The 115,343-nt window shown below is 39.1% G+C and carries 68 protein-coding genes and 2 pseudogenes (1 of these 70 running past the window's edge); 32 read left to right on the top strand and 38 right to left on the bottom strand.

The window, feature by feature from the left end; translation table 11 throughout:
- The 5 genes from K322_RS21005 to K322_RS0117645 form a co-directional block, all read right to left on the bottom strand.
- On the bottom strand, window positions 1-954 hold a 954-nt coding region (locus tag K322_RS21005; protein WP_026628064.1), incomplete at its 3' end, for a hypothetical protein.
- A gap of 692 nt (window positions 955-1,646) precedes the next feature.
- Window positions 1,647-2,573 (bottom strand): DMT family transporter, encoded by a 927-nt coding sequence (locus tag K322_RS0117630; protein ID WP_026628065.1) that lies wholly within the window; start codon window positions 2,571-2,573, stop codon window positions 1,647-1,649.
- 95 nt (window positions 2,574-2,668) lie between these two features.
- Entirely contained in the window at window positions 2,669-4,054 is a 1,386-nt protein-coding gene (locus K322_RS0117635) for an efflux transporter outer membrane subunit (RefSeq protein ID WP_026628066.1), read from the bottom strand.
- The gene (locus tag K322_RS0117640; protein WP_026628067.1) at window positions 4,051-7,194 is read right to left on the bottom strand and encodes an efflux RND transporter permease subunit; all 3,144 of its coding nucleotides are present in this window, start codon (window positions 7,192-7,194) and stop codon (window positions 4,051-4,053) included. Before K322_RS0117640 ends, K322_RS0117635 begins: the two co-directional genes overlap by 4 nt.
- Window positions 7,191-8,366, bottom strand: a complete 1,176-nt coding sequence (locus tag K322_RS0117645; protein WP_051290951.1) for an efflux RND transporter periplasmic adaptor subunit — start codon at window positions 8,364-8,366, stop codon at window positions 7,191-7,193. The genes K322_RS0117640 and K322_RS0117645 overlap by 4 nt, the downstream gene beginning before the upstream one ends.
- Before the next feature lie 353 nt (window positions 8,367-8,719).
- Between K322_RS0117645 and K322_RS0117650 the strand changes: the two genes are divergently transcribed.
- Genes K322_RS0117650 through K322_RS19985 form a run of 3 tightly spaced genes read left to right on the top strand, consistent with a single transcriptional unit; the run spans window position 8,720 to window position 13,218 of the window.
- The gene (locus K322_RS0117650; RefSeq protein ID WP_026628069.1) at window positions 8,720-10,702 is read left to right on the top strand and encodes a DUF3857 domain-containing protein; all 1,983 of its coding nucleotides are present in this window, start codon (window positions 8,720-8,722) and stop codon (window positions 10,700-10,702) included.
- A gap of 10 nt (window positions 10,703-10,712) precedes the next feature.
- Complete coding sequence (locus tag K322_RS19980; protein ID WP_051290954.1) at window positions 10,713-12,626, top strand: DUF3857 domain-containing protein; 1,914 nt, start codon at window positions 10,713-10,715, stop codon at window positions 12,624-12,626.
- A 25-nt stretch (window positions 12,627-12,651) separates the two neighbouring features.
- The gene (locus tag K322_RS19985; RefSeq protein WP_051290955.1) at window positions 12,652-13,218 is read left to right on the top strand and encodes a GDSL-type esterase/lipase family protein; all 567 of its coding nucleotides are present in this window, start codon (window positions 12,652-12,654) and stop codon (window positions 13,216-13,218) included.
- 58 nt (window positions 13,219-13,276) lie between these two features.
- Here the strand turns inward: K322_RS19985 and K322_RS0117665 are convergent, their stop codons facing one another.
- A complete protein-coding gene (locus K322_RS0117665; RefSeq protein WP_026628070.1) occupies window positions 13,277-14,074 on the bottom strand; it encodes a LicD family protein in 798 nt (265 codons plus the stop codon).
- A gap of 223 nt (window positions 14,075-14,297) precedes the next feature.
- Between K322_RS0117665 and K322_RS0117670 the strand changes: the two genes are divergently transcribed.
- The 7 genes from K322_RS0117670 to K322_RS0117700 all read left to right on the top strand — a co-directional run bounded on the left by K322_RS0117670 (window position 14,298) and on the right by K322_RS0117700 (window position 22,951).
- Entirely contained in the window at window positions 14,298-15,032 is a 735-nt protein-coding gene (locus K322_RS0117670) for a lysophospholipid acyltransferase family protein (protein ID WP_026628071.1), read from the top strand.
- Between the two features lie 168 nt (window positions 15,033-15,200).
- Entirely contained in the window at window positions 15,201-17,000 is a 1,800-nt protein-coding gene (locus K322_RS19990) for a PBP1 and LysM peptidoglycan-binding domain-containing protein (protein ID WP_051290956.1), read from the top strand.
- Complete coding sequence (locus K322_RS0117680) at window positions 16,997-17,692, top strand: porin family protein (RefSeq protein ID WP_026628072.1); 696 nt, start codon at window positions 16,997-16,999, stop codon at window positions 17,690-17,692. Before K322_RS19990 ends, K322_RS0117680 begins: the two co-directional genes overlap by 4 nt.
- Window positions 17,693-17,799: 107 nt before the next feature.
- Window positions 17,800-19,227, top strand: a complete 1,428-nt coding sequence (locus K322_RS0117685; RefSeq protein WP_026628073.1) for a POT-type proton-dependent oligopeptide transporter — start codon at window positions 17,800-17,802, stop codon at window positions 19,225-19,227.
- Between the two features lie 415 nt (window positions 19,228-19,642).
- Window positions 19,643-21,052, top strand: a complete 1,410-nt coding sequence (gene rlmD, locus K322_RS0117690) for a 23S rRNA (uracil(1939)-C(5))-methyltransferase RlmD (protein WP_026628074.1) — start codon at window positions 19,643-19,645, stop codon at window positions 21,050-21,052.
- A gap of 136 nt (window positions 21,053-21,188) precedes the next feature.
- A complete protein-coding gene (gene pncB, locus K322_RS0117695) occupies window positions 21,189-22,349 on the top strand; it encodes a nicotinate phosphoribosyltransferase (protein WP_026628075.1) in 1,161 nt (386 codons plus the stop codon).
- Window positions 22,350-22,393: 44 nt separating this feature from the next.
- On the top strand, window positions 22,394-22,951 hold the full coding sequence (locus K322_RS0117700) for a cysteine hydrolase family protein (RefSeq protein WP_035332600.1): 558 nt from the start codon (window positions 22,394-22,396) through the stop codon (window positions 22,949-22,951).
- A gap of 45 nt (window positions 22,952-22,996) precedes the next feature.
- On the opposite strand, the gene mutL is transcribed toward K322_RS0117700, so the two are convergent.
- The 5 genes from mutL to K322_RS0117725 all read right to left on the bottom strand — a co-directional run bounded on the left by mutL (window position 22,997) and on the right by K322_RS0117725 (window position 31,245).
- A complete protein-coding gene (gene mutL / locus K322_RS0117705) occupies window positions 22,997-24,844 on the bottom strand; it encodes a DNA mismatch repair endonuclease MutL (protein ID WP_026628077.1) in 1,848 nt (615 codons plus the stop codon).
- A 109-nt stretch (window positions 24,845-24,953) separates the two neighbouring features.
- Window positions 24,954-26,639 (bottom strand): OstA-like protein, encoded by a 1,686-nt coding sequence (locus K322_RS19995; RefSeq protein WP_260204152.1) that lies wholly within the window; start codon window positions 26,637-26,639, stop codon window positions 24,954-24,956.
- A gap of 113 nt (window positions 26,640-26,752) precedes the next feature.
- The gene (locus tag K322_RS0117715) at window positions 26,753-28,132 is read right to left on the bottom strand and encodes a peptidylprolyl isomerase (RefSeq protein WP_026628078.1); all 1,380 of its coding nucleotides are present in this window, start codon (window positions 28,130-28,132) and stop codon (window positions 26,753-26,755) included.
- Window positions 28,133-28,372: 240 nt separating this feature from the next.
- A complete protein-coding gene (locus tag K322_RS0117720) occupies window positions 28,373-29,212 on the bottom strand; it encodes a hypothetical protein (protein WP_051290958.1) in 840 nt (279 codons plus the stop codon).
- 62 nt (window positions 29,213-29,274) lie between these two features.
- Window positions 29,275-31,245, bottom strand: a complete 1,971-nt coding sequence (locus tag K322_RS0117725; protein ID WP_026628080.1) for a foldase protein PrsA — start codon at window positions 31,243-31,245, stop codon at window positions 29,275-29,277.
- Between the two features lie 654 nt (window positions 31,246-31,899).
- Between K322_RS0117725 and K322_RS0117730 the strand changes: the two genes are divergently transcribed.
- Window positions 31,900-33,198: an MATE family efflux transporter gene (locus K322_RS0117730; RefSeq protein ID WP_026628081.1), complete on the top strand. Its 1,299-nt coding sequence runs from the start codon at window positions 31,900-31,902 to the stop codon at window positions 33,196-33,198.
- On the opposite strand, the gene mtgA is transcribed toward K322_RS0117730, so the two are convergent.
- From mtgA to K322_RS0117760, 6 genes are all read right to left on the bottom strand, one after another.
- A complete protein-coding gene (gene mtgA / locus K322_RS0117735) occupies window positions 33,191-33,874 on the bottom strand; it encodes a monofunctional biosynthetic peptidoglycan transglycosylase (protein WP_035332538.1) in 684 nt (227 codons plus the stop codon). The genes K322_RS0117730 and mtgA overlap by 8 nt on opposite strands.
- A 112-nt stretch (window positions 33,875-33,986) precedes the next feature.
- Window positions 33,987-35,138, bottom strand: coding sequence for a porin (locus tag K322_RS0117740; RefSeq protein WP_026628083.1), 1,152 nt, complete (start codon window positions 35,136-35,138; stop codon window positions 33,987-33,989).
- Window positions 35,139-35,392: 254 nt separating this feature from the next.
- The gene (locus K322_RS0117745) at window positions 35,393-36,244 is read right to left on the bottom strand and encodes a phosphatidate cytidylyltransferase (protein WP_246037457.1); all 852 of its coding nucleotides are present in this window, start codon (window positions 36,242-36,244) and stop codon (window positions 35,393-35,395) included.
- Between the two features lie 100 nt (window positions 36,245-36,344).
- A complete protein-coding gene (ftsH, locus tag K322_RS0117750; protein ID WP_026628085.1) occupies window positions 36,345-38,393 on the bottom strand; it encodes an ATP-dependent zinc metalloprotease FtsH in 2,049 nt (682 codons plus the stop codon).
- Between the two features lie 233 nt (window positions 38,394-38,626).
- Complete coding sequence (gene rsfS, locus K322_RS0117755) at window positions 38,627-38,986, bottom strand: ribosome silencing factor (protein ID WP_026628086.1); 360 nt, start codon at window positions 38,984-38,986, stop codon at window positions 38,627-38,629.
- A 559-nt stretch (window positions 38,987-39,545) separates the two neighbouring features.
- Window positions 39,546-40,976 (bottom strand): CCA tRNA nucleotidyltransferase, encoded by a 1,431-nt coding sequence (locus tag K322_RS0117760; protein ID WP_026628087.1) that lies wholly within the window; start codon window positions 40,974-40,976, stop codon window positions 39,546-39,548.
- A gap of 116 nt (window positions 40,977-41,092) precedes the next feature.
- Between K322_RS0117760 and K322_RS20000 the strand changes: the two genes are divergently transcribed.
- Entirely contained in the window at window positions 41,093-41,953 is an 861-nt protein-coding gene (locus tag K322_RS20000; RefSeq protein ID WP_051290960.1) for a hypothetical protein, read from the top strand.
- Between the two features lie 13 nt (window positions 41,954-41,966).
- Here K322_RS20000 and miaA read toward each other — a convergent pair whose 3' ends face one another.
- Window positions 41,967-42,884, bottom strand: a complete 918-nt coding sequence (miaA, locus tag K322_RS0117770) for a tRNA (adenosine(37)-N6)-dimethylallyltransferase MiaA (protein WP_026628088.1) — start codon at window positions 42,882-42,884, stop codon at window positions 41,967-41,969.
- Window positions 42,885-43,151: 267 nt separating this feature from the next.
- Between miaA and K322_RS0117775 the strand changes: the two genes are divergently transcribed.
- The 6 genes from K322_RS0117775 (at window position 43,152) to K322_RS0117800 (ending at window position 47,250) form a co-directional block, all read left to right on the top strand.
- Window positions 43,152-43,562, top strand: a complete 411-nt coding sequence (locus tag K322_RS0117775) for a DoxX family protein (protein ID WP_026628089.1) — start codon at window positions 43,152-43,154, stop codon at window positions 43,560-43,562.
- Window positions 43,563-43,590: 28 nt separating this feature from the next.
- Complete coding sequence (locus tag K322_RS0117780) at window positions 43,591-44,169, top strand: YceI family protein (protein ID WP_026628090.1); 579 nt, start codon at window positions 43,591-43,593, stop codon at window positions 44,167-44,169.
- A 37-nt stretch (window positions 44,170-44,206) separates the two neighbouring features.
- Window positions 44,207-44,725 (top strand): NAD(P)H-dependent oxidoreductase, encoded by a 519-nt coding sequence (locus K322_RS0117785; RefSeq protein WP_026628091.1) that lies wholly within the window; start codon window positions 44,207-44,209, stop codon window positions 44,723-44,725.
- 79 nt (window positions 44,726-44,804) lie between these two features.
- Window positions 44,805-45,257, top strand: a complete 453-nt coding sequence (locus K322_RS20005; protein WP_051290961.1) for a hypothetical protein — start codon at window positions 44,805-44,807, stop codon at window positions 45,255-45,257.
- Window positions 45,258-45,444: 187 nt separating this feature from the next.
- Window positions 45,445-46,830: an NAD-dependent succinate-semialdehyde dehydrogenase gene (locus K322_RS0117795; RefSeq protein WP_035332540.1), complete on the top strand. Its 1,386-nt coding sequence runs from the start codon at window positions 45,445-45,447 to the stop codon at window positions 46,828-46,830.
- 60 nt (window positions 46,831-46,890) lie between these two features.
- Complete coding sequence (locus K322_RS0117800; protein WP_026628093.1) at window positions 46,891-47,250, top strand: winged helix-turn-helix transcriptional regulator; 360 nt, start codon at window positions 46,891-46,893, stop codon at window positions 47,248-47,250.
- A gap of 132 nt (window positions 47,251-47,382) precedes the next feature.
- Here the strand turns inward: K322_RS0117800 and K322_RS0117805 are convergent, their stop codons facing one another.
- The 16 genes and pseudogenes from K322_RS0117805 to K322_RS0117875 all read right to left on the bottom strand — a co-directional run bounded on the left by K322_RS0117805 (window position 47,383) and on the right by K322_RS0117875 (window position 86,570).
- The gene (locus tag K322_RS0117805) at window positions 47,383-50,088 is read right to left on the bottom strand and encodes an alpha-L-rhamnosidase (RefSeq protein WP_035332542.1); all 2,706 of its coding nucleotides are present in this window, start codon (window positions 50,086-50,088) and stop codon (window positions 47,383-47,385) included.
- 50 nt (window positions 50,089-50,138) lie between these two features.
- The gene (locus K322_RS0117810) at window positions 50,139-53,441 is read right to left on the bottom strand and encodes a glycosyl hydrolase (protein ID WP_221407016.1); all 3,303 of its coding nucleotides are present in this window, start codon (window positions 53,439-53,441) and stop codon (window positions 50,139-50,141) included.
- A gap of 75 nt (window positions 53,442-53,516) precedes the next feature.
- Entirely contained in the window at window positions 53,517-56,384 is a 2,868-nt protein-coding gene (locus K322_RS0117815; RefSeq protein ID WP_026628096.1) for a glycoside hydrolase family 2, read from the bottom strand.
- Window positions 56,381-59,650 (bottom strand): glycoside hydrolase family 2 TIM barrel-domain containing protein, encoded by a 3,270-nt coding sequence (locus K322_RS0117820; protein WP_026628097.1) that lies wholly within the window; start codon window positions 59,648-59,650, stop codon window positions 56,381-56,383. The genes K322_RS0117815 and K322_RS0117820 overlap by 4 nt, the downstream gene beginning before the upstream one ends.
- Before the next feature lie 14 nt (window positions 59,651-59,664).
- Window positions 59,665-64,113, bottom strand: a complete 4,449-nt coding sequence (locus tag K322_RS0117825) for a beta-d-glucuronidase/beta-L-arabinofuranosidase (RefSeq protein ID WP_026628098.1) — start codon at window positions 64,111-64,113, stop codon at window positions 59,665-59,667.
- Window positions 64,114-64,138: 25 nt separating this feature from the next.
- The gene (locus K322_RS0117830; protein WP_026628099.1) at window positions 64,139-66,814 is read right to left on the bottom strand and encodes an alpha-d-galacturonidase; all 2,676 of its coding nucleotides are present in this window, start codon (window positions 66,812-66,814) and stop codon (window positions 64,139-64,141) included.
- Window positions 66,815-66,947: 133 nt separating this feature from the next.
- Window positions 66,948-69,113: an alpha-L-rhamnosidase-related protein gene (locus tag K322_RS0117835; protein WP_026628100.1), complete on the bottom strand. Its 2,166-nt coding sequence runs from the start codon at window positions 69,111-69,113 to the stop codon at window positions 66,948-66,950.
- A gap of 3 nt (window positions 69,114-69,116) precedes the next feature.
- Window positions 69,117-70,949, bottom strand: coding sequence for a right-handed parallel beta-helix repeat-containing protein (locus K322_RS0117840; RefSeq protein ID WP_026628101.1), 1,833 nt, complete (start codon window positions 70,947-70,949; stop codon window positions 69,117-69,119).
- Between the two features lie 46 nt (window positions 70,950-70,995).
- Window positions 70,996-71,838 carry a sugar phosphate isomerase/epimerase family protein gene (locus K322_RS21420; RefSeq protein WP_169714157.1) on the bottom strand — a complete coding sequence of 281 codons (843 nt, stop codon included), beginning with the start codon at window positions 71,836-71,838 and terminating at the stop codon, window positions 70,996-70,998.
- A gap of 21 nt (window positions 71,839-71,859) precedes the next feature.
- Window positions 71,860-75,609: pseudogene (locus tag K322_RS20010) on the bottom strand (family 78 glycoside hydrolase catalytic domain); the annotation flags it as partial.
- 3 nt (window positions 75,610-75,612) lie between these two features.
- On the bottom strand, window positions 75,613-77,058 hold the full coding sequence (locus tag K322_RS0117850) for a glycoside hydrolase family 140 protein (protein WP_035332550.1): 1,446 nt from the start codon (window positions 77,056-77,058) through the stop codon (window positions 75,613-75,615).
- A gap of 4 nt (window positions 77,059-77,062) precedes the next feature.
- Window positions 77,063-78,289 (bottom strand): glycoside hydrolase family 88/105 protein, encoded by a 1,227-nt coding sequence (locus K322_RS0117855; RefSeq protein WP_026628103.1) that lies wholly within the window; start codon window positions 78,287-78,289, stop codon window positions 77,063-77,065.
- Between the two features lie 105 nt (window positions 78,290-78,394).
- The gene (locus K322_RS0117860; RefSeq protein ID WP_026628104.1) at window positions 78,395-80,848 is read right to left on the bottom strand and encodes a glycoside hydrolase family 95 protein; all 2,454 of its coding nucleotides are present in this window, start codon (window positions 80,846-80,848) and stop codon (window positions 78,395-78,397) included.
- A gap of 2 nt (window positions 80,849-80,850) precedes the next feature.
- Window positions 80,851-82,260 carry an acetylxylan esterase gene (locus tag K322_RS20015; protein WP_051290962.1) on the bottom strand — a complete coding sequence of 470 codons (1,410 nt, stop codon included), beginning with the start codon at window positions 82,258-82,260 and terminating at the stop codon, window positions 80,851-80,853.
- A 246-nt stretch (window positions 82,261-82,506) separates the two neighbouring features.
- Window positions 82,507-83,847, bottom strand: a pseudogene (locus K322_RS0117870) (glycoside hydrolase family 28 protein); the annotation flags it as partial.
- Window positions 83,848-83,963: 116 nt separating this feature from the next.
- Window positions 83,964-86,570 carry a glycoside hydrolase family 2 protein gene (locus K322_RS0117875; protein ID WP_026628106.1) on the bottom strand — a complete coding sequence of 869 codons (2,607 nt, stop codon included), beginning with the start codon at window positions 86,568-86,570 and terminating at the stop codon, window positions 83,964-83,966.
- Between the two features lie 377 nt (window positions 86,571-86,947).
- Between K322_RS0117875 and K322_RS0117880 the strand changes: the two genes are divergently transcribed.
- The 14 genes from K322_RS0117880 to fucP all read left to right on the top strand — a co-directional run bounded on the left by K322_RS0117880 (window position 86,948) and on the right by fucP (window position 111,902).
- Window positions 86,948-90,370 (top strand): SusC/RagA family TonB-linked outer membrane protein, encoded by a 3,423-nt coding sequence (locus tag K322_RS0117880; protein WP_084158618.1) that lies wholly within the window; start codon window positions 86,948-86,950, stop codon window positions 90,368-90,370.
- A gap of 17 nt (window positions 90,371-90,387) precedes the next feature.
- Entirely contained in the window at window positions 90,388-92,382 is a 1,995-nt protein-coding gene (locus tag K322_RS0117885; RefSeq protein WP_026628108.1) for a RagB/SusD family nutrient uptake outer membrane protein, read from the top strand.
- A gap of 150 nt (window positions 92,383-92,532) precedes the next feature.
- A complete protein-coding gene (locus tag K322_RS0117890) occupies window positions 92,533-94,224 on the top strand; it encodes a polysaccharide lyase (protein WP_026628109.1) in 1,692 nt (563 codons plus the stop codon).
- A 156-nt stretch (window positions 94,225-94,380) separates the two neighbouring features.
- A complete protein-coding gene (locus K322_RS0117895; protein ID WP_035332552.1) occupies window positions 94,381-95,028 on the top strand; it encodes a DUF3826 domain-containing protein in 648 nt (215 codons plus the stop codon).
- 14 nt (window positions 95,029-95,042) lie between these two features.
- Window positions 95,043-98,123 carry a DUF6298 domain-containing protein gene (locus K322_RS0117900; protein WP_035332554.1) on the top strand — a complete coding sequence of 1,027 codons (3,081 nt, stop codon included), beginning with the start codon at window positions 95,043-95,045 and terminating at the stop codon, window positions 98,121-98,123.
- A 20-nt stretch (window positions 98,124-98,143) separates the two neighbouring features.
- Complete coding sequence (locus tag K322_RS0117905) at window positions 98,144-99,085, top strand: glycoside hydrolase family 43 protein (RefSeq protein ID WP_026628112.1); 942 nt, start codon at window positions 98,144-98,146, stop codon at window positions 99,083-99,085.
- A gap of 18 nt (window positions 99,086-99,103) precedes the next feature.
- Window positions 99,104-102,439, top strand: coding sequence for an MGH1-like glycoside hydrolase domain-containing protein (locus tag K322_RS0117910; protein WP_026628113.1), 3,336 nt, complete (start codon window positions 99,104-99,106; stop codon window positions 102,437-102,439).
- Window positions 102,440-102,476: 37 nt separating this feature from the next.
- Entirely contained in the window at window positions 102,477-103,895 is a 1,419-nt protein-coding gene (locus K322_RS0117915; RefSeq protein WP_026628114.1) for a sialate O-acetylesterase, read from the top strand.
- Complete coding sequence (locus K322_RS0117920) at window positions 103,888-106,173, top strand: DUF5703 domain-containing protein (protein WP_026628115.1); 2,286 nt, start codon at window positions 103,888-103,890, stop codon at window positions 106,171-106,173. The genes K322_RS0117915 and K322_RS0117920 overlap by 8 nt, the downstream gene beginning before the upstream one ends.
- Before the next feature lie 240 nt (window positions 106,174-106,413).
- Complete coding sequence (locus K322_RS20020) at window positions 106,414-107,415, top strand: LacI family DNA-binding transcriptional regulator (protein ID WP_035332556.1); 1,002 nt, start codon at window positions 106,414-106,416, stop codon at window positions 107,413-107,415.
- Window positions 107,416-107,559: 144 nt separating this feature from the next.
- The gene (locus K322_RS0117930) at window positions 107,560-108,492 is read left to right on the top strand and encodes an aldo/keto reductase (protein WP_026628116.1); all 933 of its coding nucleotides are present in this window, start codon (window positions 107,560-107,562) and stop codon (window positions 108,490-108,492) included.
- A gap of 43 nt (window positions 108,493-108,535) precedes the next feature.
- The gene (locus tag K322_RS0117935; RefSeq protein ID WP_026628117.1) at window positions 108,536-109,552 is read left to right on the top strand and encodes a zinc-binding alcohol dehydrogenase family protein; all 1,017 of its coding nucleotides are present in this window, start codon (window positions 108,536-108,538) and stop codon (window positions 109,550-109,552) included.
- Window positions 109,553-109,556: 4 nt separating this feature from the next.
- Window positions 109,557-110,480: an amidohydrolase family protein gene (locus K322_RS0117940; RefSeq protein ID WP_026628118.1), complete on the top strand. Its 924-nt coding sequence runs from the start codon at window positions 109,557-109,559 to the stop codon at window positions 110,478-110,480.
- 159 nt (window positions 110,481-110,639) lie between these two features.
- Complete coding sequence (gene fucP / locus K322_RS0117945) at window positions 110,640-111,902, top strand: L-fucose:H+ symporter permease (RefSeq protein WP_026628119.1); 1,263 nt, start codon at window positions 110,640-110,642, stop codon at window positions 111,900-111,902.
- A 501-nt stretch (window positions 111,903-112,403) separates the two neighbouring features.
- Here the strand turns inward: fucP and rfbD are convergent.
- The 4 genes in view from rfbD to K322_RS0117975 are tightly spaced (at most 60 nt apart) and all read right to left on the bottom strand, a layout consistent with a single transcriptional unit that may run on beyond the window.
- Complete coding sequence (gene rfbD, locus K322_RS0117960; RefSeq protein WP_035332558.1) at window positions 112,404-113,357, bottom strand: dTDP-4-dehydrorhamnose reductase; 954 nt, start codon at window positions 113,355-113,357, stop codon at window positions 112,404-112,406.
- A 60-nt stretch (window positions 113,358-113,417) separates the two neighbouring features.
- Window positions 113,418-113,963, bottom strand: coding sequence for a DUF4924 family protein (locus K322_RS0117965; protein ID WP_026628121.1), 546 nt, complete (start codon window positions 113,961-113,963; stop codon window positions 113,418-113,420).
- On the bottom strand, window positions 113,957-114,844 hold the full coding sequence (locus K322_RS0117970; protein WP_026628122.1) for a glycosyltransferase family 2 protein: 888 nt from the start codon (window positions 114,842-114,844) through the stop codon (window positions 113,957-113,959). Before K322_RS0117970 ends, K322_RS0117965 begins: the two co-directional genes overlap by 7 nt.
- Window positions 114,841-115,343 carry the 3' portion of an RsmD family RNA methyltransferase gene (locus K322_RS0117975; protein WP_026628123.1) on the bottom strand. It continues 43 nt past the right edge of the window, so 503 of the gene's 546 nt are visible here — the last part of the coding sequence; its start codon lies beyond the right edge, outside the window; it ends in the stop codon at window positions 114,841-114,843. Before K322_RS0117975 ends, K322_RS0117970 begins: the two co-directional genes overlap by 4 nt.

Consider the following 115,343-nt stretch of genomic DNA (forward strand, 5'->3'; position numbering starts at 1 on the left):
CCAAGTTGCTTTACCAGTTGCATCCGACATAAGGTATTTTCCTGCTGCTGCCCCGTTGCCAGCCAGAGTAAATGTCCCGGACGAGGCTATGGTGGTAGCTCCGGTAACAGTCAGGGTCCCGCCATTGTGTGTATTTCCTTGTATAGCCAAAATGTAACCTGTCGCAGGAGTTCTGTTGATGCCGATCTCCCCTGTTGTAGATATTCCCATACGGTATACTCCACGTGTAAGAAACTTGATACCTCCATATGCGGCCATCCAGAGAGAATTGCCTGCTGTAGTCCAAGAATCAGAAATCCATTTAAGAGAATAGTGTCCCATCTGCTTAGCATCATACGTAAATACATCAGTAAGAGATGCTCCTAACATATAATTAGCTGGCAAATTGACATTTTGGGTACGTGTATCGCCTGCTATGTCTAAAATAAAGGGATTGTCACAAGCCTTCCCGATGCCTACAGTTCCGTTCAATCTGGATTTGCCTTCCACAAAAAAGTTTTCGTTGGCAGAACTGCTAGTCAGAGAGACTCCTACAGCTACTTTACCTGCCTGATAAATATTCTGAGTATTACCGGTAGCTTGTGTGCTGCTTCCCTGCACCAGCCACGGCTCGTTAGGAATAGTAACGGAACCACTGGTAAAGGGCTGCCACAGACTGCCGTCAAAATAATAATATCCGGGTTTGTCTATATTTGTTGTTTTCGTACTGACAGTACCGTCGGCAACAGTCACATAGACGATAGCCCCCCGTTGGTCTGCATTGTATCGGGTATCTTTGCCGATGAGTTGAGCACGGCTCAGATTGGGAGCTATAATACCTTCGGCTGTCGAGCCATCTGTCTTGGTAGGTACTATGTGGAATGTTGTTTTCGGGGTTTCTGTATTAACTCCCACCTGGGCATGTAATAAACTTATAGATAATAAGCTTATTGCCGTAAAATAAATTTTTTTCATTGTCTTTTGTTTGAGTGTTGTTTTGGCCTTGAGACCTTGTTGTTGTTTATATTTCGAGTTGTTAAGGTAGTAGTAGCGTATCTGTAACTTAGATAATCATTGATAACTGTTAGCTGTTGGCGGCTAGCTGAAAAATGCAGTAAAGTGCATTCTATGCACTTTACTGCATAATGAAACCGATTGTCGGACAAGGATATGCTGACAGCAGAATCAGAACGACAACAAAATAACAACAAGACTGTCATACACAGTTTGTCCGGTCGGTTTATATAATTGGTATATGGTTTTTGGTAAGCCAAGAATGGAGGAAAGGCCAGAAGTCTGTATGGGCGAAACAACGAGCGACAGCAAGGGGTATAAAAAACGCCTGTTGACTGTTCACTGATGACTGCTAACTGTATATGCGAAGCATAAAAATAGGCTCCGTTATTTTGACACAATAGAAAATTTTGATTATTTATTACGCCAGGTGCGTCTCTCTCTCTCTCTCTCTCTCTCTCTCTCTCTCTCTCTCTAATATTTCACACAAAATAGCCAAATCCAAAACGTTAATTTTTAGATTGATTGTGGAGTTTGTATGTGTGAAATTTTTAATCATTTGCTTGATTAACTGTAAGTATTATTTTATTAAGCTGGTGCAAATATATATATTATTTTTAATATTAATAGAATCAAGATCTTTTCTTGAGACTTTATCTTGTCTCTTCAGCCAGCACATCTTCTCTCGACTTGCTTTGTGTTACCAGATATACACCTCCCAGAATAAGAACTCCCGATATGGCTTTCTCTACTGAGAATGAGTCCTGTCCCAATATAATAGCAATAAAAGAGGCTATAAGCGGCTGCATGTTATTATACATGGATATGGTGGTAGGTCTTATCCGTTTCTGAGCAATGGGGATAAGCATATAGGCTATAAATGTGGCAAAGAGTAATGTATATCCTATCAAAACAAATGGTGTTGTTTCGCTCTGCTGAAATAATGGGGCTTCTATCAGGTCTCTATAAAAAAACGGAACAACTAATACAGCCGAATACAGAAACATCCACTTCATGATAGTTATTGCAGAGTATTTCGAAGACAATGGGCGTGTGATAACGATATAGGTCGCATAACTGAGCGAACTACCCATTACCGAAAGATTGCCTTTCATACTCGAATCGGCCGTTATATCTCCATGATGGCTTGTATATACAAGGAATATTGCCCCGACTGCGCCTAGAAATACACCTGATACTTTCTGGGTTGTAATCGGTTCTTTTAACACCAGTGCAGCAATAACCATTGCAAAAAGGGGGGTGCTGGTTGTAATGATGGAAGCATCTACCGGAGAGGTATTGCTTAATCCGAAGATAAACAAGCCCTGATTGAATATGATACCTAATAATGCCCCGGCAAATAGCAGCAGGTGATCTTTCCGTTCGACTTTATCTTTCGTAGTAAAAAGGGATGCTGTCCAGAATGCAATAGCCGCAAAAGTGATTCGGGCAAGAGTCAGCCCGTAGGCGGAGATATAACCCGATTGAAGCATGTGCTTACTTACGGGAATATTGACTGCGAAAAAGCATACAACCGAAAACATGGTTATATGACCTAATTGTTTTTGCGAAAGTGCCATTGTTATTCGAATGCTTATGAATGAACTGCAAACTTACTGAATAAAACAGCATAAATACATTCTTTAGCTAAATATATTTGAGCCGGTTATCTTTATCATTCCTTCAAGCCTCCGCCTAAAACTTTATACAGCATAACTACCGAGTTGAGCTCTGCCAGGATAGCATCATTTAACGATATTTCGGCATCAAACAGCTGACGCTGGGCATCCAGTACATCCATATATGAAATGATGCCGTTCACATATTGCAGACGCGACAGATTCTGATAAGATTGTACTGACTCATACAGCTTTTCGCGTGAAACACGTACTTCTTTTGCCTTCTGAAAGCTATTGATGGCATTGTTTACTTCCTTGAATACATTCTGAACGGTTTTCTCATAGCTGTATATCTCTTGCTCATAAGCTGCTTTTGCTGCATTATGTCCTGCCTTATTTTTCCCGAAGTTAAATAATGGGCCGGTCAATGCACTGCCGACAAACCATGTGGGACTTTTGAGAAAATTAGCTAATTCGGAGTTTTCTCCACCGACTCTTCCTGTTAATTTAAGACTCGGAAACATACTGGTCAAGGTTACCCCCACTTCTGCATTGGCAGCGATCAGCCGTTGTTCGGCTTCGGCAACATCCGGTCGTCTTTTCAAAAGGGTAGATGGTAGATCTATCGGAAGATTAGGCGGCGTGGGTATTTTGCTGATGTCAGTCTTACTTCTTAGTATTTCACCGGGAAATCTCCCTAATAAGGTGGATAAATCATTCTCCTTCAGCTTTATTTCGTTTTCAAGGCTTGGAATCAAGGTCTCGGTACGAGCTAATTCTACAATGCTCTGCTTATAAGTTATTTCGGATGTTAAGCCCCCTTCGAACCTGAGTTTTGCAAAACGCACACCTTCCTTACGGGCTTCAAGAGTCTGTTTTACAATTTCGAGTTCACGGTCTAAAGCTTTCAGTTCGAAATAGTTTTGAGCTACCTGAGATATGATCGTAAGCCTTAATGCCTTTTGAGCTTCTACCGACTGCATGTATTCGGCAACACCTGCTTCATTTGCCCATCGTAGTTTTCCCCAGATGTCTACTTCCCATCCGAATGTGATATCTGCATGAATTTCGGGTGTGAATTTCTTATTGTCTCCGCCATAATTAAGGTATTCCCTCTGAGCCAGTCCGTCTAATCCTATTTCGGGCAGCATATTGGCAAAAGAGATACGCTTGTTTGCTATCATCTCTTTGATACGGGCTGTGGCGATCAGTACATCTTTATTGTGATCTAATGCCTGCCCGATCAGTTGCTGTAGGATAGTATCCGAATAAAGTGTACTCCATCCGATATCGGCAATAGATCCGTCTTGTAATCCGTCGGTTTCGAAAGTGTCGGGCATATCGCTCATTACAGGGCGCTGGTACGATTTCCCGATTTTGCATGAACCGAGAAAGATACTACTCAATAAAATAAAGCCGATAATGTATTTAATTTTTGTCATTTCTTTTTGTTTTTGAATCTCTGTGATATGAAACGGGGAAATTTAAGTTCGGGTATTTTGAACTTATTCTTTACTTTATAAACCATCACAAAGAAGAAAGGAATCATTACAATGCCTAATGTACTGGCAACAATCATCCCGAAGAATACACCTGTTCCGATAGAGTGGCGGCTTGCCGATCCGGGTCCTGAAGCTATAACCATTGGGAGCATACCCAAGATGAAAGCAAAAGATGTCATCAGGATAGGACGGAAACGGAGTTTGGCTCCTTGTACCGCTGCAAATACAGGCTGCATACCTGCATCGACCTGTATTTTGGCAAACTCTACAATCAGAATGGCATTTTTTGCCGCCAATCCGATGAGGGTTACCAATCCTATCTGGAAATAAATGTCATTTTCAAGCCTTAATAATGTGATACCGGCAAAAGCACCGAGTACTGCGATCGGCATGGACAATAGCACGGCAATCGGTACAGTCCAGCTTTCGTATTGGGCGGCAAGAAATAGGAATACAAACAGGAATACGAGTCCCATAACGATCCCTGTTTGTCCACTTGCTTTTTGTTCTTGAAAAGATAATCCGCTCCACGCTAAACCGATATTATCGGGAAGTTTGTCTTTTACAATGTTTTCGATAGCAGACATGGCCTCTCCGGAACTGTGCCCGGATGCAGGAGTAACCTGTATCGAAGATGAGGTGTACATATTGAATCGGGTGATGTTTCCGGGACCTGTCGTATAACTGGTTGTGCCTAATGCGGTCAGAGGTATCATTGAGCCGTTGCTTGCCTTTACGAAAAACAGGTTGATATCATTGGCTGTTGCCCTGAATGATTGATCGGCTTGTATATAAACTTTATAAATACGGTTAAACATATTGAAGTCATTGACATATACAGAACCCAGATAAGCCTTCATCGTGGAGAATATATCGGCGATGGGTACTCCTAACAGTTTTGCCTGATCCCTGTCTACATCAAAATATAGCTGCGGTATTTCGGATTGCAGAGACGAAGAAACATTCGAAAATTGTTTGGCTTTATCTGCATACAGCATAAATGTATCGGTTGCCGCGACCAGATCGTCCCATGTAGCATCCGATCGTGCCTGAAGTTTCATTTCTATACCGCCTGCACCTCCAAGTCCCGGTATGGCAGCAGGACTACTTACAAAAGCCCGTATTTCGGGATAGTCGTAAAATTCTTTCTGTACATCTTTCATTACCTCTTCAACACTTTCGCTGCGATCTTCCCACGATTTAAGAATAACGGTAAGAGTGGCTCTACCCTGATTAGTACCTACTCGGGGACTTGAGCCTGTTACATTCTGAACATAAGCTACCGCATCGTGATCATCAAGATAAGCTATTGCACGGTCTGTAACAGTCCGCATACGTTCGAGAGTCGAACCTTCCGGCATTTCGAGTTCAACGGTGAAGTATCCCTGATCTTCCTGAGGAATAAAGCTCGTCGGGGTCATTTTGTTAAATACGAAAATGAGAATGAGCACCATACCGAATCCTGACATAATGCGACGGGGGTTGTTGATGACTCTCACCAGCAGGTTTCCGTATTTAGTGTTGCCTTTGGCGAGCCATTCGTTTATTTTACGGAATACGATATTCTTTTCCTTATGATTGGGCTTCAGTATCAGTGCGCACATCGCAGGGCTGAGTGTTAATGCTACGATTGCCGAGATAACTACGGATACAACAATAGTTACCGAAAATTGCCTGTATAAAGATCCTGTTATACCATCGAGAAAACTAACGGGAACAAATACCGCTGCCAATACAAGAGCAGTAGCAACCAATGCCCCGACCAATTCTTTCATGGCCATATGCGTGGCTTCCCGTGCCGAAACTCTTTTCTCTTCCATAATACGCTCGACATTCTCGACGACGACTATTGCATCATCTACAACAATCCCGATAGCCAGAACCAGTCCCAGCAAGGTAAGCATGTTGAGCGAGAATCCCATGATGAGCATAAAGCCGAATGTTCCGATCAGTGATATCGGTACAGCAATAATAGGTATCAGTGATGCCCGCCAGTTTTGTAAGGATAGGAATACAACCAAGATTACCAGAAATAATGCTTCGAATAAAGTTTTGTACACTTCGTGGATAGATTCTGATATATATTTGGTCATATCAAACGGTATCTGATAATCAATCCCGGCTGGGAAATCGGCTTTTAGATTTACCAATGTTTCTTTTACTTCTTTGGCAACCTGCATAGCATTTGCGCCGGGCAGCATATATATGCTCAGTACGGTGGCGTATTTGCCGTTCAATCCGCTCTCGGTGTTGTATGATGATGCTTCGAGCGATACACGTGCGACATCTTTCATACGGATAAAAGATCCGTCGTTATTGGCTCTGACTACAATATCTTCAAACTGACCTACTGTGGATAAACGCCCTTGTGCTGTAATAGGAGTCGACACATCTACATTTACAATCGGCTGTTTGCCTAATTCTCCTGCGGCAGACTCTCTGTTCTGGTCTTTCAATGCATCTTGCAAATCTTTTACAGTAAGACCGAAACTGGCAAGCTTATCAGGATATACCCATATCTGCATGCCATAATACCTACTGCCGACATTCGAAACACGTCCTACTCCGGGAATACGACGGATAACATCCAGAACATTGATTGTGGCATAATTACTCAGGTATATTTCATCGTATTTTGCATCTGAAGAAGTTAAAGCGATAGTCATCAGCTGGCTGGGAGCCTGCTTTTCTACTGAAATTCCATTTTGTAGAACCTCCGCAGGTAATCTGGATTCGGCTAGTTTTACCCTATTCTGAATTTCAACGGCAGCGAGGTCTACGTTTGTGCTTACATCAAAAGTGACGGTTATGGATAAGCCGCCCGAATTGGAACTGCTCGATTCCATATATATCATACCCGGAGTACCATTCAGTTCCTGTTCGATAGGGGTGGCAACCGCCTGAGAAACGGTCGTTGCATTTGCTCCGGGATAAGAAGCACTGATTTTTACAACAGGGGGAGTTATCTGAGGATATTGCTCGATCGGCAACAGGATGATCCCTATAACCCCGATTATAACAATAAACAGAGATAGCACTGTTGATAAAACAGGTCGGTCGATAAAAAATCCAGCTTTCATTGTTTAGCCTCCTTCTTTTCTTCGAGACGGCTTTTTTCCTTATCGACGATTTTTTTCTCTTCGTCAGGGGTACGGGCTATAACTGTTTGTCCGTGGGTAAGTTTTTGATAGCCTTCTATTACTATTTTTTCGCCTTTACTTAATCCCCTTGTTACCACTATACGGTTATTTTCTTCGGGACCTGTTTCTATATAGCGTTTTTCCGCGGTATTATTCGGTAAGATCACAAATATAAAAGCACCGCCTTTTTCTATTGATATGGCTTTTCGGGGGACTACTATTACATTTTCGAGAACGTCAAGCAGTAACTTTACACGAGTAAACTGTCCCGGCAATAATACCTGATTGGGGTTTGGTAATACAGCCCGTACTCCGAATGTACCGGTCTTGGGATCTACCAGCGGTGATGCAAAATCTACGATTCCTTGTTCGCTGTATGCGCTGTTGTCGGCAAGTGTTACTGTAACGGTTGGCTGCCATGAACGGTTTTTGTCTTGTTCGCCCAAGTGTACATTACGCCGTTGGCTTCTCAGGTAATCCAGAGATGTTAATTTAAAGTCAACCTGTACTGTATCTCTTTGTACTACTGTTGCGAGTAGTGATGTTCCTGATTTTCCGACCAATGTGCCGATGTCTACATATCGCTCACTGATATACCCCGAGAGCGGAGACCGAACAACAGTATAACTGAGTTCCAACTCGGCTTGTTCGAGGTCAGCCTTACTCATCAGCACACTTGCTTTTGACATATCGAGAGCGGCTTCGGCATTATCCAGATCAAGCTGGCTGGCTGCATTTTGTACGTATAGCGGACGCAGTCTTTCCACATCGCGCTGCGATTTGGCTGCCTGAGCTTCATCCTTTTTTAGCTGGGCTTTGGCTTTTTCTACCCTGGCTTTGTATGGAGCATTGTTTATATAGAACAAAGGTTCTCCGGCAGATACTTTTTTTCCTTCATTGAAAGTCATTTTTTCAAGAAAACCTTCTACACGTGCATGGATCTCTACTTTGCGGGCTGCTTTTATAAGCCCTACATATTCGCCGTATATTTGAATGTTGTCGTTCGAAACGTCTTCGACTTCTACAACCGGAGGTTTTACTTCGTGTTTTTTGCAGGCCGCAAGTAATAGTATACAGCATGCCGAAAAAATAAAGATTTTATTATATCTCATAGTGATTCATATATTTCATGTGCTTGTTTCAGAAAAAAGATGTCTTGTTTCAGATAAACCTTTAGAAATGTAAACAGTCTTATTTTGAAAAATGTTTAGTCTGTTAATAATCTGAAATCAGAAATAAGACTTGCTTTTTAGCATAATGATGCACAGACAACGTCAAACGATGGGTTCATTAAGGCTTTTTTTGACTTTATTAAAGTTTTTAAAGCCTTTTGCAGAACAGATTTCAAAGACTTTAGTATTGTGTTCTATATTTGTGTGTTTCGTTTCTGTGAAAGTAATTGTATAAATGTTTTTTTTATTAAAAATTTATATACTTTTACGTAAGTAAACACAAAAAGATAATTATGAAAACACACGCAGGCTTTTTAATACTGATGCTATTGGTTTCTACATGTTTATCCTATTCTCAAACTAAATTTGGTAATGCGACAATGGATGAGCTGAATATGACAGTTTATCCGCAGGATTCTACTGCTTCTGCCGTTATTTTATCCAAAGAAGGAGAGACCCGTTTTATCTATAATGAAGTGAATGGGTTTCAGTTTGAATATACATTGAAAGTCCGCATGAAAATTCTTAAAAACGAGGGGCTTGATCTTTGTAATCAGAGTATTTCGTATTATCAGGAAAGCCGGTCTACCGGCGAAAAGATCATAGGTTTGAGTGGTACTACATATAATCTGGAAAATGGCAAGATCGTAAAGACAAAGTTGTCAAACGATTATATTTTCGATGAAGATGTCGAAAACTTGTGGAAAGTTAAAAAATTCTCCATGCCGGGAGCAAAAGTAGGGTCGGTTGTAGAATATAAATATACGATAACTTCCATATATCTGTATGAATTGCGTGAATTTGTGTTTCAGGCTTCAGTGCCGACTCTTTATACTTCATATGAAATTATAATACCCGAATATTATTCGTATAACGTAAATATGCAGGGATATGAAGGAATAGCAACCAAAAGGACTCCCGAAAATGTATCTTTCCATGTCAGTTACAGGGATGATAATGGATCGATGCGTTCAGACCGAGTGTCTGTATTAGCGGAAAAATACTATTTTTCCGGGCAAAATATACCCGCAATAAAAGACGAGCCCTTCCTTTGGTCTTTGAATGATTATATAACAAAGGTTAGTTTCGAATTGAGATCTATAAAATATCCGTGGTCAACCATAAAATCCCTGACTGCCTCATGGTCTGATGTCGACAAGCGTTTGTTGGATGCGTCATCTTTCGGCGGAAACCTGAAAAAAAGCGGATTGTTTAAGGATGAAATCTCAAACAAAGGTCAGACAATCGAGAGAGCTTCCGAAATTCTTGACTTAGTGAAAGCAAAAGTCAAATGGAACGAGAAGAATGATTTGGAACCTATAAATCTGAAAGATGCCCTGAATAAGAAAATCGGAAATAGTGCCGACCTTAATTTCTTATTGATAAATGCCCTTAAAGCAGGAGGTTTTGAGGCTTATCCTGTGGTAATGAGTGTAAGAAACAAAGGACGTCTGCCTTTAGCTAATCCATCGGTGTCGGAATTGAATTACACGATTGCCGCAGTGAAAATAGATACATCTTTATTTTATACCGATGCTGCTGCAAAATTCGGAGCATGGAATGTTTTACCCGAAAAATGTATGGTGCAACAAGCTCGTATAATTGATGCAGCCTATTCGGGATGGAATGACTTGTCGTCATGTTCAAAATCTGTTTATGGAATGATTGCCACAATAGGCTTTACCGATGATAAAATGAAGATGACCGTAAGAGATGTGATGAGAGAAGAGGCTGCTTTGGTATTTAAAAATTCGTATGAAAACTATAAAGACCGGAATGAATACATAGAGAAACTGACATCGAGGCTCGGCGGTGGTGAAATAGAAGACTTTTCGATCAACGGAATAGATACAGCAGGTACGGATGTCAGAATAGCTTATACCTATCTTAAAGATAAGCAGGAGAACGGCGATATGATTTATTTAAATCCCTTGGTGGAAAAATTATATACAGAGAATCCGTTTAAAGCTGAGACCCGTAAATTTCCAATTAATTTTGGAAGTGTAACGGATTATAAGCAAATAATATCAATTAATGTACCTGATAACTATACTGTAGAAGAAATACCTCAGTCGGCTAAAGTGGTGTATGGCGATAATGATCTGATCTTTCTATATCGTGTATTGGCTTCCGGAAATAAAATACAATTACAATACAGTTTACAGATCAATAAATTGATCCTTTTACAGGATACCTATCCCGATTTGCAGGACTTCTTTGCTAAAATCGTACAACAGAGCGGAAATCAGATCGTGTTGAAAAAAGTCGCATTATAAAAATAAGGCTATGATTAATAAAGCTTTCCGTTGTGTTTTGTTTATACTTGTTATTGCGTTCAGTTTTTCTGCATACAGTGCCGATAAGCTGTCTTATCCGGTATCGGAAATTGCCGATAGTTTGAAAAAGAATGCTTATGCTGTAGTGCGGTTAAACCGGCAGGATTTTGTCCAATCGGATATAAACCATGCTGTTTACAAATACACAAAGGTGATTACCGTGCTGAACAAACAGGGAGAAGAATACGGTGATTTTAGTTTTAGTGGTGATAAGTTCCGTGAGTTATCTTCTTTTTCGGGAATAGTTAGAGATGCTGCCGGAAACGTTGTCAGGAAGATCAAAAAGAGTGATCTTATTACTTCTACTATTTCGGACGGAGCTTTAGCGACTGATGCAGTTGATATTATGTATTCATATAAAAGTGCAGCTTATCCTTATACTGTTGAATATGAATGTCAGGAGAAATGGAAAAACGGGATAGTCGTTTATCCTCCTTTTTATCCATATCTTGGATTCTATACCTCAGTCGAGAGCAGCTCAATAAGGATTGAAGTTCCCTCTAACCTGACTTTACGGAAATACAGTTCAGGAGATCTGGTACTTTCGGAAGAAAAGACCGCAGCTTCTGTCGTATATACGGCTTCGGCTGAAAATTTACCTGCGGTAGAATATGAAGCATTGTCTCCCTCGTACAGAGCGATTTTTCCAAGGACATTGATGGCTCCTTCTGATTTTTGTTATGATTCGTACTGTGGAAATATGACCGACTGGAAGAATTACGGGTTATGGGTTAACGGGCTGTTGAAGGGCCGTGATCAGTTGCCGCCAGCTTTGGTCGATCAGTTAAAAAATATGACTGTACAGTATAAAACGTCCAAAGAAAAGGTAAAGGCAGTGTTTGAATACATGCAGAAAAATACCAGGTATGTGAGTATTCAGTTGGGAATAGGCGGATTTCAGCCGATGGATGCCATGACTGTTTCGAAGTCTGGATTCAGTGATTGTAAAGGATTAACGAATTACATGGGAGCCCTGTTGAAAGCGATTGACATTCCGTCTTATTATTGTGTGATAAGTTTAAAAGAAAAGGAACTGTTTGCAGATTATCCAAATTTTAATCAGGCAGACCATGTCATACTGATGGTTCCTGACGGAAAAGATAGCCTTTGGCTTGAGTGTACAAATCAGACTTTGCCGTTCGGATATATACATCAGGACATTGCCGGACATGATGCGCTGGTTATTACAAGCGAAGGTGGTGTACTGAAACGGTTACCATCGTATACTGACAAGGAAAATAAGATAGAGTCGGCTGTGAAACTCGTTCTTGATGAAAATGGAGGCGTAACAGGAGACTTAGCTCTGAAAGAATATCTGGATGGATTCGAGCAGAGTTTTTCAGTGATAGAATCAAATGACAGGGAACGCCTGATCCGCTATATAAACTCTAATGTACAGATACCCAAAGTTCAGGTTGGGCAGATAGAAGCTTCCGTTGATAAGTCCCAATATCCGTCGGTATCATTATCTGCTCCATTTACTGCGGCTGATTTTGCCAGTAAAACCGGAAGCCGTTTGTTTGTGCCCATTTATCCGATGAAGCAATCAGGGATACCTGTCCTGACAGCTCAAAACAGGGCTCATGATATTTATATAAGCAAAGGTTTTACCGATACGATATCTATAACATTTGTTATGCCTGAAGGCTTTGATGTGGAATCTTTACCCAAAGAAATGAACATTGACAGCTCTTTCGGGTTATTTACATGTAAGAGTGAGAAAAAAGATAACCGGATATTGTATAATCAGATGATTGACATTTATTCGGGTCAATATGATAAAAGTAAATATAAGGAAATTAAAGACTTTTTCAATAAGATAAATTCAGCATTAAAGCAAAAAATGGTATTGAAAAAGTTATAGTGAAAAAAGATAGCGGCTTTAACTTATGTCAGATATTTCAGAACGGGTGGTTTTTATAGGAGATTCAATATTTGAATATTGGGAGAAAGAAGATCCGTTGTTTTTTGCAGACAATCATTATATAAGCAAAGGTATCCGGGGGCAGACTACCGGTCAGATATTGGCTCGGTTCGAAGAGGATGTTATCGCTCTTAAACCTTCGATTGTAGTAATAGAAGGGGGACTTAATGATATCTCCGAATACGAAAGCGGTCCTTATAATGAGGATGAAACAATGCGGAATATAATAGAAATGACAGAACTTGCCGATTTCCATGGAATTAAGGTCATATTGCTATCGGTTCCTTATACAAGTGCATTCGGGTGGGGAATTCATATCGAAAATCCACAGGAGCGGACACAGAGTCTCAATCTGAAAATAAAAGAATTTGCCCTGAAAGAGCATATTATGCATGTCGACTGTTTTGCTCCTATGCTTACAGACAAGGGGGTAATGGCAAGAAAATACATTCCGGACGATATACATCCAAACGCAAAAGGCTATGCCTTGATGAAACCTCTTATTCAGCAGGCTATTTCGGCCTTACGTTAAGATCTCGGGCTTTCTTGTTGAGCCTTCAAGCATAAACAACGGGAACAGTTGTTATTGTTTATTTGTAGGTGACTTTCAGAAAGTGTGTCGCCCGTTCATCTTTCGGCGGAATCTGCATATAGTTTCCATACTGTTTACTTAGGTATGCATCAGGATTTGCAGGAGCCGAAAATACTTTTCCTTCGAATACGATGGTACTCGTCGGGAACATATACGATGCATGATGATTTGTGGTATTCCCTATACCGTAGCTGTGTAATATATTATCAGGTTTGGTTACCGTGCAGAATAATCGTGCAGCCCATTTGAATACAGCTCCTAAAGGATACATGATCAATGAAGTCGAATATTCGAAAAAATATTTGAAAGAGTGAAAAGGGCGTCCTCTTTTTATTCGCCGATATCCTCTTCCATAAAAATAATCAACAAAACTTTTCAGGGGTTTGTAACTCCTTTCCTCTGGGAATATATCTATATATACGCCTTTTTCGGTATATCTGTCGAGATTGTCATCTTCTTCATGCACAATGGAGTAGCGGTCTCTTACTTTCGAAAAAAGCAAACGGTACCCCTTGTCGTCTGGGGTTTGTAGATATAGGCTGTCGGGCAGGTCTTTCCTTAGAATTTTCAACAGTTTTTTGTAGTCATCCCAGAGAAGTTCAATATCTATGTCGTCATCCCACGGAATGAACCCACCGTGACGTGCAGCTCCAAGCAGGGTTCCACCACTCAACCAATAGGGTATATTGTGTTTATCGGCGATGGAGGTTACCGTAATTAAAATATCAAGCATCTTTAGTTGAAGCTTTCTTAATTCAGAGCCTTCAGGATTGTATTCGTTTAGATTTTCAGACATGTTTTCGATAATCGGATGTGCAAAAGTAAATAATGTAAATCAGTATTTGAAATAATTCTGTTGTTTAGTTACAAGTTACAAGACTGGCTGATCCATGATATGATATCTTTATCCGTCTATGAAATGAATTTGAGTTATGTAACATGTAAAAAAAGGAAAGCCTTATAATGACACAATTGTAAAAAAATGTATTTTTGTTTATCTGATCAATAATGTTTCTTAGATGAAGACTGTTTTCTCTTTTCTCTATCAATGGTTGATATTTACACCGATACTGGTGATTGTTACTATCATAACCGCAGTGTTGGTTATGTGTGGCTGTACAATCGGAAAACATAAATTCTGGGGATATGTTCCTCCGAAGTATTGGTCTAAGATAGTCTGCAGGGCTGCCTTATGCCGAATAAAGGTGAAGCTGAATCCGAAGGTCGATCCGGACAAATCGTATGTGTTTGTCGCTAACCATCAGGGCGCCTTTGATATTTTTCTGACATATGGTTATCTGAATCAGAATATCAAATGGGTACAAAAAGCTGAATTGAGAAAATTACCTTTTGTAGGGAAAGCTTCCGAAATAGCAGGTCATGTTTTTGTAGACAGCTCCAATTCGAAAGCGATGCTGCATACGATAGCTAAAGCCGAAAAAGAGCTGGTTGAAGGCGTATCGATGGTTATATTTCCTGAAGGTGCAAGGACTCTGAATGCCAAAATGGGACGATTTAAGAAAGGGGCTTATGTGATAGCTACACAGATGCAGCTGCCTATTGTGCCTATAACCCTGAATGGTCCTTATAACGTATTGAAAAGAAACACATCGACAATGCACTTCGGAAAGACAATGGAAATTATTGTGCATGATCCGATTCCGACCGAAGGGCTTAATGCTGATGATATCCAGCGATTGATAGACGAGAGCCGTCAGGTTATCGAATCAGGATTATGGCCAGAATTCAGATAAATCTTAGAATTGATCTTTGAGCCCGAATCTTTTTATAGTAGAATTCCGCTATATTTTATACCTTTGTGATCATAAGTAACTGTAAGTATTTAATGATATATTATTATAGGTTATTAATTACTTACTAAGACAATAAATAAGGTCTGAGACCTTAAAACGTATAAAAAGATGAATTTAAAAAGTATTAAATCCATTCTAATTTTAAGCTGTATAGCGTTGGTGTCATCACTAGAGGCTTCGTCAGGGATATTCGGGATAAATAATGAAATTACATTCAATCAGGTTGAGAAAAAGTATAGGTTGCATGTCGTCTCGAGAGGAGAAACTGCTTACTCCATATCTAAGCTGTATAATGTAGCCGTTGCAGATCTTTATATATTGAATCCGGAAATAGAAAACGGATTGAAAATAGGATCGACTATTAAAGTTCCCGACAATGGAACGGTAGTTGCACCTCAAACTCAAGTCCAAAACTCAGGAGCACAATACAATGGAGTGCGTCAGCATTTTGTAAAAGCCAAAGAAACTCTGTATTCGATTTGTAAACTGAATGGAATAACATTGGAGGATATCGTAGCTGCTAATCCTGAATTGAACGAGAAACCGTTGTACGTAGGTCAGCGGTTGGTTATACCGATGGGTGATGTGGGTGGTTCCGTGCCTGTTTTTACTCAACCCCGTCTGACAGCAAAAGAACTGAGACAGCATACGGTAGAGCCTAAAGAGACATTGTATGGAATATCCCGTTTGTACAATACTACTCCCGAGGCACTTATTGACCTAAATCCGGTGTTGAGGGATGGACTCAAGCAAGGAATGATAATTGCTATTCCCGAAACTGCTCAATCTGTAAATAATGTTCAGACTGTACCTGTAAAATCTACTTTGCAGGATATAAACGGATTGAATATCGGCGTGATAATGCCGTTTCTGAATAAATCGGAAGGACAGAGTGCCCGTTTTCTCGAATATTACGAAGGGTTTCTGCTTGCTTTGCAGGAAATGAAAGCAAAAGGTTTATCTGCCAATGTATATGTTTTTGATATGGGTTCGGAAACGGGTACTGCAAAGTTAAGGAGCCTGCTTGATACTTATGAGATGAAAAATCTGGATATGGTAATCGGAGGGGTATCTCCCGATCAAATATCAATAATGTCCGCATTTGCACAGAAACAAGGAATCAAATATGTGATTCCGTTCCCTACCAAAAAGCAGGAGATTCAGAATAATACACAGGTATTTCAGGTTAATACTCCGCACGAAGAATTGTATGTGAACGTATCTAAGGTATTTACACAGATATTTGCCGGAGCCAATGTTATTTGTATAACAGGTTATGCCGATGATAAGAAAGAATTTGTATCGACTCTTGAAAGCTATCTGTCTCGTTCTGGAGGGAGAATTCGGAAAATTGCGGCTAATCAGAGCTTGACTGCTAATCTTGCCTTGGCGATAGATCCTACCCGTAAGAATGTGATTATTCCAGCTTCGGGTTCAGTTCTGGCATTGCAGGCGGTACTTCCGGCATTAACATCTGTTACAGCCGAAAAGCCAGGTGTGAGCCTCACCTTGTTCGGACATACCGAGTGGCAGACTTACAATCAGTATCAAGCCGAGTTTGGAAAATATGATACATACTTTTATACTCCGTTTTATGCAAATGATTCGGACTATAAAGTATCCCGGTTTATCCAGAACTATAAGGGCTGGTATAACAATAAGTCTTTGATAAATACATATCCTAAATATGGAATGCTGGGGTATGATACCGGCTTGTATTTCTTGACTGCTTATTTGAATTATGGCTCTGATTTTCAGAATAAGATGGGTAACCTGTCAGTTCCGTCATTACAGACTCCGTTTACTTTTGAACGGACAAGATCCGATGGTGGATTCATGAATAATGGATTCTACCTGATCCATTATAAATCGAATGGTAGTATAGATAAAATCGAATACGGTAAATGAAAAAATTATTGCTGATCAGTTTGTTATTACTGTCGGTTTCTCTACAGTCTTACGGGCAGAACAAGTTTACTCCCGAATGGAATATCGGGGTTGGCTTTGGGTCTACATTTTCTTCAATGAGTATCGTTCCTACGAGTACAAAATTGAACTTCAAGACTCAATCCATGATGCAATATCAGGGTGGAATTTCAGTCCGATATATCTCCGATAAAAATGTGGGACTTATCGGTGAGCTGAATTATTCGCAGATGGGATGGGAAACTAAATTCGCTGACGAAACATTGGTGGCTAACAAACATCAGCATATGCTTAATTATATCAGCATACCTTTGCTTACTCATATTTACTTTGGTGATAAAACCCGTTTCTTTTTCAATCTGGGACCTCAGATCGGGATCTTATTGAGCGACAAGGAAAAGACTAATGACGCTTTTGACGAATGGCTTGTTACAGCCGATACTACTGTTTACTCCACAGACTTATATGGTTTAAAAGCCCAAAAGAAGATAGATTACGGTATCACTGCCGGAATGGGAGTCGAAATCCGTACGGGAATAGGAAATTTTGCTCTCGAAGGCCGTTATTACATGGGCTTTGGAGATATATATAATAACAAGAAACAAGATCCCTATTCACGATCTGCAAACCGTGTTATTTCAGTAAAGCTGACTTATTATATCAAGGCTTTTTAAGTTCTTTTCAGTGCAAATTGTATTTGCTCCAAAAAAAAATATAAATGAAAGACGGTCCGACAAGGCCTTATAATTATATTCTTATATATAACAGACTCTAGACTATTATGACAAAATTCTCTAAAGCCTTTTGGGTCGCCAATTCGGTCGAATTACTCGAGCGTTTGGCGTATTATGCTGTATTTATTGTATTAACCATCTACCTGTCGAATGTTTGGGGGTTTTCTGATATCGAATCGGGAATCATCTCCGGAGTCTTTTCGGCATTACTGTACCTCCTTCCTACTTTTGTAGGGGCTTATGCCGATAAAATAGGTTTCAGAACTTCTATTCTTATTGCATTTGCTTTACTGACGGTCGGTTATTTCGGATTAGGAATTTTTCCTACCTTATTTGAAAATGCAGGATTAGTTAAGTATGGAGCAGGAACTGGCGATGGGCTATTTTCTGCTTTTTTTAAGGACAGAGGACTCGTTACTTTCGGACACGATACCGAGTTTTCGGGATTGTTGGGTAGTGTTCAGCAATGGACTATTGTTCCGGTATTGCTATTGATCGTTATCGGTGGTGCATTTATCAAATCGGTGATATCGGGTACTGTGGCTCGTGAAACAACGGAGACTACAAGAGCAAGAGGTTTTGCTATCTTTTATATGATGGTAAATATCGGAGCCTTTACAGGAAAGACAGTTGTTGATCCGTTACGGAAAAGTTTAGGGGATGTTGGTTTGGTTTATCTGAACTATTTTTCGGCTTCGATGACATTGCTTGCTCTGATTGCTGTTTATTTTTTCTACCAATCGTCTAATACAACAGGCCAGGGGAAATCTTTCTCGGATATATTCAGGGCATTGGGTAAAGTTTGCTCTAATGGACGCCTTATTATTCTAATATTGATAGTGAGCGGATTCTGGATGGTACAGCAGCAAATGTATGCTACTATGCCTAAGTATGTTATCCGTTTGGTTGGAACAGATGCTTCGCCGGGTTGGATTGCCAATGTCAATCCGTTTGTAGTGTTCCTGTTGGTGAATGTTGTAACCTCTATTATGCAGAAACGATCGGCTTTGGTTTCAATGACGGTCGGAATGTTTATTATTCCTATATCGGCTCTGATAATGGCTACAGGAGCAATGATGAGTGACGATCTTATTTTCGGAGCTATTCATCCTGTAACTCTTATGATGATTATCGGTATTGCATTTCAGGCTTTGGCAGAATGCTTTATATCTCCCCGCTTTCTCGAATATTTTTCATTGCAGTCACCGAAAGGAGAAGAAGGGCTTTATTTAGGTTTCAGCCATTTGCATTCGTTTGTCTCATCTATATTGGCTTTCGGGCTTTCAGGGTTCTTGTTAGATAGGTATTGCCCCGATCCTAAGGGATTTACTCCCGAAGAATATATACATGCAACGGAACATGCTCATTATATCTGGTTCTTCTTTTTCGGTATAGGACTTGTTTCTGCCATCGCTTTAGTTATTTATGGTAAAGTGACAAGGAAGATAGATGGGGCAAAAGCTGCTGATATTTAAAATAGTCTGAGCTGATTATAACCTGAAAATATATGATTTAAATAAAACCCTTGGCTTGGTTAGCTGAGGGTTTTTTATCTATACAGAAATTAATGTGATAATAAAAAAAGACAATAGGTGTCATCTGAAAAAAGTACAATTTTGGAGTAACCTTTATTACCTTTTCGGGCGGCAGCTAAATCCCCTTTAGGGGACAGAGGGGTAAAAAGTATTATTCGAAAAGTGAATATAAAGTGCGTAACTTTTGTAACCTTTTGCTTTTACGAAGAAAAAAAGTTACAAAATCAGAATAGACTGATCAACCCTTTATTGAACGCCTAACCCTAAACTTGCATAAAATATATTACTTTTGCGTATCAATTAAGAAGAAAGTAACTTACCAAAGTAATAAGAAGGTCTTAGACCTTAAATAGAAATGAGCAGAAAGAAAAAAGCATTACCCCTATACCCTTCGGTAGAAGTGGTTACTGTTGCCGCTGAAGGAAAAGCAATAGCCAAAGTCGATAATATGGTTGTGTTTGTACCTTATGTAGTACCCGGCGATATTATTGATATACAGGTAACACGAAAGAAAAACAGTTATGCAGAGGGTAAAGCTGTCCGGTTTGAAAAATATTCGGACAATCGGTGCGAGGCTTTTTGCGAGCACTTCGGGATATGCGGAGGATGTAAATGGCAGATTCTTCCTTATTCCGAACAATTGAAATACAAACAAGATCAAGTATCTAACGACCTGACACGCATAGGTCATATCGAGATCCCCGAGATACAGCCGATATTGGGTTCTGAAAAGACTCAGTTTTACAGAAATAAACTAGAATTTACGTTTTCCAATAAAAAGTGGCTGACACTGGAACAGATTAATTCAGGAGAAGTATTTGAATATATGGATGCCGTAGGATTCCATATTCCCGGTATGTTCGATAAAGTATTGGATATAAACAAGTGCTGGCTGCAAGATGATATATCGAATCAGGTGAGAAACTTTGTGCGTGACTACTGTCATGAGAAAGGATATACTTTCTTTAACTTGAAGTTTAAAGGCGGACTGATGCGTACGCTCATTATCCGTACCTCGACAACAGGCGAACTGATGGTTATAGTTGTCTTTTATGAAGACGTTAAAGAGGCGCAGGAAGATATCTTAAATGCGATAGGAGACCGTTTCCCTCAGATTACATCCCTGTTATATATTCTGAATGAGAAGGCCAATGATACAATAACCGATCAGGAGGTATTGACATGGCGGGGCAATGATTACATATACGAAGAGATGGAGGGTCTTAAATTCAAGATCGGGCCTAAATCTTTTTATCAAACTAATAGCGAACAGGCTTATAACTTGTATAAAGTAGCCCGCGATTTTGCTGGACTGACAGGTGATGAACTGGTATATGACCTTTATACGGGAACAGGCACTATTGCCAACTTCGTGGCGAAGCAAGCCCGTAAAGTGGTAGGTATAGAATATGTGGAAGATGCTATTGAAGATGCAAAAGTTAATTCACTGAACAATAAAATAGATAACACCCTGTTTTATGCAGGCGATATGAAAGATATACTTACACAGGAGTTTATCAACGAACATGGTAAGCCCGATGTAATTATCACAGACCCACCGAGAGCCGGTATGCATGAAGATGTGGTCAATGTGATTCTTTTTGCCGAACCGCAACGTATTGTATATGTAAGTTGTAATCCTGCGACTCAGGCTAGAGATCTTAATCTGCTGGATGAAAAGTATAAAGTGGTAAAAGTTCAGCCTGTGGATATGTTCCCTCATACACATCATGTGGAAAATGTTGTATTATTGGAACGGAAATAAGGTCTCACAACTGTTTATTGTCCGGCAAGTATAACAGCCATAGTTTGTTATTATCTTAAAGATGGGACACTAAATCCTTACTGTTGCTTAACAAATAGGGCTGTTTGTATGTTTAATTCTAAAACATTTTGAAGGTATGATTCTAAAACATTTCACAGATAACGACCTGTATAAATTCTCTGTCATGCTGGCTATCCAGAAATTATATCCTTGGTCTTATGTTAGATATGAGTTTATAAACAGGGGGCATACTCAATTTCCCGAGGGATTTGCGGAAAGACTTAAAGAAGAAGTTGCAGCCATGTCGGCATTGAGAATGACAAGGGAGGAAAAACGATACATCTCGAAACGCTGTTATTTCTTCGATCCGGCTTTTATCGATTTTCTTGAAGGGTATCAGTATGATCCCGAAGAAGTGCATATAACTCAGACCGGAGGTGATCTCGAAATATATATCGAAGGATATTGGTATCGGACAGTTCTGTGGGAAGTACCTCTGATGGCTTTGGTTTCGGAGTTATATTTTATCATGACAGGAGCAGCTCCTGATGATGTGGAATCTCATGCGAAAGAAAAGGCTTTAGGGTTAGCCGAAATAGATGCAGACTATTCGGACTTCGGTACACGCCGCCGTTTTTCATTTGATGTTCACGATAAGGTTGTCGGAACATTGAAGGCTAATTCGGGCGATTATTTCAAAGGTACCAGCAATGTATATCTGGCAATGAAACATAATACTACACCGATAGGAACCATGCCTCACGAATGGTTTATGTATCATGGAGCATTGTTTGGTTACAGAGCTGCCAATATAAAGGCTTTAGAAGCTTGGGTAGATGTGTTTCAGGGCAGTTTGGGTATCACATTGACCGATACATATACAACGGATTCTTTTTTCAAATCATTCAGCCTTAAACAAGCGAAGTTATTTGACGGAGTGCGCTGCGATAGCGGTGACGTTCTCGAATTTACAGATAAGGCAATACAGTTTTATGAAGCCAACAGAATAGATCCGGCATCTAAGACTATTGTGTACAGTGATTCCCTCAATGTGGATGAAGTGAAACGTATCAAAAACTATGTAAATGGTCGCGTTCACGATACCTATGGTATAGGCACTTATTTTACGAATGATGTAGGAGTAAAACCTCTTAATATCGTAATAAAGCTGACTGCAATCAAGTCTAAACCGAAAGAGGAATTTTTGCAAGCTGTAAAACTTTCGGATGTAATGGGTAAGAATACCGGTAACGAAAAGGAGATTGAGATCTGTAAGATGACTTTGGGAATAGAATGAGAAAGAAAATATCGACCTTATTTTTAATTATAACTATGTTTGGGATGGTACACGCGAAACAGAAAGCTTTGATTATCATAGATATTCAGAATGATTATTTTGAAGGAGGGAATATGCCTCTGGTCGGAAGTCATGAGGCTGCGATAAAAGCAAAGGATGTATTAAAGTATTTCAGGGAGAAAAATTTACCGATCGTTCATATTCAGCATATTTCGAATAGGGAAGGGGCTGCTTTTTTTCTGCCCGGAACTAAAGGAGTAGAAATATATGATCTGGTAAGACCTGTAGAGGGTGAACAGATTATAGAGAAACATTTCCCCAATAGCTTTTTACAAACAGAATTGCAAAGTTACTTATCGGAAAAAGGGATTACCGAACTGGTTATCTGCGGTATGATGACAAGCATGTGTGTGGATGCAACAGTACGTGCAGCAAAAGACTTCGGCTATAATTGTACATTAATTGCAGATGCTTGCGCTGCGCCCGATCTAAGTTTTGATGATAAGGTCATCGGAGGATTGGATGTCAATACTGCCATAGTCGGAGCTCTCAGTTATTATTATGCCAGAGCTATCAAGTCCGAAGACTTTATAAAAGAGTAATAGTAATACGAATAATAAGAAGCGGTTTAAGTAAGGTTTCAGTCCTTACTTGAACCGTTTTTCAATTTCAGTATCTTCAATGACTGTAATTATCAGTTTGCCGTCAGGAGTATATTTATGAGAAGATGAGGCAAATAGCTTATCCACAATATTGGATGTCTCGTCTGTTGTCAGCTTATGTCCGTAAGGGATTGCTGCCGCGTATGCCATTGACAATGCCAGTGATTCTTGTATCTCTTCTTTTACGTCACTGCCTGTCTCTATACTCTTCGATACCATATTGTGTACAAGCTCCATCGGATTAATCTTATCCAATTCCGAAGGTACGCCGTTTATCGCATACGAATTATTACCCAGATTGCTGAGGTCGAATCCTACAGCCTCTATATCTTCAAGCAGATAAGGTATCATAGCGGCTTCTGAAGCCGAGAATTCGATTATTTCGGGGAATAGTGAACGCTGTGATATACCCCGCTTAAGTTTAATATTCTGTAAGAATTGGTCAAACAGTATTCTCACATGTGCCCTGCGCTGATCTATCATCATCAGACCCGATTTTACCGAGGTCAGTATATATCTGTTTTTATACTGATAATGTATCGTTGTATTGTCATCAGAAACTTGCTCTTCGAATAAAGTTCCCGCTGAAAAGCCGGATGGAGATTCTATGACTTGCTCTTCCTGATAGTCGGGTGTCGTGTCCTTCTCGAATCCCTTATAGAGGGTATCCCAATCGAAACTCGGACGATTGTATGATGATCCTCGGGATACACTGCCTGATGGCGACTTGAAGGGGTTATATGATGGGTCGATATTTATCTGAGGGCGTGCGGCCTGTACCGAATTGTCGTGAATGGGTATATCTATAGCACCATCAGTGTCAAAGTCGATGGTCGGTACTTCGTTGAACTTACCCAAAGCTTCTTTGGCTGTGGCTGCCAGTATCTGCCAGATGGGCTGCTCATTTTCGAACTTGATCTCGGTTTTGGTCGGATGGATATTTACATCTATAGTATCAGGATTTACATCCAGATATATAAAGAAATTAGGACTCTCTCCGGTTGGGATTAACGGCTCATACGCTGATGTAATTGCCTTCGCAAAGTATGGATGCCGCATGTACCTTCCGTTTACGAAGAAGTATTGCAGTGCCCTTGTTTTACGGGCTGATTCGGGCTTACCTATAAATCCCGATATTTTAGCTATCGTGGTTTCTATTTCAATGGCTATAAGTTGCTGGTTGAAGCTTTTGCCGACAACACTGATTATTCGTTGTTTAAGATTGGATGCGGGGTAACGTAAAACCTCTATCTCGTTGTCGATAAACGAAAACTCGATATCAGGATTTACCATTGCTATCCGTTCCAGTTCGGTCAGTATATTTTTGCGTTCGGTCTCATTCGATTTCAAAAACTTACGGCGTGCGGGAACATTGAAGAAGATATTTTTGATGGAAAAATTACTACCCGTTACACAAGCTGTTTCTTCCTGCTTTTCTACAACAGAGCCTGAAATAACCAAATGAGTTCCGATCTCATCTTCAGCTCTTTTGGTTTTTAAGTCGACCTGAGCTACAGAGGCTATAGAAGGTAATGCTTCTCCCCTGAAACCCATTGTACGAAGTGCGAATAAATCTTCGGCCGTACGTATTTTAGACGTGGCATGACGTTCGAATGCCAAACGTGCATCAGTAGGAGACATGCCCTTACCGTTGTCAATAACTTGTATGAGAGTACGCCCTGCGTCTTTGATAATAAGCTGTATGCTGGTCGCTCCTGCGTCGATGGCATTTTCGAGAAGTTCTTTAACAACAGATGCCGGACGCTGAACGACTTCTCCTGCTGCTATCTGGTTTGCTATCGAATCGGGCAGAAGGTGTATAATATCATTCATTGTTGCTGTTGTTTATATAAGTCGCAGCACCATTTTAATGTCATACTTTTCAGACACAATAAAAGCGGCTGTTTACTTTATAAGTTAATAAGAAGGCTTATCTTAAAATTTATTGAGAGACCGGAGGTGGGGTTGTCGTGGTCGTAGTACGGTTGGATCGCCGTTTGCTTGAATCCCATCCGGCTTTTCGCTGTACTTTACGGAAGACATCATCCCTGTTCAACGGTCTTATATAGTCATACCATTGAAAATCGGTAAGTTTACCTAACTCGGGTTTCAGATCGGCTAGGGGAGTCATTTTTCCTGTAGCCTTCGGCCAGAGTTTTATCTTTTGTATCTTCTTATCTTCAAAATCCATAGATAGAAAACTGCTCTCAGTCTGATTCATGCCCATCATCGACTTGTCCTTTTCTTCGGGATAGAAGATCGATTCGGCATTACCCGACACCAATATATGCTTTATACTCTTATTCTCGAAATAAGCCTTCAGGTCACGCCCTTTAACCTGATTGTAGTGGATAGAGTCTTTATCTTCTATCGCAAAAGCATTAGGCCATATATGAGTCCAATCTATTGTACTGTCGTTGAAGAATACTTGTATAGTATCACCTAATATCTGGTGGTTTTCATTCCATAAAATAGGGTTCTGATACATGTACAAGGTCGAATCTTTCGTGTTGAATTGAAGAGAATCGCATACACCTTGTAAGTCACTTCTGTAAAAACGAGCTCCTTTGTAAGCTTTCATTTCCCTGTATATCGAATCTGTTATCAGTTCAAGAGAATCTGCATGAAGGAACAAGCTGTCGGCTTGCGAATATTCGATCGCAAGTGCCGAATCTGTTGCCATTGCATAATTGGTTCTCTCGTTATAAAGTCCGTAATGACCGGTGAGAATAACCTTTTTGGTAGTATCCTGCAAATGCATATTGCCGAATACCTCACCGTATCCTTCTTTTTTATGATAAAATATTGAATCTCCGGTAAGAGTCCGGTCTCCTTCTTTATTGATAATGCGTGATTGATCGAGTAACAACGACTGCTCGGTACTGGTATTATACCATCCTTTGGTTGAATAGATCGTTGCACTGTCCGATTCGATACGTGTTGGACCTACTATTGTCGATATTTTGCTTTGGGTGTCATATAGTAGGGTGTCAGTGTACATCACAAACTTAGGATTTGTCAGACGGGCACTGTCTCTGAATAGTGCCATGTGTTTACCGGGTTCGTATTGTCCCCAGTAGGAAGTGAGTTCATTGAGTGAATCAACAAGCATTCCTCCGTCGAAATAATAGCCGATATTGCCTACACGATCATAATCTAAACTATCCGTGAAGAGGGTTACATCCTTATTTACCAGACGAACATTCTTCCGTACTTTAAGCAGTTTAATATCCCCTTCGTATTCGAGGTAGCTCCCGTATAGGAAAAGTGTATCGCCTTGTACAACCTGTACTGTTCCGAATGCTTCGAAACGGTTTGCGGCTTCGTCCAGATATGCACTATCACAATACATGACAATACCGTCGTGATATAAGATAACACTATCTTTGAGTATTTGCGGCTCGAAACCTATCCTGCGGTCAAGAAACAGAGCTTTCCTTATCTCTATCACCTTTTTCCCTCCTTTGGCAGGGTGAGCCTTTGGTGCTTGTGTTGTCATCGGAGGTTTTTGCTGCGTTTTTTGCTGAACCCAGGCTTGTGCTGAACCATATATAACAAGCAGGCACAAAATAGCTGCTATATGCATTTTGCGCCTGTTGTTTATAAATTGTTTTATGTACTTATTCATTGTAAAGGCCTCAGACCGTAGTGTAATTATCTATATACAAATATAGCTGAAATACTCCGTTCGGACAGAAAAATATCCATTAAAAGTAATCTCTCTATAAGATCGAGAATATCTTACTTGTTGTTTTTGATCCATCCGGAATGTTGGAAATCACAGTTTTTCCAATCATCGTCAATCCTCACATAAGTAGTCTTGATTTTGTCCTGTACCCATTTTTTCAAAACCTCTTCTCTCTTTTTTCCTTCGACTATGGATTTCATTACCTGATAGTCGTCAGATAAATTGGCCTTATGAGAATTTACACGTTGACGAACTTTTACAATTGCAACAGTTTGCTTACCGTTGCTTCCGATCATAGTGAATGGTTTTGACAGTTCTCCTACCTGAAGTTTATCTACAGATTTCGCTACCTCCTGAGGCAGGTCTTCCATTCTGAAACGTGATGTTCCCGAATAATTACTGTATTCGTTTTTGTTGACCATCAACCCTTTGTTGTTGCGGGTGTCTTTATCTGCGGAAATGTATGATGCAGCTTCTTCAAATGTAAATTTCTTAGCATTTAAATCTATAACCAAAGAATCCATTCTTGCAGAAGTTTTCGCTAATTCTTCGGCAGGTATAGTTGGCTTAAGAAGAATATGACGGACATTGACGCGGTCTCCTCTTTTTTCTATGAGTTGTATTATGTGATATCCATACTCAGATTCAATAACATTTGAAACTTTGCTGGGGTCGTTCAATGAGAATGCCGCATTGGCAAATTCGGGTACAAGCTGTGCTCTACCCATAAAACCTAGTTCACCTCCTCTTTTAGCCGATTCTGTATCTTCTGAATATAGTAGAGCCAGAGTCGAGAAGTCTGTTTCTTTGCGGTTTACACGATCGGTAAAGTCTCTCAGTTTATTTTTTACAGCGTCGATTTCCGCCTGTGGAACTTTCGGATTCATTGTGATGATCTCAATTTCGACTGTTGTCGGGATGAACGGTAAACTATCCTGAGGAAGGTCTGTATAATAGTTACGTATTTCGGAAGGTGTAAGCTTTATATGTCCTACAATGTTCTGCTGAACTTTGTTTACTATTTCATTATCACGAACCTGTTCTCTCCACTCTTCACGCAGTTGCGAAATGGTTTTACCTAAATATTCTTCCAGTTTTTCTTGAGAACCAAGAGATGCTATTGCATTGCTGATACGTCTGTCCACAGTACGGCTGACAGTAGAGTTTTCGACATCGATACTATCAACTTTTGCTTGGTGGAGGAATAATTTTTGTACAGCTAATTGTTCGGGTATCAAACAATAAGGATCTCCGTCGAAATGTTCTTTTTCTAATTGCATTTGCAGTCTTACGGCTTCTACATCCGATTTGAGTATAGCTTCGTCTCCGACTACCCACACTATCTGGTCGATAACATTGTCTTGCGCGTTTGCACTAAATAGTATCGTGCAGAACAAACTGATGAAAAATACGGTTTTCTTAAGAACGGTCATTATGTATTTTATTAAGTAAAAGCTAGTAAGGTCTCAGACCTTTTTATTCTATGTCATGAGACATTTCTCGCGATTTGGCAAAGTAACAAAAAAGTCAAAAAACCAAAAGTGGCGTAAATATAGTAATAATCGAAAGAATTTATATTTTGAATATATTAAAAGAAGTTATTAATATTTCATACTTCTTTAAGGTATAAGGCCTTTTTGATATTTTAGAAGCACATCGGAAAAAGAAAATCGTTATTTTTTCTTCTGGGCTGTATTTTCTTCTTTGTAATATTTTATTTGTTTTTTGTTCTCTGCCGACTGTAAAAGATCTGCTTCAAATGTTTTTAAAAAGGTCTCCCTGTTTTTGTTAATTAGAATATCAGTGATCTCCGATTTTGAGTATTCGTAAGGGGCCTTAGAGCCGGCGAGGGCATATTCTTCGATATGCAGAAAATATACATACAGAGAATCTTGTGTTTCGTAATTCTTATTATTTTTGACAAATTGGCTTTGGTCGCTGATAGATACCGGTATGTTGGAGGCTATGTCGTCGAAGTTGACCCATTTATCATAAAAATAATCATAAATAACGGCATTTTGCAATGAGGCTTTTTCTATTTTTTCTTTTGCAGCATCTGTATTCGACTGATACCATTGTCTGAAATTTTTAACTTCGGACGAAGACTGCGGTATTTTAAGAAATAAGCCTTTGACTAAACATGATTGCAGTTCGAAACTTTCGGGATGTTTGTCATAATAGTCTTTCATCTCGGTTTCGGTTATCTTTTTCGACAATTCTTCTTTCAGCAGCTGCTCCAGATAAGTGAATGTGGTTAATGACTGTCGGTAATTTTCAACCATTTCGTCAATACTTTGCTGATCAGTAACGTTTTGTTTTGCTTTTTCATAAATGAGTTCGTCTTTTATCCACATTTTTATGTATGCGTCCGCAGCCTGAGTACTGTCTGCCGCACTCAATCCCGATGGTATTGCATTATTCAGATCGGCAAGATACAAGGTCTTTCCATTGACAGAAACTATCGGCGAATCGTCTTTATTCGGCGCTGCACTTTCTTTGTCGGAACAACTCATCAAGATTGAGATTGAAGCGAAATATATGACGGCCTTTTTTAGGGAGCCAGAGATTGATTGAGTCATTGCTGATATTTTTGAGTCAGGCGTTTCAAGGCCTCGTTATTTACTACTACTTTATGTTTTTTGATAATATATTCTGTCCATTGTTTTTCCAATGCGTCCTGATAATCCTGAATCACAAGCCCTTTTACATCTTCGAATGTCTGGGGTTGATCCAACATTTTTCCGTGTATGAAGAAGAACGGATAGCCAACTACTTCTTTCTTTATCTCGGTCTTATAAAGAGTATTATCTACAAAATCATTTTCGCCTTTAGCCCAAATACCCTTTTCGATATATAAAGGTTTGATGGAATCGTTGCTGAAACTCTTGGTGAGTATCTGTATAAAGTTATCCTGAGAACCGTATTCATTTTGTATAGCTAACGCCTTGTCAAAAGCAGCACGGTCTTTTAGGTATATAACATATCCTTTGTATTTCGGTTCTGTCCATGTGTACTTATTTCTGTTTCGGTCGAAAGTTTTGGTCAAGCCTTCGGTGTCTATAGATGCCTTAGTCCATATCTCTTTATCCATAACGGTAAACAGTAATATACCGTCATAATACTCCTGCAAAAGATGTTTTAACTCGGGTGTATCATCTATGATTCTTTTTTCATTTACTTCTGTTAATTTGTTTAGGACAAATCCATCCAGTTTTTCATAAACTATATCGGTAGATAATGTCGACTTTGCAGATAAATTATTGAAAATATAATCAATGAAATCCGAAACGTTATGCTCTGTATTTCTGATTGTTACTAGTTTTTTGTTATATAAATCAGGTAAATTTTTGAAGAACAAACTATCCGAAGCATGATGTGTATCGGCTATGTCAAGTATGCTTCTCAACACCTTGCTGTTGATGGCATATGGATATTTTTGTGATAATCTTTTTAATTTCAGAGATTCTATGTCTCCATTACGATTGTGTTTCTCCATTTCGCTAATCAGATCGGGTTTGATCTCAGGCCAAGGATCGAGATGTACTTTTCCTATCAGCTTAAATATATGAAAACCGTAATCGAATTCGATCGGACGGGTATAGTCTTTAAGTTTTTTCAGGCTGTAAAATATCGAGTCGAATTGGGGTATAAGATTACTTCTTGTGCTAAACCATCCTAAATCGCCTCCTTTCGGAGCGGTTGCCCTGTCTGCCGAGATTGCCTGACAAATCCCTTCGAATGGTTGATTGTCATCCAAATCGGTTATAACCCTCTGCGAAAGGCTTCTTACGCTGTCTTTTTCGGCTTGTGTGGCATTCTCGGGATATAGGAACAAGATGTGGGCTATGCGTACTTCGCCTCTGTCGGGTCTTTTGCGATATGTTTTTACCAGATAATAGCCGGTATTAGTTCTTATTGGTTCGGATAAACTGCCTGTGGGTGTATTGTAAATGGCGTCTTCCAATATTTGGGGAGAAGTAAGCGCAGTTGCCCAGACTATATCTTTTTCAGCAGGAGATTCTGGAGCCGGATACAGGCGGGCTGTTTTTCGGTATTCACTATCGGGTGCATTGATGATTGATGCTCTTATTTCTTTAATTTTATTATATGCCGCCAAAGTATCTTTTGGGAACAATTTGTCTGAAGTAAACGGAATATAGATTTTACTTACTTCAACATTATATTGCAGGCGGTCGTATACCAGCTTAGCTGCAGTTTCTGCGGATGCGGTATCGTTGATATATTTATTTTTGGTTGATTCTGCATATTTGTTATACTCCGAAACAAATACAGGATCTTTGTCGAGACCTGACGCTTCGGCTTCGGCGACCTTGATTTTAAGGAGGCTAAACGATTTTAGAAAATCGGGTATCGTTACCGGAGGTTGTATGTTGTTTTTTCGGTCTTTGAGGTAAGCGTATTCAAAGTCTTCAACAGAGACTGTTTTTTTGTCTATTTTGAATAGATAGTCGTCAGTCTTCTGAGCAAATACCCCGACTGTCATAAATAGGAAAAGAAAAAGACCTGAGATTTTCAGTTTATTCATGATTAAGTGTGATAATTTGATAAGCCAATTTAAGGTCTCAGACCTATTTGCCTCATCTTCGCTTCGGCAATTGTTAATTATTGGCTTAATAAGTGTAAATACGATAGATAGTCATCGCTTTTGGATGTGTCATTGAATACTATCTGTTACTTATTGTATTGCAAATATATGAAGTTTTTCCGAAACTGGAGTCTGACAGGCCGAAACCGAATTCTGTATGGACTGAGGGTGTATTGCATACTTTTGATAATGGACACACAAGTATATAAAGTATGGAATAACAGCTAAAAGAAAATATCTTTTTTGTTCAGGGGTACAGATCCTTTTATTCGTTTTTTATCTATAGGGAAAGTGACCTTTGGGAGCAGGCTCTCTTGTTAAAAAAGGTTCTTTGAATAGCCGGAGAAATCTGAGAAAAGGGAAAAGTTGGCACCTCAGAAAGTACATTCTTGTTGTAACCTTTGTTACCTTTTCGGAAAAGAACCACGAACCCCTAAAGGGGATTTTCGGGTGGTGGCTAAATCCCTTTTAAGAGACAGAGGGGCAAAAAGCATCATCCGAAAAGTGAGTGTAAAGTGTGTTACTTTTGTAACCTTTTTGATGTTGCTTGAAATTGTTAATTGATGACTGATTTTTCTAATTACCTTTGTCCGTATGAATAAAGCTATTTTACGACTGGCGATTCCCAATATAATATCTAATATAACCGTACCCTTGCTTAGTATGGTAGATATGTCTATTGTCGGGCATCTCGATAAAGAAATATTTATAAGTGCCATTGCTATTGCCGTCATCATATTTAACTTTATGTATTGGAGTTTTTCCTTTCTGCGTATGGGAACGAGCGGTTTTACTGCTCAGGCTTACGGTGCTGGTAACAGTACGGAAACGGGTGTCATTTTATTGCGTTCTTTATTGATTGCTTTTTCTGCGGGAGTGCTGATCGTAGTGTTGCAATATCCTATTTTCGAAATATTCTTTAGAGTGGTTAATGCCGAACAGGAGCTTAAAATTTATGCAGCCGATTATTTCTATATATATGTTTGGGCTGCTCCGGCCGTACTTGGTATGTACGCTTTTGCGGGGTGGTATGTAGGAATGCAGGATGCCCGTACGCCGATGGTGATTGCTATTGCTGTAAATGTTATCAATATATCACTGAGCCTTTTGTTTGTTTATGTATTCAATATGCAGCTCAGGGGTGTTGCTCTGGGATCGGCTTTGGCTCAGTTATCGGGGTTTTTATTGTCTTTCGCTATCTGGTTCTTTAAGTATAAGAATATCAGGTTGACATTGGATTACAAGCGGCTGAAAGACTGGTCTTCTTATCTTCCCTTTTTTCGGGTTAATGCCGATATATTCATCAGGACACTATTACTTATAGCGGTTACTACGTTTTTTACATCTATATCAGCAAGAATGGGTGCTATCGTTTTAGCTGCAAACGCATTATTGATGCAGTTATTTACATTGTTCTCTTATATAATGGATGGATTTGCTTATGCAGCAGAAGCCCTAACAGGTCGTTTTGTCGGAGCGAAGCAATATTTGCAGCTTAATAGAATGATTCGGAATGTCTTTCTTTGGGGATTGTGTTTCGTTGCGTTGTTTACACTCGGATATGGACTGTTCACAGAGTCTATTTTAGGTATTCTCACCGATAAATCGGAAGTTATTGCTGTTTGTGAAGAATACCGTATGTGGATACTGATTGTGCCGATAGCAGGTTTTTCTGCTTTTCTTTGGGACGGGATATTTATCGGAGCGACTGCGTCACGTCAAATGAGGAATTCGATGTTCGTGGCAGCCGGATGTTTCTTTGTTATTTATTATTCTTTACAATCCCATTTGGGGAATAATGCTCTTTGGCTGGCCTTTATCGTATATCTGTCTATGCGTGGAGTGATGCAGGCGATACTGTATCGAACCAAGATAAAACAGACTCTTATCTGAAATCGACAGGGTCTATCTTTTTCATCAAGCTGAGTATCTTGTATTTTCTCTTTTGGACATATGCCGAAGGTTTCGCCGAGTTAAATCTCTTTGGGTTGGGTAATGTGGCGGCAATAAGGGCGCACTGTTCCGCTGTAAGTTTGCTTGCCGGTTTGTTGAAGTGTTTTTGGGCTACAGCTTCTGCCCCATAAATATTTTCGCCCATCTCTATTGAATTGAGATAGACCTCCATGATGCGCTCTTTGCCCCAGATCAGCTCAATTAATACAGTGTAATAGGCTTCTAATCCTTTTCGGATAAAAGATCTGCCTTGCCACAAGAATACATTCTTTGCAGTTTGCTGACTTATGGTGCTGGCTCCACGCAATCGTTTGCCTTTTTTGTCGGCATCTTCCTGAGCCTTTGCTATTTGCTTGAAATCGAATCCGGAGTGATCAATGAACAGGTTGTCTTCTGAAGCTACAACCGCTTGAGGGAGGTGTTTGGATATCTTTTCGATAGGAACCCATTTGTGTTCGCATTCCACGCTTCCTTTATCGAACAGTTGGCTTAGGTTGTTCGATATCATCAGAGGAGTATAATAAACAGGGATAAATTTTAGGATAAGAACTTGTACTATGCTGAATACGAATAGACATATAACAATGTTCCGTATCCATTTTAAAGCCTTTTTCATTTGTATAACCTATTGGAGATCTTTTTTTTCTTAAAAAAATGCATCATACTTCAGATCCTATTGTACAGATCTCAAATATGATGCAAAAGTAATAATTTATACGTTGATTCGATTAAAAAACGATTTGCATTTGTGCATATACAGTATTACTGTCTTCTGCACCCCATTTTTTAGAATAGTTCGAATGGATGTAGTTTAATTGGAATCTGCATTGAGGGAAGAAATAGTAGTTTAACCCCAAGGTATAATCCATCACTTCACTGTTGATAGCTTTGTTGTTATTGTAATAATCGACTTTAGCTACAGCATTGAATTTTTTAGGAGCAAAATAGTATAGCAGCGAGCCGTACACTCCTTCACGGTCTATACCTCCGTCATTTCCTTTGAACCATTCGGCACGGGCTGTCAATCGGTCTGTTTGGTAGTCTGAACTGATACCCCAGCGGTTTCTTACATGGTCGGCAGTTGTAATTCCACCATCGTTTGAATATGTGGCCTGTCCGAAATAAGCTCCGGCTCCTACTCTGAAGCCTTTTATGGGCTGTAATAGCAGAGTTCCGGCAAAGTCCTTAGTATTATTTTGTTCGCGGGTAGTGATCCCCGATCCCTGAAATACACCGAGTGAATATTGGATCAGATCGTGATTACCCATTGGTGCTAATGATCCGGATGCCTGAATACCGATGTCACGACCGCCATTGTTTCTGTTGTTCTGTTTTTTCATCACATCATCGCCCATGCTTACTAAACTGGAGATTGTTCGGGAATACATTACGGTTTCCAGATTAGTGAGGCTGATTTGATTTTCTAAAGAGAAAGGTACTTTAAACTGTCCGGCTCTGATGTTGAATTGTTTTGTAGGTGTCCAATCCAAATATAATTCATGTAAAAGCGGATCGACTAGTTCAGCCATAATAAAGTAGCTTATGCTGTTGGTAAGTTTTCCGTTCATATGAAGAAACGCTACACGGGGTTCAAAATCGTGTTTTACATTCGATACATCGCTGTATTTGTACATCAATAAGCCATAGCCGCCAAATTTCATATACGGTGTATTGAATGCATCTCTGACCTTGTCTACTTTCTGAGACAAGGATACAGGTTGAGATTGTTTGTTGTTTTCTTTGGCTATTTCATCAGCTTCCTGCTGAGTAAGGACTTGTTTGTCGACAAGCTTCTTAAGTAAGGCGTTGTCGTCATTCTTTTGTCCGAATACACACATTGCAGACAAAAGTAGGGCTCCTGATAGTAGTAATTTTTTCATGGTCTGAGTTTTTACGTCAAAAATAAAGAATTTTTTTAAGTAAGAATAAGCGGTTGTCTTCGATTTCTTTGAGTGTTATTTTAAGTGTTATTCAGATGTTGATCATTTAAAGCAGCACCGTTTATCCTAATATCATAGGTTTCTAAATTAGTGAAAAAATGCGAAAATATATAAATATATATATAAAATCTATCTGTTTGTAAATCTGTTATTTGTTTAGCTGAGGTCTTATAAGCCTTACCTGTTGAAAAAAGTCAGGAGTGAATGATATAGAAAACAAGTTCGAGATATACAAATTGTGCAGGAATCGAGAATATGACGCTGTCTATTCTGTCTAGAATACCTCCGTGCCCGGGAAGAAGGTCTCCTGAGTCCTTTACATCAAGGGTTCGTTTCATCAGAGATTCGATAAGGTCTCCTAAAGTTCCGGCAGAGATCATTATGACAGCAAATCCAATCCATGCCCATAATGGGAGCTCAGTATAGAATTGAGCATAAATAATGGCTGCGACTATTGAGAATAATGCTCCTCCGATGAACCCCTCCCATGATTTTTTAGGAGAGACACGTTCAAATAACCTATGTTTGCCGAAAAGAGAACCTGTGAGATAGGCAAACGAATCATTAACCCAAATGAATATGAATAGAGCTAACAACAGCGCATGGTGATAAGAGCCTGTCAATCCTTTGTATCCGAAAGCCAGAAAGTTCAGCAGCGATAAGGGGATGGCGATATACATTTGTCCTAATACTGCATACGCAAGTGATAAAATAGGATTTGGGTGTTTGGCATATAATTCAGACACAAAAAGTATCAGAAGATAGATAGCATATGGCACTAAAAGTATAAGTGAATGGCTCGTAGATGAAAAGAAGAAGTATGCACTGATAAACAGGCATAACCCTCCTATTGTATTTAGTATTTTATTTAGTGGTGTTTTACCGGCTTTGCTGAGCAGTCCGTAAAATTCATAGAGAGCCAAAGACGTAATGATTGAAAATACAATCAGGAAAGTATATTGGTTGAAGAGGATACCGCCCATTAGTAAGCAAATGAATATTACTCCGGTAAAAATGCGCGTTCCTAGATTCTTTAGATTTAGCACCTGTTTTATGATTTTAGCAGAAAAGCACCTGCTTAATTTTAGAATACTGCAAATATAATGAAAAAGGTATAGTTTATGAACTATACCTTTTCAGTTAATTTTATTCTGATTGATCTTCTGAAGCCAAGAGGGGGGAGCCCGGCTGTGATACATCCGGTTCCGATATCTGATTCTCAGACTCTTTAGGTTTATCCGCCTGTTTGGGAGGTTCCTGTTGGTGCTCGGCTTCTTTCAGTATTTCTTCCGAACGAGAAATCCATTGACGCTGACCGAATATCTCTTTGAGGTTATCGGAGAATATGACTTCTTTTTCGAGAAGAAGATCTGCCAACTTATTATGTCCTTCGGCATGTTCGCGTAATAGGCTTTTGGCTCTTTCGTATTGAGTATTGATCATTTCCTGAACTTCTTTGTCTATGATCAACGCAGTCTCTTCGCTATAGGGTTTTGTAAATCCATATCCCTGGCCTGTAGAATCATAAAAACATACGTTTGGAATATTCGGACTCATACCCATGTACGAGATCATTGCATAGGCTTGTTTGGTGACACGCTCAAGGTCATTCATTGCACCGGACGATATTTGACCTATAAATACTTCTTCTGCAGCACGTCCTCCCAATAAGGCACAAAGCTCATCAAGCATTTGTTCCTTGGTTGTGATCTGTCTTTCTTCGGGCAGATACCAGGCTGCACCCAATGCTTTACCACGTGGCACGATTGTAACCTTAACCAACGGATCGGCATGTTCAAGAAACCAGCTTAGAGTAGCGTGCCCAGCTTCGTGTATCGCTATTGTTTTACGTTCGTTGAGGGTTGTTACTTTACTTTTCTTTTCAAGTCCCCCTACAATGCGGTCAATCGCACTTGTGAAATCACTCTCGGTAACAACTTTCTTATGATTACGAGCTGCAATCAAAGCCGCTTCATTACATACATTCGCAATGTCTGCTCCTGAAAATCCGGGAGTCTGGCGGGCTAAAAACTCGATATCAGCACTGTCGTCTATTTTGATCGGACGTAAGTGTACTTTGAATATTTGTTTACGGTCGTTTAGGTCCGGCAGGTCAACATAGATCTGACGGTCGAAACGTCCAGCACGAAGTAAGGCTTTATCCAGAATATCGGCACGGTTTGTAGCTGCAAGAACTATTACACCGCTGTTAGTTCCGAAACCATCCATTTCTGTCAAAAGCTGATTCAGTGTATTCTCGCGCTCGTCATTCGATCCCATATTCGGATTCTTACCACGGGCACGTCCTATCGCATCTATTTCGTCAATGAAAATGATACAAGGCGCTTTTTCTTTCGCTTGTTTAAATAAGTCTCTTACACGTGATGCTCCAACTCCCACAAACATTTCTACGAAGTCAGATCCAGACATAGAAAAGAATGGTACATCAGCTTCGCCTGCAACGGCTTTTGCCAACAAGGTTTTACCTGTTCCCGGAGGGCCAACAAGCAATGCTCCTTTGGGTATTTTAGCCCCGATTTCGGTATAACGTGACGCATTGCGCAGAAACTCTACCATTTCTTCGAGTTCTTCTTTTGCTTCGGCTAATCCGGCTACATCTTTAAATGTAATTTTAGCATCCGATCCTTTGTCGTATAACTGTGCTTTGGATTTTCCTACGCTGAATACACCGCCTCCGCCTCCGGAACCACCTCCCGACATACGGCGCATAATGTATATCCAGATACCGATAAGAACGATAAAAGGAAGAAAGCCTACGAGCAAATCAGTAAAATCCGATCCGGTTTCGTAACTTACATCTATCTTGTATTTATTAGTAGCGATAACTTTATCGTAAAAATCCGAAAATTTATCAGCCGATGGTATGCTTACTATGATAGAAGGATCACTGCCAACCTTTGATGGTTCCTGGTTGAACACACGTTGTACCGAATCTTTCCGTATATACGCCTGCAAGGAATTCTTCTTATTGTAAACCACAATACGCTCAACACAATTCTCTTCGGTGTATTTTTGGAAGTCAGACCAGCCGACTTCTTTTACCATTGCGTTTTGCGAAAAGAAGTATATTCCGATAATAGAAGCTAGAAGAATGATATATATCCAATAGCTCGAAACAGGTATTTTAGGACCTTTACCTTTTGATAAAGGATTTTTATTGTTTCTATTTTCCATATAATGAAGGTCGCAGACCTTTTTTGTTATCTATTTCCAATTCAAAATAAGGCCTCAGACCTTTTTGTTGATTTTGCAAGCATAACAGCAACAGTTGGTTATCGCTTGAATGCATTATTAAATACTTTCTGTCACTTAATATGATACTTCTGAAAAGTAACAGAAATTAAAATCCCTGAACTTTAATTCTGTTTATTCATAACATTTTAATGTTTTGATTGTTCAGCCCTGAACTAATCTATATCAGGAATCTGCTCCAATTTAGCATCCGCCCATAGGTGTTCCAGATCATAGAATTCACGAAGTTCAGGTATAAAGATATGAACAATTACTGTGCCATAGTCTATACCAACCCATCTGGCTTCACGCATTCCATCCATTGTGATAGGTCTTTCGTTCGATTTTTTCTTGAGACTGTCAACTACCTCATCTGCAATGGCAGAGACTTGTATTGGGGTATTACCTTCGCAAATAACAAAATATTTGCAGATAGCACCGGGCAGTTCGGACAAATCGACAGTTACAATATTTTTTGCTTTTCGATCTTGACATGCAGCCACAATATGATTCACCAGGTTTTTTTCTTCGTTCATTATTTCTTTTGATCTATTTTATATAAATATATTTTATGGTCGCAGAGTTATCCATGTCTCAGTTTATAGATAAAACATGTTGATCTGCGATTTTTGTCTGTTGATTTTTAACATTCAACTTTCAACCGTTTTTTATTTATTCAAAACTTACTGTTGTTCAATTGTCTTAACAACTATTGCTCTGAGACTTTTCCGATTTGCAAAGATAACGGTTTTTTTATTTTAGAAGACGCAAAACAGTTATATGAGATTTTATTGTCTGATCTTTTTTCAGAAGTTTTAGATGTTTCTTAAGGTATATCTAAAAAAAGACTAACGCATAAAAAGGTGACAAAAGTAACAAGTGAAATGTATTTTTCGGTTTATTGCTTTTTTCAACCATTATCTTTTTTACTTCTAGATCGGCTGCACGTTTTTTAGGTTATTTCAAAAAAGGTAACAAAGGTAACAGCAAAATCAGTTATCCGTTATCAGTCTTTATTTTCTAATTATCGAATTTTCATGTCGGGACACTGTTTTTCTTATAGATAAAAAATATAAGTGAAGACAACCAATGATTCTATTTTAACGGTTTTAAACCCAAAGACGCTGCTTTTTTTAATAAATACTGATAGGCCGGCTCGTATTCGTTGGGTATGATTCCGTCTAAGATAGCATCTTTTATAGATGATTTGAGACGTCCTACCTCAGCGCACGGAGACAGACCGAATATTTCCATGATTTCTTCACCACCGATAGGCGGTTGAAAATTCCGGACGTGGTCTTTTTCTTCAATATCCTTCATCTTTTGACGGACAATCTGAAAGTTTTTGAGAAAACGGCGTACTTTATCCTGATTTTTGGAGGTTATATCAGCCTCGCAGAGAATCATCAGGTCTTCAATATCGTCTCCGGCTTCGAATAATAATCTTCTTACCGCCGAATCGGTTACCTCTTCTTCGACAAGAGTCACCGGACGCATATGCAGACCGACTAGTTTCTGTACATATTTCATTTTTTCGTTCAAAGGGAGTTTCATCCTGCGGAAAATACCCGGAATCATTTTTTCTCCGATAAAATTGTGATTGTGGAATGTCCATCCAAGGCGTGGATCCCAGCGTTTGGTAGCAGGTTTGGCAATATCGTGTAATATAGCAGCCCAACGCAACCACAGATTTTCGGTTTTGCGTGAGATATTATCAAGAACAGTCAATGTATGATAAAAATTATCTTTATGCCCCACACCGTCTTTTGTCTCAGCACCTTTCAGCGCAACTAATTCAGGGAAGATAATTTCAAGTAATCCTGTCTGATCCAGAAGCAGAAAACCCACAGAAGGCTTAGGAGATAAGACTATTTTGTTGAGTTCATCGATAATCCGTTCTTTGGATACTATCTCTATTCGTTCTTTATTGCGGGCAATAGCATCAAATGTCGTATGTTCTATATCGAAACCTAATTGGCTCGAAAAGCGTATACCCCGCATCATACGAAGCGGGTCGTCACTGAATGTTATGTCGGGATCGAGTGGGGTGCGTATGATGCAACGTTCAAGGTCTTCCAATCCGCCAAACGGATCGAGAAGTTCTCCGAATCTCTGTTTGTTGAGGCATACAGCCAATGCATTTATGGTGAAGTCTCTCCTGTTCTGGTCATCTTCGAGAGTTCCATCTTCAACAAAGGGTTTGCGCGAGCCTCTTTCGTAGGACTCACGGCGAGCCCCTACAAACTCTACTTCTATATTCTTATATTTTATCTGAGCTGTTCCGAAATTATGGAATACCGATAGTTTTGTGCCTTTACCTAGTTTATCCGCAACAGCTTTCGCCAGATCAATGCCTTTGCCTACGGTTACCACATCTATATCTTTTGATGGGCGGTACAGGAATATGTCACGCACGTATCCGCCTATCGCATAGCACTCGAGATTCATGCTGTCGGCAGTTTCACTGATTATATCGAATATTTTTCCGGAGAAGTACCGTTCTATTTTTTCTTGGTCTAAATACATCTTAAGTTTCTTATCTACAAAAAGCAGCAAGGCTTTAAATTTCTCGCAAAAATACAACAATCCGACTTATAAGCTGTAAAATAATGCTATTTTTGTAAAAACAGAATTCTGGGATTATGAAGAAATATATATGTATACTAGCCTCTGTGAGCGGGTTGCTGATGTTTAACTCGTGTCAGGAAAAGACAAATGAAGAAGCTGTTAAATATCTGGCTGAAACGAAATCATTGTACGAAAAAGGTGCTTATCAGGAAGCGTTGGGCAGAATTGACAGTATTCAGGCTTTATTTCCGAAAGCTTTCCCCGAAATAAAAGAAGCATTGACACTTAAACAGGATGTGAGAAAAGCATTCGATACAAAGCAGATTACCGATTGCGACTCATTAATGGCTGTGTACCAACCAAAAATTGATTCGGTTAAAAAGCTTTTTGTATATCAGAAAGACAAGGAGGATACTAAAGGTGTTTTTATCCCTAAAGCAGTATCTTCTCCATTGTTAACTTCAACTATGCTGCGTGCAGGAGTTCAGGAAGAAGGCCCTATGTATATAGAAAGTGTTTATATCGGAGGGCAATATCATAATACTATTCAGGTAAAAGCGAAAGATGGTTCTGTTGCAGAGACAAAACCGATTGATGATGAAGGCCTCAACTTCCGTTTCAGCCATATGGGGAGACAATATGAAGTTATAAAAGCGGCTCAGTTTCACGATAACGGGCTGGCCGGATTCATTGTTGCCAATGCCTCACAGCCTATGACTGTAACACTGAAAGGAAAAAATACAACTTCGTTTGGTTTATCGAATATCCACAAAAAGGCAATAACGGACTCATATACTTTATCTAAACTTCTGCTGACTCAGGACAGCCTGATGGGTGCTAAAGATAAAGCAACATTGCGGATCAAATATGTTGATGAGCAGAAACAAAAAGCCGAAGCTCTTAAAATTGAACAAGAAAAACAAAAATCGAAATAACGGGTTCAATAAATTATTCCGAAAGCAGTCTTTTAACAAGGGCTGCTTTTTCTTTGTCGGGTAATGTTCCGTCTATCCATCTGATTTGTAGTCCCCGTTTTTCCATGCCCCTGAACCAAGTCATCTGGCGTTTAGCAAACTGATGAATTGCAATCTCAAGTTGAGAGAACATTTCTTTATAGCTTAGTTCTTTTATCAGGTATTGAGTCACAAATTTATATTCCAATCCGTAATAAAGCAGGTTTTCAGCGGATATTCCCTTGTCGAGCAATCCTTGTACCTCTTCTATCATTCCTTCTTTCAAGCGGGTTTTCAGACGGCGGGTGATACGTTCACGGCGAAGTTCCCTATCTACATCTACTCCAAGTATCAGGCTGTTTATCGGCGGATATTCGTTGCAGTCTGTCGGGTTTGCCTTTTTATATTCTTCTATTTCGATTGCTCTGATGGCACGTTGAGCTGTGTCTACGTCTGTAGAATTGTGCAGGTCTTTATATGAGGTCAGTATCGTTGTTAACTCTTCGAGGTTTTTACCTTCAAGCTTTTTTCTCAGCTCTTTATTTTCTGGTACATTAATGAGGTTGTATCCTTTTAATACCGATTCGATATATAGTCCCGATCCTCCGCAAAGGACAGGCAACCTGTCTTTTGCCCGAATGTTGGTGTATGCATCGTGAAAGTCGTGCTGGTACTCAAATATATTATATTTATATCCTGCGTCTTTGATATCTATCAGATGATACTTTACAGGATTCCCCTCGACAATATAATCATCAAGGTCTTTACCTGTACCGATATCCATGCCACGGTACACTTGCCGGGAGTCTCCGCTTATAATCTCGGTTTCCAGCTCGTATGCCAAACGGCAGGCAAAAGACGTTTTGCCGGAAGCCGTAGGGCCCAGTATCGTTATTAAGTCGTAATTGGCCATATAGATGCAAATTTACAGTTTTTAGAATAATCCACATCTTTCTTTCGAAAGAATGATGTGGATTCAAATCTATGACGGTAGAATAATTAATTGTTATATAATGTTAATCTGTGAATTTTTTTATTTCGTAACATTGTTATAATCAATAATAGTTACCTCTGTGTAAGTTTATTACACCGTGATAACTTCTTGTCAGGACAGAATAACTATAATAGATTTGCTCTCAATAATAAAGTAAGTATAAAAAAGTAACTAATGTGTATTAAGATGAAATATCTCGAAAAAAACAATGATTTAGGATTATTAATTCTGAGACTGAGTGTCGGAGGATTAATGTTATTGCACGGTATATCTAAATTGGTTCACGGAGCCGGTTTTATCGAACAGGTTGTTGAAGGGGCCGGTTTACCCACTTTTATCTCTTATGGAGTATATATAGGCGAAGTGCTTATGCCTTTACTTATAATCATCGGACTGGCAACAAGAGGTGCTGCTTTGATTTTCGCCTTTAATTGTTTGGTTGCAGCCTTGCTGGTACATGCTCATGAGATATTCTCACTGAACGAACAAGGTGGATGGACAGTAGAGCTGTTAGGTTTGTTCTTCTTTGGAGCAATAGTTCTGGTCTTTACCGGAGGTGGTAAATATGCGGTTAGCAATAAATATCTATGGGATTGAATTATAAACAAATAAATAAACAGGAAAAATGAAAAAGTATTTAATTTTAGCAGTATTAGCTATAAGTACCATTGCCGGTACAGCACAAACTAAGACATGGACAAATGATCCTGCACACTCTCGATTAGGTTTTGTGGTAAAACACCTTACAGTATCGGAAATTGACGGACGTTTTGCAGATTTTTCAGTAAAAGTGACCACATCAAAAGCTGATTATTCGGATGCCCAGATAGATCTGACAGCGAAAGTAGCCAGCATCAATACAGATGTAGAAGCAAGGGATACCCACTTAAAATCAGCTGATTTCTTTGATGCCGAAAAATTTCCGACTTTAACATTCAAGAGTACTTCTTTGAAGAAAGTAAGCAAAACCAAAGGTAAACTCTATGGAAATCTGACATTCCACGGTATTACTAAACCGGTAATTTTGGATGTAACTTATTTCGGTACAGTGGTGAATGCAATGAATAATGCCGAAACAGCAGGGTTCCAGATAAAAGGTGTTGTAAAAAGATCAGATTTCGACCTTGGTCCTAAGTTCCCCGAAGCTATGCTAAGCGATAATGTTCAGATTGTAGCAAATGTTGAATTTAGCCCCAATAAATAAATATTCTTAATAAACAGATTATAGTACATTCTTGACAATGAAAACAATAATAATTTTAGCTCACCCCAATATTGAGCAGTCTCATATTAATAAATCATGGATTGAAGCTTTAGCGAAAAACAATCCCGAAGTACATGTTCACAATATTTATAAAGCATACCCCGACTGGAATATAGATGTTGCTTCTGAGCAGGCTTTATTGCTCGGATATGACAGGGTTATCTTTCAATATCCTTTCCAGTGGTATAATATGCCGCCATTATTGAAAAAATGGTTAGACGATGTTTTCTTACAAGGATGGGCCTACGGAAATGGAGGCGAAAATCTTCAGGGTAAAGAATTCGGAGTTGTAATATCTACAGCCGGTATAGACGAAGTATACACAGGTTCTGTGTTTGGAAACATCTCCGATCTATTGAAACCGATGGAATCTACCGCCAAATTCGTAGGGGCAAAATATATATCACATCATGTTTTTCATGGAGCATATACTCCAGATGTGAATGACAGATTGCCAAAGAATATTGAAGAGTATCTGAAATTTATAGCTAAGTAATATACTTTAACAGAGAGAGCCGTGAGGAATTCCCTCACGGTTATTCTTATTAATAAAATGTAAGAATAGGAGGTTGAGCATGACTAATAATGTAATATCGCTTTTCATTGATTCGCAGCAGACAATACTGGCAGAGCCCGATCACAGCTTATCATTGATATTGCCTGTCGGGTATGATATTACTTCTGATAAGTACTTTAAACAAACACCTCCTGATGAGGCTCAGATAGAGGCAGCTATAATCGAAGTGGAAGATATGATTATGACTTTGGTTGCTCAGGTAAAAGCAAAGAACTATCGGTTGGAAACTTCCGACCCTAAGATACGGGAGATTGCAGGATATGTAAATATCAAAGAAAATGTACTTAGCCTGTCCGAAATGGAATCAGTCTTTTCCCGCTTTGCTGCTATTGTAATGGGAATGCCCTCATCAATGGATGTATTACCTCAGACAAAAGAGTTCGCTGCAACTTTATTAATCCTTAGGGAAATAATGCATCACTTGGGTTTCGAGAACATTTTTATAGTATAAAGTTGTTATATATAGATGTCTTATTATTCGTCTACTGTTGAACAATACTAAAAAAATAAAAAATCCAATTTGTGTTTTATACATACAATTACAGCATAAGAGTAAGGTCGCAGTTGCTTTATTCTGCTAACTGCAGAGCTTTACTCTCATTTTAGGAAAATTATTCACGAACTAAAAATGTAAGATTATGTCAAGTATTAAAACCGTAAATCCTGCAACAAATCAGGTTGAAAAAGAGTATCCGGTTATGACTGACCAACAAATTGATTTGATCTTGTCTGATGCTGATAAAGCATTTCAAAGCTGGAAAAAAACTTCATTTGCCGAAAGGGCAAAACTTTTACATAAAGTTGCTTCTATTCTGAGAGAGCGTAAAGAGGAACTGGGAAAACTTTGCTCTATCGAAATGGGGAAACTACATCGCGAAGGTATTGGTGAAGTGGAATTATCTGCAAATATTTTTGATTATTATGCCGATAATGGAGAAAAATTTTTGGCTGATGCGCCACTGGATACTCCGCAAGGTAAGGCTTTTTTAAGCTATGAACCGATTGGGGTACTTCTAAGCGTGCAACCATGGAACTTCCCCTTTTATCAGATAACACGTTCTGCTGCTCCAAATATTATGGCAGGTAATACAGTTGTGTTGAAACATGCGTCTAATGTTCCTCAGGCTGCAGAAATCATGGAAAAGATATTTGCAGAAGCAGGAGCACCCAAAGGAGTATATACAAATTTATTTGTTCCCGGTGCTAAAGTATCAGAGTTAGTGGCTGATCCCAGAGTGAAAGGAGCTTCGCTGACAGGTAGTGAGCCTGCCGGATCTAGCTTTGCATCTATGGCCGGAAAATATCTGAAAAAATCAACTTTGGAACTCGGGGGAAGTGATGCCTTTGTAGTTCTCGAAGATGCTGATCTTGACAAGGCAGTCGAAACTGCTGCTTTCGGTCGTTTGTGGAATGCCGGTCAGGTTTGTGTTTCCCCGAAACGTATTATTGTGATGGCTTCTGTAGCTGATAAATTTATCGAAAAGGCAAAAGCTATTTATGATAAAGTAGTAGTAGGAGATCCCCTTGATCCGAAAACTCAATTGGCTCCATTGAGCAGCGAAAAGGCTGTTCAGGATGTAATCAAACAGGTTGAAACAACTGTTCAGCAGGGAGCTAAGCTTGTGAGAGGAGGAAAGCGGATCGATCGTCCGGGTGCTTATATGGAACCAACTATCCTGACTGATATCAAGAAAGGTATGCTGGCTTATTCCGATGAGATATTCGGTCCTGTACTGGCTATCTATGCAGCAAAGAATGTAGATGAAGCAGTGGAATTGGCTAATGATACAAACTTCGGGTTGGGCGGTACTGTGTTTGGCACAGATACAGATAAAGCAGTGGAAGTTGCCCGTCGTATAGATACCGGTATGGTGTATATAAATCATGTGACCGGTATTGCTCCCGAATTGCCTTTCGGGGGAACAAAAAGATCAGGGTATGGACGTGAACAGTCTCCTGCCGGCATTTACGAATTTGTAAATGCAAAATTGATACGGGTTACGACTCCCGATGCTGCATATTGAGATTAATAATTGATTCGAGTTATCCGGATTATACCGGAATTTTATACATGGAGGTGAGTGATGAAACGTAACATTGAAATGACAGAATGTCCGGTACGAACTATTCTTGATAACATTTGCGGAAAGTGGGCTATTCTTATATTGGATGCTCTGGGTAATAATGGTACAATGCGGTTTAACCAAATCAGTAAATCTCTTGGTGATATTTCTCAAAAGATGTTGACCGTGACTTTACGCTCACTGGAGACTGATGGCATTATTTCCCGAAAGATGTATCCTGAAATACCTCCCAGAGTTGAATATGAACTGACTTGTTTAGGGCACGATTTATTGCCTAATGTCCGTATTATGATCAATTGGGCGGAAAGCAATAAATATCAGATATTAGATAGCCGTCAGAAATGCAGGCAGGTTAGTTAATAATAAGATATCTGCTGGATACACAATAGAAAAAGAGAGGAGCTGGATTTATGGGCTTCTCTCTTTTTTATTAGTAATGAGAATCAATAGTTGCAAATCGGCCAATTTCATTGATTCGGCTACTGATTAATATCAATCATCGATGTTACATTCAAACGTGTGATTTCCTGATCCGACCTTATGAATTTTCTTATTCGGAAGTATAATCGTTGCACCGGTGTTGACCGGAATCTCTGCTTTTAATATAAACTTGTTATTCTCTCTGGTCCAATCTACTTTTATATCTCCGTACAGATTACGGTGATGAGCTTTTACCCAGGTGAGGTCTCCTACCGGTGTCGGCTCTATTATAACATCTTTAAAGCCGAAAGCTGCAGGCTTTATTCCGGCCAGAGTTCCGAAAAACCATTCGTCTATCTGACCCATCATAAAGTGATTCCATGAAGCTCCCTTACGTGGATCCCATTGCTCGGTGAGTGTAGTTGCTCCGAACTTTAATTGAAAACCGTATCCCGGAGCATCCTCGTGGTTATGCATCAGATACATCAATTCGTTCTCGCCGTTCAGGGCTAGTGCCTGAAACAGATAACGGTTTCCAACATCTCCTGTTGTCAAACGGTTTCCGTATTTCGCGATATCGGATTTCAGATTGTTTAAGACGTCTTGTTTATATTTCGGGTCAACCAGATTCATGTAAATGGCAATCGCGTTGCAAAACTGGCTTCCCGATCCGTATTGACGGCTGTCCGGATGGAAAAATCTTTCATTGAACGCCGATTTTATATCATCCGCTAATTTAGAATAGCTTTTCTCATCTTGCGATTTGTTCAGCATCTTGGCAGCTTCTGCAACCAGATGTGCCGCATAGTAATAATGTGCAGTAGCCGATACTTCTACAGGACTATTTTTTGAGAAACCTGCGCGATGCTCACCATAGTCGTACCAGTCACCCAGTCCATGAGAGACAATGTGGTCTGTTGCCCGTGATGTCATGTGGTTTACATACCCCTTCATTGTATTATAATATTCCCTGATCAGGGTATCGTCTCCGTAAAATTTGTAATGCAGCCACGGGATCATGATTGATGCTATCCCCCATTCCGGAGAATCGTGGAAAACGTCAAGACTTTCATCAAATACGACGTATTCAGGCACGATTGTAGGAACAAACCCATTCTCGTTTTGCCTGTCTGCGATATCCCGCATTATTTTAGGGTAGAATTGGGTCAGATCCCAGTTGTAGAGCAGGCAAGGCCCCATCAGGTGGGTTTCCTCCAGCCATCCGAGTTTCTCCCGATGCGGGCAATCCATAAACACTGATTGCATATTGCTCTTAACGGCATTCTTTATTAAGATATGGGCTTTGTTGAATATCTCATTCGAGCACTCAAAACTACCGACTTCGTCTGTAGAATTATAGATAAAATCCGATTGTATACCTATTACAGACGGTTTATCGTCAGACATATTCAATATCTCGGCTCCATCGATCTGAATGTACCTGAAACCATAGAATGAAAATTGAGGATGCCATTCTTCAATCCCTTCTCCTTTCAATGTATAAGTGTAAAAATGAGGGCTGCCCGATTGTTTCTGTGACACCTTTCCGGTTTGCTCGTTCAGTTGTTCCCCCACGGTAAGTTTTACCGATTGACCTTTTTTCCCTATAACCTTTATCGCTGGAAATCCGGCGAGATTCTGTCCCATATCCAAAACGTAACTGCTGTCTATCTTCGATACTTTCTGAGCCGAAAAATGTTCACGTATACGTACACCAGTCAATTCTTGCGGGCGAAGAATGCCTTTTGGAGCGCCTTGTTCTACAACCTGTTTCCATTTTGAAGAATCAAATCCGGGCAAATTCCATCCTTCCTGCTCGCAACGGGCATCGTAGTCTTCCCCTCCGTAAATATCGTTATATACGGTAGGGCTTATATCGTATTTCCAGGTCGTGTCCGAATTAATAATATCCGAAGTTCCGTCTGTGTAATCAATTTGCATTTCGGTGAATAGGGTAGGCGGGCCGAAAGTTACCCACAGTTTACGGTAACGGTTTCCCATTGCGTTATAAAATCCGTTTCCCAGAACGACACCTATAGAGTTTAGTCCGTTTTGTAATAATGAGTCGACTTTGTAAGTATTGTAATAAACGGTTTTATCATAGTCGCTCCATACCGGAGTAAATATGTCTTTACTGACTTCTTGTCCATTTATTGACAGGTTGTAATGTCCTAATCCCGATATATGTATGATGGCTCTTTTGATTTGTTTTTCTATTCTGAATTCTTTCCTGAGCATGATGCTGCGTAGAGCCAAAGTGTCGACCTTATCGTAAATCTGTTTGTATTCTTTGTTCTTGAAGGGAGGTCCGTGAAAATCCCTTCGTCCAATCGGTAAGTTAGACTGTTCCCGGGGTATTGCTCCAATCCATTTTGATCGGCTGGCAGAAAAGTTGGGTGCTATCTCGAAAAAGGATGTTTTACTTTCTGAAGCGTTCCCTTTAGAGTCCCAAATTTTGACATTCCATGTATATGTCTGATCCGATTTTAATGTCTTTCCTCTGTAAATAACCATCTGGCTTCTTCCTGATTTTACCTTTCCCGAATTCCATATTTCACCCGATTCGGATCTTACGATAATTTGATAAGCAGTCTGATAATCTCCCTGATTTGCTGATATTAATTTCCACCCGAAGCGAGGAGATTGTACGTTGACGGCCAACGGAGTTCTCATCATTTCACATGTGAGGTCGTATACTTCCACTGAAAACGAATGGAGAGCAAATTGAAGTAAAATAAATAGTAAGGTCAACGACCTTTTTATCGAGTTTGTATACATAAAATAGCAAAGTTGATTATTGTTTTAAGTAACAGTAAGTATTTAATGTCTTATTTCCTGTATTCTGTTATTGTTACATTACCTACTAACCCGCTTTTTACCAATTTCTTTTCGGGTAAACGATAACGGGCATTTGTCCAGATTTTTTTCTTCTCATCTTTTTCTATACCGAAATCTTCATCTCCCATTATACGGTTTGCCCAAGTATTTGCAACAGTTATTTCGATATGATTTGTTCCTTCTTTCAGAGCCTTAGTTATGTCTAGTGAATAAGGCTTAGTCCATATTATTCCGCAAGATATTCCATTTACTTTAACTTCAGCTAAGTCGTATACAGCACCAAAATTTATGGTGTATTTACTGTCTTTCTGTAGCGATACCGTAAACGTATTTTTATATACAGCCTCGCCTGAATAATACTTGATGCTATCATTCGTGTTTTCAGACCAATCGGTGAGAGTCTTAAATTCAACCGCATTCTTTATACCCCTTTTAGTAGTATCGAATTGTACCGACCAAGGAGAATTAACTAAGATACTTTCTGTTTTGCGATATGCCACTGATTTATTCTCTGTTTTATCGGTCGGTGTTTGAAGGACTACGAAAACAGATTCGTTTTCATCCAAATCCAGATTAAAGACAGTTCTATTGTCTTTAATCTCCCAACTAACATCTGAGTTAATTTCGGCTGTTACAGGATTCCAAAGTTCGATGTTGCGTCCATATTCTCGTAGCGATATAGATACATTTCTCTTTTCCGCTTTCTGGTTCGATATAAAATATATATCGGCATTACTTCCTTTTCGATGAGTGAAGGCAATGTCTTTAGCATACTGATTGTTTTCGATAGCAATAAAGTCTCGAGCCACTCCCAGATTATCAAGCGTTTCATTGGTATAAGGCAATGCTATGGTTTTGTTTTTAACAAAGTTGTCCCAAACTAAATTTGTTACATTATTATTTATTCCTGTTGTTTTATCGGGCAATTCGTTTATCATGACCTTACATCCTGATTTTACCAACTCAGCAATTTTATTTGCAACCTCTTGAGACATATAATCGGCATCGGGTTGCATAGGATGTTTTCCGGGGATCACTAATACATCGTATTTTAGTCCATCGGGAAGAACTATTTTTCCTTCTTTAGCTGTTGCCAAACGAATCAGAGCATCTGCATTGAAACTGTCGTAATGATAACCTCTCAACGCATTTACCCATTGCGATGCGTCTGTAATGTTAGAAGAATGATTTACACCTACGGGCATCTGATGCGAGGGAGTACCTACATTTGCCAATCTGATTTTTTCGGCTTCCACTTTTTCTTCACCGAATAATCCTGGCAGAAATGGTACTAGTCTATCAGGAAGAATGGCTCTTCGAGGCAGCTCTTCTCCAGTAAATACAGCTATATTTACCACCGGTTTTCCATATTGAAGCAGGGCATGGCAACGAGTGGCATAGTCGACCCATGCACGTCCCAGATTCCACCATGTCTGATCTCGTTGAAAATAAAAACCGATACCATCTAGTGTCATTCCCGGTTTTCTGTCCAACCATGGATTATGTACATATACATGATAGCTTAGTTTGTTGATCCCCAAAGCATATTCCCGATCTTGTAGGCTTTTCACCATGGCAGGAGTTTCATTCCACATGGTTCGAAGTTGAGTAAATGATTCTGCCTGAATAATATTTTTACCATAGATATGAGCGCCTGATACAGCGTCTAATACATCATTGGGTTTATCGTGAGTGGGACTTTGCAGCCAAAACTCGTTCATGGGTATATCTACATGCTGATAATGCAGCATACCATCGCTGAGCATGGTTGGCGAAACATTTTCGGCACTGAATTGAATACCTCTTTCATTAACCATTATTTTCAGTTCCTTATAGAATTTATCGACAACAAGTTCTGATATGGTTTGGCGGACATCATGCAGTAGTCTTTCCGAAAAGTCAGCACTATTGATCGGTATTCCAGCCATCACGGGTAGATAAGTTACCAGATCATAGCCCCGTCTTTTCTTAAATTCTTCCTGAAATACAGGTGACCAATTCTGACTTCCGCACTCCCAACTGTCAACATGAAATACTTTAACTACACGCGATGCTAGATCTTTTCCGGCAACATCCAATGCTTTGCCGAACCATGAACTGAATTGTAACCGTATTGCTTCGGGATTGAATTTATCGCTTTCCAATCCGGAACCTTTGCCACCTGTAGCATTGGTATGCCCTGTAGAAGTATGCCCCATACGAAGTATAGTCCAATTGCCTTTGGGTGCTTTCCAATTCAGCTTTCCGTTGTTATCTGCAAATTGTGTTATGTCTATCAAGTATTTTTGGTTAATAGAAAGAGAATTAGGTATTTGATTATCGGTTGTACGAGCACTTACCCTCCATACCGATCCGTTTTTACCTTCAAATTGATTGATCCGTGCATCCGAAGACAACCGTATACCTTTTATCTTTAAAGATTGTTTCCATTTGGCAGCATCCAAGTCTTCGGATCCCGGTTCAGATCCTTCCTTGTCGTAAACGAAACGAAAATATCGGGCAGTAGTTTCAGGTACGCTGTGAGTCATTGCAAAATCTTGATTCTGCCACCCTTGTCGTGGAGGTGTGAGTTGAATGATCTTTCTAAAATGAATACCGTCATCGCTCGATTCAATCGTTAAGCGTTGTGACTGAAAGTTATTTCCCGATGCTATTACCTGTATAGTTCGGCAGGTAAAAGGGTTCTCGAATGTATACTGAATCCAACAAGAAGACTCGCTTCTGAAGTTTTCTTCATTCTTTTCGATTGCCAAAAATTGAGCATCAGTATTTGGAATACTTGTCGATACCTTTGGCTTTATATCATACGATGATACATTTTCTCCCTTCGGAGTAGGATAGGCAAAAATAGCAATGTCTTTATAATATCCTTTATAGCTTTCGGGTTGAGGGAGGGTAATGTCTATTTGTTTTCCTCCGCTTACCTGAGTGCTTTTCCATACTACTTTTTGCATCGATAGTTCAGGAGTTATCCAAGGACCTCCGGCTAATGCAAATCCGTCGCAAATATGAAATCCTATTTCAAGACCCAATCTATTGGCTTCGGTAAAGGCATGTTTAACCATCTCCCACCAAAGTGGACTTAGTTGCTCCACACTCGGAGTGAGCCAAGGTTTTTCGGGTACTCCTTTTATCGGCATCAGATAAGCACCGGCAATACCGTTTTGCTTCATGGCTTCGAGGTCGGCGGTAATTCCTTCTTTCGATACTGCTCCCTGCATCCAGTACCAGAATACCCATGGCTTAGCATCTTTTGGAGGAGCAGACCATAGCTGTTTAATATCGCCAGCCATACTATTGAATATAATTGATAGTAATAAGCTGAAGAGTATAATATGTCTTTTTACAAAAATCATAATTGATAAAACTTACTTAGTATTAAAGTTCAAACGAATACTTCCTCTGTGAAATCCTTCCGACCATTGAGCTTGGGATGAGGGGCCAACCAAGTCGGTCGAATTAACTTTGTTTCTTACGGCAGGGATAACTTCCAACATGGCAATACCACTCTGAGGGATTGTGTAAAGCAATGCATCACGTCCGTCACGAGGGGTATATACGCCCAGATATTTACTTCCCGAGACATTGCCGATATTAATTGTACCTTCGGTTGTTTTCAGTGAAAGCCATTTCCAGTTATTAAAATATCCTTTGAACTCGGGATATATAAATGTTTCTCCGGGAATAGGGTCGTTGTAATCGTTTTCCCATATACCGAAGTTGGTTCCATGAATACGGTTTTGCCAAACACGGTAAGGTCCTTCGCCCAACCATTGTTTAGATACTACCTGATTTTCGGGATAGTCGAACATAACGCCCATCAATTCAACTGTGCCGTCGTACTGATAAGCGTAATCGAGTAGTATTTCACCATTCGATTGAATAGTCCATTTCGCCTGACGCATATTACCGAAATAATCGGCTGTAACAACTATACTGTCTGTATATGATTTGAAATTGAACGAAGTAAGTTTGCTCTCGCCCGAAATATCATTGTAAATACGTTCTTTACTGCGAGCTTCGTTATCATCGTGATTATAATATACATCCATAGAACGGTCGCCCCTGCGAGCAGCTATAAAACGAGGTCCTTTTTCGAAAGCGATACTCTTTTCGTTTTCTTGAACAGAACTTAGTAAACCTGTCGATTTATCGAAAGTAAGTGTTGTGTTACCAGCTGATACTTGTAAGGTTTTATCGTTGTCTTGAGTAGAAAGTTTTCCCCTTTTATCGGCAAAGGGATAATATTCCGATGATTGTTTCCAATCCCAGTCCCAAGTCCATAACTCTTCATTGTCTTTTCCGTAAGCAGTAAGATATAATGCATCGGCATTTCTCCAATTCTGAGGAAGATTGATTTTTAATGTTCCGGCAGAATGCGGAGCAATATCTGTTCCGTTAACTTCACCTTGATTGAGAATTTTTTCTTCACCTTTGAGCGATTTTAAAACCCATTTGAATTTGCAATCTTTCAGATTAGTAAAGTCGTATCTGTTTTCGATATTGAATGTTCCGTCAAAGTTGTCGGGGAGCGATGTATTCATCACCTGCACAGGCGACCATATTTGTTTTACAGTATAGAAACTTCCTTCACGTTCGTGATGGGGACCTACAATACCATCTGCACCATAGTTGCCTACATTGTCGATACGTCCATCCTGATCAGTACGCATAACACCTTCGTCTGCCAATACCCAAAGAAAACCTCCTGCACAACGAGGATGCTTGCACATCATTTCCCAATAATCCCAAAGACCGGCTCCGTGACCGCCATCGTATAATCCATGTAAAAATTCGGTAGGCATAAATATTTCAGGCTTACGCATATATTCCTGACTTTCGCCATACGAACGATAGTGCATCGTTTCGAATCCTCCGAAGTTTTTCTGAGGGTGAAGTACAGGTCTTTTCTGAGGATCGAGTGGGGCAAATTCTTTATCTATTTCGAGATTATGACCACCTTCGTTTCCGTTCGACCACCATGTAACTGATGGATGATTAACGTCGCGTTTGACCATCTCGTGTACTAATTTAGCACCCACATTGCTGTCGTATTTACCGTGCCATCCGGCAAGTTCTACCATCACATATAATCCGAGTTCGTCACAAGTATCCAAGAATTCGGGATCGGAAGGATAATGAGATAGACGAACGGCATTCATGTTCATTTCTTTGATGAGTTTTACATCATCATAATTATTTTTTTTGCTGAGAGTACGTCCTGTTTCGGGGCGGAAACTGTGGCGATTTACACCTTTTATCATTACTCGTTGTCCGTTGACGTACAATCCGTCACTTGGCCGAACTTCGATAGTACGGAATCCGATTCGTTCTTTTACTATGTGTTTTACTTTACCGTTATCTGTTAATGTAAATTGGACATAATATAAATTAGGTGTTTCGGGAGTCCACGTTTTTATGTTATTGAATTTACCCGAAACGGCAACCTTGTCCGATCCGTTTTTTACAGGAGTTTCGATGCTCTGACCAAGTGGTTTTCCCTCTTTGTCTAATAGTTGAGCTGTAACTTTAGCGCTATTACTCATAGCTGCACCTAAGAAAATATCAGCATAGAAACTTCCATCGGCTTTGGCATCGATAGCTGTACGATCTATATTGAATGCTGGCAAAGCTTCTATAAACACCGGGCGAAATATCCCCCCGAAATTCCAGTAATCGGCTCTGCGTTCAGCCATGTTTACACTAGGGTTCGACGATTCTTTGCTAACCGTCATTTCCAACACATTTTCTTTATCGCCGAAGTTGATTCGGTCGCTGACATCGCTTTTAAAACGATAGAATGCACCTTGATGCAAGTAACCGCAACGGCGTCCGTTTATTTCGGCTGTAACATCTGTCATAACACCATCGAAAACGATGCGGACAGTTCTGCCTTCCCACTCCTTGGGTAGTTTAAATTTATATTTGTATTTACCCTGCTCTTTGGCTATCCCTGCAGGGTATTCTTTTCCATAAAAAGGCATACCGTACTGATATGTGCCGAATCCTTGCAGTTCCCAGCAAGAAGGAACAGGTATGGTTGTCCACTTACCGCTGTTGCGTCCATCAGTGCAGTAAAATTCCCAGTCGACAGTATTATCTGATCCCGTACCCGATAAGTATTGAATACCTGTTTCGGTTTCGCTCTGTTTTTTTGTTTGTGCAGTTAGGTTGAACGATAATATACAACTTAGTGCAATAGATAGTATAGATATATATTTTGTAGTTTTCATCATTTATTTTCAGGTTTAATGCTAATATTCAGATTGTAAGTCCTTTTTTCGATTGCATATTTTTTCAATACACCAGGTCCGCAGCTGCTGTTACCCAATCCGAGCATAATAGCATCGAGCGATAGTATAGTTTCTTTACGAGGTTTCAGTAAATAAGCATGGCTTGCATTGTCGAAATCGCTTGCCGTGAAATGCAATGCAGATGCAGACATCAAACCCGAAGTGCAACTGATTTGTATTCCTTTGCCTTTTTTGTCGGTTAGTTTCAGCCATTCTACATTTTCTTTGTTGCCCGTATCCTGAGGTCGGGGGTAGGGAATATACTGATCGGTTACTGTACTGCGATACAAGCCAATCGGTGAACTTTCTTTACGGTCAGAATAATTTTCGTAAGGTCCGTGTCCATACCATTCGAATTGCTCCAAATTCTGATTCAAAGGCATCACAATTCCTAAACGGGGCAATTCTGGTAATTGTCCTTTCTGTGTAAAACTGTTTTCAATATCAATACTTCCGTTTCCGTTTATAGTCCAGATAGCAGTGTGTTCTATATTTCCGTTTTTCGAAAGATTAGATACTGTTGTCTTTATTTTTATAAAATCTGAGGTTTCTTGTATAACTTCACAATTATTGACAACTCTTTGCAGACTATCCAATCCTTGCTGTTTCCAATCTTTAGCTAACCAGTTTCCAAAACCTTTGTCATTATCCACAGGCGAACGATATCCCTGAAATATAGGAGACGAAACTAACATTTCTTCTCCACCATATTTGAGTGAAGATAGTGTTGCTGCTTGCATATCGAATATTGCATCAAACCCTTGCCCTGAAGTCAGAATTTTGTTTCCATCTTTTATCACCGATTTTAAAGGCTTACTTTTGTTTGTTGAGTGAGGCAAACCTTTTTTTATTTGCAATTGTTCAAAACCTATTTCGTAGCCTTTTTCAGCCCACAGCGTATTTTCTTTTAATCGGAAACTAATTCGTAAATAGACATCGTTTTCATTTACCGTTGAATATTTTCCTATTTGCACAGATATGCTTTTACTTTTGCCGTATGGTATGTTGAATATTGTATTACCCGATTTTAAAGTGTCGCCATTAGCAATAACAAACCATTTTACATCATATTCATTCAGATTGATAAAGTGATTACGATTAGTAACTTTCAGAATAATATTGCTGTCATTGATATTTTCCACCTCGACTTTCATGGGTTGATATACTTTCTTTACCTCAAAGTATTTAGGTGTAAGACCTCTATCTGCAAATACAATTCCATTGAAACAGAATGCATGAAGATTGGGTTTATCTCCGAAGTCTCCGCCATAAGCAAGAAACTCTTTTCCATCAGCATCTTTTTTGTATAAACCCTGATCTACCCAATCCCATATGAATCCACCCAACATTCGTTTATTAGAATATATTTCGTCCCAATATTCTTTGAAATTTCCTAGAGCATTACCCATCGAGTGAGCATATTCACTTGTCAATACAGGACGATTATCCACCGTATCGCGAGCGATGCTTAGCAACCGTTCCCAACGGGCATTTTCGGCACGCTCTTTATCTTCACCCTCTGCAATGTTGGGGTTGAGGTATTCGTCTTGTACCCGAGGATAGAAACGGCTGATAACATCTACCGTTTTTGGGTCGGTCGGAGTATCTTGTGCACCTTCGTAATGAATCGGTCGGGTAGGGTCGAAGTCTTTCAACCAAGCGGATATTGATGCAAAATTAGCACCATATCCGGCCTCATTCCCCATCGACCAGAATATGATAGATGAATGATTCTTATCTCGTTCAGCCATGCGAATGGCTCTATCCATAAAGGCTGCATTCCACATAGGGTCGCTGGCAAGTTTTCCTCTTAATCCGTGTTCCTCGATATCAGCTTCGTCCATCACATACAATCCGTACTGATCGCACAATTCGTACCACCGAGGATTATTCGGATAGTGTGATGTACGTACTGCATTTATATTGGCTCGCTTCATCAGTACAATGTCTTTTATCATATCTTCTTCAGATATGCTGCGACCGGTTCGGGGACTATGTTCGTGACGATTTACACCTCTCAAGCGAATGGGGTTACCATTGATCAATACTAGTCCGTCTTTTATCTCTATACTTCTGAATCCGATTTTACAACCGATAGTTTCTATCGTTTCATCCTTTTCGTTTTTCAGACTGATAACTAAGGTATATAGATTGGGTGTTTCGGCTGTCCACATCAACGGATTAGAAACTTTACTTTCGAGCCAAGCAAATTTGGCACGTCCCCGTTGAGGAGTACGATCGTTCAATACCCCTGCTTTATTATCTGCATTGAGTATCGGTAAAGCATCTTGTTGCAGGGCTTTGCCGAATACAGGTTGGTTATTAGCATCAAACAGCTCAGCCTCTACATTCCATCCTTCGAGTTTATTTCCTTTATACGATTTCAGTTCAGGTTTTATTTGCAGACTTGCATCTTTATAATCTTTGTCGAGAATGGTTCGTACAGCAAAGTTCGATATACGCACATCGCTTGTCGAATATAAATATACATCGCGGTGTATACCACTGGTTCGCCACATATCCTGATCTTCGAGATAACTTCCATCGCTCCATCGGTATACTTCTACAGCTATCTGATTATTGCCTTTCTGAACATAATCCGTAATATCAAATTCGGATGGAGACATGCTGCCTTGACTGTATCCTACTTTTTTACCATTTATCCAGATATAGAATGCACTCTGTACTCCTTCGAAACGGACAAATACCTGTCGGTTGGTCCAAGCCTCGGGCAATCTAAATGATCGGCGGTACGATCCTACCGGATTACGCTCTTTGTATGTTGTGTAATCTTGCTTGGGTTCACTTGTTACTCTGGGTAGATCTATCTTAAATGCATATCCCGAACTCACATAAATGGGTGTACCATAACCCTGCATTTCCCAATTAGATGGAACAGTTATGTTTTTCCAGTTACTGTCATTAAAGTCGGTTTTGAAAAAATCGGCAGGACGTTCTTCGGGGCGAGCTACCCAATGAAATTTCCAATTGCCATTCAATGATTGATAAAAGGGCGATTGGTTTTTATCTCCTGCTAAAGCCTGCTTTTCGTTTGCAAACGGTATAAAATAAGCTCGGGCAGGTTCTCTGTTTATTTCCAAAACAGACAGATTTTCCCAATCGGGTTTATTTATCTGGGAAAATACTGTGTATACCGATAGTATTTGGAGTATCAGTATATACATGTATTTGGTATAATATCTTTTCATCATTTATCTTTCATTTATTGAACATCCAAAGCGTCAAAAGCTAATCCTTCGAGATTATCGCCGCTTATCACTACCTGATAATGTCCGGCATTGATGTATTCGCCGGTAGTAGTGCTTATCATTCTCCATTTTTCGGGAGCCGACGGAAACTGTATTTCGCTTTCGCGCATCACTCTGTTGTCGCTCGATAGTATTTGAATTTTTGCTGTAATAGGCTGGTTAGTGGTATTTATGTACTTAAACCGAAGGGCATACACTCCGGCAAGACCGGGAGACATAGTCCACGATATGCTGTGAGTAGCTTTGCCGATAGCTTTTACTCCCTCTTTTTTACGGATAGTTACCTTATCCCATTTACCTTTTGTTACAGCACTTTCGGCTTCTAATGATATTTCGGGACGAAGATTTGGTTCGGCAGGCCATTCTATCTGAGGTACGGCAAAAATGTACTCACTGTTAAGATTTAATCTTTCTCCGGCTTTACATGAGGTCTTAACAAATCCTGTATCTACTTTCTGATAGATATCTGCATCTTTGCTGATGGTAAAAGAAATAGGATTAGTATTGGTTTCTTTTTTAATCCATTCTGCTCCGTATAGTTGAGCCGGAAGTGATGTGAAATCATTACCTGTATCAGCCCAATGTTTGTGAGTTCCACCTGTTACATTCAAAATAAGGGATGGGGATGCAGGTTTACCTTTTATATTTTTATCGGTCGATGCTATAGCTATAGCCGAAACAATGGCTTGCCCTGTATTGATTCGAGGAAATGATATTTCTAGCATCCCGTTTTTAACGATGCCTTTTACTGATTTCTTTAATACTTTGTCGTGACCTGCTTCTTTCCATATATCCAGATTCTTGATTACAGTATCTTTGTTTACTGCAATATCGAATGTTCGGAAACCTTCGCAATTCATGCTGCGATCTGTTCCCCACCAAGGTTCTATAAAGTATAATTCGATAAGATATTCTCCATTCGGAAGAGGAAATTGATATTTCAGTTTCTCACGTCCAAAACGGAATGTCTGGAATAATTGCCAATCTTTAGTTCCATCAATAGGATCTTTCGTTCTGCGTTGAGATGCCAGAAAATCAGGCAGATTGCCGAAGTCATCAGTCCATGACAGCGAGCCCCAATAATCGCCTTTTACTTTGTGTACATCCGTCATCCATAAATTGCCGTTTTCGTCTGAAAAATTATCACCTCCGCAATTTACACGATAGATATAATTGTAGTCAGGCTGAGGTTGGGTTACATTTTGTACGTCTTTATACAACTGTCCGAAGTTTGGTGATTTTGGCAGATTCTCCATTACTATATAATCTTCCGTAACAGCTTTTCCGTTTACATATCCAATGGCATACAGCACATTGTATCGGATATTTACATTATCCCACGTAAAATGTGTACCGATACCGTTTCGGGTGCGTTTGCCTAATGATATAGACTTCACATCGTTGAATAGTTCTACTTCATCGCAATTTGAATATACTGTAATTCCGTTTTTGATGCCCCGTTCAGTCCATCTGTCGTTCCATGTATGAGAAACGATATAAACCATCGGTGATTTTTCTTTCAGCACATAGTTCGAACGATACATGTAGTATACATCCAAAGGTTCTTCCCAAGGGGTAACCAACCCTTTATAATTAAATGGACCAATACGGTCTATGTCTCTGAATGCCTCATCGTTTTGTATCCTACCGGGATTATCGTGCGAACTGTATATCCATTGAAATTGGCCGCAAACGCTGTCGCGAACTTGTTCAGCCATACGAATTTTCATTTCCATAAGAGCAGTCATACGGTCTTCACTCCATTTCCCGTCCGGAATAAAACCACCTTCGGTATGCAGGTCTATGCTTCGCCAAGCACCATACTCTCCATTTAATAGTTGATCTTTTTTACTTAATTCTTGATTGTATTTGTAAGGATCGCCGCTATATGTTCCCGACCAGTTTTGTACGACATTCCAGTCTGTACCATCGCCTCCGTTACATGTAGTGACAAGGCGTTGAGTAGGAGAAGTCGGATCTATTTCGCGAATGATGGCAGTACATTCTTCTGCAAAATCTTTAGGGAGTACGCTCTCGTTCTGTAACCCCCAAAGCACAACAGCCGGAGAAGAGCGTCTTTCTTTTACCCATTCACGCAGATTGTTTTTGAAGTTTTCTCTGAATTCGGGAGTGTCGTACCATACATGAGCCGACAGTTGAGTCCATAGAAGTGTGCCGTTTTTCTCCCACAAGTTTTGATACAATAAATTGTGAGGCTGATGTGCATCACGGAACGCATTGAATCCGGCAGCTTTCATCTGCTCTACACGAGATATAATTTGGTCGTCGCTAAAAGCATGACTATTACCTAGTATATGCTCGTATTCGCAGACTCCATTCAGGAACACTGGTTTTCCGTTCAGATAGAAACGATTGTCACCATCGTTGCGGTATATAGGCCACGATATCCAACGGAAGCCATAAGGAGTAGTCTCCTGATCGATAATCTTTCCGTTTTCTTTGATCATGGTTATCAGCTTGTAGAGATACGGATTTTCGGTATCCCAAAGTATCGGATTTACAATCTCAGTACCTATTTGTTTTATTGTTCGAGTTTCGTTCGGTTTGAGAATAATTGTATCTGTAACACGCTTGATCTGTATGTTTTCGGTATTGACCAGCTTTTGTATAATTTCAATTTTACGCTGATTATTTGTATAGTTCTTTATCTCTGTATCGACATTTAATGAGAATGTTTTGTCTGTTGCTGTTATTTGTGGTTTATCGTTCCATGCATGAACACCAAACGGTTCTATCCGAACATCATTAGATACCACCAAAGTTACCGGACGAAATATTCCCATTGGTTGAGAACCTTCGGAGAATCCCCATTCCGAAGAGCAACCGCCACACACCCAAGGTAAGTCTGAAATCATCGGAGGATGATCTGCCTGTACAGCGAGTATATTCGGTTGATCGAAACGGATTGCATCCGTAACATCGAGAGTGAAAGTGGTACGTCCTCCTGCATGATATCCTACTTTCTGATTGTTTAGGTATACAGTAGCATACGAACCTACACCTTCGAAAAACAAAAAGTATCGTTTGCCTTCGCCTTCATTTTTTGCATCAAATGTTTTTCTGTACCAAGAATATCCGTGTAGGTTTCCATGTTTCAAACGACGAACCCCTTCGTACTGATCCCAATTGTGAGGAACATTCACTTTTGTCCATTTCGAATCGTCAAAATTGAGAGATTCAAAACCTGTCATTGCATTTTTGTCTGTTTCGTTTACGGTTGTTTTCCAACCATTATTTAAAGATGTTTCTTTTCTGAAAGTTTCTTTATCGGGTTTAGGAAAACGAACAAGACTTCGTCCCATATCTTTCGATGTGGCAACAGCTATTGCACGTTGATCATCGTTATTTACCGCACAGTAAAAGTGATATACAACATCGTTCCATTTAACTACATACGATTTATGAGCAAACAGATTATCGTATTTTTCGGTAGGAATAATCAGATCATCACCATCCCAGTCTGTCCAATTAATCAAATCATAGGAGCAAGCAAATGTATTGAAGGCTTTGTAAGTACGGGTTTTGTGAAATGCCCCGAAATAGAACATTACGTATAAATCGCCGATTTGCTGTATAACTCCATCACCTGTAATGCCTTGTTCGTGATTGACAATCGGATTGCCGTGATAGCGTTTCCAATGTACCATATCGTCCGATAGGGCAATACCGATTCTTTCTGCTTTAACGTTATTCGAGGGGTTAATTCCTCCTGCATTATAGAACATAACGAACGGGTGTCCTAAGCGTTTTGTTTTATCCCAGATAACGGATGATTTGTATTGTGTTATATTTTCCCACCATCCTTTGTTCGGATCAAGAGGTGATAATCTCGGTTTTTCAAAGCTTTTCCATTCATGAGCTTTTGTAATATCTCCATCGGTATAAGCCATTCCTTCTTCGAGGCGACCTTGTTCGTAACCTTTACCGATACCTCCGAAGTATGACATCCAATATTTATTGTCGAATTTTTCGACATTGTAGTTACCTCCCCATTGATAATCGACAAGGGCTATGTATCCTGCCCTTTGGTTTTCATCCCAACGTCCACTTCCTTTTTCAGGAAAAGATAATATCCGTCCCAATGTTTTCCATTCGAGCAGATCGTTGCTTTCGGCAAGCCATGTTTCGTAGCCTCGACCGTCTTTTCCTGTTTTTCCGTTATAAACAATATACGACATGTACCATTTTCCATCTTTTCGAAAAACGGTAGGGCAGTCGATTTTGTGCATATTATCCTCGGGAGCGATTACAAGCCCGTATTTATAAGGAGTTTTGACTTCCTCATATACTTTATTCATAACATCTTTAGCTACTGTTTTCTGAGCGAAAACAGCAACTAAAGAAATAAAGTACAGAAGTATGATTGAAGATATTTTTTTCATGAGATAAGTGTTAGGGTCTCAGACCTTAATAAAATAACCAGTCTATCTTGCTCGATTCGCCTTCGCCACCGAAACCGGCATTACGAGGGTCTATTTTCTGATTGGCATTTGTGAAACCGAGTATCAGGGCAGCTCCTTTGCCCAAAGACAATGTGTTGGTTCCCGCAGGGAATGTGTAGGTATGAATATTAACCGAAGCTCTGCCCGGAACATCTATAGCATTAGCAATCTTAACATCGCCTTGACCGAACTCGTTTGCACTGGCATCGGTTTCGAGAGTAGGTGCTTTGGCATATTCTTTACGTTCGGTGTTAAAATAACCGACCAATACATTTACAGGCTCTTTTGAAGTGAAGGTGATAGATGTGCCGTTTTTAGCTTGTTCGTCCATACTCAAACGCATTAGCTTCATGTTTTTCAATTCTTCGGCAAAGTCTCCAAATACGTAAGTTTGATTCGAAAATACTTTATCTCCTTTTTTGATAGGATAAGTAGGAACATTACCGGAGATAGTTACTTGAGCAGGGGTCAGAATTTCTATTTTAGTGTTTTGTCCTCCATGTTTTTTAATAAACTCTATATTCTTTTCGAAATTTGCTAATTCAGCCTCGAAAGCAGGAAGCAGTTCAGCCCATGTTTTATTCTTAGCATCATCGCCTCCGATAGGAATACGACGTTGAGCCGTTTGCATACTATTAGCATACAGATAAGTATCTTTAGTCAGATCAACCAGTTTGCGATAATGTTCGAGACTCGTTTTGATGTATGGAACAGCCTTGTCCAAATCCGAAATATCTTGCGAATGGGTATAACGAAGTATTTGCATTGATGCTTCTACTTTAGCAGCAAAGAAATCGGCAAATTCGCGATAGCAGTATATATCATTTTTCAGACGGTTGAACTCGTCTTTGTTTTTAGTTACTTTCGATGCTGCTTTGTCTATTGCTTCTACAGCAGCCTTGCCATGTGCAACCGCTTCTGAAATCAACTGAGGAGGTGTTTCTCCGATGTGAGGTTGTTTACTCCACTCTTTGTTTATATATTCGATAAGCATTTCACCTTCAGGTCCGCATGATTCGTGAAATCCCGGATATACTTTCCATTTTGCCGGATTAACTAATTGGCTGAGGAACATTCCCAATAAGAATGTCTGTCTGTTTCCTTCTGTAATACCGAATTTACGGGTCAGTTTCGGAGATATTTCTCCGGCTTGTTCGTAAGCATCAAGAATGTATTTTCCGGCATCGCCGCATCCGTACATATCGCCAAGCTGATTTGTCCAGTATTTGATTTCGCTATCTCTGTCCAGTGATTCGTTCCATGCATATCTGGCCCATGCCTTGTACCAAATCCAGTCGCGATCCATTTCTAATAAACGAGGATCGCTTTTGTCAGCCGTATAAGGCCAATCCCAATAAGATGCTTGAGGGTATAAATGCAGGGCATTAGCTCCGTGTATGTTATGCATTGCTTGCACGCATTTTTGAATAAAGTCAGGAGATCCGAATCTGAATGGTTCAAGATTAGCTAGGATATGTACATTCGAAATATGTATTGATCCGAGGCTGCTCAAGTCAGTATGAATTTTAGACCACGACCCTCTCGGTTGATATGTTGTCAACGATTCGCCATTGTATTTATGCATAGTGTACAGGTTATGATATATGGGTAAAGCTGCATCCATAACCATTTTAGCATCTGTATCGTGAGCACGAACAACGATAGGAGGTTCTTCGGTACGCCCCAAAGCTTTAAGTCCGTCTTGTACTCCCGGAATAATTGTTTTAGTGAACCAGTTTACATCATCTTCATAGGTATCCATTGCTTCTCCAAGACATACTAATAATCCTACATTTGGATATTTTTCGATAAATGCAGCAACAGATTTTCTGGTATAGTCAGAAAGTAGGGGTGTGATAGGACGGCTGCGATCTTGAGTCTTTATATTGTAATGCTCGGCAAAAGGTTTAGACACTATAATATTGTAGAACATCTGAATAACCCAAATACCTCGTTTTTCGGCTTCAGTAGTCAAGAAGGCATACATTTCTTCGTTCTTCTTAAAAGTTTCTTCATCTACTTCTACAGCAAAAGGATAATCGTTTAACTTAACTAATGAAGCAAAAGGATGACCGTTCCATAAATACAGTGAGTTGTACTTATTTTCAGCCATCATATCCAAATACTTTATCCATAGATTTTTGTCGTAAAACCAAGGGAATGTTTCTTCAGTATATGGATATTCATATACGGTACGTTCCGGCAGATAGTATGGTTTTTGCACCCCGATACAAGTCCCGCGCAAAACCATGTGAGGCTTTTCGGTGGTATTGATATCCAAGGGAAGTTTTTTATTATCTTTTATTGCACTTATAATATCCATACATCCATATAATGCTCCGGATGCATCATTTCCAATAATCGATATTTTTTTGTCTTTGCTCGAAATGGTGTATCCTTCTTTAGCAAGAGAATCGGTTTTATTTTCCGAAACAGATATTAAGATTCCTGTACGTTCGTCAGCCGAAGTATTAATTTTTACGTCATACTTAGCCGCTTCTAAAGCCGCTTTTAATTTATCTACTCCGTACGTTATTCGCGTCGAAGGGTTTTCTTCTACTACAATCGTTACTTTCTCCTGTGCACACGAGAGAAATAAGATTGAACATAAAACTGTAAATAGTAATCTGATATTCATAATTCTATAATGTTTACAAAGTCAATAAAAGGTCTGAGACCCGAATTAAGTAACAGAAAGTATTTAATGTCGCATTTTAAAGTTATAACTATCAATTGCTGTTATACTTGGATGGACAATAAATAGGTCTGAGACCTTAAAATTTTCCTGTGATCTTATAATCACCTTTATTAGCTAAAATTTTGATTCGGTATTTATTTTTCGAAATATTTTCGATGGTTCCTTGATTGCTTTTTGGTTTGGATGTGCTTTCGAAGGACAAGTAGCCTTCACCTTCGCTTGCCGATACTGTGATGTTTTTTCTATCCATACGCACTTTAATATCTCCGTTAGGAGTCGGTACTGAACCTTCCATCCATTGCAAATCACCCAATACAGGAGTGATGGCAAATTCTTTGTAACCTTCTTTTAGAGGTTTTACCCCTATATAGTATTTGCCAAGCAGATAAATGGGGCTTGCCCCCCATGCATGACAAAGGCTTTTGCCGAAAGGACGTCCGTACATGGCTAAATGTTGAGTACCGGTTTCATTCGGATTGTATTTTTCCCAGAAAGAAGTTGCTCCCAGATTGACCATACCTCCCCAATAGTCGCGCATTTCTTTCAGTACAAAGTCTTGTTCGCCAAGCTTACATAAAGCCTCTAATTCGTAGAAGCGCATATAAGGAGTTGTTATCTTTAAAGCATTTGGGTTAAGTAATACACTTTGTTTTACTTGTTCGGTTTTTTCGGTATCGAGATAACCTAAAAGAACAGCAAACATATTGGTATAAGGTGTAACTTGTTTGCTTTGAACACCATTTTCGCGATTGTGGACAAATGCTTGCTGACTCTCAGACCAGAATGCCGAGAATAGTTTTGATTTAATTTCTGATGCCAATTCTGCATATTTTCTTTTGCCTTCGTCATCTTTCATTATTTCTGCACATATTGACATTGTTTCCAAGCTGCGACAGAAAAGTAATTGTTCGAAGCTAAGTTCTCCGCTCTTACTCATCTTGAAGTCTGCCCAATCGAGAAATACCCAATCACCCGAAAGACCTTCCATCAATCCATTTTTATTTCTCCGTGAAAGACAGAAGTCCATCAGGCTTTGCATACGGGGATAAAATTGTTTAACAAATTCTTCATCACCTGTATATTGTAAATAGTCATAGATTCCCATAAACCAGTAAAATGTATAATCCATAATGGTATTTATATGGCTGGTCACAGGATCTTTACCCCTAAGATTAAGCATAGTTCGTGTTACAGAAGGAGAGTCAAAAAACAGGTAGTAATTCATCAGATAGCTTTGATAAGCATCGCCGCTCCAGACCCAGCGATCGCGTTTGATTCCATCAATGAAAAATTCACGGGAGGTAAGGTGCATAGTATATGCTGATATGTCCCATATCTGATTAATAAGATTATCGTTGCATTTAAATGATCCTCTGTATTCGAGAGGCAGATACTCATATAACATAAATACAGTATCGAACACTACATTTTCATCTTTTTCGATATAGATATAGCGGAATGCTTTAGAACCGGGAGCTGTAAAGCCTTTTGCTTCGGGATTCTTTATATCAAAAAAATCGAGGGTTTCGCAGGTTTCTTTAGTTAAGGCTTCTTCGGGTGATTCGCCATAATAGACATACAACTTTCCTAATCCTTTCAGATTTTTGAATTGAATGAAACCGAATGTTTCTTTTCCAAAGTCAACAAGTAGTCCATTATCTTTAGGTTCTGTTTTAACAGCATCCAATGGTATTGTCTCTAATTTGAATTTAGAAGGAGGCGTATCGATGTTATTGAAGTTCCACGATCCGGCATTGAGGTATACTGTACCTGACGATGTATCGGATGCTTTACCCGATTCGTCAATCCATTCTTTGTCTTCGAATGTTACCTGCCATGTATTATCCGAACCGAATGTTTCGCCTTGTACATATACCGATGGCACATTCGCCTGATTATGTACTTTTATATTCAGACTGTGTTTTCCTTCTGGAATAGTAATATTAGATGGATTGCCTGTCAATAATTTCCCATCTAGTTTTACATTATATTGACCTTCTACAGCAATGGTTACCTTCTCAGTCTTTACTAAATCTAGTTTCTTAGAAAATTCGACCAATACATAATGGCTGTCCATTTTCCAAAAAGGAGGAAAAAATGCACCTCGTTCGGTACGTCGGTTTTGCATATCGTTGCCCAGCCATATTTCAAAATCGCCTGGGTAGTATATCCATGTAGCTTTTTGTGCAAATATGCCGGAAACGGATACACAAAGCATAATTAATATTAGTTTATATTTCATGGTTCATAGACTTTTAAGGTGTTTGTATTCAGGTTTCAGTCCCGCCCTCGTTTTGATTGAATCGGCAACCATCGGACCATTGTTTTCCCAAGTATTTCCCGGACCGTTTGCATTCTGTAGGAATTTTTCTTGAGGAGTCCAATTATCTTTTACTGTAATAAAAGAGCTGCCCTCGTCGGTATATAAGTAAAACCAATGCTGAGGATCGTGCACATACGAGGGGCTGTAAATATCTTCGACCCTATTTTCTGTGATGAACGATTTCGATTGTACCGAAAGAGTATATATGCCGGCTACATCATACATATGTTTACCATAATGATGTATATAGTTGGCATGTATTCTGTTGTTGCGCATACAATTAACAGTTTTAGTCCATCCCCATCCAAGGCTGATACCTGTATATGATATCTCGCTGATCTCGTTGTGTTCGATATTGATGTCTGTAACAAATCCGGCACAGATGGCTACACATCCCCAATCTTCGTTGGCTACATCGGTTATCAGATTATTCGATATAGTTTGATAAGAGCATAATTCTCTTTTGTCCGAAGGATCGTACGGTAAATGGCTCTCCATACCTATGTCAGACATTTTACCTATTTGCATGGCATTGCCTGTAATATCCGAAAATGTACATCCATTAACAATATCGTATCGGGAAGCTGAAATGAAATCAATTCCACAAGAACCCAGATGTTGAAATTTACAGTTGTCGAAAAGGGTGTTTTCGGCAAATTCAACCATTACTGCTGCCGGAGGACTACCTATCCATGCTTGATTTTCTATCCCTTTATTCAAGTTTCCGTGTACTCCGGGTGGACGTAGTTTATAGCCGTCCAAAAGATACATTCCGGCTTGAAGAGGTACATGCCCTTTTTCGGATGGACGTGTCCATGTTGTATATCGAAAATCAATACCTTTGAATTGAATATGCTTAACAGGGCGGTCGATAGTTCCTTTTATATCTACTAGAGTTTCGAGTGTAGGAACAATTACTTCGGCTGTTTTCATATCTTCTTCCGATCGGGGCAAATAATAAATTTTATTAGAATCGATATCGTGATACCATTCTCCCGGTTTATCGATTAACTGAAAAGCGTTAGTAAAATAAAAAGCAGAATTAAATCCCTCTTTTATCATAGGTTGAGGCCAAGGATGCTCAAACTGTATGCGAGCTTCTGGATTATGAAATTTGATACCTGCCGAATCGCCTTGTACAACAATCGATTTAACCCGAAGGTTGGCAATAGCCCACATTTGATGGATGACTAACTCCAGATTCGGTGCATTTTCTAAACCTTTTACAGATGATGCAGGAACCCAAAGTGTTTCATTCTTTTTATCATTACTTCTGATTCTGTCCATTTTTTCGAAATCAGAAACATTACGAGCTCTGATTGCCTTGTTGCCGTTTACCCATAATTGCCTAAAGGTTATCCGATTACCATTGAATCGGGGAACTGAAGCTGTCCAGTATTTGCCTTCTTTTTTCCAGTTACTTATTTGCATACCTCCGCTTAAAACAGGTGTTCCGTTTATTGCTTCGATGATAGTTGGACTTGATTCTGTTCCCGAATCTTCGGGACGGATAAAGAGAGGTTCGTACAAATTGTAGGTACCTCCATTTACCTTAATATGTATTGCTTCATCTTTCTTTATCTTCGAAAGACGTCTGTACTCACGTGCTTCTCTTAGTGCTGCGTTTAATGTTGCTTTGGGTTTATTTTTACTGCCATCGTCAAAGTCATTGCCTTTGGTAGAGACATATATCTCTGCTCCTGATAATGCAAAAGCATAGCAGAATGCAAAGAGTGTATGTATATATTTAATCATTATACAGCGTGTTTATTTGATTTCATTTAAAAGACCTGAGTCCTTATTATTGGAATACTTGCTTTAGGTATCGAACATTTGCTCCATAATTTTTCTTCACATTATGTACATCATTAGTGTCACGAGATCTTTCTACTACAAGCCAACCGCTCCATCCCATTTTATCCAATGTCTTTTTTATTTCGGGCATATTGATTGCAGGATCGTTTTCTAACCAATACCCATCGGTGTTTGAAGCATGAATTTGAATGATACGATCTTTACCCAGAGTTTTTAGATCTTTGATAATATTACCATTACGTTTAATAATACTCGAAAAGTTGACATAGCTTTTTATAGACGGAGAGTTTATTTTATCGATCAACTTTGCTTCTTCTTTAGCAGTCAAGGTAGTTTCGATACCGATAACTACTCCTGCAGATTCAGCTTTTTTAGCCACCACTTTCAGCCTTTCTACAACCGTATTGTATAACTCGGGTTCTTTTACTAAATCGCTTTGATTACCCATTGGCAGAAAAGCTACTTTGATACCCATTGCTTTCATCGTAGCAATACATTCATCTATCAGTTGTTCGTAATTGTCTCTTTTGGCAAACGATTGCCCGTAAAAAGCCGACATAGCCAGAGAACTGTATTGTATACCTAACCGGTTACATTCGGCAATAAACATTTCCTGAAAATGCTTTTCCGTTAGTTTATTGTCAAAGCTGACGCGTTTACCTAAACCTCCCATATCAAGCTCAAGACCGTCTGCATTTAATGATTTAGCAAGCTCCATTGCCCCTACTTTTTGACGTTTCAGCATCATCCAGTCACAAACAGAAACTTTGTATCGTTGATTGTTTACCACTTGTATTTCTGCTGTTTCGGTAAGTGAAGGCCATTCCATGTTTTCGATCTTCGATAAAACTAATTTAGAAGGATCTACGACCACATGTTTAATGGCTTTACGTCTCCATGTATAAACAATATGCACCAATCCGTCGGATGATTGAATAACTGATGGATATGAATATTGACTGATAGGTGAGTCTTCTAAAACTAAAGCTGCATACCATACTTTACCATCTTCGGATATTGCTACATTTAAAGGAGTTCTTAGTCCTTTACCCTTTTTCAGTGTATCATTGGGCAATACATGGTTATATACAAGCAATTGACGTCCGTCTTGTAATGTTACGGCATCTGTTCCCGAATTATTGTTGGGAAGCATCGTTGGTTTAAATTCTGACCAAGTTTTGCCATTGTCGGCAGACCACGATTGTGCTATTGTTCGTTCCTGCGTTCTACACAGAATCTGCAATTTTCCATCAGGATAAGTAAGTACTGATGGTTGAATGGTATGTATTGATTTACCTTCGTTGATAGGACCTATCATAGACCATGTTTTGCCAAAGTCTTTAGTCACTTCAAGGTGAGTTCTCCAAGCTCCGCCTTCGGTACTCGATGGACAAATCAGTAATCCGTTTTTAAGGAGTACAGGTTTATTCTTTACAGGTCCGAGAAATCCTTCGGGTAGGTCTTTCGGTTCAGACCAAGAATAACCTCCATCGTTTGATGTAATTACTTTTCCAATCCATCCTCCGACATTAGGTCCTACTTTGTAGTATAATTGAAGTTCACCATTTGGCACTTGATACAATACAGGATTCCAACAAGCATAGCGAAGAGTGTCATTCACGATTCCGTTTGCAACGTTTCTTGGTTCAGTCCATTTACCGTTTATATAGTGGCTTGTCCAGATACATACATCAGGGTTTCGTTCTTTTGTTCCGCCAAACCAAGAGGCTATTATTGATCCTTCTTTAGTTTCGGCAATGGTAGAAGCATGACTTTCGGGGAAAGACGGTTTTTCGCAAATAAATTCATCGGCAATAATACCCTCTCTCCAACGATCTTGTGCAACACCATATTTACAAGTAAATGAGTATTCGCCCGAGCCTATTTCGAGATTGATACGTCCGTTTTCTTTCCGTACAAATTTTAACCCTTCTACATCAGTAATAGGTCTACCGTTTTCGGTAATGTCGTTTATTTCGGCAGCTGGTATAAGAATATTAGCTCTACTATTAACAGGAATGGTAATCTTCCATGTAAAGATTCCTTTATTTAATGTCCAATCGCTTTCTACCAGACCATAAGGTGTGGTATGAGATGCTTTTGCCTGATTCAAATTTTCGGTTGGGGTAGGGTGCATCCACAACCACTTAAATCCTGTATGCGTTTCGTGGCTCTTGATTCCTGCAATATTCTCGTACATCCATGCAATAAGGTCGCCTAAAAGCATCACATGGTTTTGTGAATTCATTTTTGGGCTGGCTGTATTTCCATTCCACAGTTCCCATATAGTAGTTGCTCCGTTTTCGATCATATATCCCCATCCCGGATAATCTTTCTGAGTAGCAATAGTATATGCAACATCAGTACATCCTCGTTTCGACAGTTCACGCATTAACCATTGAGTACCGATAACCCCTGTACTTATATGCAGTTTATCGTTCTGAACGATACGATACATCATATTCTTGAAAACACGATCTTCATTTTCCTTGTCTACAATACCGAAAGTCAAAGGTAAAAGATTGGCTGTTACGGTATAATTGCTATATTGACCGGTTGCGTTATTATAAAATTTATTGTTGAAACCTGTGCGGATATGATCAGCTAAGTTGACATATTGAGGTATATCACTCTCATGTCCGGCAATCTTAGCAAACTTTTGCATCAATTGCATGAAATAAAAATAATAAGCTGTTGATATTAGTTCCCCATCTGTTTTTCGGGCAGGATCGAGAGAATGAATCAGTTCTTTTGATTCGGGCGGGACACACCAATCTCCGTATTTATCTTTGGTGACGATGTAAGAAGTAGTCATATACTTACTCCTCATATATTCTAGCCATTGCTTCATAGAGGCATAATGACTTATAATAGGGTCGGCATTTCCTGTTTGACGGTATATCATATCAGCCACCATCAGATAAGTACCGGGCCATGTCATATTATCACTGTAATATGTTTTGTAAAATCCGGGAGACATATCAGGAAGCTGTCCCGATGGCATTTGTGATTGTTCTATATCATTTAACCATTTGGCATACAATCTGGTATTATCAAAAATATAGCTTTCTCCTAGCGAGCCCGTTGCCCTGTCTCCTAGCCAAGGCTGTCTTTCGTCCCGTTGAGGGCAATCTACAGGCATTCCTTTATAGTTACCTCTGATTCCCCAATATGCATTCTGATATATTTGATTCAATAGCTCATTCGAAGAGCTAAATTCACCGATTGTAGCCATATCATCGTATATGACCTTTCCTTCGAAATTGTCAATTGTAGGGATGCTTTGAAATCCTGTAACTTCGGCATATCTGAATCCGTGATAAACAAACGATGGCTCCCATGTTTCAATACCCGAACCTTTCAGTATGTATGTATCAGTAGATAGGGCACTTCTTAAATTATCACGCTTTAGGCGTCCATTATTATCTAATGATTCTGCAAAGCGGATAGTTATTTTACTTCCTCTATGTCCTTGTGCTTTCAGTTGAAGCCATCCGACCATATTCTGACCCATATCGATAATGAAAGTATCTTTTGCTAAGGGTTTTACTCTTATAGGTTTCAGTACTTCTTTTATACGCATATTGTCGGTGATCTGAGCAATCAGACTGCCCGATGGAGCACTTACTACAGATGCTTTAGTCCATTTAGAATCATTGAAACTATTCAGATTCCAGTTCTGTAATTCTTTGGTAGCATCGTAATCTTCACCGTCAAATTCATTATTTGATCGGATAGGTCCGTCAGATGTTACCTTCCAATTATTGTCGCTGTTGACAAACGATTTGCTGCCATCGGTATATTCTATTTCAAGCTGAAGTCGCATTTTAGGATAGCCGTAAGTTTTTACTTTATGCGGTTTAAAGTTTTGACGCATATTGTAATAGCGGCCATTTCCTAAAATAGTTGCAACAGTATTCGTTCCGTTTTTAATGAGTGATGTAACATCAAAAGTATTATAAGTAACAGATTTATCATAATCTGTAGGGACTGGGGCAAGAACTTGATTTCCAATCCGCTTACCGTTTATATAAAGTTCATACAGACCTAGCCCTGCAATATATACTTTAGCCGATTTTACAGTTTTGGCAGAGGTAAATTCTTTTCTGAGGTAACGAGCCGATAGTCTCGAATGTTGAGTTTCGCTATCCCAAGGGAAAGCTTTATCTAGCCCGATCCATTGAGCAGCCCAATCGTTAGAATTAAGTAACCCTATTGAGAAATGAGACGGAGTACTCCATCCGCTATTTTCTTTATTGGTGGTAACTTTTACTGTCCAATAGACTATATCTCTCGATTTAAGAGCTTTTCCCGCATATTTGACTAAAGTGGACTGATCGCTTTTGATGACTCCCGAATTCCATAAATCGGCATCTTTTTCGTTTAATTTTTCAGGGGAACTGGATGCTAATATCTGATAAGAAGTTTGTAGCGAGTTGCGCTCATTTGATTTTATGATCCAATTGAAGCGGGGAGTGGTAGTACTTATGCCCTCAGGATTAGTCATTAATTCGCAACGTAAGTCTTTTATCTCAATCGCATGGACTGAGATAAAAAGACTTAGTGCACCCCAAAACAATATAATACGTTTGAAATTCATCATTTATTTTTTTTCTTGAAGATTGTCTTCTACATATGTTTTTGTTGCATCTGTAATGATCAGTACCCAATCGTTACCGGCTCTGTATCCCGAATCGTTGATGAAGTCTTTCGATCCGTTGTCGAATTCACCGATAAATTCAGTATGTCCATCAAGAGGACTATACCACCAAGCTTTTTTCTTAGTTCCGCTGATCTTGGTCATATCTATCTTGGTCAAACGGTTTGTATAGTTATATACTAAAATATAATCGTTACCTCTGGTTGCGATTACCCGTTCGTATTGTTTTCCATTGGTATCGGCAATAATACTCTGATCGGGAATCCGTTCTGTAAAAGGAAAAGCCAACATTAATTTTTTCAGGTATTTCATTTGTAAACATCCCGGATCGTGCAGTGCATCCCACCAAGACTTTTTTGCACCAAAAGAAGCCAGATATCCGGGGCGCAGCATTTGCATAGTCGAATTGTGTCCGTATGTATGACCAAACGATCCTGCCAAAACAGACCAATATGCATATCGGCGTACATCTTCGGCTTGCCAATATCTTTCGCCCGAATTGTGCAATCCATGAGGAATATCTTCGTAAGCAGGTTCTCCGTCTATTACTGGTTTATGTGGAGATACAGCTAAACTGCTTTCAACAAATCGCCAGTTGTCTTCTTCGGTATTTTCTTCAATAGGATAATCTCCATCTCCGAACCTTTGTCCGTATCTGCGATGCCCTGATTGAAACATATTAAAATCTAACCAATCTTCGTTATTAAACCAAGTGGTAGAAGAGGTACGACCTCTGGGGTGGAATGTCATTAAGTGCTCGGAATCTTGTGCTCGTATTGTTTTAGCTAATGTTTGCCAAACTTCGGGTTGTACATCGCCACGAATATCACCTCCGATAAACCAGATTATGTTTGGGTACTTTTTGTATCTTTCTACCAGAAATGTTCCATATTTTTTAGCATCTTCAACTGTCATTAATTTTTCATTGACAGGACCTCCCCAAACACAAACAATGCCTACATATATTCCGCTTTTTTGAGCTCTTTCTACGATGTAGTCTATATGTTTCCAATAATTGTATTGACCTTTTTGATCTATGTTTTTGAAATCAAAACCATTGGGTAAAGCCTCGTGTCCGTAAACATTCATAGCCGGAATAGTATGAAGTACTGATATTTGTAAAACATTATAATCATTTTTTTGAACTTCGGACATCAGAAAATCAACTTCGTCTCTATTCGATCTGGAAGGTAAAAGCCATGCTGTTTCTCCTAACCAGAAAAATGGTTTGCCATTGGCATGTTGTAAATAACGTTTATTGTCGCTGACAATTAATCTTCCATTGTCCCACGGTTTTTCTTTTTTCTTTTTATTGTTGTCCTGAGCTGTAATACTTAAAGATGCAGCTAAAGCAAAAAATAGAACTATATGTTTGGTAATAAATTTCATGGTATTATTTCTGTTTCTTTTGTTTTTCGTTTTCTATGGCAGCCCAGATAAATGGTGCAACGGATTTAGGGTCGTTTTCGATAACAGGTTCTCCGATATAATATTCGAATGATCCGTCTCTGTATACTTTTTCTCCACCCAATCCGGCAACAGCACAACAATTAGTTATTGTATATGTGCCATCCGTTTCTAACTTGGTAAATTCTTTTATCAGACCCTCGAATCCTTTATTTGCCGATGCTAAATATTCACTACTTATATATCCTTTGCGAATAGCTTTGTACAGAAATGTAACAAACATAGCAGAACCTGATGATTCGAGGTAATTACCCTTACGATCGCCTAAATTGGTAACCTGATACCATGTGTCTGATTTTTGATCTTGCCATTTGGTAATCCCCTTAGCCAATTTATCTATAATATTCAGTATGTCTTTTCGTCCGGCATGATCTTGTGGTAGATAGTCTAATACATCTACCGAAGCGAGCGCATACCAACCGATACTTCTCGACCAGAAATTTGGAGATAATCCTGTTTTAGGATCTGCCCATTTCTGTTTACGGCTTTCGTCCCATCCATGATAATACAACCCTGATTCTTTATCGTAGCAATATTTGTCTATCAGCGTGAATTGTTTGACTATATCATCGAACATTTCTGGCTTATTAAATTGTGCTGCATATTCAGCTAAAAAAGGTTCAGCCATATATACACCATCGAGCCACATCTGATCGGGATATATTTGTTTATGCCAATATCCGCCGACTTTAGTTCGTGGTTGGTTTTCCATTTGAAGAACCAATGTGTCGATAGCCAATTTATATTTATTATTTTTTGTATCGGAATAGAACCGAAATAGAATCTTTCCGGCATTGATATTATCTATGTTGAACTTTTCGAACTGATATGTTTTGATCGAGCCTTCAGCAGTAATTAAGGTATCGGCATACCCTTTAGAATATCTATAGAAAGTACTGTCATGTGTATGATTATACAAATCAAGCATAGCTTTAGCTACACATCCGTGAGTGTATCCCCATCTGGGAGATTTAGCCTTTTCTATCATCCATGCTTCAGGGAAACGTTTGATTTCCGACTCTGCTAATTTTACAGACCACGGTTTGTTTTGATCGGTTATATTGTTATTGTTCTCCTTTTTATTTCCGCAAGCGATTAAACTTGTAGATAGAAAGAGGAGAACTGCAAAACGTATAAGTGTATTTTTTTTCATAGTCGATTTATTTATTTTTTAAGGTCTCAAACCTATTTATTGACTTTGCAAGTATAACAACAACAATTAGTTATTATTTTAAGATATGTCATTAAATACTTACAGTTACTTAATAGTGAAAGTGTATGCTTTACCTTTTTCTGTTTTCAGATCGTACATATTCGATGCTGATGTGTAGGTATTTGTTATATTTCGATTTATTGTTGCTTTGTCCGAAATCAAAGGAGTTGTAATCTGAGGTGTTGCGTATAATGAATTTGGATTTTCGCCTTTGGCAGATTTTATCCCTTGTCCACTCAATTTGCCAACCACTCCGATGCGACAATTACCTCCGTTTTTCGAGTAGATTTGTATTCGAGTAGCTTTTCCGTTTTTCCATTCTATGTCAAACACAAAGCCACCTCTTGCGACTAAGCCTTTAATCTCTCCGTCTTTCCATACATCGGGCAATGCAGGTAGTATATGTGCAAATCCGTCGTGGCTTTGTAGAAACATTTCGGCAATACCGGCAGTACATCCAAAATTTCCATCAATCTGGAAGGGTGGGTGGGCATCAAACATATTACTGTATGTTCCACCTTTCTTTTTTTCGTTTGTTACTAGATTCAGTTGTTCTGTAAGTAATTTATATGCGTGATTACCATCGAGTAAGCGAGCCCATAAACAAACTTTCCAACCCATCGACCATCCTGTTGAAGGATCTCCTCTGTAAATAAGCGAATTTTTAGCAGCTTCACTAAGTATAGGAGTTCTTATCGGAGATATTTGATTGCTGGGATACAAACCATACAGATGAGAAACATGTCGATGTTTATCATCGGGAGAATCCCAGTCTTGCATCCATTCTTGTAATTGATTGTGCTGTCCGACCTGCATAGGAGGTAATAAAGCTCGTTTAGATCTTAATGTATCCGCAAAATCTTTATCCAAACCTAATAGATCTGCAGCCGTAATTACTTCCGAAAACAGATCGAAAACCAGTTGGTTATCCATTGTGGTTCCGGCTGAAATTGTAGCTTTATTTTTGCTTCCGGCATGCGTATTTTCAGGAGAACTCGAAGGACTAACGACCAACCAACCATGCGAAGGTTCGGTTATCAGAAAATCATTGAAGAACATGGCTGCACCCTTCATTATAGGATATACCGATTTCAGAAATTCTTTATCGCCCGTATATAGGTATCTGTACCATAAATGTTGACTTACCCAAGCTCCGCCTGTAGGCCACATACCTGACGCTGCCCTATCTACAGGACCTGTTATTCGCCATATATCGGTATTGTGATGTAATACCCATCCTCTACAGTTGTACATCTTTTTTGCTGTTTCGGTTCCTGTTTCTGCTACTTCACGAACAAGTTGTAACATGGGCTCGTGCATTTCGCTCAGGTTGGTAGGTTCTGCAGGCCAATAATTCATTTCGAGATTGATATTACAAGTGTATTTACTGTCCCAAGATGGTAAATACCTGTCGTTCCATATACCTTGTAAATTTGCAGCCTGAGTATTCGGTTGAGAACTCGATATCAGCAGGTAACGTCCAAATTGATAATATAATGCAGCCAAAGAAGGATCGTAACTCGTCGCAAAATTACGGATTCTTTCATCTGTAGGCTTTTTATTGTTTTCTGTCTCTCCTAAATAAAGAGACGAGCGATTGAAGTATTGCTGATAATATAGGCTATGCTCATCTTTAGCCTTATTGTATTCATTGTTATATGCTTTATTCAGATACGCTTTACATCGCGCAGTTTTGTCTCCTGTAAGGTCATTGTAATTGTTGAAATTAGTAGCAATAGCCACATATAAGATCACTTCATCAGCGTGATTGATAGATATTATACCATTATTAACCGAAACGTTTCCTCCTGAGACTTTGGGTTTGACTCTTGTTTCGAGTTGTACCTTTCCGCTTTGTTTCTCATGAGCAGGGGTAATTGCCGTAAGTATCAACTCTCCGTTTTCGGATAATTGTTCGGCTTTCTCCTGAGGTGTAGTCATGAATATGTTACAAGAAATACTTGACTTCTTATCTGCAGTCAGTTTTATTATTACTGCCTGATCTGTAAATGACGTGAATACTTCTCTTCGGAAAGTAGTACCATCCACTTTATAGCTCACAGAGGCGGTTGCGTTGCTGATGTCCAGATCCCGATAATAGTCGGTGTATTTGTTATGACCATTGAACGAAATAAACAAATCTCCCATGGGTTGATATGGCATGCCATGGTTTGTTTTAGACATGATTTTTTCTGTAGCCATGTCTTCTGCTTGTTTGTATTTTCCTTCGAATATGAGTTGCCTGACTTTATTCAAGACACCGTTTTCTAGCTCACGTGCATTGCTGTTTGGCGAACCTGCCCAGATTGTTTCTTCATTTAACTGGAGATGCTCAACCGAAGGATCGCCGAATACCATAGCTCCCAGACGTCCGTTACCTAGAGGTAGGGCTTGATTCCAATCGGTTGCAGGTTTGTTGTACCACAACTTTAGGTCTTGTTGGGCAGAAAGGCATGTTCCCAAGACTAACATTACGAATATGGATAAAACTTGTTTCATGGTTATTCTTTAATGATTTGGTACTCTTTCAGGACTTTTAATAAAGACTCTTTTCCTTTTATTGCATTTTTGGGGAGGTTTTCGCCTTTCTCTCCGAAAGCATACATTTCAGATTCTTTTTCGATGGTTACTTTGCTTTCGTCTATATTTCCGTCCGAATCCGAAATACATTTCAAATCCAGATTGAAATGTTTTGCTATAAAACGGTACATTGCCAATCGTTTAGAAATCCCATAATCATGTCCTTCTTCGGGGAAGTGGGTATTTTCGATATTCTCTTCTGCTCCGTAAAATCCGTATATACGTTTGATGTAGGGCAGTTCCAATTCTGGAACATTCGCAGTCCAGTCTTTACCATCGGATAAGATAAGCTGGGGCTTGGGTGCAAACATCGCTGAAAGCTCTGCATTATTAGTCCTGTTTCCGCAAAGATGTGCCGGAAGACCGCTTTCGCAAGGACACCCTCCGACAAAGTAGGATGAAGTCATAACAGTAGGTATGCTTAAAGTAATACGGTCGTCAATGGCTGAGACCATCATAGTCATGCTGCCACCACCCGATCCCCCAGTGATGCCGACTTTGGTCTGATCTGCTTCTTTCAGCGATAGCATATAATCGAGTATGCGTAAGGTATTTAATGTTTGGATGGCATGAGCTGCACTTAGCCGATGTAGAGTTCCATCGAATTGGAGAAGACTTTCCCCCCATGCGAACAGATCCCAACTGGCTGCTATTGCTCCCATACGGGCTTGCATAGCGCAGCGATTTTGCTGATCGGCTCTGTATCGCCCTTGTCCGAAATGTCCGTTAGGGTTTAATATAATCGGATATTGCTTCATTTTCAGGGAAGATTTGTATATGGATCCGCACACATATATTCCCGGCAAAGTTTCCAATGCAAAGTTCTGAACAGTATATCCGTTGTATTTTCGTATCTTGGTTAAAATTATTTGTGTGCTTGGTTTGGTCGGCATTGGAGATAGCCCAAGTGCTGAAGGCAGGCAGGCTTTTAGTTGAGCCTTTCGTTGTTCCCAATCTGTTTTATTTGGATAGAGCAAATTAAGATAATCGAGAAATTGCTTACCTTCCTCCGTAGTTGTTCGGGCGTATTCGAATGATTTGATTTTATACTTTCCGTTATCCATCGTGTATATATAATCAAAAGGAGCAAGTACGGCTTTCAGAGTTTCTGTTACGCTCCACGGTTTGATTCTCCAATCTGCATAAGTGAGAACTTTCCCATCTATCATCTTTTGATCGTATTTGATTTTAATACCGAATTGGTGTTCTATATTATTCAAAACTTCAATCAATGGACGAGAGTAAAGGCTGTCTGCGTTTTGTGTCTGCGAAAATAGACCGGAGATACAAATAAAAGATACGAAAATATATATGCACGCTTTTAGTTTCATTGCTTATTATTCTATAAAGGCTGCAGACTTCTTTAACAGGTTTCCCTTTTCAACTGCAGTCGTTAATCTTATAAATGAATTATTGGATAAGATAATGTTGTTGGTTTCAGCTCCATCGACAGATACAAATGATTTACTGCCCTTTAGGGGAAAACAGCCTTGAATAAAGGCATCTTTCACATCAGTCAGTTCTACAACAGGTTTTGTAGCGACTGGATTGGCTGTCGATATATTATTTACATAAAGATTTTCAGTTGAACTGATTTTGTATGCAGTACCCAATTGTGTCCCTATCTTTATATTGTTTAGGGTGATATCTTTGGCCTTATCAATCTGAATTCCTGTTTCGGCATCTATATTGATATCAGATAATGTGATATTGCTAATTGGTGATTCTTCAATACCGAGTATCGTGCAGGCTGTATTTACTTTACTGCCTGTAAGTCCTGATATGTGTATATTTCTAAAAATGGGAGTCCTCTCCGAAAAGCTTTCCTGTGGAACATTTGAATAAAACAGATTGATTGTAATTGCTTCCTTCTTGATATCTTTCATAACAATATTGCTGACTCTTATTTCTTCAACAATACCTCCACGTCCCCGAGTCGATTTTATACGGATTCCCCGGTCTGTTCCATCAAAAATACAGTTACTGATAGATACTTTGCGAACATCTCCCGACATTTCGCTACCGATTACAACTCCACCGTGACCGGCTCTCATGACACAATTAGTGATAGTGATATTTTCGCAAGGAGTCGAATATTGACGCCCTTGTAAGTCGCGTCCGGATTTGAGAGTAATACAGTCATCACCCACAGTAATGAAACTATTGGATATAATTACATTTTTGCAGGATGAGGGATTTATCCCGTCAGTATTAGGTGCATCAGGGTTATTTATTGTTATGCCATCTATTAATACGTTTTCGCAAAACTCAGGATTGATAGTCCAGAATGGTGAATTTATAATTTTTACCCCTTGTACCTTAAATCCTTTGCATTTGTATGGCTGCATCAATGGAGGGCGGAAAAACCTTTTACCGAGAGTCCGTTTCCAATCTGATTGGTCTTCGATGGTGAGGTTCGGATTCTCCTTATTCCAAAGCTCTTGATACCGATTCAATTCTTTTTTGAATTGTTCATCTTTGTGAGCTCCTTCTACGGTGAAAGTACCATACCACCACTTTTTGCCGTTACCGTCTATTGTGCCTTCACCTTTGATGGTGATATTTTCCTGTTCATAGGCATAGATCATCGGGCAAAAACTTTTCATGACTACACCTTCGTATCTCATTTCAACAAACGGAATATATTCCGAAAAATCATCCGAAAACTTGATGGTTGCACTTGCATCTATTAGCAGAGTGATATTGCTTTTCAGTACGATAGGTCCTGTAACGAAAGTTCCTTGTGTGAAACTTAATGTTCCACCACCTTTTGATGACAACTCGTCTATGGCTCTTTTTATAATGCCTGTATTGCTGGTTTTTCCATCACCGTTGCCTCCGTATTCGGATATATTTATATCCTTAGCCTGAGCAGATAATGAAATAAGCAATAGTAATATAATGTAGATTTTTTTCATGGAGCAGGTAAATTTAAGATTATACAAAAATATCAGATTAAACGTTTTAGCAAAAATAGCTCGATATGTTGTAAAACATATCGAGCTGTATTAATCTCAATAAAATATCTGAGACTTTATTGATTCTTTTCGCCGAATTCAGTCTGTTGAAGCTCCACTTCATTTAAAGCTTTTTGCTTATCTTCTTCTGATAGCTGGCGTTGATAGTCAAAGCTATAAGAGCTTTTGTTTACTGTTCTGGGTTTTTCATTATAAATAAGCTGAAAATCTGATGGTATACTTTCGAATTCTATTACGGCAGGAGTCGGAGCATGCTCTCCTTCAAACAAAACTCTTGCCTTTACTTTAATTTTTCCGGCAGTCGTGGTTGATCTGATCAATACGGGTGCCGAACCGAATTCTACCGTACGCGGATTAGCACCTATAATTGCATCCCCGATGATTTCGCCTTCCCCTTCTACCGAGAAAAGTATCTGTTCTTTGGCGAGTCGTCTTACGTTTCCATCGTCGTCGGTAACTTCACATATTACAGGTATAAAATCAGACCCATTAGCAGTCAGATGTTGCCCGGCATTGTCAATTGAAAGGCGGAGTTTTGCAGATCGTCTCGACGGCATTTTCTTTTCTCTGCATACCACCTTGCTATTTATCAGCCCTTCTGCGATAAATGACACTTGCTGCCATTTTTTCTCAACATAAGGGAGTACACGCATTTGGTTAAAATCATATACATTTTTGAATGTTACCGGAGGATTCGGCATTCCCGGATTTGTACGAGGAACTTTTTGTATAAGAGTGTCCTTTTCGTAAACGATAAGACGAACTTCGTCACAATTTGTAAATATAGTCACATCACTGCTTGAAAAAGGAGATATCTCATGAGCAATAAATAGCATAGGACCTGTTTCTAATAGAGGATTACTGAATGTGGCAGGAACCTGGCTTTTGAACATATAATATGAATACTTCGGTTGTCTGAACGCATCCATTATACCTCCCCAATATGGGTCGGGGTGATATCCTCTCTGATGATCAAATGGATGCCATAATGCTCCACCTATAAATTGACGGCTGGCCGGGTACATTTCATTATATGCTTTTGCCAACTGGAGAGACTGTATTAAGAGAGGAGTTTCTCCCCAACTGCGTGATGCTCTGTTATTTGTGTTATGAGCATACCAGTCGTCCACATTCTCCCCGAATTCACGTGTAAAAATACATTGTTTATAACTGCCTGTATCTTTTGGCCATCCGTAAACGACCTCGTAGTTTTCGGCAACACCTGCTGAATGATTATCAGCAGCACATGATGATCCCGGCATTTCCTGGTGTGTAATTTGCTGGGCCTTTAGTGAAAATTCGAGCGGAAATCTTGTCTCATTAAGTATAGGTTCCCACATCAATACAGACGGGTGATTGCGATCTCGGCGGATCATATTGCGAATATCATCATATACCAACTCGGCAAACTGAGGGTCTTTGTTCCAGTATTGCCATCCGGGAGTCGCTACAATGACAAACATGCCCAGTTCATCGCAGGCATCCATAAAAGAAGGATCCTGAGGGTAGTGCGCAACCCGTATGATACGGCATCCGGCTTCCCTGAGTTTCTTTGCGTCACGCCAGTGTTGACTATTGGGTACGGCATTACCTACATATGCATAATCCTGATGGCGGTTTCCTCCAATAAGTTTATCGCAGGGTTCTCCGTTAAGCCATAATCCGTCTTTTCCTCGGAATTCGATTTTTCTTATCCCTGTTCGTGTTGTTACTCCGTCTATAGCATTCCCTTTTGAATCAGTAATCAGAGTTTCAATACTATATAAATTCGGGGAGTCGGGATGCCACAGAAGTGGATGTTTTACTAATAATTTTTGAGCATTATTTTTAGACTCATCCGCTTTTAATGATAGCTTCCCTTGAGATACAGCTACTGCTTGTCCATTTTTGTCTACCAGTTTTTGGTGTATTATAATGGTTTTCCCTTTAGTATCTGCATTATGGATGTCTGTATTGATTATTAATTCAGCTTTTGTTTTGCATATATCTCCAAATTGGACAAAGATGCCGCCTCCGGCAACTTTGTTCGTCTTGTTCGGATCAGTGATAAAAGTCTTAGATGTTGCGATCATCCATACATCCCGATAAATTCCCCCATGGTATGTAAAATCAAGCGTTGTTTGTTTTTTTCCCGGAGGAAAGTTTTTATCGTCTGAATTATCAGTCTTAACAGCAATTAAACATTCGTCTCCGGCTTTGATTCCAAGTTGAGTAAGTTCTATGCTGAAAGGAAGATATCCCCCGAGGTGTGTGAGTATTTCTTTGCCGTTGAGGTACACGGTTGATTTACCCATTGCTGCTTCGAAGTATATGTTTATAAGCCTGTTTTTTAAGTCTTTATTTACCGTGAAATGTTTTCTATACCATGCCACTCCTTGGTAATTACGGCTTCCGCTGGCTTCCGCCGGCATTAGTTGCACGGTATGAGGAGTAGATACTATATTCCAATTAGAATCATTGAATTCGGTTGTCTCAGCATTCGGGATGTCTCCTTTATGAAATCTCCATCCTACATTGAAATTAAATACTTTTCGATCAGAGTTCTTTAAATCATAAAACCCACCTGCCGATATTTTAGGTTGGTATTCTATTTGCCCGGAAAAGCATGGACAAATACTCATAAGAAAAAAAGAAACAGTAAATAAAGTTAATCGTTTTATCATATTGTATATATTTTTGCAGATCAATTCTGACTGTTTTTCCTTTTAGTGAAAAGTAATTTTAAAATAAAAAGAAGGTTATTGTTGTTTTATAGGTCTTTATATTGAGTGTTTGTCTGTATGTATTCTTTAAAGTTGATGTCCTATAAGTGTACAAAGGAATATATTTTTTTAGATAATTGATCCTTTTATTTCTTATGTTATAAAACATGCCTAAACGTTTTACTTAAGATTTCGTTTTTTATATTTTTGTCGACATTCCTTAATTGATAATATGAATAATTCTGAAAAATAATTTCATTTAAATATATAAAGTGTCATAATACAAGAGAAACGCTCAACTTAACCAAGGAATTTTTTATTCACTTATTAAATAACCCATGATAAACACAGATTTATTTAAAACCTTTTTTACGGCTAAAATAGTTAAACGATTTAGCGGTAGATTTTTTACTTTTCTGATAGGCTTGATTGTATCCGTGTGTGCTTATGGTCAATCGACTATATCTGTATCAGGAAATGTGCTCGACGAGCAAGGAGAAGCCGTGATTGGAGCTTCTGTTATTGTTGATGGTGAAAAAACCGGAGTGATAACAGATATTGATGGTTTTTACAGAGTAAATGCCTCACCTCAAGGTATCCTGAAGGTCTCATTTATTGGATATTTATCTCAGAATGTTCAAATTAAAAATCGATCTAAAATTAATATTACTTTACAAGAAGATGCTAAAATTTTGGATGAAGTGGTAGTTGTAGGGTATGGAACCCAGAAAGTGAAAGATGTAACTGCTTCTATTGCTGTGATAACCCCGAAAGAATTTGAGAATCTTCCGGTTTCTAATCTAGGTGCGGCATTAGCTGGTCAGATTCCGGGATTAAGCGTAAGTGGTGGCAACAGTAGACCAGGAGAAGGTGCAACATTATCGATCCGTCAGCAATTTGGGTATTCAAAGGATGGTAGCTCTAATACTCCTTTGGTTATAATTGATGATGTGATTCAAATTGACCCGAATACAGGGCAAGCGTCTTTATCTACATTCAATGCCTTAGACCCTTCTGAAATAGAGAGTATCTCAGTTCTCAGAGATGCCGGTGCTGCCATATATGGTTCACGTGCTTCTCAGGGAGCAATTATCGTAAAAACAAAACGTGGAAAAATCGGGACTCCAAAAATCAGTTATTCCGGAAAATTCGGGATAAATGATGCTGTCGGACATCCTAAGGTTCTTACAGGGTCAGCTTATGGACGTTTTGCCAACTCTATGAATGTAGCTAATGGTAAAGTAAATAATGCTGTTGCAGGATGGGAGAATAAGTTATATAGTGAGGCTGAATTGGCTCAGATGGATAATTTAAATTACAATTGGCTCGATAAGGCTTGGTCTTCTGCTTCAACTGTCTCTAATTCGGTAAATGTAAGCGGTGGAGGTGAAAATGCAACTTATTATGCCGGAGCTACTTATTTTACTCAAGGAGCAAACTTAGGGCAGCAGGACTATGATCGATGGAATTTCCGTACAGGTGTTGATGTAAAATTGACTTCGGACTTGAAATTTTCGGCTACCCTTGCCGGAACACAACAGGATATTCTGAAAAGCTTTGCTAAAAGCGGAACAGGTATCAATGGTTATGACAAAATTCAACCCGGAGAGTCCGGCGAATATCTTTTGTTATCTCATATGCCTAACTACATTCCATGGGAAATAACATTGGACGATGGAAACCGTTATTATACATCTCCATTGCTTAATAGTTATTCTGCACCGGGTAATGCTAAGTCGAATGACCAGATTGGCAGTTGGAATTATTTTGCTATGTCGGATACGGATGGTGCATATTCCAAATCAAACTCATTTGGCTATGATGCAAGTTTCTCTCTTACATATGCTGTGCCATATGTGAAAGGTTTATCGGTGAAAGGTTCTTATGCATTGAAGCGTGACGCTGAAGATGCAGAACAAGTAATGATGCCTTATACATTGGCTTATCTTAATGCAAGTAACAGATTGGACCCTGGTACTCGTTTCTTTAGCGAACATACATCTGTGTCTGATTATAAATTTGATTCGTTTTCGGGACGTTCACGTGTTGCCTATACAGATGCAATTTCAAAAAATGAACAAATGAACTTCTTTGTTAATTATGACAAAAAAATAGGCGTTCATAGTATTGAGGCCATGGTGGGTATGGAAAGGATGAAAGCTTCTCAGACCAAAAAACAAATGCTGTACAACAATCCCGATCCCGATTCATATTTGGGAACCTCTCCTAGTGCAGGTACTATGGATGTCGGAAATTCAATAACATACAAATTCGAACAAGGAGCTTTGTCTTACTTTGGTCGTTTATCATATAATTATGCAGACAAGTATTTATTCCAGTTTATATTCCGTACCGATGCTTCTACTAAATTTTCGCCGTCAAACTACTGGGGCTTTTTCCCGGGCGTTTCTGTTGGTTGGGTAGCTTCTGAAGAGCCGTTTTTCAAGAATTCACTTCCTCAATGGATCGATTATACAAAACTACGGTTCTCTTGGGGTAAAACCGGTAAGGATAATATAAAAGCTTGGCGTTGGATGCAGTTGTATGAAGTCGATGGCACTAAAGGGTATGGATTCGGGTCTAACAGCGGTATTGCAACTCCGGGTTTGAAAGCGGGAGCAACGGCCAATCCTGATGCCCATTGGGATACTACGAATAAATATAATTTAGGATTGGATTTGCAATTCTTGAGAAATAGATTGACTGCAACTATGGACTTCTATTATGATCAAAATTCAGACATACTGAATCAAAACATTGGAAGTATTATTGGAACTCCGATTATTGCAGGTGGTGCAATTTCCGAGAAGAATTTTGGTACAATTGACGCATGGGGTAGTGAATTTTCTCTCAATTGGAGAGACCAGGTTGGAAAGGTTAATTACAATGTGGGTGTTAACTTTGGATTCAGTGGGAATAAAGTGAAAAAATGGCCGGAACTTCCCGTTGATCTGCCAGCCAAGAATACCGTTATTGCAGGTCGTTCGACTTATATGCCTGAATGGGGATTTAATGTTTGGAGAGGTACAAGCTCCGGAGATGGGATTTTACGTAATCAGCAAGATATTGATAATTACTGGAGTTATTTGACTGAGAATGCTAACGGCGGTCAGGTCAAATATCTGGGGTCTACTAATAAATCAGACCTGAGACCTGGTATGCTTGCTTATAAGGATCTAGGAGGTGAGATGGGTGATGATGGTAAACAAAAAGGGCCTGACGGGCAAATTGAAAAAGAGAAAGATTATGCCAAATTATCTAAAAACAATAAAACATACGGATTTACCACCAAATTGGGAGCAGAATGGAAGGGGTTAACTTTCAGTATGATGATTTCTACTTCGTGGGGAGGAAGCCGTCAAATAGATGTGGCATCATACAATACTTCTTCCAATCAGAATATGGTATGGGCTCCGGATTCCTTCTGGAAAGATATGTTTGATGAAACATCGAACCCTAACGGAAAGTATCCGAATATTGGTATGGAAAACAGACTATCGGGATCAGTAGATGCTCCTTCTGATTTCTGGACTATCAGTACATTCCGTTGCTTTATCCGTAATCTAAGCATTGGTTATACTTTGCCTAAACGATGGTTGGTACCTTTAAAAGTTGATGCGGCAAGACTTAGTCTAACCGGAAATAATTTATGGGATCTGTATAATCCATACCCCGATAAGTATCGTAATATGTATGACAAAACAACGACCCTTTATCCAACATTGAGAACATGGTCTTTGGGCGTAAATGTTACATTTTAAATATAAAAAAGAAGAATATGAAAAAGATAATCGTTATTGTTAATGCTATATTGGTTTTAAGCTTATTCTTTTCTGGTTGTAGCGACCAGTTTTTGAAAGATATGTCTCCTTATGACAAATATTCTCCTGAAAAAACTTTTGGGAATGATGTCAATATAGATAAATTCATACAGAATATTTATTATAATTATTTTAGAGTAAGTGGCATGACTCCTCCTCAGTCTTATGGATTAGTCGGGAAATATGATGATATGACCGGATATACTGAAGAAAAGTGGGGTATTGGAGATAAGTTTAATGCCAATAAGGATATGAAACTAGCTTCGGAATGTGATACTTATTTTGGATCGACTCTTTCTACTACGGTAGCCAATAATCCGTACACCCGTATCCGAAATTGTAATGAAGTATTGGAAGGTATTGAAAAATATGGCTCAACCTTGTCCGCTGGTGTAGCTAAACAATCAAAAGGGCAGGTTTATTTTCTTCGTGCACTTCAGTTGTTTGATTTAGTCCGTGTATATGGAGGTGTTCCTATCGTTACAAAAGTTTTAGACGCAACCGATTATGAAGGCGCGAAAACATTTAGCCGCTCTACAATCGAAACATGCTTCACTCAGATTATTGCTGATCTTGATTCAGCATCGACTTTACTGCCTACACGTGCCGAATGGGGAGATAGCCAATACGGACGATTAACAAAAGAGGCAGCATTAGCTTATAAAAGCCGGGCGTTATTAGTATTTGCCAGTCCGATTTTTAATTCAGATTGGGATAATTCATCAAATCAGCGTTGGAAAGATGCTTTGAAAGCTACTCAGGAAGCTAAAGCCTTTCTTGATGCTCAGGGATATGGCTTGTATGGAACTACTGCAAAAATGTGGGATGAAATGTTTTACAATTTTGACAATAAATGGAATAAAGAAGTTATTATGGTGAAGATGCTGTCTAATACAACATCTAATTCCGATGAACATAGTGGTTGGCAGAAAGCTATTCGCCTGAAAACTATGGGTGGAAGTGGTTCCGGTTATCAGGTTCCGATGGGTATGTTAGAAATCTTCCCGATGGCAAATGGCAAAGAGGCTACAACTGCAAATGGTTATGATGAGTTCTTGTTTTTTAAGAATCGTGATCCACGTTTTTATTACACATTTACATTTTCAGGAATGAAATGGGGTTATGATACCGATGCTAATGCTGTTGTTTGGAATTATCGCTGGAGTGATAATGCTAATAAGCATTATTATGCAGGTAATGTTGGTGGAAGTAGTCCTGCAATTGTCCGTAAAATGTCTGACCCTAAAGAAGCGAGTGCAAATACTTATCAGGCTGATGGTACTGATGTATATGAATATCGTTATGCGGAATTATTACTGAATTTGGCAGAATGCTATGCTGCGACAGGAGATATTGCCAGTGCCGTTAATACCATTGGTCTCGTACGTGCCCGTGTAGGAATTCCAGCCGGAGACGGAACCTACGGTCTGGGCATGATTTCGAATACGCATGAGGCAATTAAGGCTTGTCTTCGTGAACGGCAGATCGAATTAGCTTATGAAGGTAAACGTTATTGGGATCTTTGGCGGTGGATGTTGTTTAATGATGATGCAGCAAATGATAATAATACTTGCGCAGCATTGGGACTCGAACCTATGAACGGAAAATACCGAGAAGGTAAGTATCTGCAGGTTAAAGGTACAGGTTTTTCAAGTACCGATCCATTAACAAACAGTATAACTGCGTTCACTCCGATAGATGTAAATACCAGTGCCGACTTACAGGCTGATATGAATCTATTGGCAAATTTCTGGAATACTAATTTTGAATTTAAAGAGACTGAGACTCCTGTCGATAATTTGAATAATCAACAGGCATATATCACCTGGAGACAAAATTATTATTTATCAGGTTTGCCCTCTGATGTCTTAAAAATGAATACATGGTTACCTCAATCTAAAGGTTGGCTCGACTTTACAGGAGGAGAGGGTACCTTCGATGCCAGAAAGTAGCAGTATTATAAGATAAAAACTTCTTTTCTCCCGAAATTGTTGATGTATAAATGTTATATTTTCAGCTTTTTATCATAGCATTTTGGGAGAATTGTGTTTACGTACGAATTGTTTTTATAATCTGAAAAGAAACCTAAATATAATTTCTGAATGAAAAAAATAGTGATTGCGAGCACTGCATTTCTTGCTCTGGCTCTTACAAATACTGTATCGGCGCAGTATCCTAAAATTACACCGGAAGTAAAAAAACAGGAGACTGAGTTGATTAAAGCAGCATATGCTCGTTCTGATTCAGCTTTTGCAATAGCTAAACCAATAATTGATCAACAGGCAAAGGAAGGCAGACCCTATATTCCTTGGGCTGCACGACCAACGGATTTACCTCAGGCTGAGATTCCCGCTTTTCCGGGAGCAGAAGGTGGAGGTGCATACAGTTTTGGCGGACGCGGTGGTAAGGTTATAACTGTAACAAGTTTAGCTGATAGTGGTCCGGGATCATTAAGAGATGCTTGCGAACAGGGCGGTGCACGTATCATTGTTTTTAATGTAGCAGGTATAATACATCTGAAATCTCCCTTGATTATACGTGCTCCTTATATCACTATTGCGGGACAAACAGCTCCTGGCGATGGCGTTTGTATTGCCGGTGAAACTATATGGGCTAATACTCACGATGTTGTTGTCCGTCATATGCGTTTCCGTAGAGGCGAAACGTGGGTAGGACGCCGTGATGATAGCTTTGGAGGTAATCCTGTGGGAAATATAATGATCGACCACTGTTCTACAAGCTGGGGATTAGATGAAAATATATCGTTTTATCGTCATATGTTCAATCCTGAAGATGGCTCGAAAGATCTAAAATTACCTACGGTTAACGTTACTATTCAGAATACAATCTCGTCTCAGGCATTAGATACTTACAATCATTCCTTCGGCAGTACTTTAGGAGGTGAAAATTGTACATTCATGCGCAACCTTTGGGCTAATAATGCAGGACGTAATCCGTCTATCGGGTGGAATGGTGTTTTCAATTTTGTAAATAACGTAATTTATAATTGGGTGCATCGTTCAGTTGATGGAGGCGATTATACAGCTCTCTACAATATAATAAATAACTATTATAAGCCCGGTCCGTTGACTCCTAAAAATACTCCGGTCGGACACCGTATTTTGAAACCCGAAGCCGGTCGTAGCAAATTAGGGTATTTTGTTTTTGGTCGTGTATATGCAAATGGTAATGTTGTAGAGGGATATCCTGAGATTAGTAAAAATAACTGGGCTGGAGGTATTCAAGTTCAGGAACAGGCTAATACAGACGGCTATACCGAAAATATGAAATGGGATAAACCGTTTCCTATAGATAATCCATTTCCTATAATGTCAGCTAATGAAGCATACAATTTTGTGATGGATAATGTAGGTGCAACATTCCCCAAACGTGATATTGTAGACCAACGTGTTATAGAACAAGTAAAAACAGGAAAAGTGTATTATGACAAGAACTTAAATCCTGAAGATTTTTACCAATTCGAATATCGTCGTTTACCAAAAGATTCTTATAAATCGGGTATTATTACCGATATTAAACAAGTAGGAGGATATCCGGAATACAAAGGTAAACCATACAAAGATTCGGATAATGATGGTATACCCGATGCATGGGAGATCAAATACGGATTAAATCCGAATGATCCTTCAGATGCTAATGGTGATTTGAGTGGTGATGGTTATACTAATATCGAAAAATATATTAATGGAATAGATCCAACTAAGAAAGTAAACTGGAAGGATCCAAAGAATAATTATGATACATTGGCAAAAAGAAAGAGTCTGATGAACTAAGGTGTCATACAAGTAACATTAACATGCTGGTTTTTTAATTATATTAATGGGAGATATAGGGGTTATCGTAAAGATTTTGATGTGGTTTAGAGTTTTTCATGTATCTAATAAGAAAAAGCGATAACCCCTCTCCATTTTATCAAAAAAAGAAAAATTATGACTCGATTTGGCTTATTCATTATACTCGTATTTAGTTTTGCGATAATTTGGGCTCAGGATAACGATTCCGAATATACAAAGGTTTTGACTCAAAGGTCAGAAAAAATTGTAGATGTGTTGAACCTTACCGATAAATCGGTATATAATAAAGTTGTAGGTGCTGTTGTGGATCAATATAAGAATGTCGGCCGTATAAATGACCGCGCCGAAGATGCTAAAAAACAAACAAAACAGATCACAGATAAAACTGCGAAGGAACTAAAGGTTACGGCTATCGAAAATGAAAGAAATGCTGATCTTTATAATCAATATTGTATGTTTATAGGCAATTTATCTCCTTATCTGGACGAAAAACAGATAACAGCAGTTAAAGACGGGTTGACATACGGAGTTGTAAAAGTAACCTACGATTCGTATTTAGATATGATTCCATCATTGAAAGACTTCGAAAAACAACAGATATATGCATGGCTGGTAGAAGCCCGCGAACATGCTGTTTGTGCATCTTCATCGAAAGACAAGCATGGATGGTTTGGGAAATATAAGGGGCGGATAAACAATTATTTGTCTAAACAAGGCTATGATGTTCAGGCAGAACGAAAAGGCTGGGAAGAAAGATTGAAAGCTCAGGGGAAAAGTCTTTGAGAAGAAAGGATATTATGAAAAAGATTGTATTTATTGTATTATTATCAGCTTGTTTCGGTTTTGTATGCGCTCAATCTCCATTGATTTACAAATCGGATAAGCTTGTTTACACTCCGGATAGTTTAGGTAATAGAATTCCCGATTTTTCGTATGCGGGTTATATGGCAGGCGAAAAAGCTATTCCTAATACTTCTCCGACTATAGTTGTGCCTACTGTTGCAGACGATGCAACTTCTATTATTCAAGATGCAATCGATTATGTAAGTTCTTTACCACTGAATCAGAATGGATTGAGAGGGATTGTATTATTATCTACGGGAGATTATGCAATCAAATCATCGTTGAAGATAACAACATCGGGAGTAGTGCTTCGCGGATGTGGAGTTGCCAAAACCAGACTCGTTGCAACCGGAAAAGACAGGCGTACGCTTATTAGACTTTACGGAACTGATGATCGTAAAATGGGAGAAACTCACGAAATAATAGATGGTTATGTTCCGGTGAATGCATTTTCTGTAAATATCACTAACACTTCAAAACTACAAAAAGGAGATAAAATATATATTCAGCGGCCATCGGAACAAAGCTGGATAGATAAAATCGGGACGAAACATTTTGGAGGAGGAATAACCTCTTTAGGCTGGAAGCCTTCTGCTACAGATATTTATTGGGATAGAACAATCGTTTCTGTCGAGGGCACAAAAGTAACTTTTGATGCTCCCATAACAACAGCTTTAGACAAAGCATACGGAGGTGGCATGCTTATTCCTTATATCTGGAATGGGCGTATATCAAATATCGGTGTCGAAAACTTGACATGCATATCCGAATTTGATAAAAATAATCTGAAAGACGAGGCTCACTCGTGGACAGCAATTACTATGGAGAATCTTCAGGATGGATGGGTAAGAAATGTAAACTTTTTCCATTTTGCAGGCTCTGCCGTTTATGTTGATAATTCGGTAAAACAGGTAACTGTTGAAAATTGTAAATCTTTAGCTCCTGTTTCAGAAATAGGAGGAGAGCGACGTACTTCATTTTTTACAGCTGGTCAGCAATGCCTTTTTCAGAGATTATATGCCGAAGACGGATATCACGATTTTGCAGTTGGATATTGTGCTGCCGGTCCTAATGCATTTGTTCAATGTCATTCTTTTCTGCCTCATAGTTTTAGCGGCGCAATTGACCGTTGGGCATCAGGTATTCTTTTCGATATAGTTAATGTTGAAGGACAAGCTCTAAGCTATAAAAATCATATGCAGGAACGTCAAGGATCGGGATGGACAGCTGCTAATAGTGTATTTTGGCAGTGTTCAGCTTCATTAATCGAATGCTTCAGCCCTCCTACAGCTCAGAATTGGGCATTTGGTTCATGGTCTGAATTTTCTGGAGACGGATATTGGCAAGACAGTAATAATAATATTAATCCCCGAAGCCTATATTATGCACAGAAAAAAGAGCGTTTTCCGGATAATACAGAAGATACAGGATTGATGCCTTTTGAGGGGGAAGCATCCAGTTCTCCGAAAGTAGAAGTGGCAATGGAATTGACTAAACAAGCTTATTCGCCTGCATTGAAGTTATCGGAATGGATTGATTCTCTGAATAATAAAAATACAATATTGGTCGATGTTGCTAGTGCTAAGATATTTAAACATGATAAAAAGAAACAGCCTGTAGAAATGAATAAGCCAGCCCTTGAAGTTAAAAATGGCTGGTTAGTCAGAGGAGATTTGGTTCAAACAGGAGGAAAACACGATATCAGTTGGTGGAACGGAAGTGTACAGCCTATTTATCTGGCAAAAACGGCATCGCCACATCTAACCCGATATGTACCCAGTAGAGTTGGTACAGGACTGACAGATGATATCGATTCTGTAGCTAAATGGATGCATGATAAGCATATAATAGCTATAGATCATAATTATGGTTTATGGTACGAAAGACGAAGAGACGATCATGAGCGCATACGCCGCATCAATGGAGATGTATGGCCTCCTTTTTATGAGCAACCTTTTGCCCGTAGCGGACAAGGTACAGCTTATGATGGATTAAGTAAATACGATCTCACTAAATACAACGATTTTTATTGGAATAGACTTAAAAAATTTGCAGACCTTGCCGATCAGAAAGGTTTGGTATTACTGCATCAAAACTACTTTCAGCACAATATAATTGAAGCAGGAGCACATTGGGCTGATAGCCCCTGGCGTCCGGCAAATAATATAAACAATACAGGTTTTCCCGAACCAGTGCCTTATGCCGGAGATAAAAGAATATTTTTTGCCGAACAATTTTATGATATAACACATCCTGTTCGTAGAGAATTACACCGAAAATTTATCCGTCAGTGCTTAGATAATTTTAAAGGAAACAATAGCGTAATACAATTAATCAGTGCCGAATATACAGGTCCGTTACATTTTGTCGAATTCTGGTTGGACGTAATAGCCGAGTGGGAAAAAGAAACAGGCGAAAAGCCATTGATTGCATTAAGTACAACTAAAGATGTACAAGATGCTATTTTGGCAGATCAGTCACGAGCCAAATATGTAGATATAATAGACATTCGATATTGGCAATATCGAGCCGATGGTACTACTTACGAACCCAAAGGTGGACAAAATTTGGCTCCACGTCAGCATGCCCGTCTAGAGAAAGTCGGAAAGGTTTCGTTCGAATCGGTTTACCGTTCAGTAAGAGAATATTGTCAACGTTTTCCCGAAAAAGCGGTAATGTACTATGCTGTACAGTATCCTGAAAATGCGTGGGCTTCATTTATGGCGCAAGGGTCTTTGGCTTGTTTACCTGTTATTTCCGATACTCGTTTTTTACAGGCTGCATCAAAAATGGATGTGGTTGAAAATCAGACTAAAGACGGGCAATATGTATTAGGTAATTCTAATATCGGTTATATTATTTATACCGAAAAACAATCGGTAACAGTAGACCTGTCTTCTGAAAAGGGTACGTATGCAGTTTATCAGGTAAATAGTAAAACCGGTGAAGTGAAAGATATAAAACGAAAACTGAAAGGAGGAGGATCTTTTAACCTTGCTATTTCTCAAAACATAGTTTGGCTGGTAAAGCAATAATATTGAATCTAGAATAATCCATGAAAACAATAACGAATCTTTGGTTGATACTTCTTGTGTCAGTAAGTTTTGGAGCATGTAGTTCCGAGAAGAAAAGTATAGAACCTGCTCAGGTATATATGTTTACATCTTTTCACGAACCAGCTACCGAAGGATTGCGCCTTCTTTATAGTTACGATGGTTATAAATGGGATAGCATTCCCGGAATTTTTCTTAAACCTGAAGTGGGTACACAAAAGATAATGAGAGACCCTAGTATTGCACGAGGTAAAGACGGAACATATCATTTGGTATGGACATGCAGTTGGAAAGGCGATTTTGGTTTTGGATATTCTTCTTCGAAAGATCTTAAAAACTGGAGCAAACAAGAGTTTATTCCTGTAATGGCTTTCGATACCACTACTGTAAATGTATGGGCTCCCGAAATATTTTACGATGATGCTGCCGATGATTTTATTATAGTTTGGGCATCTACTATTCCTTTCAAGTTTGAAAAAGGAATCGAAGATGAATATAATAATCATCGCCTATATTATACTAAAACCAAAGATTTCAAAGAATTGACTAAGGCAGAAGTGATATACGATCCGGGGTTTAGTTCTATCGATGCAGTATTACTTAAACGTGCCGATTCTGATTATGTAATGGTACTGAAAGACAATACCCGTCCCGAAAGAAATATGAGAGTTGCTTTTGCTAAATCTGCGACAGGACCTTATACCGATCTTTCGCCGAAAACATTTACTGATAATTTTACCGAAGGGCCATCAGTAGTGAAGGTGGGTGACGAATGGTTGATCTACTTTGATTCGTATCAGAAAAAAACTTACGAGGCTGTTTCTACAAAAGACTTTAAGACTTTTACAAATATCAATAATAAGATTTCTATCCCCGAAGGACATAAGCATGGAACTATATTTATGGCTGACGAAAAGATAGTAAATGATCTGTTGAAAAAATAAGTTTCTTATAATCGAAATATGAATTTACATAAAATAAATAGACCCATACTGAGCTTTTGTTTGTTCGGGTTAGCTTTATCGGCATATGGGCAGGCAAATACAGATGGGGTACATTATACAGGTTCAACTTTATCGAATGTCGATTATCATCACGGACAATTGAGCCCAGCTGTAGGAACTCATAATATCCAGACAATGAGGGCAAGCCGCCTACACCCAGATAAGACTGACGGGTTAGGTTATACATACAATCATGCTCCGATGTTGGCATATTGGAACGGACAGTTTTATCTTGAATACCTCAATGCACCTGTTGGAGAGCACATGCCTCCCGGAGAGGCCATGTTACAAACCTCGAAAGATGGTTATAATTGGTCGAGGCCGGAAGTTATTTTTCCTAAATACAAAGTGCCCGACGGATATTCGAAGGACGGAAAAGGAACTCCTGCAAAAGATTTATATGCGATAACACATTTTAGAGTAGCTTTTTTTACTTCATCAACAGGACGTCTTTTAGCAATGACTTCGTACGGAGTATGCTTGGATATGAAAGACGATCCGAATGATGGAAACGGCATAGGCAGAGTAATCAGAGAGATTAAAAAAGACGGGTCTTTTGGCCCTATTCATTTCATTCGTTACAACCATTCTTTTAATGAAAAGAATACAGATTATCCGTTCTATAAGAAATCGAAAGATAAAGGATTTGTTCAGGCTTGCGACGAACTGTTAGCTAATCCGTTGTATATGATGCAATGGGTGGAAGAGGCTGATCGTAACGACCCCATTATACCTTTGAAGAAGCCTTATAAAGCATTCAGTTATTATAAATTGAATGACGGACGTACTGTTGGCCTGTGGAAACATGCATTGACTGCTATAAGTAATGATGATGGTAAAACCTGGCCTGAGAATGCTTACCGAGCACCGGGATTTGTGAATAGTAATGCAAAAATATGGGGGCAGAAAACATCTGACGGTAAATATGCTACGGTATACAATCCTTCGGAATTTCGTTGGCCAATGGCAGTATCAACTAGTGACGACGGATTGGAATACACCTCATTATATTTAGTGCATGGAGACCTGACACCCATGCGTTACGGAGGTAATTATAAATCGAGAGGTCCTCAATATATCAGAGGTATACAGGATAATAACGGTACTCCACCCGATGGCAACATGTGGGTAACATATAGTTTGAATAAAGAAGATATATGGGTGTCAAAAGTACCTGTGCCTATTACAGATCAGGCTATGAGTCATGCCGATGAAATATTCAATAATATGCCAGAAGGCAAAGAGTTGGATGTGTGGAATATATACAGTCCGCTTTGGGCTCCTGCAAAAATAGAAAGGCGTGCCGATGGTAAACGTTGGTTAGCTCTTAAAGATTGGGATAAGCACGATTATGCCAAAGCAGAAAGAGTTATACCCGAAGCGAAATTACTCAATGCATCATTTTCGGTTATTCCTGAGCAAAACGATAAAGGCAGTTTACAGATAGAGTTTCAGAATGCAAAAGGAGAGGCTTGTACACGAATTAGTTTTGATGCTGATGGAATACTGCGAATAAAAAATGGAGCAAGATATGGAACATTGTCTCCGTATGTTGCCGGAACTCAGTATGATTTTGATATATCATTATCAACACCTACCCGTAGTCTGACAATGAAATTGAACGGAAAAGATATTTCTACTAAATTATTCTTTAATCCTGTTGAATCGATCAAAAGAATAGTGTTCCGTACAGGAGATTTACCGCAAGATCCAACACCGGAAACTCCTGCCGATAGATTTACTGATATGCCCGATGCGGATGCAGATGAATCAATGGCAGCATATTATATATCGGGTTTGCATACCAAAGATTTAGGAAATACAGCCGCTATTTTAGTTAGTGATAATTACAAACCGTATGTGGATTATTTCAATGCAATGGAAGATGAGAATGTGGTGCAGTCTATACCGAATGCTCAGTCGTGGGATTGGATGAAATCTAATATTCCGTTATTCGATTGTCCACAGAAAAACTTCGAAGAGATTTATTATTATCGTTGGTGGTCGTATCGAAAGCATATCAAAGATACTCCTGTCGGATATGCGATAACCGAATTTCTGGTCGATCGTCCTTATGCAGATAAGTACAATATGATAGCCTGTGCTATCGGTCATCATGTGTATGAAGGACGGTGGTTGCACGATCAGAAGTACGTGAATCAGTATATTCATACGTGGTTTAGAGGCAATGAAGGTCAGCCGATGAAAAAATTGCGTTTCTTTAGCAGTTGGACAGCCGATGCTCTATACAATAAATATATGGTAGATGGTAATCAGTCGTATCTGACAGATATGTATCCCGATCTTCAATGGGAGTTTACGCAATGGGATGATCATTTATTACCCAGCGGGTTGTATTGGCAGGAAGACGTAAAAGATGGCATGGAAGAACAAATCAGCGGAGGACGAAGAAAGAAATATGCTCGTCCTACTATTAATTCATACATGTATGGAAATGCTAAAGCGCTTGCCGAAATTGCCAAACTCAAAGGTGATAAAGACAATGCAGATAAATATGCAAATAAGGCAGTTCAGATAAAAGATTTGGTAGAGAGTCAATTGTGGAATAAAGACAGTGTTTTTTTCGAAACATTACGTAAACCCGGCGAGTTTGCTTTGGTTAGAGAAGCTATTGGTTATATTCCATGGTACTTTGGTCTTCCATCTGATAAAGAAAATTTTAGTGCTGCTTGGAAACAAGTAACAGATACTAAAGGTTTTTGTGCGCCTTTCGGATTAACCACAGCTGAGCGTCGTCATCCTTTGTTTCGTTCGCATGGATGTTGTCGTTGTGAATGGGATGGGGCAGTATGGCCTTTCGCTTCTTCGCAAACTTTGACGGCAATGGCTAATGTACTGAACAACTATTCCCAAAAGGATGTATTGAACGACAGTATTTATTTTAAAGAAATGGAAACATACGTTCAGAGTCAGTATTATAGGGGAAAACCGTATGTCGGTGAATATCTTGATGAAAAGACCGGTTATTGGCTGAAAGGTGATGAAGAGCGCAGTCGTTATTATAATCACTCTACTTTTAATGATTTAATTATTTCGGGACTGATCGGGTTACGTCCTCGAGCTGACAATGTATTGGAAGTAAATCCGCTGTTACCGAAAGATAAATGGGATTGGTTCTGTTTGGATAATATATTGTATCACAATCGAATAATAACCATTGTTTGGGACAAAAACGGTGATCGCTACAAACGAGGTAAAGGTTTCTACATATTGGTTGACGGCAAAGAAGTTATTCGTAAGGTTGATATAGAAAAGGTTATATACAATCTGTAATATTCAGGTTAGTGTGTTTACAAAAAAATATAAGTAAATGAAAAAGGTCATATTATTTATTATTGTTGCTGTTTATATACTTCAAGCTCATGCAGGAATTAAATTGCCTGCGATTTTTAGTGATAATATGATGTTTCAACAAAACTCGGAAGTCAAAATTTGGGGTTGGGGAGAGAAAAACAGCACAGTAGAAGTAAGGCCATCGTGGACTAACGAACCTTATTATACAAAAGTTGATAAGGACGGCAGGTGGTTTGTATATGTCAAAACACTGGAAGCCGATAACCGCGCTTATTCGATCGCAATCAGTGATGAACAAAACAGTGTCACCTTCAATAATATACTGATAGGTGAGGTGTGGCTTTGTCTTGGGCAATCGAATATGGAAATGCCTATGAAAGGTTTTAAAGGACAACCTGTGAAAAACAGTAATACTGATATACTGAAGTCTGCGAACAAGAAGATTCGTTTGTTTACGGTAAAAAGAACATCTCTTTTGAATCGGACTGATGATGTGATTGGTACATGGACTGAGGCTTCTCCCGAAACGGTACGTGAGTTTAGTGCAACCGGCTATTATTTTGGTCGTCTTCTGAACGAAATGCTTGACGTACCGGTCGGACTTGTATTGTCGTCATGGGGTGGTACATGGATAGAAAGCTGGATGGCAAAAGAATGGCTCATCGGCTTCCCTGAAATAAGTATCCCGAAAGCCGAAGCCGATATTAAAGTACCTAATCGTACAGCTACTACATTGTACAACGGTATGATAAATCCGATCAAAGGGTACACTATTAAAGGCAGTATTATGTACCAGGGCGAGTCTAATTACGATCGTCCGAAACAATACGTTCCATTATTCGAGAAATTCGTAAAGGAGTTGAGATCTTCATGGGGACAGGGTGATTTTCCGTTTTATTTTTGCCAGATTGCACCTTATGACAATCCGCCCGAAGCGCATGGAGATTTTAATGCTGCCTATCTGAGAGAAGCCCAATTGAAGGTATCCCGTAATATACCCAATTCGGGTATGGTTGTATTGATGGATATAGGCGAAGAATATAATATTCACCCACAGGACAAACAGACCGGAGGCGAACGTTTGGCGATGATGGCTTTGGGTAAAGCTTACAACAAAATGGGTTTTGCTTTCGAAAGCCCAAGTTTCGAAGGTATGGAGATCAAAGATTCTGTGGCTATTCTCAGTTTTGCCAATGCACCGATGTGGATGACATCATTCGGAAAGGAAATGAAGGAATTCGAGATAGCCGGATCAGACCGGAAATTTTATCCGGCAAAAGCTAGATTCAACAGAAGCAAAGTAGAGGTGTCTTCCGACAAGGTGCTTCAGCCTGTTGCCGTCAGGTATGGTTTTAAAGATTATGTGAAAGCAGACTTGTTTGGTACTGAAGGACTTCCTGTATCTTCATTCAGAACTGATGATTGGGATGAATAAAAGGTTATTATTGATATACATTCTCTTTTTGAGTTCTCTCTGTTTTAGAGCAGCGGATGTAAAGACGTATAATGTAGTGTGGAACACTCAAAGCAACAATTCATCTGAAAGTATGCCCTGTGGGGGTGGAGATATCGGCTTGAATGTCTGGGTGGAGGATGGCGATATCCTGTTTTATATGTCCCGCAGTGGAGCTTTTGATGAAAATAATACTCTATTGAAGCAAGGGCGTGTTAGGATACGTTTATCTTCAAATCCTTTTGGAGATGATAAATTCAGTCAGGAGTTGCTTCTGGATGAGGGTTGCATAAAAATAAGCGGAGAGAATAAAGGTGAGAAGACTACGGTTCGTATATGGGTGGATATATTTAATCCCGTTATTCATGTCGATATAGAGAATAATAAAAATATAACAGCAGAGATACATTACGAGAATTGGAGATACAAAGACCGATTGCTGAGAAAGCAGGAAAGTAACCAGAATTCCTATAAATGGGCGGCACCCACAGACCTGAAGACGTTGAAAGATTCTGTGTCCTTTGATAAGGGGCGGATATTGTTTTACCATCGGAACAAGAGTTACACTGTAGTCGATGAGACTGTAAAACAGCAGGGTCTGTCGGCATATATGTCCGATATATATAATCCGATAAAGAATCTTATATCCGGCGGCTATATTCAAGCTAAAGGCTTTGATATTATAAATCGGGGGGAAGGTATCTATGGTCAGACTGATTATCAGAGTTGGATATTAAGCAATTCCCGACCCATGCGTAGTATCAATGTATCTATTGCCTTAAATGTCGAACAGGCAGAGGAGATCGAACAATGGAAGAATAATCTGTATAAACCTGTTTTGTCGGACAAGAATAAAAATATAGCATGGTGGAAATCTTTCTGGCAACGAAGTTATGTCCATATCTCACCTTCTAATCAGGATAAAGATGCATTTCAAGTAGTGAAGAATTATCACTTATTTCGTTACATGCTGGCATGTAATGCTTATGGTAAATATCCGACTAAATTCAATGGAGGGCTGTTTACATTCGATCCCGAATCAGTAGATAGTACATTTGCCTTTACACCCGATTTCAGAAAATGGGGAGGGGGCACATTTACAGCTCAAAATCAAAGGTTGGTATATTTTCCGATGCTAAAAAATGGTGATGGTGATATGCTTCGCTCTCAATTCCATTTTTACAAGAATCTGCTACCTGTGGCTGAACTTCGCAGCAAAGTTTATTGGGGGCACGATGGAGCGTGTTTTACCGAGCAGTTAGAAAACTGCGGCTTGCCCAATCCGAGTGAATATGGATGGAAACGCCCCGAGCAGTTTGATAAAGGTTTGGAGTACAATGCTTGGCTTGAATATCAGTGGGATACTGTTCTGGAATTTTGTTATATGATTTTGCAATATCACACCTATACAGGAGTCAATATAGATGAATATCTACCTCTGATCAAAAGTTGCCTTGTATTCTTTGACGAACATTATCAGTATCTGGCAAAAGAGCGGGGACGTAAATCGTTGGACGGAGACGGTAAATTGGTTCTGTATCCGGGATCGGCTTGTGAGACATATAAAATGGCTTACAATGCTTCGTCAACTATAGCTGCTTTACAATCAGTAACGTCATCTTTGTTGAGATGTGAGACAATATTGAAGGATAGCAATGATATTAAATATTTTACGGAACTAAGAAACCGGATTCCTGAATTACCACAACACTCAGTGGATGGTAAAACGCTGATAGCTCCTGCGAAATTATGGGAACGTGTTAATAATGTGGAAACTCCTCAATTGTATCCTGTGTATCCATGGGGCATTTATGGTATTGGTAATAAAAATATGGAAGTTGCTCTTAATACGTGGAAATACGATAAGGATGCTATCCGTTTCAGAAGCCATATCGGGTGGAAGCAGGATGCTATATGGGCAGCCCGGCTGGGATTGACCGAAGATGCCTGGACTTTAGTTAAAGCCAAACTAAAAGATGGTGATCATCGTTTTCCTGCATTTTGGGGCCCAGGATATGATTGGACGCCCGACCACAACTGGGGTGGGAGCGGAATGATTGCATTGCAAGAAATGCTAGTACAGGAAACTGCTGATTCGAAGATTATTCTATTGCCATCGTGGCCTCAGGATATTGATGTGTCATTTAAACTTCATCTGTCGAAGAATACAACTGTTGAGTGTAATTATGAAAAAGGTAAAATAACTTATCTGAATATATATCCGAAAGAGCGGTTCTCTGATATTCTTGAGATTAATTAAGGTCTCAGGTCATTTATTGATTTTGTAAGTACAAAGACATTAGAAGATAGTTTTTTATATGTCATTAAATATTTAATGTTACTTATTTTGTAAATTAGGCACGGAAATAAATTAACGTTTAGTTGCATATTTCTGTGCTGTAATTTTTGCAGATAGGTTCAGAGTTTAGTGTCTTATTTTGTGCTTAAACGTTTAATTTTGCGTATATTTGTGATATAATCCTTAATAAACGAATAAAGAATGTCCCGAGTATCAATAAAAATGATTGCCCAAACGTTAGGTGTCTCTAATGCAACCGTTTCGCTTGTTCTGAACGGAAAAGAAAAAGAAGGACGTGTAGGAAAAGAGCTGGCGGAGAAAATAAGGATAAAAGCGAAAGAATTAAATTATGAGCCTAATAGTCTGGCTCGTAGTCTACGTATGGGCAAATCCCAAACTATCGGGCTTATTGTGGCGGACATTTCAAATCCTTTTTTCGGAAAATTGGCCTTTCATATACAAGAGCAGGCTCAGAAATATGGATATACGGTTTTCATAACTAATACCAACGAGGATACGGAGAAAATGCAGACGATGATAAATACACTGAAAAACAGGCAGGTGGATGGTTTTATCATTATCCCTACCGAATATGGAAGCGATGCTATACGAGACCTGAATAAAACTAATATTCCTGTGGTATTATTGGATCGGTATTATCCGGATATTACAAATAATTATGTGATTATTGACAACTTTAATTCGGCATATAAGGCTGCTGAATTTATTTTGTCTCAAGGATGTAGAAAGACAGCTTTCATTACATATCAGAATTCTATGCAGCACTTTACCCAGCGTCTGGAAGGATATACAGAAGCTATGAAAAATGCTAAGATGCTTGATGTGAATCTTATAAAGAAAGTTAGGTATTCGAATTTAGAGAAGGATATTATAAAGACAATCGATAAGGTGCTGGAAAAAGACATTGACAGTATCTTTTTTGCAACAGACTCAATCTGTGCAGCTGCGATAAAATATTTACAGAAGAAAGATCCTTCGGTTTTGAAAAAATTACGATTAACCAGTTTTGACTATAGCGAAATTTTTGATTTTATAGATAAGCCTGTATCGCATATTCTTCAGCCTTTACCCGAAATGGGGAAAAAGTCGATAGATATTCTTATGGATTTAATCAATTCAAAATTAGAGACTCAGGAGACACAGACTGTTTGTTTCCCTTGTGAATTTGTTTTATATAAATAATCCATTTGCTTATTAGCAGGTGGTGTATTTTTTATATTTTCAAGTTAATCGTTTTAGCGTTTATTCCTGAAAAAACAAAAAAGCAAGAGAACCTTAACTGCAACAAAATAATAAAAGACTCATGTTTAGAATAGAAAAAATAATATGGAATACAGAAAATTAGGAAATACAGACCTCAAAGTATCAAACATCAGTTTTGGGGCGTCTTCTTTGGGTGGAGTATTTCATCCTGTGGATGAAAGCAAAGCCATACAAACAGTACATACGGTAATAGAACAAGGCATAAACTTTATAGATGTATCTCCTTATTATGGGCATTTGAAGGCAGAAATCATATTAGGCAAAGCTTTAAAAGATATAGACCGCAATAAATATTATCTGTCATCTAAGGTCGGCAGATACGGGAGTAATGGCATTAATACGTGGGACTATTCGGCACAGAGAGTCAAGGAAAGCGTTTATGAAAGTATGGAACGTCTCCATGTAGACTATTTGGATATAATAAATGTGCATGACATTGAATTTGCTGATCTGGATCAGGTTTGTAATGAAACGCTGCCTGCATTGAAAGAATTGCAGGAGAAGAAAATAGTGGGGTATGTAGGGATAACCAATTTAAATCTGAATCATTTTAAGTATGTAATCGAACATACTGCACCTCATACAATAGATGTATTGTTAAGCTTTTGCCATTATTGCTTAAATGACGATAGCTTGTTGGATTATCTTGATTATTTTGAAGAAAAAGGAATCGGAGTTATCAATGCGTCGCCGTTCTCAATGGGGCTATTAACCGAAAGAGGAGCTCCGGACTGGCATCCAGCCCCACAGCAGTTGAAAAATCTATGCCATAAAGCTGCTCGATATTGCAGAAGCCGCGAAACTCCAATAGAACAGCTTGCTATAAAATATTCAACATCAAACCCGAGAATAGCTACTACATTATTCAGTAGTGCCAGACCTGAAGCTGTCATTCAAAATCTGGAGTGGGAAAAGGCCGCCCTTGATAAGAATTTATTAGAAGATGTTCAGAAGATACTGGCTCCCCGCTTTAGGGATTCATGGGTGAACAGTTAAATAACTCAATAAAAATAAACCAGAACTTAACCTTCCTGAAAATATGAAAACAATAATAATACCTAAAGAACACGAGATTGATGTTGTTGAAAAAGAGCAGCCTATTTTAAAATCGGGAGAAATTCTCGTTGAGATTAAATATGTTGGTTTTTGCGGTTCTGATTTAAACACCTTTTTAGGAAAGAACCCCATGGTTAAACTTCCTGTGATACCCGGTCATGAGATTGGTGCGGTTATAGCTGATATTGCTCCGGGGGGTCCGGATATTTATAGAAAAGGAGCATCGTGTACCATCAATCCATATACCAACTGCGGACATTGCCCGTCTTGCAGAAATGGGCGTCCGAATGCCTGCCAGTTTAACGAAACATTCGGTGTGCAGCGTGATGGAGCCATGTGTAAATATGTGGCAGTACCATGGTCAAAAGTGATTGTAGATGATGAACTTACTCCGAAAGATTTTGCTTTAGTCGAACCCATGAGCGTAGGATTTCATGCCGTTGATAGGGGAGAGGTCTCGGATCTGGACAGAGTATTGGTTATTGGATGCGGAATGATTGGCATCGGAGCCATTATCCGTTCAGTACTGAGGGGGGCAGAGGTTATAGCCGCGGATATTGACGATACAAAGCTTAGCTTGGCTAAAGAACTTGGTGTTAAGCATACCATTAATACAAAAACCGAAGATATTCATCAAAAATTACAAAGTATAACACAGAATCAAGGACCGGATGTCATTATAGAGGCTGTAGGATCTCCATATACCTATCAGACAGCTATCAATGAAGCAGCGTTTACCAGCCGGATTGTATGTATAGGATATGCGAAAAGCGATATCGAGTTTGAAACCAAGTTGTTTGTGTCTAAGGAGTTGGATATTAGAGGTTCCCGCAATGCAATGCCCGAAGATTTCAGGGCGGTTATCAAATATCTGAAACAAGGTATCTGTCCTAAGGATAAATTAATCTCAGGCATATATCAACCCGAAGAAGCCCGGCAAGCATTAGAATATTGGGCGGAAAATCCAGGAAACGTATTCAGAATACTTATTCAATTTTAAGTGTATGGAGTTCTCGATAATAGATGCTCACAGCCACCTTTGGCTAAAGCAGGAAGCCATTGTGGATGGTCATAAGATACATGCTTTGAATAACGGAAAATCGATGTTTATGGGTGAAATACGTCAAATGCTGCCTCCATTTATAACAGATGGGCAGAATACGGCTGAGATATTTCTTTCCAACATGGATTATGCACAAGTGTCTGCTGCTGTTGTTACTCAGGAGTACATTGACGGAGATCAGAATGACTATCTGTTGCAGGTGCAGCAAAAATATCCCCATAGATTTCTTTGCTGCGGATTGATTGATGCCCGGAAGGATGGTTTCTTCGAGCATGCAAAGTCTTTGATCGGTTTGGGTTTCAAAGCAATAAAAATACCGGCGGCACGCCTTATCACTCCCAAAAAGAGGACATGGCTTACATGCGATGAAATGATGCGGGTTTTTAAGTTAATGGAAAGTAAAGATATTATTCTGTCGATAGATCTTGCGGACGGAGATTCTCAGGTTCAGGAGATGAAAGAGGTTATAGCAGAATGTCCCCGTCTTCGTATAGCTATTGGGCATTTCGGGATGGTTACTACACCTCATTGGCAGGAGCAGATAAAATTGGCTCGAGAAGAGAATGTAATGATTGAATCCGGAGGAATTACCTGGTTGTTTCACCACGAATTTTATCCTTACAATAAAGCTGTATACGCGATAAAGGAAGCTGCTTCTTTGGTTGGTATCGAAAAGCTTATGTGGGGATCAGATTATCCCCGTACCATTACTGCAATAACTTATCGTATGTCTTATGATTTTATTTCTAAATCTAGTTTGCTAGAAGATGACGAAAAATCGTTATTTTTAGGCTTAAATGCAAAAAGATTTTATCGGTTTGCAGAACTTATTAATCTTCCATACATAAAAAATATGTCAGAGTAAAAAAGACAGTAAGCTTGTTTACTGATGCATCAATTAAATGCTCTGAGATCTAAATTTTAAGCAATAGAAAGTATTTAATGACGGATTAAATTGATAACTGTCTGTTGTTTTTATACTTACAAAGTCAATAAAAAGGTCAGAGACCTTAAAATCTGTTCTATGAAAAATAATCACAAAAATTACCTCCTTTCTTTATCGTTGATTTTCAGTTTGTTTTTTATCTGGGCAATAAGCAGTAACCTCTTGCCGACAATGATCAGGCAGCTGATGAAGACTTGTGAACTGAATACTTTTGAAGCATCTTTTACTGAAACTGCATATTGGCTTGCTTATCTGATATTTCCGATTCCGATAGCTATGTTTATGAAACGGTTCAGCTACAAATCAGGCATTATATTCGGTCTTCTTTTAGCGGCTTTCGGAGGAATGCTTTTCTTTCCGGCATCACAAATAAATCAATACTGGGCTTATCTTGCTATATTCTTCATTATAGCTGTCGGTATGTGTTTCCTGGAAACAGCAGCTAACCCTTATGTTACGGCGTTAGGAAATCCGGAGACATCTTCCCGCAGATTGAATCTCGCTCAATCTTTTAATGGATTGGGTGCTTTTATTTCGGCTATGTTTCTCAGCAAGTTTGTTTTAAGCGGACATAATTATACAAGAGACAATATTCCGTTTGATTATCCCGGAGGATGGGACGGCTATATTCAGGCGGAGACCGCCTCTATGAAGCTACCTTATATACTCTTGGCTGCGTTGCTAATTATTCTGGCTATAGTGTTTATATTCGTACACTTTCCTAAAATGAAAGAGGAAGAAACAAGCAGGGATAGTAAGGATCCTGGTAAATTGATCGACTTCTCAGTCTTGAAAAGAACCCACCTGAGAAAAGGAGTCATCGCTCAATTTTTTTACAATGGAGGTCAAACGGCTATCAACAGTCTCTTTCTTGTGTATTGTTGTAATTATGCAGGTATGACGGAGAGTGTAGCTACGACGTTTTTCGGCTTTTATATGCTGGCCTTTTTGCTCGGTCGTTGGATTGGTACATTATTGATGGGACGTTTTAAACCTCAGAATATGTTGCTTACATATTCTGCCGTAAATGTGGTATTGTGTCTGATTATAAGTGTTTACGGAGGTTTTATCGGGTTATATGCGATGTTGGGTGTGTCATTTTTTATGTCTATTATGTATCCGACTCAATTTTCATTGGCTATCAAAGATTTAGGCAATAATACGAAAAGTGGTTCCGCTTTCTTAGTGATGGCAATTGTAGGAAATGCTTGTTTGCCTCAGGTAACGGCTTATATTATGCATCATTTTGAGAGTATATATCAGATAGCATATATTGTGCCTTTGATCTGTTTTATATTTTGTGCTCATTACGGGTGGAAGGGGTATAAAATTCTTGATTAAGGTTTATTTGAGGGTTAAAGTGTTCTTCGATTTATTATTATATATTTGGAAAAGAGAATATTATTTTGCAAGTATACGTTATATAAAAATCAATTAGATGAAAACACCTTTTACTCTTTCAGAAAAAATAATTGCTTCAATATTGTTTGTTATTGGAGTTTTCTTAAGCTATCAGGCTATTGAAGGTTATATTTATATCAATTTGTTTTTTTGTGATTGGAGTATGTTTGCAAAATAAAAAAAAGCAATCGAATTTTCGATTGCTTTTTTTATTAGTTGTCTCACCAGGATTCGAACCTAGACAGGCAGAACCAAAAACTGCAGTGCTACCATTACACCATGAGACAAACTCGTGCTTTTTCTAAAGCGATACAAAAGTAGAATATTATTTTGGATTTTCCAAATATGAAAAGCGAATTTCGCTCTTTTGCTTTAATAATTGGTTTGTAATATGCTTGTTATCAATATTAATATGGGGCGTTTACTTCGAAAAAAAACTTGCTATTTACTCAACTCTGTAATGCAAACCCTCAGACTATCTTCCCATTGAGGTATTTGTATCCCGAATGCTGCTTTAATTTTCGATTTATCTAAAACGCTATATTGAGGACGGCTGGCTCTGGTTGGATATTGATCAGTACTTATCGGGTTGACTTTGCAGGTTGTAATGCCTGCATCGTGATGAATTGCTTTGGTAAAATCGTACCATGTAGTTATTCCCTCATTTGAGTAATGATATATTCCCGCTTTAAAGTGAGAGTTTGCTTCGGAGTAATCAAGTATCTTAACGATTGCTTTTGCCAGATCGGCAGCATTAGTAGGTGTTCCGGTTTGGTCGGCAACAACATTCAATGATTCTCTCTCTTTGCCAAGTTTTATCATGGTTTTGACAAAGTTATTCCCGAAAATAGAATAAAGCCATGCAGTGCGAATGATGATAGAGTCGGCACATGCTTCCAGCAGAGCGCTCTCACCTTCTTGTTTCGATTTGCCATAGACCGACTTTGGGCATACCTGATCACTTTCGGTATAAGGACGGGAACCTGTACCGTCAAAGACGTAGTCGGTAGATACATGGATCACTTTTGCCTGATTGTTAGCTGCCGCTATACCGAGATTTCTTACTGCATCCTTATTTATTTTATAGCAAAGTTCAGTATCATCTTCGGCTTTATCTACAGCAGTGTAAGCTGCACAATTGATTATATATCTGATCTTATTGTTTTTTACAAATTCATCAACCGCTTGAATGTCTGTAATATCAAGTTCGGCTACATCTGTAAATATAAAATTGAGTATATCATTATGATCGGCTGTAGCCCGTCTCAACTCACTTCCTAATTGTCCGTTTGCACCTGTTACCAAGACATTTTTAGGATATAGTTGGAATATAAATGTGTTTTTTGCGGTTTCATCCTGATCGTCTGCCTGTTTGTTTCCTGAAAAAAATGCCATTATCTGCTATTTTTATAAGTTGTGATTCTTTTTTCTTTTATTGGATAAGGTCACTGATCTTTATTCGAGATCAAGTTCTCCATCCTTTTCTTTTTTGTATTTTCCGGACAGCAGCCGAAGAAAACTGCTTATCTGGGCTATAGCGGCCTGAGTCTCTCCTGATATTTCTTTCTGCTGCAAACGCAACAGTAGAAAGCCGTACAGAGCCGAAAAGCAGGTCTCGAGTTCCGGTATGCTTTTATCTTCGGTTTTGGATCGGAGTTCAACGATAAACGGCAGTGTTTTATAATATACCGCTTTGTACTCCGGTTCGGTAGGAGCTTTTAATAACCTTAAATGTAAATCGGTCAGGTCTATTATAATATTCTTATTGATTTGTAAATGCCCGCTTTCTTTTACATTTTCATATTTCATCATTTCGATGAGGCTTTCGTACCAATCGGTCATTTCGAGCTTAATATCATCCGTCAGATCAAACTTTTCTATTACATTTTGTTTGATGAGGTCAATGTCTAGGTTATTAGCCCTTATTATATCTTCGACCTGCCACATATAGAGGAGGTATTCGGCTATATTTTCTTTCTTTTTTTGTCTGGCTATCAGCATTGGTTCAAAAGTTCTTTCTTTGTTTTCAGATTACAAAGATAACCCAGTTTATAAAAATCCAATATCTTGAGTGAGGGGTTATTTCCTCTCAGATTGAGAAGTAAAACTTTTTTTAATAATCTGAATAATAAAGCTATCGGATAAGATAAATATTGTATCGAATAATATAGCTTCAAAAGTCTGATTCTCTTTTCTTTCTTTATTTCTTTCAGCAACGGCTCTATTGTAATGAGATTGCGGATACTCGATTCTACCTTTTCCAGATACGTATAGGATATATCGAGTCCGGTATGGAGAAGCGGATTGTCGATAAACTTTATGTCTGCATTGTTATGCTGTAAAGTAATACCAAAAAGAGAATCTTCATATCCATAACTGTTCAGCTTTTCTGAAAAAGGGTATTTACAGAATATGTCCTTCGGAATAAGAAAATTGAAGCACGAAAAATATTTTCCAACACCTTCTTCCCTCTGTTTTCCGAACTTCCAACGCAAAATAAACTCTGTTTGAGGAAGAGAGTCTGAATAAACGCACCCCCCGAAACAGGCCGAATTGGATGTGCAAAAAGAGATATACGTCTGCCAGTAATCTTCTCGCACGATCTCAGCATCGCTGTCTATGAACAGAAGATATGGGTAGCGCGCTAACTCAGCCAGCTTATTTCTGGTAGCCGACAGTCCTTTGTTTTGTTCGTTTTCGAATATTCTGACATTAGGAATTCCTGCTAATTTTTCGTTCTCCTGTTTAGTCTCAATATCGGCAGAGTCGTCGTCAAGCAAAATTATCTCAAAAGGATCGGATCCGGCTGATGCTTGTTTATATAGTGTTCGGACTAGCAGGTTGACATCGGTATTATATACGGGAATACATACCGAGATCATTCTTCACTGTCTTTTCTGAAAATGCTGAAGTTAACACTGCCATAAACCCTTCTTTCGTAAAAATAGGGAAGTGCTGAAAAATCGTTGGACTTGGAGTGTTCCATAATGAAAGTACCTCCATCTTTGAGCATGTCTTTCTCGAAAATAAGTTTTGGTACTTCCGGTAAAAATTCTAAATCATAGGGAGGATCAGCAAATATAAAATCGAATTGTTCTTTGCAGATGCTGATGTATTTGAATACATCCATTTTATATGAACATAATTCTTTTGCATCCAGCAGTTTTTTCGTTTTTTCAATAAATCCGTAATGCATAGGGGATTTTTCGATGCTGATTACTTTGGAGCAGCCTCTCGATACCAGCTCGAAACTGATACTTCCTGTTCCTCCGAATAAGTCTAAAGCCGACAGACCGTCCCAGTCTATCCAGTTATTAAGTATATTGAATAGATTCTCTTTTGCAAAATCTGTTGTCGGTCTTGCTTTGAAACTAGACGGAA

The sequence above is a fragment of the Indolivaga capnocytophagoides DSM 22835 genome, assembly GCF_000426485.1.
Taxonomy (GTDB): Bacteria; Bacteroidota; Bacteroidia; order Bacteroidales; family Dysgonomonadaceae; genus Dysgonomonas_A; species Dysgonomonas_A capnocytophagoides.

Coding starts and splice junctions, on each gene's coding strand:
- K322_RS0117630 (WP_026628065.1), bottom strand. CDS start 2,573: ATGGCACTTTCGCAAAAACAATTAGGTCATATAACCATGTTTTCGGTT.
- K322_RS0117635 (WP_026628066.1), bottom strand. CDS start 4,054: ATGACAAAAATTAAATACATTATCGGCTTTATTTTATTGAGTAGTATC.
- K322_RS0117640 (WP_026628067.1), bottom strand. CDS start 7,194: ATGAAAGCTGGATTTTTTATCGACCGACCTGTTTTATCAACAGTGCTA.
- K322_RS0117645 (WP_051290951.1), bottom strand. CDS start 8,366: ATGAGATATAATAAAATCTTTATTTTTTCGGCATGCTGTATACTATTA.
- K322_RS0117650 (WP_026628069.1), top strand. CDS start 8,720: ATGAAAACACACGCAGGCTTTTTAATACTGATGCTATTGGTTTCTACA.
- K322_RS19980 (WP_051290954.1), top strand. CDS start 10,713: ATGATTAATAAAGCTTTCCGTTGTGTTTTGTTTATACTTGTTATTGCG.
- K322_RS19985 (WP_051290955.1), top strand. CDS start 12,652: ATGTCAGATATTTCAGAACGGGTGGTTTTTATAGGAGATTCAATATTT.
- K322_RS0117665 (WP_026628070.1), bottom strand. CDS start 14,074: ATGTCTGAAAATCTAAACGAATACAATCCTGAAGGCTCTGAATTAAGA.
- K322_RS0117670 (WP_026628071.1), top strand. CDS start 14,298: ATGAAGACTGTTTTCTCTTTTCTCTATCAATGGTTGATATTTACACCG.
- K322_RS19990 (WP_051290956.1), top strand. CDS start 15,201: ATGAATTTAAAAAGTATTAAATCCATTCTAATTTTAAGCTGTATAGCG.
- K322_RS0117680 (WP_026628072.1), top strand. CDS start 16,997: ATGAAAAAATTATTGCTGATCAGTTTGTTATTACTGTCGGTTTCTCTA.
- K322_RS0117685 (WP_026628073.1), top strand. CDS start 17,800: ATGACAAAATTCTCTAAAGCCTTTTGGGTCGCCAATTCGGTCGAATTA.
- rlmD (WP_026628074.1), top strand. CDS start 19,643: ATGAGCAGAAAGAAAAAAGCATTACCCCTATACCCTTCGGTAGAAGTG.
- pncB (WP_026628075.1), top strand. CDS start 21,189: ATGATTCTAAAACATTTCACAGATAACGACCTGTATAAATTCTCTGTC.
- K322_RS0117700 (WP_035332600.1), top strand. CDS start 22,394: ATGGTACACGCGAAACAGAAAGCTTTGATTATCATAGATATTCAGAAT.
- mutL (WP_026628077.1), bottom strand. CDS start 24,844: ATGAATGATATTATACACCTTCTGCCCGATTCGATAGCAAACCAGATA.
- K322_RS19995 (WP_260204152.1), bottom strand. CDS start 26,639: ATGAATAAGTACATAAAACAATTTATAAACAACAGGCGCAAAATGCAT.
- K322_RS0117715 (WP_026628078.1), bottom strand. CDS start 28,132: ATGACCGTTCTTAAGAAAACCGTATTTTTCATCAGTTTGTTCTGCACG.
- K322_RS0117720 (WP_051290958.1), bottom strand. CDS start 29,212: ATGAGTTGTTCCGACAAAGAAAGTGCAGCGCCGAATAAAGACGATTCG.
- K322_RS0117725 (WP_026628080.1), bottom strand. CDS start 31,245: ATGAATAAACTGAAAATCTCAGGTCTTTTTCTTTTCCTATTTATGACA.
- K322_RS0117730 (WP_026628081.1), top strand. CDS start 31,900: ATGAATAAAGCTATTTTACGACTGGCGATTCCCAATATAATATCTAAT.
- mtgA (WP_035332538.1), bottom strand. CDS start 33,874: ATGAAAAAGGCTTTAAAATGGATACGGAACATTGTTATATGTCTATTC.
- K322_RS0117740 (WP_026628083.1), bottom strand. CDS start 35,138: ATGAAAAAATTACTACTATCAGGAGCCCTACTTTTGTCTGCAATGTGT.
- ftsH (WP_026628085.1), bottom strand. CDS start 38,393: ATGGAAAATAGAAACAATAAAAATCCTTTATCAAAAGGTAAAGGTCCT.
- rsfS (WP_026628086.1), bottom strand. CDS start 38,986: ATGAACGAAGAAAAAAACCTGGTGAATCATATTGTGGCTGCATGTCAA.
- K322_RS0117760 (WP_026628087.1), bottom strand. CDS start 40,976: ATGTATTTAGACCAAGAAAAAATAGAACGGTACTTCTCCGGAAAAATA.
- K322_RS20000 (WP_051290960.1), top strand. CDS start 41,093: ATGAAGAAATATATATGTATACTAGCCTCTGTGAGCGGGTTGCTGATG.
- miaA (WP_026628088.1), bottom strand. CDS start 42,884: ATGGCCAATTACGACTTAATAACGATACTGGGCCCTACGGCTTCCGGC.
- K322_RS0117775 (WP_026628089.1), top strand. CDS start 43,152: ATGAAATATCTCGAAAAAAACAATGATTTAGGATTATTAATTCTGAGA.
- K322_RS0117780 (WP_026628090.1), top strand. CDS start 43,591: ATGAAAAAGTATTTAATTTTAGCAGTATTAGCTATAAGTACCATTGCC.
- K322_RS0117785 (WP_026628091.1), top strand. CDS start 44,207: ATGAAAACAATAATAATTTTAGCTCACCCCAATATTGAGCAGTCTCAT.
- K322_RS20005 (WP_051290961.1), top strand. CDS start 44,805: ATGACTAATAATGTAATATCGCTTTTCATTGATTCGCAGCAGACAATA.
- K322_RS0117795 (WP_035332540.1), top strand. CDS start 45,445: ATGTCAAGTATTAAAACCGTAAATCCTGCAACAAATCAGGTTGAAAAA.
- K322_RS0117800 (WP_026628093.1), top strand. CDS start 46,891: ATGAAACGTAACATTGAAATGACAGAATGTCCGGTACGAACTATTCTT.
- K322_RS0117805 (WP_035332542.1), bottom strand. CDS start 50,088: ATGTATACAAACTCGATAAAAAGGTCGTTGACCTTACTATTTATTTTA.
- K322_RS0117810 (WP_221407016.1), bottom strand. CDS start 53,441: ATGGCTGGCGATATTAAACAGCTATGGTCTGCTCCTCCAAAAGATGCT.
- K322_RS0117815 (WP_026628096.1), bottom strand. CDS start 56,384: ATGATGAAAACTACAAAATATATATCTATACTATCTATTGCACTAAGT.
- K322_RS0117820 (WP_026628097.1), bottom strand. CDS start 59,650: ATGAAAAGATATTATACCAAATACATGTATATACTGATACTCCAAATA.
- K322_RS0117825 (WP_026628098.1), bottom strand. CDS start 64,113: ATGAAAAAAATATCTTCAATCATACTTCTGTACTTTATTTCTTTAGTT.
- K322_RS0117835 (WP_026628100.1), bottom strand. CDS start 69,113: ATGAAATATAAACTAATATTAATTATGCTTTGTGTATCCGTTTCCGGC.
- K322_RS0117840 (WP_026628101.1), bottom strand. CDS start 70,949: ATGATTAAATATATACATACACTCTTTGCATTCTGCTATGCTTTTGCA.
- K322_RS21420 (WP_169714157.1), bottom strand. CDS start 71,838: ATGGAATGGCCTTCACTTACCGAAACAGCAGAAATACAAGTGGTAAAC.
- K322_RS0117850 (WP_035332550.1), bottom strand. CDS start 77,058: ATGAAATTTATTACCAAACATATAGTTCTATTTTTTGCTTTAGCTGCA.
- K322_RS0117855 (WP_026628103.1), bottom strand. CDS start 78,289: ATGAAAAAAAATACACTTATACGTTTTGCAGTTCTCCTCTTTCTATCT.
- K322_RS0117860 (WP_026628104.1), bottom strand. CDS start 80,848: ATGAAACAAGTTTTATCCATATTCGTAATGTTAGTCTTGGGAACATGC.
- K322_RS20015 (WP_051290962.1), bottom strand. CDS start 82,260: ATGAAACTAAAAGCGTGCATATATATTTTCGTATCTTTTATTTGTATC.
- K322_RS0117875 (WP_026628106.1), bottom strand. CDS start 86,570: ATGATAAAACGATTAACTTTATTTACTGTTTCTTTTTTTCTTATGAGT.
- K322_RS0117880 (WP_084158618.1), top strand. CDS start 86,948: ATGATAAACACAGATTTATTTAAAACCTTTTTTACGGCTAAAATAGTT.
- K322_RS0117885 (WP_026628108.1), top strand. CDS start 90,388: ATGAAAAAGATAATCGTTATTGTTAATGCTATATTGGTTTTAAGCTTA.
- K322_RS0117890 (WP_026628109.1), top strand. CDS start 92,533: ATGAAAAAAATAGTGATTGCGAGCACTGCATTTCTTGCTCTGGCTCTT.
- K322_RS0117895 (WP_035332552.1), top strand. CDS start 94,381: ATGACTCGATTTGGCTTATTCATTATACTCGTATTTAGTTTTGCGATA.
- K322_RS0117900 (WP_035332554.1), top strand. CDS start 95,043: ATGAAAAAGATTGTATTTATTGTATTATTATCAGCTTGTTTCGGTTTT.
- K322_RS0117905 (WP_026628112.1), top strand. CDS start 98,144: ATGAAAACAATAACGAATCTTTGGTTGATACTTCTTGTGTCAGTAAGT.
- K322_RS0117910 (WP_026628113.1), top strand. CDS start 99,104: ATGAATTTACATAAAATAAATAGACCCATACTGAGCTTTTGTTTGTTC.
- K322_RS0117915 (WP_026628114.1), top strand. CDS start 102,477: ATGAAAAAGGTCATATTATTTATTATTGTTGCTGTTTATATACTTCAA.
- K322_RS0117920 (WP_026628115.1), top strand. CDS start 103,888: ATGAATAAAAGGTTATTATTGATATACATTCTCTTTTTGAGTTCTCTC.
- K322_RS20020 (WP_035332556.1), top strand. CDS start 106,414: ATGTCCCGAGTATCAATAAAAATGATTGCCCAAACGTTAGGTGTCTCT.
- K322_RS0117930 (WP_026628116.1), top strand. CDS start 107,560: ATGGAATACAGAAAATTAGGAAATACAGACCTCAAAGTATCAAACATC.
- K322_RS0117935 (WP_026628117.1), top strand. CDS start 108,536: ATGAAAACAATAATAATACCTAAAGAACACGAGATTGATGTTGTTGAA.
- K322_RS0117940 (WP_026628118.1), top strand. CDS start 109,557: ATGGAGTTCTCGATAATAGATGCTCACAGCCACCTTTGGCTAAAGCAG.
- fucP (WP_026628119.1), top strand. CDS start 110,640: ATGAAAAATAATCACAAAAATTACCTCCTTTCTTTATCGTTGATTTTC.
- rfbD (WP_035332558.1), bottom strand. CDS start 113,357: ATGGCATTTTTTTCAGGAAACAAACAGGCAGACGATCAGGATGAAACC.
- K322_RS0117965 (WP_026628121.1), bottom strand. CDS start 113,963: ATGCTGATAGCCAGACAAAAAAAGAAAGAAAATATAGCCGAATACCTC.
- K322_RS0117970 (WP_026628122.1), bottom strand. CDS start 114,844: ATGATCTCGGTATGTATTCCCGTATATAATACCGATGTCAACCTGCTA.